Source organism: Streptomyces sp. NBC_00726 (genome assembly GCF_045161735.1).
GTDB lineage: Bacteria > Actinomycetota > Actinomycetes > Streptomycetales > Streptomycetaceae > Streptomyces.
Window position 1 is genome coordinate 3,080,507 of record NZ_CP108983.1, and the last position, 115,343, is coordinate 3,195,849.

The 115,343-nt window shown below is 71.2% G+C and carries 101 protein-coding genes, 1 tRNA gene and 3 pseudogenes (1 of these 105 cut by a window edge); 60 read left to right on the forward strand and 45 right to left on the reverse strand.

Annotated features, from left to right (window positions below):
• The first annotated feature begins 87 nt into the window (after positions 1 to 87).
• A tRNA-Gly gene (locus tag OG338_RS13685) sits at positions 88 to 158 on the forward strand.
• Between the two features lie 38 nt (positions 159 to 196).
• On the opposite strand, the gene OG338_RS13690 is transcribed toward OG338_RS13685, so the two are convergent.
• On the reverse strand, positions 197 to 1,039 hold the full coding sequence (locus OG338_RS13690) for a DUF1932 domain-containing protein (RefSeq protein ID WP_405937603.1): 843 nt from the start codon (positions 1,037 to 1,039) through the stop codon (positions 197 to 199).
• 227 nt (positions 1,040 to 1,266) lie between these two features.
• Between OG338_RS13690 and OG338_RS13695 the strand changes: the two genes are divergently transcribed.
• The 6 genes from OG338_RS13695 (at position 1,267) to OG338_RS13720 (ending at position 6,312) form a co-directional block, all read left to right on the forward strand.
• Positions 1,267 to 2,496, forward strand: coding sequence for a helix-turn-helix domain-containing protein (locus OG338_RS13695; protein WP_164642699.1), 1,230 nt, complete (start codon positions 1,267 to 1,269; stop codon positions 2,494 to 2,496).
• Between the two features lie 55 nt (positions 2,497 to 2,551).
• On the forward strand, positions 2,552 to 2,995 hold the full coding sequence (locus OG338_RS13700; protein ID WP_367444182.1) for a hypothetical protein: 444 nt from the start codon (positions 2,552 to 2,554) through the stop codon (positions 2,993 to 2,995).
• Entirely contained in the window at positions 2,992 to 3,204 is a 213-nt protein-coding gene (locus tag OG338_RS13705) for a hypothetical protein (RefSeq protein ID WP_405937604.1), read from the forward strand. The genes OG338_RS13700 and OG338_RS13705 overlap by 4 nt, the downstream gene beginning before the upstream one ends.
• Before the next feature lie 92 nt (positions 3,205 to 3,296).
• Positions 3,297 to 4,529, forward strand: a complete 1,233-nt coding sequence (locus tag OG338_RS13710) for a hypothetical protein (RefSeq protein WP_405940415.1) — start codon at positions 3,297 to 3,299, stop codon at positions 4,527 to 4,529.
• Positions 4,530 to 4,633: 104 nt separating this feature from the next.
• The gene (locus tag OG338_RS13715; protein WP_405937605.1) at positions 4,634 to 5,956 is read left to right on the forward strand and encodes a UDP-glucose dehydrogenase family protein; all 1,323 of its coding nucleotides are present in this window, start codon (positions 4,634 to 4,636) and stop codon (positions 5,954 to 5,956) included.
• A 26-nt stretch (positions 5,957 to 5,982) separates the two neighbouring features.
• Entirely contained in the window at positions 5,983 to 6,312 is a 330-nt protein-coding gene (locus tag OG338_RS13720) for a MazG-like family protein (protein ID WP_329026893.1), read from the forward strand.
• A 306-nt stretch (positions 6,313 to 6,618) separates the two neighbouring features.
• On the opposite strand, the gene OG338_RS13725 is transcribed toward OG338_RS13720, so the two are convergent.
• Positions 6,619 to 8,097: a hypothetical protein gene (locus OG338_RS13725; RefSeq protein ID WP_405937606.1), complete on the reverse strand. Its 1,479-nt coding sequence runs from the start codon at positions 8,095 to 8,097 to the stop codon at positions 6,619 to 6,621.
• Positions 8,098 to 8,714: 617 nt separating this feature from the next.
• Between OG338_RS13725 and OG338_RS13730 the strand changes: the two genes are divergently transcribed.
• Both OG338_RS13730 and OG338_RS13735 read left to right on the forward strand, forming a co-directional pair.
• Positions 8,715 to 8,963, forward strand: coding sequence for a hypothetical protein (locus OG338_RS13730; protein ID WP_405937607.1), 249 nt, complete (start codon positions 8,715 to 8,717; stop codon positions 8,961 to 8,963).
• Entirely contained in the window at positions 8,960 to 9,361 is a 402-nt protein-coding gene (locus OG338_RS13735) for a DNA-binding protein (protein WP_405937608.1), read from the forward strand. Before OG338_RS13730 ends, OG338_RS13735 begins: the two co-directional genes overlap by 4 nt.
• 705 nt (positions 9,362 to 10,066) lie before the next feature.
• Here OG338_RS13735 and OG338_RS13740 read toward each other — a convergent pair.
• The 4 genes from OG338_RS13740 to OG338_RS13755 form a co-directional block, all read right to left on the reverse strand.
• The gene (locus tag OG338_RS13740; protein WP_405937609.1) at positions 10,067 to 10,747 is read right to left on the reverse strand and encodes a DUF4232 domain-containing protein; all 681 of its coding nucleotides are present in this window, start codon (positions 10,745 to 10,747) and stop codon (positions 10,067 to 10,069) included.
• A gap of 1,390 nt (positions 10,748 to 12,137) precedes the next feature.
• The gene (locus OG338_RS13745) at positions 12,138 to 12,605 is read right to left on the reverse strand and encodes a helix-turn-helix domain-containing protein (RefSeq protein ID WP_405937610.1); all 468 of its coding nucleotides are present in this window, start codon (positions 12,603 to 12,605) and stop codon (positions 12,138 to 12,140) included.
• A gap of 13 nt (positions 12,606 to 12,618) precedes the next feature.
• Positions 12,619 to 13,548: a hypothetical protein gene (locus OG338_RS13750; protein WP_405937611.1), complete on the reverse strand. Its 930-nt coding sequence runs from the start codon at positions 13,546 to 13,548 to the stop codon at positions 12,619 to 12,621.
• Between the two features lie 953 nt (positions 13,549 to 14,501).
• A complete protein-coding gene (locus OG338_RS13755) occupies positions 14,502 to 14,936 on the reverse strand; it encodes a YdeI/OmpD-associated family protein (protein WP_405937612.1) in 435 nt (144 codons plus the stop codon).
• A 250-nt stretch (positions 14,937 to 15,186) separates the two neighbouring features.
• On the opposite strand from OG338_RS13755, the pseudogene OG338_RS13760 reads away from it, so the two are divergent.
• Together OG338_RS13760 and OG338_RS13765 are read left to right on the forward strand one after the other, a co-directional pair.
• Positions 15,187 to 15,276: pseudogene (locus OG338_RS13760) on the forward strand (cold shock domain-containing protein); the annotation flags it as partial.
• Positions 15,277 to 15,371: 95 nt separating this feature from the next.
• Positions 15,372 to 16,389, forward strand: a pseudogene (locus tag OG338_RS13765) (hypothetical protein); the annotation flags it as partial.
• Between the two features lie 69 nt (positions 16,390 to 16,458).
• Here the strand turns inward: OG338_RS13765 and OG338_RS13770 are convergent.
• A complete protein-coding gene (locus OG338_RS13770) occupies positions 16,459 to 16,818 on the reverse strand; it encodes a hypothetical protein (protein ID WP_405937613.1) in 360 nt (119 codons plus the stop codon).
• A gap of 293 nt (positions 16,819 to 17,111) precedes the next feature.
• Here OG338_RS13770 and OG338_RS13775 point away from each other — a divergent pair, with 293 nt between their 5' ends.
• The 3 genes from OG338_RS13775 (at position 17,112) to OG338_RS13785 (ending at position 19,352) form a co-directional block, all read left to right on the forward strand.
• The gene (locus tag OG338_RS13775; protein WP_405937614.1) at positions 17,112 to 17,429 is read left to right on the forward strand and encodes a hypothetical protein; all 318 of its coding nucleotides are present in this window, start codon (positions 17,112 to 17,114) and stop codon (positions 17,427 to 17,429) included.
• Positions 17,430 to 17,712: 283 nt separating this feature from the next.
• Entirely contained in the window at positions 17,713 to 18,876 is a 1,164-nt protein-coding gene (locus tag OG338_RS13780) for a hypothetical protein (RefSeq protein ID WP_405940416.1), read from the forward strand.
• Positions 18,873 to 19,352 carry a hypothetical protein gene (locus OG338_RS13785; RefSeq protein WP_405937615.1) on the forward strand — a complete coding sequence of 160 codons (480 nt, stop codon included), beginning with the start codon at positions 18,873 to 18,875 and terminating at the stop codon, positions 19,350 to 19,352. Before OG338_RS13780 ends, OG338_RS13785 begins: the two co-directional genes overlap by 4 nt.
• 15 nt (positions 19,353 to 19,367) lie before the next feature.
• Here the strand turns inward: OG338_RS13785 and OG338_RS13790 are convergent, their stop codons facing one another.
• Positions 19,368 to 21,311, reverse strand: a complete 1,944-nt coding sequence (locus OG338_RS13790) for an NB-ARC domain-containing protein (protein ID WP_405937616.1) — start codon at positions 21,309 to 21,311, stop codon at positions 19,368 to 19,370.
• Positions 21,312 to 21,600: 289 nt separating this feature from the next.
• Between OG338_RS13790 and OG338_RS13795 the strand changes: the two genes are divergently transcribed.
• The 6 genes from OG338_RS13795 to OG338_RS13820 all read left to right on the forward strand — a co-directional run bounded on the left by OG338_RS13795 (position 21,601) and on the right by OG338_RS13820 (position 28,961).
• Positions 21,601 to 24,942: an AfsR/SARP family transcriptional regulator gene (locus OG338_RS13795; protein ID WP_405937617.1), complete on the forward strand. Its 3,342-nt coding sequence runs from the start codon at positions 21,601 to 21,603 to the stop codon at positions 24,940 to 24,942.
• A gap of 323 nt (positions 24,943 to 25,265) precedes the next feature.
• Entirely contained in the window at positions 25,266 to 26,009 is a 744-nt protein-coding gene (locus tag OG338_RS13800) for a GPP34 family phosphoprotein (RefSeq protein WP_405937618.1), read from the forward strand.
• A 34-nt stretch (positions 26,010 to 26,043) separates the two neighbouring features.
• Entirely contained in the window at positions 26,044 to 26,391 is a 348-nt protein-coding gene (locus OG338_RS13805) for a hypothetical protein (protein ID WP_405937619.1), read from the forward strand.
• Between the two features lie 91 nt (positions 26,392 to 26,482).
• The gene (locus OG338_RS13810; protein WP_405937620.1) at positions 26,483 to 27,067 is read left to right on the forward strand and encodes a TetR/AcrR family transcriptional regulator; all 585 of its coding nucleotides are present in this window, start codon (positions 26,483 to 26,485) and stop codon (positions 27,065 to 27,067) included.
• Between the two features lie 116 nt (positions 27,068 to 27,183).
• Positions 27,184 to 27,942, forward strand: a complete 759-nt coding sequence (locus tag OG338_RS13815) for an SDR family NAD(P)-dependent oxidoreductase (RefSeq protein ID WP_405937621.1) — start codon at positions 27,184 to 27,186, stop codon at positions 27,940 to 27,942.
• 104 nt (positions 27,943 to 28,046) lie between these two features.
• Positions 28,047 to 28,961 carry a glycosyltransferase family 2 protein gene (locus OG338_RS13820; RefSeq protein WP_405937622.1) on the forward strand — a complete coding sequence of 305 codons (915 nt, stop codon included), beginning with the start codon at positions 28,047 to 28,049 and terminating at the stop codon, positions 28,959 to 28,961.
• A 90-nt stretch (positions 28,962 to 29,051) separates the two neighbouring features.
• On the opposite strand, the gene OG338_RS13825 is transcribed toward OG338_RS13820, so the two are convergent.
• Positions 29,052 to 30,065 carry a glycoside hydrolase family 11 protein gene (locus tag OG338_RS13825; RefSeq protein ID WP_405937623.1) on the reverse strand — a complete coding sequence of 338 codons (1,014 nt, stop codon included), beginning with the start codon at positions 30,063 to 30,065 and terminating at the stop codon, positions 29,052 to 29,054.
• 338 nt (positions 30,066 to 30,403) lie between these two features.
• On the opposite strand from OG338_RS13825, the gene OG338_RS13830 reads away from it, so the two are divergent.
• The 3 genes from OG338_RS13830 to OG338_RS13840 all read left to right on the forward strand — a co-directional run bounded on the left by OG338_RS13830 (position 30,404) and on the right by OG338_RS13840 (position 33,826).
• Entirely contained in the window at positions 30,404 to 31,978 is a 1,575-nt protein-coding gene (locus tag OG338_RS13830; RefSeq protein ID WP_405940417.1) for a hypothetical protein, read from the forward strand.
• Positions 31,979 to 32,183: 205 nt separating this feature from the next.
• Positions 32,184 to 33,491, forward strand: coding sequence for an ammonium transporter (locus tag OG338_RS13835; RefSeq protein WP_405937624.1), 1,308 nt, complete (start codon positions 32,184 to 32,186; stop codon positions 33,489 to 33,491).
• Positions 33,488 to 33,826: a P-II family nitrogen regulator gene (locus OG338_RS13840; protein WP_405937625.1), complete on the forward strand. Its 339-nt coding sequence runs from the start codon at positions 33,488 to 33,490 to the stop codon at positions 33,824 to 33,826. Before OG338_RS13835 ends, OG338_RS13840 begins: the two co-directional genes overlap by 4 nt.
• 14 nt (positions 33,827 to 33,840) lie before the next feature.
• Here OG338_RS13840 and OG338_RS13845 read toward each other — a convergent pair whose 3' ends face one another.
• Both OG338_RS13845 and OG338_RS13850 read right to left on the reverse strand, forming a co-directional pair.
• Complete coding sequence (locus OG338_RS13845) at positions 33,841 to 34,332, reverse strand: hypothetical protein (protein ID WP_405937626.1); 492 nt, start codon at positions 34,330 to 34,332, stop codon at positions 33,841 to 33,843.
• Positions 34,329 to 34,772, reverse strand: a complete 444-nt coding sequence (locus OG338_RS13850) for an ATP-binding protein (protein WP_405937627.1) — start codon at positions 34,770 to 34,772, stop codon at positions 34,329 to 34,331. Before OG338_RS13850 ends, OG338_RS13845 begins: the two co-directional genes overlap by 4 nt.
• A gap of 235 nt (positions 34,773 to 35,007) precedes the next feature.
• Here OG338_RS13850 and OG338_RS13855 point away from each other — a divergent pair, with 235 nt between their 5' ends.
• On the forward strand, positions 35,008 to 35,862 hold the full coding sequence (locus OG338_RS13855) for a DUF5753 domain-containing protein (protein ID WP_405937628.1): 855 nt from the start codon (positions 35,008 to 35,010) through the stop codon (positions 35,860 to 35,862).
• Between the two features lie 146 nt (positions 35,863 to 36,008).
• Here the strand turns inward: OG338_RS13855 and OG338_RS13860 are convergent, their stop codons facing one another.
• Together OG338_RS13860 and OG338_RS13865 are read right to left on the reverse strand one after the other, a co-directional pair.
• Entirely contained in the window at positions 36,009 to 36,593 is a 585-nt protein-coding gene (locus tag OG338_RS13860; RefSeq protein WP_405937629.1) for a GNAT family N-acetyltransferase, read from the reverse strand.
• A 47-nt stretch (positions 36,594 to 36,640) separates the two neighbouring features.
• Complete coding sequence (locus OG338_RS13865) at positions 36,641 to 37,417, reverse strand: peptidoglycan recognition protein (protein WP_405937630.1); 777 nt, start codon at positions 37,415 to 37,417, stop codon at positions 36,641 to 36,643.
• Between the two features lie 287 nt (positions 37,418 to 37,704).
• Here OG338_RS13865 and crcB (OG338_RS13870) point away from each other — a divergent pair, with 287 nt between their 5' ends.
• The 3 genes from crcB (OG338_RS13870) to crcB (OG338_RS13880) are packed head-to-tail and all read left to right on the forward strand — an operon-like array spanning position 37,705 to position 38,845.
• Entirely contained in the window at positions 37,705 to 38,124 is a 420-nt protein-coding gene (gene crcB / locus OG338_RS13870; protein WP_405937631.1) for a fluoride efflux transporter CrcB, read from the forward strand.
• Positions 38,121 to 38,474, forward strand: a complete 354-nt coding sequence (locus OG338_RS13875; protein ID WP_405937632.1) for a DUF190 domain-containing protein — start codon at positions 38,121 to 38,123, stop codon at positions 38,472 to 38,474. The genes crcB (OG338_RS13870) and OG338_RS13875 overlap by 4 nt, the downstream gene beginning before the upstream one ends.
• Entirely contained in the window at positions 38,471 to 38,845 is a 375-nt protein-coding gene (gene crcB, locus OG338_RS13880) for a fluoride efflux transporter CrcB (protein WP_405937633.1), read from the forward strand. The genes OG338_RS13875 and crcB (OG338_RS13880) overlap by 4 nt, the downstream gene beginning before the upstream one ends.
• Here the strand turns inward: crcB (OG338_RS13880) and OG338_RS13885 are convergent.
• A complete protein-coding gene (locus OG338_RS13885) occupies positions 38,817 to 40,259 on the reverse strand; it encodes a DEAD/DEAH box helicase (protein WP_405937634.1) in 1,443 nt (480 codons plus the stop codon). The two genes, crcB (OG338_RS13880) and OG338_RS13885, sit on opposite strands and share 29 nt — an antisense overlap.
• 495 nt (positions 40,260 to 40,754) lie before the next feature.
• On the opposite strand from OG338_RS13885, the gene OG338_RS13890 reads away from it, so the two are divergent.
• Genes OG338_RS13890 through OG338_RS13905 form a run of 4 tightly spaced genes read left to right on the forward strand, consistent with a single transcriptional unit; the run spans position 40,755 to position 43,652 of the window.
• On the forward strand, positions 40,755 to 41,201 hold the full coding sequence (locus tag OG338_RS13890) for a hypothetical protein (RefSeq protein ID WP_018102033.1): 447 nt from the start codon (positions 40,755 to 40,757) through the stop codon (positions 41,199 to 41,201).
• 3 nt (positions 41,202 to 41,204) lie between these two features.
• Positions 41,205 to 41,765 (forward strand): toxin, encoded by a 561-nt coding sequence (locus tag OG338_RS13895; RefSeq protein ID WP_405937635.1) that lies wholly within the window; start codon positions 41,205 to 41,207, stop codon positions 41,763 to 41,765.
• Positions 41,766 to 41,811: 46 nt separating this feature from the next.
• The gene (locus OG338_RS13900; protein WP_405937636.1) at positions 41,812 to 43,059 is read left to right on the forward strand and encodes an MAB_1171c family putative transporter; all 1,248 of its coding nucleotides are present in this window, start codon (positions 41,812 to 41,814) and stop codon (positions 43,057 to 43,059) included.
• Complete coding sequence (locus OG338_RS13905; protein WP_405937637.1) at positions 43,056 to 43,652, forward strand: hypothetical protein; 597 nt, start codon at positions 43,056 to 43,058, stop codon at positions 43,650 to 43,652. The genes OG338_RS13900 and OG338_RS13905 overlap by 4 nt, the downstream gene beginning before the upstream one ends.
• Before the next feature lie 61 nt (positions 43,653 to 43,713).
• Here the strand turns inward: OG338_RS13905 and OG338_RS13910 are convergent, their stop codons facing one another.
• Positions 43,714 to 45,423: a SpoIIE family protein phosphatase gene (locus tag OG338_RS13910; RefSeq protein WP_405937638.1), complete on the reverse strand. Its 1,710-nt coding sequence runs from the start codon at positions 45,421 to 45,423 to the stop codon at positions 43,714 to 43,716.
• A 104-nt stretch (positions 45,424 to 45,527) separates the two neighbouring features.
• Complete coding sequence (locus tag OG338_RS13915) at positions 45,528 to 46,130, reverse strand: AraC family transcriptional regulator (protein ID WP_405937639.1); 603 nt, start codon at positions 46,128 to 46,130, stop codon at positions 45,528 to 45,530.
• A 72-nt stretch (positions 46,131 to 46,202) separates the two neighbouring features.
• Here OG338_RS13915 and OG338_RS13920 point away from each other — a divergent pair, with 72 nt between their 5' ends.
• The 6 genes from OG338_RS13920 (at position 46,203) to OG338_RS13945 (ending at position 52,149) form a co-directional block, all read left to right on the forward strand.
• Entirely contained in the window at positions 46,203 to 47,546 is a 1,344-nt protein-coding gene (locus tag OG338_RS13920) for an RNA-guided endonuclease InsQ/TnpB family protein (RefSeq protein ID WP_405937640.1), read from the forward strand.
• Positions 47,547 to 47,629: 83 nt separating this feature from the next.
• Positions 47,630 to 48,115, forward strand: a complete 486-nt coding sequence (locus OG338_RS13925) for a peroxiredoxin family protein (RefSeq protein ID WP_405937641.1) — start codon at positions 47,630 to 47,632, stop codon at positions 48,113 to 48,115.
• A 108-nt stretch (positions 48,116 to 48,223) separates the two neighbouring features.
• Positions 48,224 to 48,733: a hypothetical protein gene (locus OG338_RS13930; RefSeq protein WP_405937642.1), complete on the forward strand. Its 510-nt coding sequence runs from the start codon at positions 48,224 to 48,226 to the stop codon at positions 48,731 to 48,733.
• 69 nt (positions 48,734 to 48,802) lie between these two features.
• Positions 48,803 to 50,248 carry a flotillin family protein gene (locus tag OG338_RS13935; protein ID WP_405937643.1) on the forward strand — a complete coding sequence of 482 codons (1,446 nt, stop codon included), beginning with the start codon at positions 48,803 to 48,805 and terminating at the stop codon, positions 50,246 to 50,248.
• Between the two features lie 192 nt (positions 50,249 to 50,440).
• A complete protein-coding gene (locus OG338_RS13940) occupies positions 50,441 to 50,911 on the forward strand; it encodes a cation:proton antiporter regulatory subunit (RefSeq protein ID WP_018102023.1) in 471 nt (156 codons plus the stop codon).
• 2 nt (positions 50,912 to 50,913) lie between these two features.
• Positions 50,914 to 52,149, forward strand: coding sequence for a cation:proton antiporter (locus OG338_RS13945; protein WP_405937644.1), 1,236 nt, complete (start codon positions 50,914 to 50,916; stop codon positions 52,147 to 52,149).
• A gap of 58 nt (positions 52,150 to 52,207) precedes the next feature.
• Here the strand turns inward: OG338_RS13945 and OG338_RS13950 are convergent, their stop codons facing one another.
• Positions 52,208 to 52,753 carry a MarR family winged helix-turn-helix transcriptional regulator gene (locus OG338_RS13950; RefSeq protein ID WP_405937645.1) on the reverse strand — a complete coding sequence of 182 codons (546 nt, stop codon included), beginning with the start codon at positions 52,751 to 52,753 and terminating at the stop codon, positions 52,208 to 52,210.
• 133 nt (positions 52,754 to 52,886) lie between these two features.
• Here OG338_RS13950 and OG338_RS13955 point away from each other — a divergent pair, with 133 nt between their 5' ends.
• Positions 52,887 to 53,399, forward strand: a complete 513-nt coding sequence (locus tag OG338_RS13955; protein ID WP_405937646.1) for a nitroreductase family deazaflavin-dependent oxidoreductase — start codon at positions 52,887 to 52,889, stop codon at positions 53,397 to 53,399.
• Between the two features lie 9 nt (positions 53,400 to 53,408).
• On the opposite strand, the gene OG338_RS13960 is transcribed toward OG338_RS13955, so the two are convergent.
• Together OG338_RS13960 and OG338_RS13965 are read right to left on the reverse strand one after the other, a co-directional pair.
• The gene (locus OG338_RS13960; protein WP_405937647.1) at positions 53,409 to 54,905 is read right to left on the reverse strand and encodes an MFS transporter; all 1,497 of its coding nucleotides are present in this window, start codon (positions 54,903 to 54,905) and stop codon (positions 53,409 to 53,411) included.
• A gap of 99 nt (positions 54,906 to 55,004) precedes the next feature.
• Complete coding sequence (locus OG338_RS13965) at positions 55,005 to 56,081, reverse strand: PucR family transcriptional regulator (RefSeq protein ID WP_405937648.1); 1,077 nt, start codon at positions 56,079 to 56,081, stop codon at positions 55,005 to 55,007.
• 318 nt (positions 56,082 to 56,399) lie between these two features.
• Here OG338_RS13965 and OG338_RS13970 point away from each other — a divergent pair, with 318 nt between their 5' ends.
• From OG338_RS13970 to OG338_RS13985, 4 genes are all read left to right on the forward strand, one after another.
• A complete protein-coding gene (locus tag OG338_RS13970) occupies positions 56,400 to 57,044 on the forward strand; it encodes a hypothetical protein (RefSeq protein WP_405937649.1) in 645 nt (214 codons plus the stop codon).
• A gap of 117 nt (positions 57,045 to 57,161) precedes the next feature.
• Entirely contained in the window at positions 57,162 to 59,261 is a 2,100-nt protein-coding gene (locus tag OG338_RS13975) for a flotillin family protein (RefSeq protein ID WP_405937650.1), read from the forward strand.
• 166 nt (positions 59,262 to 59,427) lie between these two features.
• Complete coding sequence (locus OG338_RS13980; protein WP_405937651.1) at positions 59,428 to 64,314, forward strand: DNA repair ATPase; 4,887 nt, start codon at positions 59,428 to 59,430, stop codon at positions 64,312 to 64,314.
• Positions 64,315 to 64,386: 72 nt separating this feature from the next.
• Positions 64,387 to 66,324 carry an NAD-binding protein gene (locus OG338_RS13985; protein WP_405937652.1) on the forward strand — a complete coding sequence of 646 codons (1,938 nt, stop codon included), beginning with the start codon at positions 64,387 to 64,389 and terminating at the stop codon, positions 66,322 to 66,324.
• Positions 66,325 to 66,409: 85 nt separating this feature from the next.
• Here the strand turns inward: OG338_RS13985 and OG338_RS13990 are convergent, their stop codons facing one another.
• A complete protein-coding gene (locus tag OG338_RS13990) occupies positions 66,410 to 68,038 on the reverse strand; it encodes an IS200/IS605 family accessory protein TnpB-related protein (RefSeq protein WP_405937653.1) in 1,629 nt (542 codons plus the stop codon).
• A 192-nt stretch (positions 68,039 to 68,230) separates the two neighbouring features.
• On the opposite strand from OG338_RS13990, the gene OG338_RS13995 reads away from it, so the two are divergent.
• Positions 68,231 to 68,653, forward strand: a complete 423-nt coding sequence (locus OG338_RS13995) for a universal stress protein (RefSeq protein WP_330312734.1) — start codon at positions 68,231 to 68,233, stop codon at positions 68,651 to 68,653.
• A gap of 75 nt (positions 68,654 to 68,728) precedes the next feature.
• Here the strand turns inward: OG338_RS13995 and OG338_RS14000 are convergent, their stop codons facing one another.
• Both OG338_RS14000 and OG338_RS14005 read right to left on the reverse strand, forming a co-directional pair.
• A complete protein-coding gene (locus OG338_RS14000) occupies positions 68,729 to 69,859 on the reverse strand; it encodes a MerR family transcriptional regulator (RefSeq protein ID WP_405937654.1) in 1,131 nt (376 codons plus the stop codon).
• Positions 69,860 to 69,950: 91 nt separating this feature from the next.
• A complete protein-coding gene (locus OG338_RS14005; RefSeq protein WP_405937655.1) occupies positions 69,951 to 70,349 on the reverse strand; it encodes a hypothetical protein in 399 nt (132 codons plus the stop codon).
• Positions 70,350 to 70,470: 121 nt separating this feature from the next.
• On the opposite strand from OG338_RS14005, the gene OG338_RS14010 reads away from it, so the two are divergent.
• Complete coding sequence (locus tag OG338_RS14010) at positions 70,471 to 71,361, forward strand: hypothetical protein (RefSeq protein ID WP_405937656.1); 891 nt, start codon at positions 70,471 to 70,473, stop codon at positions 71,359 to 71,361.
• A gap of 43 nt (positions 71,362 to 71,404) precedes the next feature.
• Entirely contained in the window at positions 71,405 to 72,370 is a 966-nt protein-coding gene (locus OG338_RS14015) for an NADP-dependent oxidoreductase (RefSeq protein ID WP_405937657.1), read from the forward strand.
• Between the two features lie 16 nt (positions 72,371 to 72,386).
• Here the strand turns inward: OG338_RS14015 and OG338_RS14020 are convergent, their stop codons facing one another.
• Positions 72,387 to 72,794, reverse strand: coding sequence for an RNA-binding S4 domain-containing protein (locus tag OG338_RS14020; RefSeq protein ID WP_405937658.1), 408 nt, complete (start codon positions 72,792 to 72,794; stop codon positions 72,387 to 72,389).
• A 267-nt stretch (positions 72,795 to 73,061) separates the two neighbouring features.
• Here OG338_RS14020 and OG338_RS14025 point away from each other — a divergent pair, with 267 nt between their 5' ends.
• On the forward strand, positions 73,062 to 74,399 hold the full coding sequence (locus OG338_RS14025) for a VWA domain-containing protein (RefSeq protein WP_405937659.1): 1,338 nt from the start codon (positions 73,062 to 73,064) through the stop codon (positions 74,397 to 74,399).
• Here OG338_RS14025 and OG338_RS14030 read toward each other — a convergent pair.
• The 4 genes from OG338_RS14030 to aspS form a co-directional block, all read right to left on the reverse strand.
• Positions 74,348 to 75,544 carry a sensor histidine kinase gene (locus OG338_RS14030; protein WP_405937660.1) on the reverse strand — a complete coding sequence of 399 codons (1,197 nt, stop codon included), beginning with the start codon at positions 75,542 to 75,544 and terminating at the stop codon, positions 74,348 to 74,350. The two genes, OG338_RS14025 and OG338_RS14030, sit on opposite strands and share 52 nt — an antisense overlap.
• The gene (locus tag OG338_RS14035; RefSeq protein WP_073966851.1) at positions 75,541 to 76,194 is read right to left on the reverse strand and encodes a response regulator transcription factor; all 654 of its coding nucleotides are present in this window, start codon (positions 76,192 to 76,194) and stop codon (positions 75,541 to 75,543) included. Before OG338_RS14035 ends, OG338_RS14030 begins: the two co-directional genes overlap by 4 nt.
• A gap of 98 nt (positions 76,195 to 76,292) precedes the next feature.
• Positions 76,293 to 77,123, reverse strand: a complete 831-nt coding sequence (locus OG338_RS14040; RefSeq protein WP_405937661.1) for a L,D-transpeptidase family protein — start codon at positions 77,121 to 77,123, stop codon at positions 76,293 to 76,295.
• A gap of 232 nt (positions 77,124 to 77,355) precedes the next feature.
• Complete coding sequence (gene aspS / locus OG338_RS14045) at positions 77,356 to 79,137, reverse strand: aspartate--tRNA ligase (RefSeq protein ID WP_405937662.1); 1,782 nt, start codon at positions 79,135 to 79,137, stop codon at positions 77,356 to 77,358.
• A gap of 151 nt (positions 79,138 to 79,288) precedes the next feature.
• Here aspS and OG338_RS14050 point away from each other — a divergent pair, with 151 nt between their 5' ends.
• On the forward strand, positions 79,289 to 81,403 hold the full coding sequence (locus OG338_RS14050) for a SpoIIE family protein phosphatase (protein ID WP_405937663.1): 2,115 nt from the start codon (positions 79,289 to 79,291) through the stop codon (positions 81,401 to 81,403).
• On the opposite strand, the gene OG338_RS14055 is transcribed toward OG338_RS14050, so the two are convergent.
• From OG338_RS14055 to OG338_RS14065, 3 genes are all read right to left on the reverse strand, one after another.
• Positions 81,404 to 82,459: an AI-2E family transporter gene (locus OG338_RS14055; RefSeq protein ID WP_405937664.1), complete on the reverse strand. Its 1,056-nt coding sequence runs from the start codon at positions 82,457 to 82,459 to the stop codon at positions 81,404 to 81,406.
• A 96-nt stretch (positions 82,460 to 82,555) separates the two neighbouring features.
• A complete protein-coding gene (locus OG338_RS14060; protein ID WP_405937665.1) occupies positions 82,556 to 83,512 on the reverse strand; it encodes a pirin family protein in 957 nt (318 codons plus the stop codon).
• 177 nt (positions 83,513 to 83,689) lie between these two features.
• Entirely contained in the window at positions 83,690 to 84,130 is a 441-nt protein-coding gene (locus tag OG338_RS14065) for an SseB family protein (RefSeq protein ID WP_018101996.1), read from the reverse strand.
• A 148-nt stretch (positions 84,131 to 84,278) separates the two neighbouring features.
• Here OG338_RS14065 and OG338_RS14070 point away from each other — a divergent pair, with 148 nt between their 5' ends.
• The 3 genes from OG338_RS14070 to OG338_RS14080 all read left to right on the forward strand — a co-directional run bounded on the left by OG338_RS14070 (position 84,279) and on the right by OG338_RS14080 (position 90,515).
• Positions 84,279 to 86,105, forward strand: a complete 1,827-nt coding sequence (locus OG338_RS14070) for an acyl-CoA dehydrogenase (RefSeq protein ID WP_405937666.1) — start codon at positions 84,279 to 84,281, stop codon at positions 86,103 to 86,105.
• Positions 86,106 to 86,234: 129 nt separating this feature from the next.
• Entirely contained in the window at positions 86,235 to 87,563 is a 1,329-nt protein-coding gene (locus OG338_RS14075; RefSeq protein ID WP_405937667.1) for a M18 family aminopeptidase, read from the forward strand.
• Positions 87,564 to 87,695: 132 nt separating this feature from the next.
• Complete coding sequence (locus OG338_RS14080; RefSeq protein WP_405937668.1) at positions 87,696 to 90,515, forward strand: BTAD domain-containing putative transcriptional regulator; 2,820 nt, start codon at positions 87,696 to 87,698, stop codon at positions 90,513 to 90,515.
• A gap of 7 nt (positions 90,516 to 90,522) precedes the next feature.
• On the opposite strand, the gene OG338_RS14085 is transcribed toward OG338_RS14080, so the two are convergent.
• The 3 genes from OG338_RS14085 to OG338_RS14095 form a co-directional block, all read right to left on the reverse strand.
• On the reverse strand, positions 90,523 to 92,358 hold the full coding sequence (locus OG338_RS14085) for an NHL domain-containing thioredoxin family protein (RefSeq protein ID WP_405937669.1): 1,836 nt from the start codon (positions 92,356 to 92,358) through the stop codon (positions 90,523 to 90,525).
• A gap of 34 nt (positions 92,359 to 92,392) precedes the next feature.
• A complete protein-coding gene (locus OG338_RS14090) occupies positions 92,393 to 93,127 on the reverse strand; it encodes a class I SAM-dependent methyltransferase (RefSeq protein WP_405937670.1) in 735 nt (244 codons plus the stop codon).
• Positions 93,128 to 93,219: 92 nt separating this feature from the next.
• Entirely contained in the window at positions 93,220 to 93,678 is a 459-nt protein-coding gene (locus OG338_RS14095) for a hypothetical protein (RefSeq protein WP_405937671.1), read from the reverse strand.
• A 326-nt stretch (positions 93,679 to 94,004) separates the two neighbouring features.
• On the opposite strand from OG338_RS14095, the gene OG338_RS14100 reads away from it, so the two are divergent.
• Entirely contained in the window at positions 94,005 to 94,784 is a 780-nt protein-coding gene (locus OG338_RS14100) for a helix-turn-helix domain-containing protein (RefSeq protein WP_405937672.1), read from the forward strand.
• Between the two features lie 120 nt (positions 94,785 to 94,904).
• Positions 94,905 to 95,396 (forward strand): LURP-one-related/scramblase family protein, encoded by a 492-nt coding sequence (locus OG338_RS14105; RefSeq protein ID WP_405937673.1) that lies wholly within the window; start codon positions 94,905 to 94,907, stop codon positions 95,394 to 95,396.
• 63 nt (positions 95,397 to 95,459) lie between these two features.
• Here OG338_RS14105 and OG338_RS14110 read toward each other — a convergent pair whose 3' ends face one another.
• Complete coding sequence (locus OG338_RS14110) at positions 95,460 to 96,254, reverse strand: carbon-nitrogen family hydrolase (RefSeq protein WP_405937674.1); 795 nt, start codon at positions 96,252 to 96,254, stop codon at positions 95,460 to 95,462.
• Positions 96,255 to 96,433: 179 nt separating this feature from the next.
• Here OG338_RS14110 and OG338_RS14115 point away from each other — a divergent pair, with 179 nt between their 5' ends.
• On the forward strand, positions 96,434 to 97,258 hold the full coding sequence (locus OG338_RS14115; RefSeq protein ID WP_405937675.1) for a maleylpyruvate isomerase family mycothiol-dependent enzyme: 825 nt from the start codon (positions 96,434 to 96,436) through the stop codon (positions 97,256 to 97,258).
• A gap of 68 nt (positions 97,259 to 97,326) precedes the next feature.
• Here OG338_RS14115 and OG338_RS14120 read toward each other — a convergent pair whose 3' ends face one another.
• The 3 genes from OG338_RS14120 to OG338_RS14130 form a co-directional block, all read right to left on the reverse strand.
• A complete protein-coding gene (locus OG338_RS14120) occupies positions 97,327 to 98,637 on the reverse strand; it encodes a nitrate/nitrite transporter (protein WP_405937676.1) in 1,311 nt (436 codons plus the stop codon).
• Positions 98,634 to 99,308 (reverse strand): GntR family transcriptional regulator, encoded by a 675-nt coding sequence (locus OG338_RS14125; protein WP_405937677.1) that lies wholly within the window; start codon positions 99,306 to 99,308, stop codon positions 98,634 to 98,636. Before OG338_RS14125 ends, OG338_RS14120 begins: the two co-directional genes overlap by 4 nt.
• A gap of 132 nt (positions 99,309 to 99,440) precedes the next feature.
• Positions 99,441 to 99,761 carry a hypothetical protein gene (locus tag OG338_RS14130; RefSeq protein ID WP_405937678.1) on the reverse strand — a complete coding sequence of 107 codons (321 nt, stop codon included), beginning with the start codon at positions 99,759 to 99,761 and terminating at the stop codon, positions 99,441 to 99,443.
• Between the two features lie 267 nt (positions 99,762 to 100,028).
• On the opposite strand from OG338_RS14130, the gene OG338_RS14135 reads away from it, so the two are divergent.
• The gene (locus OG338_RS14135; RefSeq protein ID WP_405940418.1) at positions 100,029 to 100,880 is read left to right on the forward strand and encodes a D-alanyl-D-alanine carboxypeptidase family protein; all 852 of its coding nucleotides are present in this window, start codon (positions 100,029 to 100,031) and stop codon (positions 100,878 to 100,880) included.
• A 57-nt stretch (positions 100,881 to 100,937) separates the two neighbouring features.
• Here OG338_RS14135 and OG338_RS14140 read toward each other — a convergent pair whose 3' ends face one another.
• Positions 100,938 to 102,197: a PQQ-binding-like beta-propeller repeat protein gene (locus OG338_RS14140; RefSeq protein ID WP_405937679.1), complete on the reverse strand. Its 1,260-nt coding sequence runs from the start codon at positions 102,195 to 102,197 to the stop codon at positions 100,938 to 100,940.
• Positions 102,198 to 102,296: 99 nt separating this feature from the next.
• On the opposite strand from OG338_RS14140, the pseudogene OG338_RS14145 reads away from it, so the two are divergent.
• A pseudogene (locus OG338_RS14145) lies at positions 102,297 to 102,712 on the forward strand (DUF1062 domain-containing protein); the annotation flags it as partial.
• Positions 102,713 to 102,725: 13 nt separating this feature from the next.
• Here OG338_RS14145 and OG338_RS14150 read toward each other — a convergent pair.
• Complete coding sequence (locus OG338_RS14150) at positions 102,726 to 103,148, reverse strand: MarR family winged helix-turn-helix transcriptional regulator (RefSeq protein WP_405937680.1); 423 nt, start codon at positions 103,146 to 103,148, stop codon at positions 102,726 to 102,728.
• Between the two features lie 170 nt (positions 103,149 to 103,318).
• On the opposite strand from OG338_RS14150, the gene eno reads away from it, so the two are divergent.
• A complete protein-coding gene (gene eno / locus OG338_RS14155; protein ID WP_405937681.1) occupies positions 103,319 to 104,599 on the forward strand; it encodes a phosphopyruvate hydratase in 1,281 nt (426 codons plus the stop codon).
• A 233-nt stretch (positions 104,600 to 104,832) separates the two neighbouring features.
• Here eno and OG338_RS14160 read toward each other — a convergent pair whose 3' ends face one another.
• The 5 genes from OG338_RS14160 to pdhA form a co-directional block, all read right to left on the reverse strand.
• Entirely contained in the window at positions 104,833 to 105,246 is a 414-nt protein-coding gene (locus OG338_RS14160) for a hypothetical protein (protein WP_405937682.1), read from the reverse strand.
• A gap of 204 nt (positions 105,247 to 105,450) precedes the next feature.
• Positions 105,451 to 105,987, reverse strand: coding sequence for a hypothetical protein (locus OG338_RS14165; protein ID WP_405937683.1), 537 nt, complete (start codon positions 105,985 to 105,987; stop codon positions 105,451 to 105,453).
• 147 nt (positions 105,988 to 106,134) lie between these two features.
• Complete coding sequence (locus tag OG338_RS14170; protein ID WP_405937684.1) at positions 106,135 to 107,535, reverse strand: dihydrolipoamide acetyltransferase family protein; 1,401 nt, start codon at positions 107,533 to 107,535, stop codon at positions 106,135 to 106,137.
• 12 nt (positions 107,536 to 107,547) lie between these two features.
• A complete protein-coding gene (locus OG338_RS14175; RefSeq protein ID WP_405937685.1) occupies positions 107,548 to 108,528 on the reverse strand; it encodes an alpha-ketoacid dehydrogenase subunit beta in 981 nt (326 codons plus the stop codon).
• Positions 108,529 to 108,530: 2 nt separating this feature from the next.
• Positions 108,531 to 109,691 (reverse strand): pyruvate dehydrogenase (acetyl-transferring) E1 component subunit alpha, encoded by a 1,161-nt coding sequence (gene pdhA, locus OG338_RS14180; protein ID WP_405937686.1) that lies wholly within the window; start codon positions 109,689 to 109,691, stop codon positions 108,531 to 108,533.
• 338 nt (positions 109,692 to 110,029) lie between these two features.
• On the opposite strand from pdhA, the gene OG338_RS14185 reads away from it, so the two are divergent.
• From OG338_RS14185 to OG338_RS14195, 3 genes are all read left to right on the forward strand, one after another.
• Positions 110,030 to 110,689: a response regulator gene (locus OG338_RS14185; protein WP_405937687.1), complete on the forward strand. Its 660-nt coding sequence runs from the start codon at positions 110,030 to 110,032 to the stop codon at positions 110,687 to 110,689.
• 90 nt (positions 110,690 to 110,779) lie between these two features.
• Positions 110,780 to 111,205 carry a pyridoxamine 5'-phosphate oxidase family protein gene (locus OG338_RS14190; protein WP_405937688.1) on the forward strand — a complete coding sequence of 142 codons (426 nt, stop codon included), beginning with the start codon at positions 110,780 to 110,782 and terminating at the stop codon, positions 111,203 to 111,205.
• 63 nt (positions 111,206 to 111,268) lie between these two features.
• Positions 111,269 to 112,270, forward strand: a complete 1,002-nt coding sequence (locus OG338_RS14195; protein ID WP_405940419.1) for a phosphotransferase — start codon at positions 111,269 to 111,271, stop codon at positions 112,268 to 112,270.
• 27 nt (positions 112,271 to 112,297) lie between these two features.
• Here the strand turns inward: OG338_RS14195 and OG338_RS14200 are convergent, their stop codons facing one another.
• The gene (locus OG338_RS14200) at positions 112,298 to 113,989 is read right to left on the reverse strand and encodes a protein kinase domain-containing protein (protein ID WP_405937689.1); all 1,692 of its coding nucleotides are present in this window, start codon (positions 113,987 to 113,989) and stop codon (positions 112,298 to 112,300) included.
• A gap of 359 nt (positions 113,990 to 114,348) precedes the next feature.
• Between OG338_RS14200 and OG338_RS14205 the strand changes: the two genes are divergently transcribed.
• Positions 114,349 to 115,343, forward strand: the 5' portion of a protein-coding gene (locus tag OG338_RS14205) for a protein kinase domain-containing protein (protein WP_405937690.1). 655 nt of this gene lie beyond the right edge of the window; the window shows 995 of its 1,650 coding nt (coding positions 1-995); the start codon lies at positions 114,349 to 114,351; its stop codon lies off the right edge, out of view.

Below are 115,343 nucleotides of genomic sequence, written 5' to 3' on the forward strand. Positions count from 1 at the left end.
CGGCCGGTCCGGGACGTCGCCACGAGGGGATCACGATGGGGTACAGTGTCCGAGGATGCGCCGCTGTTACAGCGTCCGCACATTTTCGCGGGTGTAGTTTAATGGTAGAACATGAGCTTCCCAAGCTCAGAGCGCGAGTTCGATTCTCGTCACCCGCTCTTTGAATTAAGGTCCTGGTCAATGACCGGGACCTTTCTCATTGAGTCGTTCGATTCCGAAGTCGGACAAGAGTTTCCGCAACGGGCATGTCGTGCTGGCCCTTGTCCTTCTCCCAGCAGGTGAGAACGCTAGCGGTGGCCTCCGCCAGGTCCGTGGGCAGGTCAGCCGCACGAAGCGCATCGGCGACCTCCTCCATCTCAGGCGCCCACCGCCAGGCCCGAGCCGCCACGCTCGGCAGGTACTCCGGATCCGACAGAATCGCGGAGACCATGACCTCCGCTTCGGACGTCAGCTGCTCGCCGACCCCATGGACGTCGGCGAGCGCGTGTGCGACGCCGGCGAGCGTACGAGCGGCCTTCTGGTAACTGGCAAAGGCCATCTTCAGAGCGGAAGCGGAACCGACCACGTCTCCGACCCGGCACACGTGCAGGGCGGTGTCCGTGAACAACGACGCGACCAGGTCAACGGCGGATCCGGACCCTGCGAGGTAGAGCCTTGCCGTACGCCCGCCGCCCGGTGGCTGACCGAAAACGGAACCGTCCACGACTACGGAGCCAGGGCGAATTCCCTCGGCGATCCGCTGTACGCGCTGAGGGCTGATGGCGTTCACATCGACGTACACCCCGTCGAAACCGTGCGCAGCTACGGCCGCGGCCACGTCCTCCGCCGCCTGCGGTGGGCAGACCGAGAGAACGACCGCGCTACGAGACAGAGCTTCCGCAAGCGAGTCACAGGCTGTGGCACGAGCCTCCCTCGCACGGCGCCGCGTCTCCGCGCTGCGCTCCTTCGGCACCCACAGCACCTCGTGGCCGCCGCCGACAAGCTCGGCGCTGACCGCCGCGCCCATGGCTCCAGGGTGCAAGACGGTTACGACGGTCACTGGCTGCCTCCGGCGGAATGCGACGAGGGGTGTCTCTTCGACATGATCCTCTGCCGTGGTGCAGCACAGCGGGGGACTCGGCGCCTGGCTCGGACGAGCGGCCGACCGCCAGTACGGGACGAGGTCTCTCACGCGGAGGCCGCGTCATGGGTACCGTGCAGGAGACGAACTCTGTACGGACAGACCGGCGGTCGCGCCGGAGCGTCCGGCGGCCGGGAGGTGTCCAGATGCTGGAGGAAGCCGAGGAGATCGGCAAGCGCGCTCGCAGGGCGAGGCTGCGGCTGGGCATGCCGCAGGCCGACCTGGCGACAGCCCTCGGGAAGTCCCAGGGCTGGGTGTCGAAGATGGAGCGTGGCCTGATCGAGCTGGACCGGGTCGGGCTCCTCAACCAGGTGGCCGCCGAGCTGCACGTCCACCCGAACGACCTGATCGGGCGCCCGTACAGCAACTCCCCCGACGACAACCAGTGGCAGGTCGCCGCCTCATCGATTCTGCGCGAACTGCGCCGTTACGACCTCGTCCCCGTCTTCGATGGGACTCCGCGACCCTCGTCGCAGCTGTGGCGTGAAGTGACACGGCTGCACCGCCTGCGGGACACCGCTTCCAACGTGGCGATTCTCCGGGTTCTCCCCGACCTTTTCCGCGAGGCGCGTGCCCTGGCCGAGGAGTCGGAGGGGCACGAGCGGGAGGAGGCGTACGCCGTCTATGCCGTGTGCTGCAAGTTCGCGCACACCGCCGCCCATGCTCTCGGGCATCCCGAACTGGTCGCCATGGCGTGCGAGCGGGCCGCGTGGTCGGCCAGGCTGTCGGGGGACCCCGTGTTGCCCGCCGTCGCCGACTGGATGCGGGTCTGGGACATGTGGGCGACGGCTGATTGGACCGACGCCCTGACGCTCTCGGACAAGGCGATCACCTCGGTGGAGCAGGAGTACGACCGTGGCGAACCGCTGGCCGTACGAGCCTGGGGCACGCTGCAGCTGCGAGCTGCGGTTTCCGCCGCCCGAGCCGGCCGCGCCTCGGAGGCCGAGGACCGGATCGGTCACGCGAAAACTGCTGCCGAACGCATGGACGCGTACGTCGGAGCGCCGGTGTACGACCGGCATTCGCTGACCTTCTCTGCCGGGAACGTGCAGATCCACGCCATCAGCGTGGCTCTGGAGATGGGCAAGCAGGGCAAGGCCCTTGAGATAAACCGTCGTACCAGCCCAGACCTGGTCGGGTCGCTGCCCAACTCCCGCCAGGGGCATCACCACATGGATGTCGCCCGCGCCTGGCTGTGGGACGGGAACCGCATAAAGGCCCTGGCCGAGCTGGAGACAGCCGAGCGGATCGCTCCCCAGCTAGTGCGGAACCACCCCATCGCCCGCTCGACGCTACGCAGCATCGTCTACGCGGAACGAGCAGTGACGCGGGAGAAGTTGCGGCGCATGTCCGACCGCTTCCACCTGGACGGTTAGGGGTCGTATTCCTCCGGCTCATATTCGGGGGTCGTCGTGTCCCTAACTTCAGAGCATGACGCGACAGCCCTTTCCCCATCTCCCCTCGCAGGGAGTCGAGTTAGGTACGGCAGCACCCTTCGTTCCACGGCTCGGCGACCTCGCCACTGACAGCGCCCGTGAGGGCCGTGTCGGTGTCGTGGTCGCCCTCCCCGGCGAGGGCTCCGCCACGACTTACCACCTGCGCCCGCCCGGAGGCGGAACCCAGTGGTCCGCGCCCGCCGACGGGACGACGCTCAGGCCCGTGCCGGCGAAGGCCACGCACGCGACGCTGGCCGGCCGGGACGCGGTCTACGACCGGAGGGCTCGGCAGGGATCGGTCCCCGTCGAGTTCCACTTCGACGACGGATCGACCCTCGACGGCGCACTCATCCTCACCACGGCGGAGCTGGAGCGGCTATACGCGCAGACCAGCCGCCTCTTGGAGGCACACGAGCGCGCTCTCGGCGGCACCCCGTGACCGGGGCTCGACACCGCCGCGCCCGTAGCGCCGTATCCATCACCCCACGGCCCGACGGCGGGGACCGGCTCGCGCTCATGTTCCTGACCGTCGTCGGCCTGGTCGGTCCGGCATGGGCGCTGCACGAGCAGGCCACTCCGCTTCTCGACGGCGCCGGCCACCGCCCCTCTGCCATCGCAGCGGACGCGAGTCCGTCCTCGGGCCGCTGAGACCGCTCCGGATCCAGGCCGATCCGCCTGCCGCTCGGCCGCACCCCGTCAGCCATCTGGAACATCCACGCGTGATTCTCCAGGGAGGAATCGTGGACATCCCGTACATCGTCATCGACCAGCTCGTCCCCGAGCAGCAGCGAGTCTGGAACACCTACTTCGGTGACGCCGACCGCCCCCGCTACATCGAGGAGGGCATCTGGCGCCGCACCCAGGAGAAGGACACCGCCGGCCAGTCCGGCTGGGCAACCTCCGACGACGCCCGGCGGCGGATCATTCACTACCGTTACCGGTACGGCCTGGTGCCCACCACGGCGGCACCGGCCATCGGCTTGACCGACCTGTACCTCTACCACTCCACGTCCGCCCCGGCCGACGAGATCGACGCGCACCATGACGCGCTCCTGGACTCGCTCGCCGCCGGCGGTTGGAGAGAGGCACCAGGCGGCTTCTTATGGACCCGCCGGGACCTGAAGTGCCGCATCACCGAACACGACATCCACCCCCAGGACGCGGCTGTCGGCCGTACTCTGCCCCCTGGCTACCAGAGTCTGGACGTGCAGATCGCCTCAGTGGCCTATGCCCCTCCGCCTGCGGTCCGGCAACGTCCGTGGAACGTGCTGTCCACCGGCATCCGGCGCAAAGACCGCCCAGGCACGCCGACGCGCATCCCGGACCTGTCCGTGCTGGCGGAGCTGCGGCCGTTCCAGGTGGAGATCGGCTGCGGTACGTCGGTGGAGGCGGGCATCCCGCCCTTGCACCGGCTCCACGAGATCTACCGGGTCACCGACCGCCAGGGGCACGAACCACGTGAGCACCGCTTCACGCTCACGCCGACGGCCGACACGCTCCTCCACGAGGTACTGACCGAGCCGGAGGAGAAGGCGGCGGAGTTCGTCGAGATGTTCCGCGCCTGCTTCCTCGCCGAGCCCACCCCGGCGATGCGGGCACTCAAGGAGCTGAAGGACGCCGGCCACCTCGTCGGGCCGGTCATCACCAACAACTTCGATGTCCTGGCCGCCCGCGCCGGGCTCGACGAGTGCTTCATGCGCCGGTACGACCAGGCGGTGCCCGATGTCGAATGGGTCGACGGCGCCAAGGCCCTCCTCGTCGTCGGTCTGCATGCCGACCGACGCAAGGTGCAGGCTCGCGCCCGCGAGCGAGGCATGCAGGTCGTCTACCTCGACCCGGAGGGCTTCTGGCACGACGGCGAGTTCATGCCGTACCCGCTGGAAGGGCCCCAGGACGGTGACCTGGTGTGTCGGGCCACCGCCGCCGAAGCGCTGCCCGCCCTCGTCAACGTCCTGAAGCAGCAACGAGGTTGACCCACCTGCACGAAGAGAGCCGCGCTGGGTGCGGGCGCTAGCGTGGCGTACCCGGCCGGCCCGGACTCACCGGGCGGGCGAGAACAGGGAAAGGAGCGTCGACCATGCGCGTATCCGTCATCGGCTGCGGTCACCTGGGCATTCCCCACGCCGCCGCCATGGCTGAGATCGGCCACGAGGTCATCGGCGTGGACCTGGACCAGGCGAAGATCGACCGCCTCAACGCCGGCGAGTGCCCTATCTACGAGGAGGGTCTGCCGGAACTCCTGGCTACGCACACCGCGTCCGGGCGACTGCGGTTCACGACCAGCCTCGCCGAGGCGGGCGAGTTCGCGGACGTCCATTTCCTGGCCGTGGGCACGCCGATCGACGCGGACGGGCGGAGCTACGACACCGGGCAGGTCTTCGGCGCCGCCCGCGCGCTGGCCCCGCACCTGACCCGCCCGACGGTGATCATCGGCAAGTCCACGGTCACCGTCGGCACCTCCCGCGACCTCGGCGCACTTCTCGCCCGGCTCTCCCCGGCCGGTGACGACGTGGAGGTCGTCTGGAACCCGGAGTTCCTGCGCGAGGGCCACGCCATCGACGACACCCTGCGCCCCGACCGGATCGTGGTCGGCGTCCCCTCGGCCCGCGCCGAGGACGTCGTACGCCATGTGTACGCGCCGCTCCTGGCCGACGGCATCCCGCTGTTCGTCACGGACCCGGCTACCGCCGAGCTGATCAAGGGCGCGGCGAACGCGTACCTCGGCATGAAGATCTCCTTTATCAACGGCGTCGCCGACATGTGCGCTGCGGCGGGGGCCGACGTCCAGCAGCTCATCGAGGCCATCGGCGTCGACCCGCGCATCGGCCGCGGCGGCCTGAACGCCGGGCCTGGTTACGGCGGCGGCTGCCTCCCGAAGGATGTCCGCGCCTTCACCGCTTCCGCCCGCACCTTGGGCGCCACCGAGGCCGCGACCCTGCTGCGCGCGGCGGAGGACGTCAACGAATCGCGTCCCACCGCCGCGCTGAAGCTCATCGAGCAGACCCTCGGCCGCCCGGTGGACGGCGTACGCGTCACCGTCTGGGGCGCGTCCTTCAAGGCCGGCACCAACGACGTACGCGAATCCCCCGCTCTGGCGATCGCCGCGCTGATGCACCAGCGCGGCGCGACCGTCACGGTCCACGACCCGCACGCCGTGCCCAGTGCGCTGCGCCGCAACCCCGAACTCGACTACGCCGACACCCTCGACGCCTCCGTCCAGGACGCCGAACTGATCGTCCTGGCCACGGAATGGCCCCACTTCCGCGAGGCCGACCCCAAGGCCCTCGCCCCACTGGTCGCGGCCCCGGTCCTCGTCGACCTCCGCAACCTCATCGACGCCGACGCCTGGCGCATGGCCGGATGGACCGTACGCCAGCTCGGACGCCCCGCACAGGAATAACCGAACCCATCGATCGGAGGTCCGACGTGGACACCCTGTGGGACAACATCGAGAAGCTCTCCGCCGTCTGCCGAGCGGCAGGCGCCCACCTCCCCGACGAGGAACTCAAAGCCCTCCAGGTCGGCAAGGTCGCCGAAGAGGCTGGCGAGGCCATGCACGCCCTCCACGGCCTGAAGGGCCTCACCACCTGCGACGACGACCACACCTGGTCCGAGGTCCAGAACGACCTGGTCGGCGCCGTCATCGCCGCACTCCTGGCAATGCACTACATCGACCCCACAGGCGCCCGCGCCACCTTCGACGAGATCCTCCACCGCCGGACGCGAAGGGGCCGCGAGGCTGCTGCCGCGGCCTGACTGCCTCCGGACTCGGCCGTCGACCGCTCCAGGTGAGTGTGGTCGACGGCCGCGTCCGACACACAAGCTGCGGCGGGCACCTGCTCCCCGCGCGGTAGAACTCTCCCTACTTCATCAAGGCGGCTCGCTCCGCCGGGGCCTGACGCTCCTGCCTTCGGCTGGCTCTGGCCCCGGCTATTGCCGGTCACGCGGCTGGAGCGAGCACCATGGTGAGGAAGGAACCCGCTGGGGCTGGGGCGGTCCGCTCTACGGCTTTAGGTAGGGAGCAGTGCTCTCCCGCCCTACGGCAGCTTCCACTTCACTGACCTACTCGACGTATCCCAGCTCTCGCGCATAATTCTGAAGTTTACCCAGGATATAAGCGGAAATGGCCGCACGATTCTTGTTCGTGAGATAATCCCCCGACCTCCAGGTGTATTCAAGACACACTGCTTCATTATCGAGGATAAAGGACGTGTCAGGAATAAGTGGAGTGAAGCTCATCTTCTCTTCGGCCCTGAACTCTGATGCCTCCACTCCGTTGGCTTCGAGAAATGCCTTAAGAGCTTGAAGAACGGCCTTGTTGAGTTCCTTATCAGCACCGTGAGTGAAGCCCCGTTCGGCCAGCCGATCGAATGCCGGGGAAGAGACACTGGAGGGCGTTCCGCGGGTCTCGTAAGTAGACATTGCGATACCTAGAAGGTACTTCCCGAAGTCGCTCCGCTTGACGTTTCGGACGATCGAAGCGACACCCTGATCGGAAACATCGAGACTCGCAAGCGTTGTGGATACACTTTCCGGTCCGAAGCGACGGAGAATCGGAATGGCAACAGAAGGGGGAAGTCCGAATACCCTCGCATCCAACTGAACAATCATCTGCGTCAGAAGGCCACGACGCTGAGCCCACCACTTTCCGATCACGCTAGCAGGGGTCGCCGCAAGCAGGGCATTTCCGTCGACGAATCCGAATCGGCTGCTGTTGGTTAGGTGCATGAGAACACCCGGATCCGTGCTAGCTGATACGACCACCACAGCCAGTCGGATAGGCAGCCGCGTTCGTTGAAGAATGTCTAGGCGGTTTCTAGTGAAGTCATCCGAGATCGCACGGAGATAGGCACCTAGCGTCTCAAATTCCGCCGGGTCATAATCGCGAGGGTCGACTCCTAGTAGCTCTAGCGACTCGACGTTGTTGGACAGCTGCAGCGTATCCGTGGCGATTGCAACCCACGCATCTCGGCGTGGGCCCTCAATATGCAGCGGAAGAGAAATCGGCGGGCGACCGGCGATTCTCTCGTAATCAGCCGACATAGTCTTGGCCATTTCCTCCGACGTTTCCGGCCAACAGAGGATTACCTTCCTGCCAAGCGGATCCCGGAGGAAGCGCTTGATAGCCGCCAGCTCCGCTGTGTCAGCTGGTGCACTTTCGCGGTGGTCCACAAGGAGGGGAATGATGCGTTCATCGTTAGCCGGTCTTGACTGAACAGCATTTTCAGTTGCGGCCTTGAGTTCGTCAAAACTGACTGCGCCGTTATGTTGCACGGTTGTCGAGAACTGGGACGGAAGAAAGGTCCGCAGGTTGCTCGCCAGGGTAGTCTTCCCTGTACCAGAAAGCGCGTACATCGGCACGAACAATCCCTCACCGCGCGCCCGAACACTTTGTGCAGCTAGTTCAATCGAATAGAGCGTCTCTGAGGGGGGAGCTACGACCAGTCGGGCGACCTCGGAACCCACATGCTCGATTAGAAACTCGTAACGCGCAGGGAATACGAGTTCCTTCAGGATGTGAGCATTAGCAGAATTAGTCATGGCCGCCCTTCGAGTTGCAGATCGGGAGCACTGCTACTGAATCAGGATACTGTCGCCGACAGTCAGCGCGTGCCCGTTCGGACACTCTGGGGCACCGATAGAGCATTGGTGTACCGCAAACCAGTCGCCGCGCTGGCGTGTGACAGTGACGACATATCAAGCTCTACGGCAGCCAGGTCCGCCTCACCCCCCTCCGGTCCGTCGGCCCACCCCGGACCCCAGACCTTGATAGCGGGTCCGATCCGCTGCCAGCCCTCGTGCCCCATCCGTGCCCGGCCGAGCGGACAACAGCGGTTAGATGCGGCTTCCACAGACCGTGGCCACCTAAGCCTCCTACTGGAAACCAGCAGGTCAGAGCCTCCTGGGTAGTCAAAGCATCGCTGATTCCCAAGCTCAGAGCGCGAGTTCGATTCTCGTCACCCGCTCAACGACGAAGGCCCTGGTCAATGACTCGGGCCTTTTGCTTGCCGTCCAACGGCACCGGCTCGGAGCGTCACTCGCCAGGGACAGCCTGTGAGTGATCGTGACCATGTCACCCGGAACTTGCGACCGCAGGCGTCAAGGCTGGGGACCAGAAACCCGAGGCAGCGTGTGCATACTCGAGTATGCTTGGACTTATGTCCTCAACGACTCGCATCACCGTCACGCTCCCCAGCGACCAGGTGGCGGAGCTCCGCAAGCTCACGGACAACGTCTCCGGCTACGTGGCGGAAGCCGTAGCGCGCCAGATCCGGCACCAGCTCCTGGGCGACAACCTTCGTCGCCATGAGGAGGAGCACGGGGCCTTCAGCGACGAGGAGCTCGCCGAGGCCCGCGCTAAGATCTTCGGCTCCGCCGACACCTCCAAAGGCGCGGACGCCGCGTGAGCGAGCGTATCGAGACCGTCGTCCTGGACTCGGAAGGACTTTCCGCCTGGATCGCGCAGGACCGCAAGCTCCTCGCGATGCTTCAGGTCTTCCACGACATGGGAGCCGACCTGGTCATCGGGGCCAACACCATCGTGGAAGTGACCCACTCCCGCACCAACATGCCTCGCCTGAACTGGGCCCTGTCCCGCGTCAAGGTGGAGCCCGTCACCGAACAGGCGGCGAAAGCGGCGGCTGGGCTTCTCAAAGGCGCCGGACTGCACGGACACAAGTACGCCATTGACGCCACGGTCGCCGAGGTCGCACTCCGCCAGACGAAACCCGTCGCCCTCCTGACCTCCGACAGCGACGACATGACCCAGCTCTGCGGCAACCAAGTCCGCATCATCCCCCTCTGAGCAGTCCGCCCGCCCGGAGCACGCGTCGCACTAGGAATTCTCGTGCCCCATCCGTGCCCAGCAGAGCGGACAAACAGCGGTCAGATACGGCTCCCAGAATCCGAGGGGCCATCCACCTGGCCAGCCCGAAACCGCAGGTCAGAACCCTTCCAAAGTTCCCAAGCACCGCTGATTCCCAAGCTCAGAGCGCGAGTTCGATTCTCGTCACCCGCTCTTTGATTAAGGCCCTGGTCGATGACCGGGGCCTTCCTTCTTCCACCGTGGGCCCCGAAGGGTAATCCGGATGTTCGGACCACCGGCCTCTGGCGTGGCGAGCTCGGTCGGCCCAGCCTTGCCGGGCAGACGAGTACAGGGAGGGAAGGAGAGCCGGCCCCATGCGCGTATCCGTCAGCGGCTACGGGCACCTGGGCATCCCCCGCGCCGGCGCCGTGGCCGAGATTGACCACGAGGCCATCGGCGTACCCCTCACCCGGCTCTCCCCGGCCAGGAGGTCGTGGAGGTCGTCTGGAACCCGGAGTTCCTGCGTGAGGGCCACGCCATCGACGACACCCTGCGACCCGGCGTCCCTCTCGGCCCATGTGGAGGATGTCGTACGCCAGGTGCGCGAGACCCCCACGGCCTCGGCGACGGCATCCCGCTGTGTTCGTCACCGACCGGCCCCACTTCGCGCTGCTGTTCCCCGGAGTGGCGGGGGGCGGGGCGGAGTCAGCCGGCCGGTGAGTCGCTGACCTTGCTCACCGGGCTGACCTCCATCCTCCCGTCGTCTTCGCCGTCGGTGACCGCGAGCGTGCCCGCCGGCCACGTCAGGGTGAAGGGCTCGGTCTCGTTCGGAGGCGTCACCACCATGTCCGTCAACCGCACGCCGGAGCCGCCGCTGTTGTTGACAGGGAACGTGATGTTGAAGGCGGCGCTCTCGCCCTCCTTGAGGATCTGCGGCGCGGCCTGCTCGCCGTTGCGGTCCACGGAGAAGGTGTCGCCCAGGGACGTCTTCAGATCGACCCCCGGGAAGCCACTGATACGGCAGTCGCTGCCGGCGACGTTCTTGAAGGTCACGGTGACGACACCGTCCGTCTCGTCCGTGGTGTTGTCAGCGGCAGTGGCATCGAGCACGCCGGAGCGGCACATGTCGACCTTGCCCTCGCTGGTGTCGCCGGTGTTGGTGCCGGCGCCCTGGTCGCTCCCGCCGGTGCCGGTACCGGCGCTCTGGTCCACCTGGCCCGCCCCGCCGGTGGCGCCCGCCTTGTCCGCCGACGCAGCGGGGCTGACCTGCGTGCTGCCCAACGCGCTGTCGTCGCCGTTGCAGGCGGTGAGGGCGAGAGTGAGTACGGCGGCGAGTGCTGCGCCGATGGTGGCGGTGCGCTTGCGGGAGTGAAGCGTCGTACGCATGTGAATTCCCCGAATATATGGCGGTCGAGTACGCGGGTGCAGCCGCGGCCCGGAATGCGCGGCGTGCCGCTACCCCATGTGACCTGCTGACACTTGAAGCATTCCGCCCGCCGCTCACGCCTGGCTACCGCCTCACTTACGTCCTGCTGCCGTCCCTCGACACGGCGGCACCCGCCCTTCCTCCGATACGCACGATGTCCAAACGACGGACCCAAGTCCCGTCCAAGCTGTGGTCGGCCCCATCCATGCCCAGCAGAGCGGACAACAGCGGTCAGGTGCGGGCTCCCAGGGACCGGGAGTCATCCACCTGCAATATGCAAAGGTGCAGGTGAGGGCCCATCTAGTAGCTCAAGCACCGCTGATTCCCAAACTCAGAGCACGAGTTTGACTCTCTTCACCCGCTCTTTAATCAAGGCCCTGGTCGTCGACCAGGGCCTTCTTTGTCGTATGGCCCCTCCGGGCTCCTCTACAGATTCTTCGCCCGCCTTCCTGCTGGGCCACTCGCACCATCCGGCCGGTGAGCGCTCCCGCGTGGACTGGCCTGGACGCCAGCAGGTCCAGCGATTCACTCCAGTGGAAACGGTCCGCCCCGCCGCATTTGGGGGGCTCGTAACAACCGCGCAGCGTGCCAGTGCCCCGCATCTGTCGGCGTGGGCGTCGGCTGCCTGGACCCGCGTTCCCTATGGCAGAGCGGATGAGGATGCCGATCCCGCGCCACTCGCGCGGGGTGCCCTGCGCCAAGGTGCCCGAGAGCTGCCGGGACTAGGGCGTGTCCGCGAACAACTCACGCATGGCCGGACGCCAGATGCCGTGCTCGGCACAGCTCTCGGCGATGCGCAGCACCAGTTACCCGTCGACGGGCCAACTCTGCTGGCTGTCGGCGCGCACCCTTTCGACCCGCGAAGCCCTCCCTCGTCGCTCGGGAGCGGGGACGTCCCGCCGTATGAGAAGACTCGCGACCTCCAGAGCGATCGGCGTGGCGTCCGCAGGCTCCGCTGTGGCACCTCGAACCGCCGGCCACGCATTGAATGCCCACCTCGGTTGAGGATCAGGCCGCCAATGTCTGGGAGGCAGTTGCCGGCAACCCCGCGGCTTCGTCCGAGCCTGTTGCCGTATCGCAGGGGTGGTGGTCTGAGATGGAAAATGCCCTTCCAGAAGGTACGCAGCCGAACTGCGCGAGTCCTGCGGAGGGCACACCCTTCATCGTGCCCAGAACCAGGCCCTACGTCGCCCTGATACAACACTCGCCACCTCTTCGGCGACATGGCGGGCCACACGTCATCGAGAACGCCCAAGAGCCCCAGACGAGTAGTCCGGGGCTCCTGTTCGGCGATATGGCTAGCAGGGCGGGAAGTCCATCAGCTCTCCATCGCGTTGAGGTTCGCGTGCCCTACGAGCGCCTGCGGCTCCTAAGCAGAGACGAGTATCGCCATGCGGCCCGCACCTCCTCCTCGCCCACCATCAACACCTGGGCAAGCCTCTTCCACTGGTGTGACCCCAGAATCGTCCGATCGAGCGCTACACCCTGCTCAAGCCTGCGATAGGCAACGTAGGAGATCTTGACCTGGAGAGCCACTTCCTCGCTGGACAGCCCCGCCCACATCCGCAGGTGAACGAGTTCTTCTTCTCCGCGTTGAACATCGAAGAGGTCCCTCGGCGAGCAGCCGAGGAGGTCGGCGATTACGCGCAGCCGCTTCAGGGACGGCGTTGAAAGCCCCGACTCCCACTTCCTCACCTCCCCGTATGGCCTGGGGAAGCCTGCCTGGATGGAGAGTTGCCGCGAGGAGATGCCGTTGGCGCGCTCTTCACGTAGTTCACGGAGCTTCCGAGGCGAAAATCCCTTGAGGGGCATGGTCATCATCTGCCCCTCTCTAGGAAGCACGCAGCGGTGCGTACTGGCTGATGTCCGGAGCCGGCCTCGTCGGCGAGGGAATGACCGACTTACCGCGCCCCGACGCCCACATGTTCCATGCGGTGAGGACCATGGCTAGTTGCTCGTTTCCGCGCCCAGACCCCTTGGTCCTCACCAACGCGTTACGCAGCAGAAGCCTGGGGTCCTTTTCCTTCGAGATCGCCCCCGTGATGAGCGCATTGAAGAAGGCGTCGACCGCGTCGTGCTGCTCAACCTGACGGTAGAGCAGGTAGGAGGACGCGATCCCGGCCGACCAGGTGAGGTGGCCGCCCTGCCGCAGGCGGTTGGCGAGGGAGGAGTAGCTCGAGCAGTCCCTGTACTGGCCGGCCCACTCCACGAACGTCGCTCGTGGGACGTAACTCTTTCCCCGCCACATCGACCAAGGAATGTCCCGTCGGTGATCGTAGAAGCCGAGGAGACGGATAGCAGATGCGATACCTGTCGCGTTCTTCTCCACTCCGGCCATTGTGACCAAGTCCGCGTAACTGCGCTGCCGGTGTCCGTCCATGTGAACGAACTCTTCGTGTGGGACGTTCTCGGCCAGCCAACACACGAGGGGCATCTGGGCCAGGACCGCAGCGTTCGCCCGGTGCTTGCCGTTAATGAAGCAGCCGTGGGCACAGAGACTGACAGTCTCGGCACTCTGCGTACCCCACCGTCCGGCGCCCATGTCCTCTGCTAGCCGGTTCACATGCCGCTGGTTCAGTGGCCTCGGGTTGCAACCCATCATTTCGGTGCGGGCCAGCCGCTCGGAGATCTCTTCCAGAGACAGCACGACCCTCCGGACCGTGACCTCCGTTTCGAGCGCTCGGAAGAAGTCGGACTGCTGTAGCTCCTGTGGGTTCTGGATTGGCCTGCCCACATCGGGCAGTGGCAAGGTCGTGTTCACGGTCGCTCTCCTTTGTGTTGCGGATCTGGATGCAACCCTCTGCATACGCGACGGAGAGCGACCCCCTCCGGATCAGGTCACCCGCAAGCGTGACACCAGCGCAATGGACTCACCCGAGTGGTCTAATCGGCAACCATTTACGCAGGCCACGTACACCATCTTCCCCGCACCTACAGACGCCACGGGGCACCCTTGGCAGCTGGCGCGGACCGTGGGGAGCTGGGGCCGACGACCCCGATTGGTGGAAACCCGGGCCGTCACTCACCGGCCAGGTTGCTCACACACACTGAGCGGCCGGCGGAGAAGAAGAAGGCGCTGCCGAAGCGGCTCATCGAAGTCCTTGAACTTCGCACCATCGTCACTCGCCAAGGTGTCGGCCGGACACAAGGTCGGCGGGTGTCTCTACCCCGCCGACCTCCGACGTGGGCGTCGGTGCTCTCAACACGCCGTCTCTGCCGCCGAGCGGACGAACCCGCGCCCAGCACTCGCCGACCAGCAACTGGCCGTGCGGCTACCTTGCCATTAGCCCGATCCCGCCACCGTGCGGCAGGGCGGCGAAGAAACAGGCAATCGTCAAGATCTTCTTCTCAGGACGACTTCGCGTCTCTCATCGCCTGGCAGCCCGTGGTGAGCTCGGCTGCCAGGCGCCCGACAGCAGCACTGCCCCTGCCCCCGCTACGTAAGACCGGGCAATCGGTCGCCGTCTGGCCCCGACAGCGACGCCATGACCAAGCCCTGCGGCAACCAGGTCTGCGATATCCCTCTCTGATCCCCACCAGGCCGCCCGGGCACGCACCCCGCAGGCTCCCGTTTCCCGGGCCGGCCTCGTCCCTCATCCTTGCCCAGCAGAGCAGACAACAACGGTCAGGTGCAGCTTCCACAGACCCTGATCCCCCAGTCACCCATAGAACATCTTCGGTGGCGACTGTTGCCGTCAGGGCCTGCTTTCGGCCTCAGCCGCGCAGGGCGGCGATGGCCTTTTCGATGCGGCGTTGGCGGGTTTCGGGCTTCTTCGCGGTCTCGATGGCGCGTACGTGTTCGCGCTTGCGGCTGTAGGCAAGGTTGTCGTACGCGGTGCGGGCGGCGGGTTCGTCGTCCAGGGCCTGGGCGAAGTCCGCGGGCTCCACGACGACGCGCGGTTCGGTGTCGAGTTCCAGCTCGACCTCGACCTCCTCGCCGGTCTCTGCACCGGCGGCCTGGCGGTTGGCTTTGCTGAGGCCGAGAAGATGGCGGCCGCGCAGGAGGGCGACCCGGCTCTTCCAGGAATGCCCGTTGACCGTGATGATCACCGGCGGTCGCGCGCCCCCGCCCAGCGCCGTCACCACCTCGGGCGGGACCTCCAGGCCCCGCATGGGCTCAGGTGGTTCGACGTGTGCGCGAAACTTCATGGGTCTCTCCTGCCTGGTCTGCCGGCTCGTGCCTGTGACCCTCACGCTAGGGCCGTGCCAAGGGTGGCGCTTCTCCATTCCTGACCGGCTTCGAGGCCCGCCCCGCTGAATATCTCTGTCAGCCGTCTCAGAATCTATCGGTCCGCACCGGAGGGGTTTCTGTTACGGCGTGCGCGGGAAAATGCCGGGCGCACATAAACCCTTCTCGGCGCGCTGCGGTCGGAACCAGTTGCAGTTGTGGTACCCAAACTCGAACATCGCCGCCCAGGGCTTCCGCGAGCTCCAGGAGGGCCAGAAGGTCTCCTTCGACATCGTGCAGGGCCAGAAGGGCCCGACGGCCGCGTTCGCATTTCATTCGGTCCGTGCCTGCGATTCCCCGCGCCGCTCTTTCGCTGCGGGATTCCTTGATGCGTGCCGTATCAAGGAAGGTTCAGCATGAACCCCACGCGCACGAACAACCGGTCCAGCCCGGTTCAAGGCCGACGCGCTTCCGTCCCGAGCCGATCGAATCGAGTGGTCGGCAGCCCGCCCCGATGCGGGGAGAATTCGCCCTGCCCAAGCCGGTCACCCCGGCACTGCCCGCGGTCGAGGCGTTCAGCGAGCTCGACCTGCCGGGGGCCTGCTGACCGCGCTCACCGCGCAGGGCGTGACCACGCCGTTGCCCATCCAGGAGGCGACGCCGTCGAACTCCCTGGCGGGCCGTGACGTCCTGGGCCGCGGGGACCGGCTCCGGCATAGACGCTCGCCTTCGGCCTGGCCCGCTGGCCCGCACCGCCGGTCAGCGCGCCGAGCCCCGTCAGCTGCTCGCCCTGGTCCTCGTTCCCACCCGGAAGCTCGCGCGGCAGGTCACCGCGCTCCTGGACCAGGTCCGCCCCTGGGGCCAGCGCATGCTGGTCCCCGCGACTCTGGACCGTAACGTCGACCTCCTGGTCCGGCGGTACCTCACGGACCCCGTCGTCCACTTCGTGGACCCCTCCCAGGGCTCGGTCACCGCCATGCACCACGTCCTGCACGTGCACGGTGCCGACAAGCACTGGCTGACGACGGAGATCGCGGCGTGCGAGGGGCGGGAGATCATGTTTCTGGACACCAAGCACGCAGTGGACCGCCTGCCCCAGCACTTCCTGGCCAGCGGGGTCCGTGCCGCCGCTCTGCACGGCGGGAAGTCGCAGCGCACCCGCCGACCGACCACAAGGACTACCTGTACCGGGGTGGCCGTACCGCGCGGGCCGGCGAGTCCGGCAGCATCGTCACCCTGGGCGCCAACGGCCAGCGCCGTAAAATGACCCGCCTCATGGCTGCGGCCGGCATCGTCCCCCGTACCATCGAGGTCCGCTCCTGCGAAGCGGCGCTCAGCCGGATCACCGGAGCCCCCCCCTCCGGCGTCCCCGTGACAATCACTGCGCCGGCCCCCGAGCGGCGGTCCGAAGGGAAGAGCTGGAAAGCTGAGCAGTCGGGAGGGCCCGACCGGTACACACCGGTCGGCTCCTTGTCGCGTACCGGTGATTCGTCCGCGCGGGCGTCAGTGCTCGGAGTACGTGAAGTCGCCCATGGTCCAGGCGCTGACGTCCTCGATCGCGACGCGGTACATCCCGCCCGTCTCCGGGATTCCCACCGTGCCCTGGAGGATCCGCGCCATGTGGAAGTGCAGATACGCGGGCGGCCCCTCCCTCCCGGCAGCGGTGGTGAACATGGCGGAGAACTCGCCCAGGCGGGCCGAGTCCGTCAGGACCTCCGACACCCGCTGCCGCCACACGGCTTCGGGCGCCAGGCGGCCGGTGATGACGGCACCACCGGTGACCACAGTGAGGGACATCTGATTGCTGTGCCCGGACTCCACCAGTGTGGCGACGTCAACGAGCAGCTCGTCAGGCTTCGACATGAGAGCCGATCTTATGCACGGGCCGCCCTGTCGTCCTCCGGTCGCCCGCTCTTCCCACAGCCGATAGATCGTAGTCATCCGCTCTGCGCTTCTCGTTGGGGGAGAGCCTCCGCGCTCCCCGACCCGAAGCGAACCCCTGCGTAACCCTGTGCCGGCGTCCTACGCTGTGACCGGAGCCAGTGACCCAGGGGGTGCCCGGCATGGATCCGATCACGGCAGCGGCGCTTACGGCCATGGCCGGCAGTGTCGGCGGGGACGCAGGCCGTCAGGCGTGGCAAGGTCTCACCGCGTTGGTGCGGCGCCCATTCCGGCGGCGGTCGGTGGAGGAGGCGCCCGGTGTCAGCTCCGGCGAGCTGGAGCTCGCGGAGCTGGAGAGCGATCCGGCCGACCCCGTGCGGGCGCAGGCCCTCGCGACCGCACTTGGTGTACGGGCCGCCCTGGACGGGGAGTTCCGCGCGCTCCTCGACGCCTGGTGGCAGGACGCGCAGCGCGTTGCCGCCAGCGAGGTGCACAACACCATCAGCGGAGGCACCCAGAATGGCCCGGTGATCCAGGGCCGGGACTTCTCCAGCCTCACGTTCAACATGCCGGAGCGCGAAGAGGACCGTTAGCGTCCGGGCACGCATTCCCTTTCCCGTGGCAGCCGCCGGCTGCGCTTGGCAGCATGCTGCAAGGTTCTGGCAAGGCTCCGTCGAGCCTTTCGTCCCCCTCACCGGGCATTCCGTCACCGGAAGCAGTTCGTGGCACTCGGTGATCGACCAACAGGGGGAAGCAGTGTCGGCGTTGAGTACGACCGGAACGAACGCGAACGGAACCAGCGCGGCTACGGCGAGCAGGTTCGAACGGGACACGGTTGGGGGACAGGCCGCCGAGTCCCGGCAGTGGTTGACTCTGGTGGGGCGCAAGCGGGTGCTGGCGGTGATCCACACCGTGACATACGGGAAGCGCCTGCTCGATGTCCTGTCGCTGCTGGAAGCCGACTTTCGGCTCCAGGTCTTCTTCACGGCACCGCCGCACGCCTTCGGTGATGACGTGCCCGCCTTTCTCGCCCGGTTCGGCGCCGTGGTGCTGCCATGGGACCAGGCCACTCGCATGCGCTTCGATCTCGCCCTCGCCGCAGGGCCGCGCGGTGTGGAGTACGTGGACGCGCCGCTGATCACGTTGCCCCATGGGGCCAACTACCTGAAGAGGGTGCGCGAGGGCGCGAACTCGGGAGTGGCGGGGCTGCGCAGGCAGGACCTCCTGCCCGGCGGGCGGTTACCGGCCGCCGTCGGTGTGCCGCACCACGCCGAGCTGCGCGAGCTGGCGCACAGCTGCCCGGAGGCCGTTCCGCTGGCTCATGTGCTCGGTGACCCCGTGCACGACCGCATCATCGCCAGCATGCCGCTCCGGGCCGTCTACCGCCGCGCGCTCGGGCTGGCCGAGGGGCAGAAGCTCGTCGTCACGGTCTCGACCTGGGGAGCCGACTCCTGCTTCGGCCGGTTCGACGCGCTGCTGCCACGGCTGATCGGGGAGCTTCCGGCAGCGAACTACCGCACCGCGCTGCTCGTCCACCCCAATGTGTGGTCCGGGCACGGCGCCTACCAGGTCAGGTCCTGGCTGGCACGGTGCGCACATCTCGGCATCGGGGTCGTGCCGCCCGAAGCGGACTGGCGCAGCATCCTGATCGCGGCGGACTGGATCATCGGGGACCACGGCTCGGTGACGCTGTACGGGACACTCACCGGTTCGCCGATCCTGCTGGCCGCTTCGCCCGAGCAGGAGATCAATCCCTCGTCGCCGGCCGCGACCCTCGCCGCCCATGCCCCGCGGCTGTCTCCCACCCACCCGCTCGTGGACCAGCTCGACTACGTGTCCAGGGAGTACCGGGACGAGGAATACGCGTCGATCAGGTCGCGCATCACCTCGGAGCCGGGCCGCTTCAACCGGAACATGCGCAGGCTGATGTACGGGCTCATGGGAATGGGCCAGCCCGCGCACGAGCCGGTGACCGTCCCGCTGCCGGAGCCCGTGCCACCGGCGGCGTGGGCGCCGGCCCTCGGGGAGGCGCTGGCGTGAAGCGCTTCGTCGTGGTCGAGGCATGCCCCTTTCCCGACGTGCTGCGCGCCCGATGCGCTCAGTTCTCGTACAGCGTGCGGCTGACCCCCGTCCGCCGGCCCCACCGCACATCGGTCATCGACGAGCACCTGGCGGTGAACGTGGATGCCTGTGCGGACGCTTCGCTGCTGGAATGCGGTGACGTGCTCCAGGGCAGCCGGGCGTACTCGGTCGCCGCCGCACTGCGCCGGGTGGTGGACCTCATCGCGGCCCACCCCGCATGCGGCGTCGCCGCGGTGCCTCTGGGCGGAGGGTTGAGCGGCTGGGCCCTTGCCGGTGGCTCGGACCGGTGCGCGATTCTCGTACCGTCGCGGGCCGGGCGGCCGGGTTGCGCGTCCGAGGAGCAGTCGCTGCTGCCTTCATGCCTGCATGCCTGGCTGGTGGCGGGACGTTCCTTACGCGAATGGCCTGACGCACACGTCGTACCGACCGGCTGAATCGCGGCCCCGCGGTCACCCCTCCCCGCCGAGCCGAAGCGCGTCGGCGGGGCTGGTGGTCTCGAACAGCGCGACGGCCCGTGCGAGGTACCGCCCCGCGGCCGTCCCGTCGCCCTGCTCCGCGGCGCTCTCCCCCAGCATCTCCAGGGAGCGTGCCTGCCAGAACGCGGCCCCTGACTCGGTGAACACCGCCAGGGCCGCGCGCATCCTGGCCGCGCCTTCCGCGTAGGAACCCGCTCGGGCCTGGGCGCGGCCCAGAAGGACGAGGGCTCGTGCGGCGTCATGGGGGTCGTTCACCGCGACCAACGCCTCGTGGGCCCGCGCGAAGTACCCGGCGGCCCGGTCGGGGGCGCCGGCCGTGAGAGCGATCTCGCCGAGGATGACGCGGGCCAGAGCCGCGCCCCGCGGATAACCACAGCCTTCCCATACGGAGATCGCGCGGTTGAGGTGAGTCGTCGCGTCGGCGGGCCGCCCGGCCTCGCGATGGCATGTGCCGATGCCCAGCAGCGCTTGGCCCTCGTCCCGGACGTCACCGGCTTCGCGTGCGGCCTCCAGGGACTCCCTGTACCAGACGAGGGCCTGCTCGGTGTGGCCGGCGGCGCCCAGACCGATGGCGCCTGAATTGAGCATCTGGCGCTCGGCCGCTCTGTTCCCGGCCTGCCGGGCGGCTTCCAGGCCGGTCTCGTACGCCTCGATCCAGTCCGCGTAATGCCGCAGGCGAAGGAAGAGGGGCCACAGGGCGTCCACCAGCATCCAGCTGGTGTCGTACCAGCCCTTGGCCGCGGCGAGCCTGACCGCGTCCAGCAGCTGGGTCCGGTGGGCATCGAGCCAATCGAGAGCCGCGACGTCGCCGTCGAAGGGCAGGGGCAGATCCGGCTGGTACGCGTAGACCCTGGGAAGTGTGAACTGCACCGGTGTCAGCCGCGCCTGCGCCGCCGACGCGGTGTACAGGCACCAGTCACAGAACCGGCGCAGCGCCTCGTCGCGGGCCGCGCTCGTCTCATCCTCCATGGCGCGGTCGTGTGCGTGGATCCGTAAGAGGTCGTGCAAGCGGCAGCTGTCGGGGCCGACATCCTCCACGAGATTCGCCTCGACCAGTTCGTCCAGACCGCGCTCCGCCCAGTCCAACGATTCGCCGCACGTGGCGGCCGCGATCATCGCGTCGAATGTGCGTACGGGAAGCACGCCCAGTGTCCTGTACAGGCGGGCGCTCCCGCCGCTCAGTACCGCATACGACGCGTCCAGAGCTTTGCGCACCGAAGTCTCCCCCTCCACTTCGAGGGCGGCCAGCCGGCCGCCTCCCGTGTCCCGCGCAAGGGCCTCCACGAAGGCCCCCACCGACTGACGCGGCCGGGTCGCGAGCCGCGCGGACGCCAGGCAGACAGCGAGCGGGAGGCCCGCGCACAGGTCCACCAGGCGTTGCGCCGACAAGGGCTCGTCCGCCACCCGGCCCGCGCCGATCCCCCGGGTGAGGAGTTCGACGCCGTCGTCCGGGCCGAGCGCGTCGAGCTGGTGAAAGCCCGCACCCTGCATGCGCAGCCCGGTCAGCCGGCTCCTGCTGGTGACGACTACGAGTCCCCCAGGTCCGGCGAGCAGCAGCGGACGGATCTGGGCGGCGGTGAAGGCGTTGTCCAGCATGACCGCGACCCGCCGGTCACTGGTGAGAGTCCGCCACAGGGCGGCCAGTTCGGCGGCGTCGGTGGACGGCGCGCCGACGCCCAGGGCCCGGAGGAACTGGGTGAGGATCTCCCCGGGCCCCACCGGTTTGCCCTCCGAATGCCCGCGCAGATCCGCGTACAACTGTCCGTCGGGGAATTCGGAGGTCATCGAGCGCAGCCATTTGGACACCAGAGTCGTCTTGCCGACGCCGGCCTGACCGCTGACGACGATCAGCCGCGATCCGCTGCCGCGTAGATCGTCCAGGGCCGCGAAGTCGCTGTTCCGGTTGGTGAAGTTCACCGGCACAGGCAGGAGCTGGCGTGGCGGCCCGGGCCGGACAGGTGCTGCCGCCGCAGGGTGAAGATGGATGCCACCGTGCACTTCACGGGCCTGGATGGTGGGTCCGCTCAGACTCGCCGCGCCACTGATCTCATTCGTGTGAGGGCCCCGCGGGACCGCGCTGGAATCGCTCATCCATCCACCCCCGTAGATCAATGTCAATTGCCTGCCCCCTTTCGCGTTCTACCCCGGTACGGGATCGAATGACCATCACAACCGAAGCGATTCACGCCAATTCCGGTAAGGCTGTATGGCGGTATTCGGCGCGGAGTGTCATGCTCGTGAACCATCCATCGGACCGGCGGGGGCGCTGGTGGAATTTCAGCTTCTCGGACCAGTGGGACTACGGCTGAACGGCCACTGGCTGACGCTCGGATCGGACAAGGAACGCCTGTTACTGGCCGCGCTCGCTCTTGATGCGGGCCGTCCTGTCGCGATCGGTGAGCTGATGGACCGCCTCTGGGACGGCGACCCTCCCGAGCGCGCCCGCGCGAACGCGTACACCTATGTGTCGCGTCTCCGACGGCAGTTGCGGGTGGCCGGCACTGGGCCGGACGCACCTGCCATCGTGGGCAGGGCGCATACCTACACCCTGCGCGCCGTGCGCGACGCCGTCGATCTGCGGCGGTTCCGGCACCTCGTCAACGCTGCGTACAAGAGCGCCGACGACGCACGCACGGTGGAGCTGCTGTCACGCGCGGAGGAGCTGTGGCAGGGCGAGGCGCTGGCGGGTCTGCCCGGGCTCTGGGCGGCGACCGTACGACGCACACTCATGGAGTCACGGCTGAGTGCCTGCACTTCGCGCATCGCGGCCGGACTGCGGCTGGAGCGCTTCAGCGATTACGTGGGCGAGCTGACCGCCCTGGTCGACCGGCATCCCGGCGACGAGACGCTTCTCGGCCAGCTGATGGTGGCGTGCTACGGCAGTGGAAGGTACGCGGAGGCACTGCGCGTGTACCAGCGGGCGCGGCAGTCACTGCGGGCGGAGTACGGAGCCCTGCCCGGCACCGAGCTCGATCTGATCCACCAAGGTGTACTGGCCCGCGTGCCCGCGCACGAACTGGCTCACGGGGGCGGCGTGAAGCGGACCGCCACGCCGCTCGTTACCGCCGTTGCCCCGGAGGGCCCTGCCGGTACCCCGTCCGAAACATCCGACTCCGCCAGTCCCCCGCCCGCTGTGCCACCACGCCGGAATCTGCCGCAGCAGCCTTCGCTCGTGGGGCGACGGCCGGAATTGAGGGCGTTGACCTCGATGATCGCCGGAAGGGCCGCGCAAGGCGGGACGGTCATCACCGTGGAGGCGGTCAGCGGTATGGCGGGGGTCGGCAAGACGGCCTTGGCCGTCGCCACGGCCCATCTGCTGACCGACACGTACCCGGACGGTCAGCTCTACATCGATCTGCGCGGCCATTCTCCCGCCCAGGAACCGCTCACCGCACGGGCAGCGCTGGCGACTCTGCTGAGGCTGCTCGGCGCGCCCGCCTTCTCCATCCCCTCCGAGCTGGAGGCGCGCACCGCTCTGTGGCGGACCATGCTGGCCGGGCGGCGCGTGGTCATCGTCCTGGACGACGCCACCGGCCCCGGACAGGTGCGCCCTCTACTGCCGGGCGGGTCGTCGTGCCTGACGATCGTGGCCAGCCGCCGCCATCTGACCGGGATACCCCAGGCACTGTCCGTACCACTCGATGTCCTGCCCGAAGAGGACGCCGTCGAGCTCTTCCGCGGGTTCGCGGGAAGGGCACGGACTCGCGACACCGGTCAAGTGGCGCGGATAGCCGGCCTCTGCGGGTGTCTTCCCCTCGCCATCGAGCTGGTGGCTCACCGGTTCCGCGCCCGTACCTCCTGGACATTGGAGGTCCTGGCCGAGCGCCTCGCACGAAGTCCCGAACGGCTGGCGGAAATTCACAGTGCGGATCAGGAACAGGAGATGGCGCGCGCATTCGCCCTCTCCTACCGGGATCTCACGGCGCAGCAACGGACGGCATTCCGGCGCCTCGGGCTCCATCCCGGCCCCGAGTTCACCACCTCAGCGGCGGCCGCGCTGCTGGATCTGCCGCACGACACGGCGGAACGGCTGCTCGAAGGGCTGGTGGCGTGCCACCTGCTCCGCGAGCCCTCACCCGATCGCTATCGCTACCACGACCTGCTCAAGGAATACGCCTGCGGCCTGTCCGTCTCGGAGGACAGCGAGCAGGAGCGCAGTCGGGCCATGAACCGCCTGACGGATTTCTATGTCACAACAGCGGAGGCCGCGGACCGGATTGCCTACCCCCATCGGGTACGGCCGGAAGCGGCAGTGCCGCCGCCTCCGGTGGATTCGCGGCTCCTGACGGACTTCACCGCGGCACGGTCCTGGCTGGCCGCGGAGCGCGGCAATCTTCTGGCTGTCGAAGAGCACGTCCGACGTAACGGTGATACCGGGCCGGCCGCCCGGCTCTCCTGCGCCCTGGCGGGATTCCTCCAGGGGGAATGCCACTGGCACGACGCCACGAAGCTTCTGGGGCACGCCGTCACCCACTGGGAGCGGGCCCATGACGCGTCGGCTCTCTGCCTGGCGCTGGTCGACCTGTGTGCGGCGAGTGCGAGTGTCGGTGACTACGCGGAGGCCGCCACGGCCGGGGAACGGGCTCTGGAGCTCGCCCGGGCTCGGGCCGACCGGGCCGCCGAGGCTGCGGCGCTTCGCGTACTGGGCACCCTGAACTGGCATCTGGGCGAGAACCGGAAGGCGCTGGTCCTGCTCCAGAAGTCGTTCGCACTCACCTCACTGTCGGACGATATCTGGGAGCAGGCGCGCAGCCGGAACAATATCGCGGTGACCATGCTCTTCCTGGGGGACCGCGAGCGGGCTCTCACTCATTTCCTCAAAGCTCTCGACGGATTCCGCAGCGCCTCCGACAGAACTGCCGCATCCCAGACGCTCAACAACATCGGGGAGTTACAGATGCAGACGGGCGACGTAACCTCGGCCCGTCGATCGTTCGAGGAATCTCTCACATATCTGAAAACCGAAGGAAGCCGGTACGACTGCGCGACCGTGCGCAGAAATCTGGCCGAGTCACTGACCGAATCGGGCGACCCTTCGGCCGCCCTTCCCGCATTCGAGTCGACGCTTACGGAATTCCGGGCGCTCGGCGACCGCAAGAGCCAGGCCGAGACCATGCTCGGGATCGGCGAGGCGCATTGGCGGCTGGGAAACGTCGAGGAGTCCGGCCGGCATGTCCTCGAAGCGCTGAGGATCGCGCAGGACATCGGAGCAGCTCATCATGAGATCCAGGCGTTACGCCGGCTCGGTCGCGCGGACTTCGCCGGTGGCCGCCTGACCGTCGCGGCGGACCGCCTCCGGACGGCGGCGGCCATCGCCGCCAGGACGGACGACGTCAAGGAAGAGGCCGCCGCCCGGACGCTGCTCGCGGAGGTACTGCTGGCCGCCGGGAATATCGGCGAAGCGCGGGCTTCGCTGCGGCGGGCATTCACCTTGAATCAACATCGGGATGCCGCCGAGGCGCAGCGCGTCGACCGCCACCTAAAGGCACTCGAACATATATGTGATACCCGTCGGGGAACCCGCCCGGGGGAGCGCGAGGCGCAATAGATATTGCCTTTGGCATATACCGGAGGCAATATGCCCCACAGAATAAAGCCGGTTCGCTTGTCTTACTATTCTGCTACTCTCCGCATGATCAACGCGGAAGGACGAATAGCTAGTGAGCAAGATTCTGGCGGTCACCACCCTCATCTGCATGACCGCCCTGGCGACAGCGGCACATTCCGGTGTCGCAACGGCATCCCCCAGAAGCAGCCTGCAGAACGGCTGCATCATGATATTGAGCAGCCCGTCCAACCCACGGTGACGGGTCTCGCAAACACGTGCGAACATGACCCCGTTGTCCATAGCGGCCTGGGGGTCATGTCGTCGTGTTCGTACCGCACTTCACGCTCCCCGAGGAGTTGTTGCTGCTTGCGCACGATCCCGTCGAGGGGCGGGTCGCGTGCCGGACGTATTCGCTGCGGCTCGGGATCGCGGGGGCCGTGGCCGGTGAGTTGGTGCTGGCCGGGCGGGTTGAGGTGCGGGACGGGAAGATCGTCGCGTCCGGTGCGCCGGTGACCGGGGACTCGTTTCTCGACGCGGCGCTGGCCGGGGTCGCCGGCCGTCGCAAGGGGCACAGGCTTCAGCGGTGGGTGCGTGATACCGCGGGGGTGAAGACCAGTGCGGGCAGGACGGACGAGGTGTGGCGTCACCGGCTCGTCGCGCGCGGGGCCCTGCGCGAGGAGCGCACCCGGACCCTGGGGGTCATCGCGCAGCGCCGCCATGTCGTGGGGCCGGACGACCGGACGTCCCCCGCGCGTGAGCGGGTGTCCGCCGTGGCGCACGGGGCGACCGGCGACGAGCGCGCACGGATGCTGGCCGCGCTCGTCGGGGCGACGGGGCTGGCCGAAAACGTGCTGCCGGGGGACGGGTTGTCCCAGCAGCGCATCGAGGTGACGGCCTCCGCCGGGCAGGACCCCATAGCCCGGGCCGTAGGGGACCTGGTCCGCGAGCGGGAGGCGACGCCGGGGCGCGCACGCGGCGGTGAGTCGCTGCCCGAGAGCACGGGCCCGGGCTGGAATCCGCTGAGCTGGATCTTCGACGGTGACGGCAGCGATGGCGGCGGGGACTGAGGGCGGGCTCGGTCCGCGTCGTAACCTCGCGTCCATGCACAGCAGCCTGACAGCGCACGCGCGATGCCTGTACGGGGACGAGTACGGGCCCACCCCCGCGTGCGGGTCGGCACACGACGAGCACTACTTCATCGAGGAGCTGACGTTCGCCGACGCGGGCGCCATCCTCGCCATGCTGCATGAGCTGGCCCCGAACATCGTGGACGGCTATCTGCCCGTGTGGGTCCGCAACTTGGCCTATCGGCTGGTGCTGTTGCAGCGGCCGGACGAGCCGGAGCTCCTGCGGGAGGCGGCTCAGAATCTGTGGCTGCACGGGCCCGACTGGGATGACGTGGCCGCCGGACTGGTGAAGCGGGCCGATGCGCTGGAGGCGTCGAGCTGAAAGTTCGCCGAGGCGGTGCGGGCACCCGGGCAGGTGTTCACTCGAACGAGGTAATTGACCGTTCGTTCCAATATCGCCTACGCTCTTCGATGTGGGCAGGACCAAGGAATTCGATCCGGAGGCCGCGCTGCAAGCGGCCCTTGAGCTGTTCTGGCAGCGCGGCTACGAAGCGACGTCGATAGCCGACCTTGTCGAACATCTCGGCATCGGCCGGGCCAGCATCTATGCCACCTTCGGCAACAAGCACGAGCTGTTCCTGAAGGCGTTGGACCGTTACGCGGAGGGGCGCGATCCGCTCCTTCTCGCGGAACTGTCCCAGCCGGGGCCGGCCCTGCCCGCGGTGCGGACCGTGGTGCGCCGCTTCGCCGAAGAGGCCACATCACTGGAGGCGCGGCTGCACGGATGCCTCATCACCAACACCGCTTCCGAGCTGGCACCGCATGACACGGCGGCGGCCCGCCGGGTCGAGGTCAGCTGGGAGCATCTCGAAACGCCGCTGCACTCCGCGCTCATACGGGCCCAGGCCCAGGGCGAGTTGCCGGGGGACCGCGACCCGCGCGCGCTGGCCCGCATGCTGCTCGTCCTGCTCCAGGGCATACGGGTCGTCGGCAAGGCGTCCAGCGATCCCTCCCGGGTACGGGAGGCCGCCGAGCAGGCCCTGTCGATGCTGGACTGAACCCTGCCTGCCGCTGGCCGGGCCGGCCGGGCCGGACCCGATCTCGCACGGCCAAATAATGGAACGATCGGTTCAATAAAAGTGTTCAGCACTGGCCCTACAGAGGAGTTGTGGAAGTGAACCGCTTCATCGGCAGGTCTGTCCTCGTCACCGGTGCCGGCTCCGGCCTCGGCCGTGCCACCGCGCTCGCCTTCGCCGCCGAAGGCGCGTCGGTGGCGGTCGCGGGGCGGACCCGGGCATCCCTGGACGAGACCGTGCGGCTCATCGAGGTGAGCGGCGGGACGGCCGCCGCGGTCGAAACCGACGTCACCGACTCGGAGCAGGTCCGCCGCCTGGTCGAGGGGACCGCGGACCGCTTCGGAGGACTCCACATCGCGGTCAACAACGCCGGAATACTCCGGGGTTCCGGCCCGGCGGCGGACGTGAGCGAGGAGGACTGGGACGCGGTGCTACGGACCAATGTCACCGGTGTCTGGCTGGCGATGAAGCACGAGATCGCCCACATGCGTGCCCATGAGGGCGGCGCCATCGTCAACATCGCTTCCAATCTCGGGGCCCACTTGCGGATACCGAACGCCGCCGCCTACATCACGTCGAAGGCCGCCGTCTCCGCGCTGAGCCGCGCCGCGGCGCTCGACCACATCCACGAGGGCATCCGCATCAACGCCGTCAGCCCGGGAGCCTCCGAGGCACCCATGTCCCTCCGCCCGGGCGAGACCGGGACCGACCGGGCGGAACGGGTGAAGTCACAGAACCCGCTCGGCAGGCTCGCGAAGGCCGAGGAGGTGGCGGCCGCGGTGCTGTACCTGGCGTCGCCCGCCGCCGGGGCGGTCGTCGGCACGGACCTGGTCATCGACAGCGGGGCGGCGGCGTGAGGGGCGGTGGGCACTCGGGGCGGCGGCCGGTGCCCGGAGTGGCGGCCGGTGCCCGGCGGCACGGCCTAGCATCGGGGGCCCACCGATCACTGGAGTGAGCCGTCATGACCTTGTCGCCGCGTATCGGGGTCGTCATCGTGACCATGGGGACCCGGCCCCGGGAGCTCGAGGCGTTGCTTGCGTCCGTGGCCAAGCAGGATGTTCCGGCGGCCCGTGTGGTGTTGGTGGGCAACGCGACCTCGTTGGAGGACGTTTCGACCGATGTGCTCGGCGTGGCGGGCACGCCCGGTGCGACCGGGGTGACCAAGGTGCCGCTCGCGGAGAATCTGGGGTGTCCCGGGGGCCGGAACGTGGGGCTTGAGCTGCTGCGGGACGGGGACGAAGTCGATGTCGTGGTCGAGCTGGACGACGACGGGCTGCTCATCGCCACGGACGTGTTCCGTGAGGTGCGGCGGCAGTTCGCGGAGGATCCGAGGCTGGGGATCATCGGATTCCGGGTCGCCGACGAGCACGGGCGGACCGAACGGCGCTGGGTGCCGAGGCTGCGGGCGGGCGATCCGATGCACGGGGGGCCGGTGACCGCGTTCCTGGGTGGCGGGCACGCGTTCTCGATGCCGATGCTCCGGCAGACCGGGCTGTGGCCGGGGGAGTTCTTCTTCGGGCACGAGGAGTCGGACCTCGCGTGGCGGGCGCTGGACGGCGGCTGGGAGATCCGTTACGTGCCGACGCTCGTCCTCCAGCATCCTCGGACGTCGCCGGCCCGGCACGCCGTCTACTACCGGTTCACCGCGCGGAACCGGGTGTGGCTCGCGCGCAGGCGGCTCCCCGCGCCGCTGATCCCGGTCTATCTCGGCGTGTGGATCGCGCTGGCCATGCTGCGGATGCGCTCGCTGACGGGGCTGAGGGCGTGGTGGGGCGGGTTCGCCGAGGGGGTCAGGACGCCGGCCGGGGAGCGGGCGCCGATGAGCTGGCGGACGGTGTGGCGGATGACCCGCCTGGGAAGGCCGCCGGTGTTGTGAGACGGGGGTGCGGCTGAAGCGTTTTCCGGGGCGGGCGGCCTCCGCCGGGTGGCCCCGGGGCGGCCGCCGCCGCCCCGGGGGCCCGTTGGGTCACGTCGAGCAAGTGACCGTCGGCCAGGTCCAGCTGCCGTTGGACTGGACGGTGACACCGAAGTTGTTGCCGTTGCCGTTGGGTTTGGCGGTCAGCACCTGGGCGCTGGGGTAACTGGCGGTGATGTTCCAGGTGGAGAGGATCTTCTCCGGGGACGGGACGTTCATGGTCACGGTCCAGTTGCTGGAGCCCGAGACCGCGACGTTGAGGTTGTAGCGGTCGCCCCACTTCTCACCCGCGGAAAGGGTGGCGGTGCATCCGTTGTTGCCGCCGCCGGTGTTGCCACCGCCGTTGTCACCGCCGCCGGACGTGCTGCCCAGCGTGATGCTGGAGCTGCCGCTGCTCTGGTAGCCCTCGGTGGCCATGATCATGTAGTTGAAGCTGCCGAGGTTCATCCCGTGCTGGGCCCAGGCATCGAAGTGGTTGCCGGTGGTGATGGTGCCTCCGGTCCGCTTGGACTGGCGGACGCTCCAGTACTGCTTGAACGTCTTGGTTCCCTCGATCGAGGGGGCGTTGGTCCGGGTCGTCTCGTAGATGTCGTACGTGCCGCCGTCGCTGGTGACCGTGCCCTTGAAGGTCCCGGTGGGCCGGTACGTACCCCAGTTGTCGACGATGTAGTACTCCACCAGCGGGTTCTGCGACCAGCCGTAGAGGGCGAGGTAGGCGTTGCCCGAGGGATTGAAGGAGCCGGAGTACGTCACGCTGCGGCGGCCGCCGGTGCTCCAGCCCTTCCCGGCCACGAAGTTGCCGGTGTTGCTCCAGGACGTTCCGTAACTGCCGCCGGAGCCGAGGTTCATGGAGACGGTGCCGGGGCTGTCCGTCCAGAACGAGTAGTAGTAGCCGTTGTTGGTCCCCGTCTGGTTCGAGGTGACGGTCGTGTCGGCGGTGGCGGTGCCGGGCAGGGCGATCGCCGCGGCGACCGCGATCACCAGGGCGAAGGCGCTGCGGATGAACAGCCGTAGGCCGTTCACAGGTCTGGGGCGGCTCGTCGGATGTGCGGGGGTTGCGTACATGGGGATGTCCTCCTCGTCCCGTGAGCAGGTGGGTGTCGGCCGGCCGGGGGGCCTGCCGACGGCGCTCAGTGTTGGACCGCCCCCTGGGGGTGTCAATACTTTCGGCATTAGTTGCGAAACCTTCGATTACCAATGCCGTCAAGGAAGTTGGAGAACATGGCAGCTCAACAGCCATCATTGAGTCGGCAGTCCGGGCGGAATGCGGATGTGAGCGAGAGGTTCATTCGAAGCGGATGGCATTCATTTCGAAAGTTTCGGTACGTTGAGGCCGCTGATCAGCCTCTAGGGTTTGGCACGTGGTGGTCAGTGAAGAAGTACGGGCGGGCGCAGGCGAGTCGGTGGACGAGCCGGGGTGGCGGGCCCACCGTGTGCCGCTGGTCTCCGTCACGGTCGCGCTGCCGCTGTACGCCGTGTGGGCGGCCGTCCTGGCCACCGGCGGCGGTGACCTCGCCGCGCAGCTCGCCTGGTCCGGGTTCACCGCGCGCCACCCGGGATCGGCGTACAACCTGTCCTGGTACGGAGGGACGCACACCGCGAACTACAGCGTCCTCTCCTCGTACGCGATGGCTCTCGTCGGCGTCCGCACGGTGTCCGTCGCCTCCGGGCTCGCCGCCACCTGGCTGCTGGCCCGCCTCTTCGTCCGTACGGGGATGCGCCGCCCGCTCCCGCCCGCGCTGCTCGGCGCGTTCGCGCTGTGGTGCAACGTCGCGTCGGGGCGTACGACCTTCGCGCTCGGCGTGGCCGTCGGGCTCGTCGCCTGCCGGTACGTCCACCGGGCCGTGGTGGCCGGCGTCGCCGGGACGCTGGCGGCCATGGCGAGCCCGGTGGCCGGGCTCTTCCTGGTCGTCGTGGGCGCCGCGTATCTGCTCGACCGGCGGTGGCGCGCGGGCGCGGTCCTGATGGTCCCGTTCTTCGTGGTCGTCGGCGTGACGACGCTGCTGTTCCCGTTCCGGGGCGAGCAGCCCATGCACGGGGGCCGGGTGTGGATGCCGGTCCTGGTCTGCGCGGTGCTCGCGGCGGCGGCGCCCCGGACGCGGGAGTGGCGGCCGGCGCGGTACGGGGCGGTGGTGTACGCGGTCGGTGTGGTGCTGACGTTCCTCATCGCGTCCCCGATCGGTACGAACGTCGAGCGGCTGCTCGGCCTGGTCGCCGTGCCCGTGCTGTGCGCGGCGGTCCTCGACACGGTCCGGGCCGGGGCCCGGGTGCGTACGGGGTTCCTGGCCGCCGCCCTCGTGCTCTCCGGGTGCTGGCTCGTCGACAAGACCGTGGACGACCTGCGCGTCTCCACCCCCGTGCCGGCCTGGGCGTCCCGCACCGAGGGGGTCGTCGCCGCGCTCGACCGGCTGGGCGCGGACCGGGTCCGCGTCGAGGTCGTCCCCGCGCGCAACCACCGCGAGGCCGCCGTCCTCGCCCCGCACGTGAACATGGCCCGGGGCTGGAACCGCCAGCTGGACGTCGAGCGCGGGCGCCTGTTCTACGAGGGCGAGCTCACCCCGGACCGCTACCGCGCCTGGCTCGACCGCTGGGCCGTGGGCCTCGTCGTCCTGCACCACGGGCGGCCGGACGGGCCCGCGGAAGCCGAAGCGGCCCTGGTCAGGGGCGGGTTGCCGTGGCTGGACGAGGTGTGGGAGGACGACGGCTGGACGGTCTACCGGGTCCGCGAGGCGACCCCGCTGGCGCCCCCGCCCGCCACGGTCACCGGCGGCGGCGACGCGGATCTGGTCCTGCGCATGGAGCGGGCCGGCTCGGTGACCGTGCGGATCGCCCACTCCCCCTGGCTCCGCGTGCACGGGCCCGCGGGAGCCTGCCTGCGGCAGGACGGCGAGTGGACGCGGCTGACGGTACGGAAGCCGGGGACGTACCGGCTGGACTCGGCGTACGGGCTCGGCCGCTTCGCGGGGCGCGGCTGCTGAGACCGGGCCCCGGAGCGTAGGCCCTCAGCGGCGGGCCCGGACCGTGAGCCCGCCGGGCCGGGCCCGCGCTCCGCACCGCCCCCGTGAGATCCCCGCAACACCCGGGCAATGAAATACGGCGGAAACACGCGGGGTCCCTCGCCGAAACGCGAGGCGGTCACGCTCGCAGTCGCTCCCACCGCTCCCCGCCCCGAGGAGGGACCCCGTGACCCCCGTGACCGTGGCCGCGTCCGGCCTGGATACCGGCGATACCGCCTGGCTGCTCGCCGCCACCGCACTCGTTCTGCTGATGACGCCCGGGCTGGCGCTGTTCTACGGCGGCATGGTCCGTACGAAAAGCGTCCTCAACATGCTGATGATGAGCTTCGTCTCGATCGCGCTGGTCACCGTGGTCTGGCTGGTCGCGGGCTATTCGCTGGTCTTCGGCGACGACGCGTTCGGCGGGCTGGTGGGGAACCTGGCGCACCTGGGCCTCGCGGACATCGGGCCGGACGCGCTGACCGGCGGGGTGCCGACGCTGCTGTTCACGACCTTCCAGCTCACCTTCGCGATCATCACGGCGGCGCTGATCAGCGGTGCGGTGGCGGACCGTACGAAGTTCACCGCGTGGCTCGTCTTCGTACCGGTGTGGACGCTGCTCGTATACGCACCCGTCGCGCACTGGGTCTGGGGGCCCGGCGGCTGGATCAAGGATGCGCTGGGGGCGCTCGACTTCGCGGGCGGGCTCGTGGTGGAGATCGCGTCCGGGGCGTCGGGGCTGGCACTGGCGCTCGTGGTGGGGCCGCGCATCGGATTCCGGAAGGACGCGATGCGCCCGCACAACCTGCCGATGGTGATGCTCGGCGCGGGTCTGCTCTGGTTCGGCTGGCTCGGTTTCAACGGCGGCTCCGCGCTCGCCGCGAACGGGATCGCCGCCGCCTCGATGCTGAACACGGTCGTCGCGGGCTGCACCGGACTGCTCGGCTGGCTCTTCGTGGAGCAGCGGCGCGACGGACACCCCACCACCTTCGGCGCGGCGTCGGGCGCGGTCGCCGGGCTGGTCGCGATCACCCCGGCCTGCGGCACGGTCTCCCCCGTGGGCGGGGCGGTGGTCGGGCTCGCGGCCGGTGTCGTCTGCTCGTACGCGGTCGCGTGGAAGTTCCGCTTCGGGTACGACGACGCGCTCGACGTCGTCGGGGTGCACTTCGTCGGGGGCGTCGTCGGCACCCTGCTCATCGGCCTGTTCGCGACCGCCGCGATGACCGGCGGCGCGGAGGGCCTGTTCTACGGGGGCGGCGCGGCCCAGCTCCTGAAGCAGGCGGTGGCCGTGGTCGCGGTGGCGGCGTACACCTTCCTCGTGACGTACGGGATCGCTAAGGCGATCGACCGGCTGATGGGCCTGCGGGCCGGCGCGGAGGAGGAGGTCACGGGCCTCGACCAGACGCTGCATGCGGAGAGCGCCTACGATCACGGCGCGCTGGGTCACGCGGCCCCGCAGTCGGCGCTCCCGAGGGACAGGAAGACCGCTCCATGAAGCTCATCACCGCCGTCATACGCCCGCACCGCCTGGACGAGGTCAAGACCGCGCTCCGGGAGGTCGGCGTCCAGGGCCTGACCGTCACCGAGGCCGGTGGCTACGGCCGCCAGCACGGGCACACCGAGGTGTACCGGGGCGCCGAATACCGCGTCGACCTGGTGCCCAAGGTCCGCGTCGAGGCGGTCGTGGACGACGCGGACGAGGAGACGGCCGTCGACGCGATCGTCCGGGCCGCCCGGACCGACCGCATCGGCGACGGCAAGGTGTGGGTCCAGCACGTCGAGACGCTGGTGCGGGTCCGCACGGGCGAGCGGGGGGCGGACGCGCTGTAGGAACAGCCGGGCGCTCAACAGCGGCGGCGGGCATGGGCCGTTCCCCACATGACCAAGCCGGACGCGAGGCTTTCGCGTAGGTGCGCGTCGCTCGCGGCCCGGTCGGCGCCGGGGGCGAGCGGTGCGGCCACCAGGCAGACCCGGCACGGTGCGCCCGTGCCGAGCAGCACCAGCCAGTCCCGTGGCGGCGGGGGAAGTGCCATCACGTACCTGTCATGGCCGTAGTCGAGGACGGCTCGCCCACGATGGACCGCGATCCGGGCGCCGATCACCGGCGGTGGTTCGCCGCCGGGCCCGAGCCGCAGGGCCGCCGCGAGGCGTCTCATGCCGTGCTCGACGGCCTCGGCCGTCTCGTTCGCCCGGCGGGGGCCCGGGTGAGTGAGGAGGAGTTGAGCGAGATCGCCCGTATCCCCTCGGCACATACCGGTCACCGCCGCGACGGACGCGACGAATCCGGGGCCCAGGGGCACGTCGATGTCGGCTTCCGGAAGACGTGACGCGATCACGGCGCCTTCACCTCCGCCCATACGGCCTTGCCGAACGGAATGTCGCAGACGCCCCAGGCATCGGGGCACAGGGCGTCAAGGATGATCAGGCCGCGCCCCCGCTCCCGCTCGTACGACAAGGGCTTGAGCCGGGGGTGCTTGCGGACCGGGTCGTGCACCTCGATTCGCGTCCGCTTCTCGTCGGCGTCGAGCACGACGCGTACGGAGTCGCCGGGCTCGGTGCCGTAGCGGATCGAGTTCGAGACCAGCTCGCACGTGACCAGGACGACCGTCTCGACGTGGTCTTCGGATACGCCCGGAACGTGGTACGGAACGAACTCACGCACGAAGTTCCTTGCGGCTTTGGCGGATTGGGGCTCGCCTGCGAGTAACAGAACCGGCGGCGGGCCGACTGGTGGTGCACAACAGGCAGATGAAACGGACTGCCACTGTTCGATCATGCGTGTCCCCTCACGGGTGGGCCTCAGAGCGCGCGCAGCGCACAGCTCACCCTCGCTATCTGCACATCTCGCCACTCAAAGTTGCCCCATATGCGGGCTGACATGCAACCAGAACTGAGTATCGCGCAAAATTTGCACGCCTACTTGAGGTGAGAGCATCACTGTCCGTGTGTGGGTGACATTGGTCGGCGCATCACGGCAGACTGTGCAGCAGCCACTGAATGAGAGGGCAGGAGTGAGCACACCTACAGTGCGGCGACGACGCCTCGGCGCGAAGCTGCGCGCGCTGCGCGGTGAACTCACCCTCAAGGAGGTCACCGAGCAGTCGAAGGGCCGCTTCGCATACTCGAAGCTGTCGCGAATCGAGACTGCTCGCAGCGCGCCCAAGATGCAGGACATCGGCGCCCTGCTCGACCTGTACGCCAACCTCGGGCGAGAGGTGAGCAGTGAACTTCGCGCGGCCTTGATGATGCTGGCCAAGGAGGACGATCAGCGCGGTTGGTGGCACTCCTACCGGGGCGTCATCTCACCCGTGTACGAGGACCTGATCAGTCTTGAGGCCGAGGCGCACTCGGTTTCGGTATGGCACCTGGGAGCAATCCCCGGCCTGCTTCAAACCGGCGACTACGCCCGCGAACTGATCCGCGTACTGGCCCTGACCGAGGTACCCGTCGACGCCTTGGTCCAGGTCCGCCTTGCGCGACAGATGGTGCTCACCCGAGAGGAGCCGCTCACGTTGCGCGCGATCGTCGCCGAACAGGCGCTGCGCTCGACGTCCAGCGTGGACGGCCTGATGCACGAGCAACTCGGCCGACTGCTCGCCATGGGCAAGCGGCCGAATGTCAGCATTCAGGTGGTGCCCGCCAACGCCGCTCTTCACGTCGGCCAGCTGGAGAGCTTCAGCGTGCTGCACTTCGGTCCGCACACGGACCTTGATGTCGTTCACGCCGAGGGGCTTACCTCGGCTCTGTACATCGAGGAACGTGAGCAAGTGGCCGCATACAGAGATGCCTCGCAGCAGCTGGCCTCCGTCGCGCTCCCGGCCGAAGAGTCGGCGCAGCTGATCGCCTCGATCAGGAAGGACGCCTGAGCCGCCGGCCCCGCCCGGCCGTGACCTGCGGAACCCCCTTCGCCGCCTCCGTCGGAGCCGGGCAGTTCGGCGGCGGGCTGTAGGCCGGCCGAAGAAGTGCGCACACCGTCGCCCGGCCGGGAAAACCCCGGCCGGGCGTCTTCGTGTCAGAGCCGCGCCGTCAGGCGCGTCTTCGTCTCCGGCCACTCGTCCGCGAGCAGCGAGAAGTACACCGTGTCGCGCCAGCTTCCGTCCGGGCGGCGGCGGTGGCGGCGCAGGATGCCCTCGTGGCGGGCGCCGAGGCGGGTTATCGCCTGCTGGGAGCGCTCGTTGAGGTGGTCGGTCTTCAGCTGGACGCGGCCCATGCCCAGGTCCTCGAAGGCGTGGGTGAGCAGGAGGAGCTTGGTCTCCGTGTTCACCGCCGAGCGCCAGTACGCGCGGCCGTACCAGGTGGAGCCGATCTCCAGGCGTTCGTGGGCCGCGTCGATGTCCAGGAAGGACGTCCAGCCGACGGCCCGCCCGGTGGCCAGGTGGACGACGGCGAAGGGGACGTATGTCGCGTTCGCGAGCATCGCATCGAGCGCGGCCGCCATGTCCTGACGGGTGCGGGGCACCGGGCCGCCGAGCCAGCGCCAGACCTCGTCGTCGTCCCCGCCGGCGGCGAAGAGGTCGTCCAGATGGGCCGGGGCGAGCGGTTCGACGCGGACATGGCGGCCGGTCAGGGTCACGGGGATGGGGTGCGTGGCGGTCATGCCCGTAAGCCTACCCTCGTACGTACTAGCGTCAAACAGTTTATGCACTAGTACGTATTCCCGGCGTCCTCCGTGTCCGCCTCGCCCTCGCGGCCGGCCGCCGCGCGCATGGCCGCCGCCATCGCGCGGATCTCGGGCAGCTCGTCGTACAGCGCCTGGCCGGGGCAGCTCGTCCGGTACGTGTCGCGGTGGCCGGAGATGACGTTCAGCACGGCCACCTCGCCCTTGGGATAGCGGCTGGCGTCGTTGGTCGAGCGCAGCCGCACCTTGCCGCGCGGGTCCTCGCCGGGGCTCAGCTTCCACGCCGCGAGGGTCGCCAGGGCCCGCACGACGGGGGCCGGGACCTTCTCGCCGTCGCGGTAGTCACCGAGCACCGCGATGCCCACGCTGTCCGCGTTGAAACCGGTGGTGTGGGCGCCGCGCACCGAGCGGGTGATGCCGCCGGCCCGGCCCTCGTAGATCGTGCCGCACCGGTCGACCAGGAAGTTGTAGCCGATGTCGTCCCAGCCCCGGCCCTTGATGTGGGCCTCCTCGACGTTCCGGATCAGCTCGGGCGCCTCGGCGCAGTCGTAGTCGTTCGTCTCGCCCGTGTGATGGACGAAGACCGCGCGGACCGCGCCCGTGTAGACGGCGCGTTCCCGGACGATGGACTCGTCCGCGTGCCAGGCCGTCCGGCTGACGATCACGGGCTGCGGCGCGGCCACCGCCCGGGCGCGGGGGGCGGCGGGCGGCTCGGCCAGGATGTGGGGCACCGGGGCGTCCCGCGGCACCAGCAGAGCCAGCGGGAGGACCGCGGCACCCAGCCATATTCGGTGAGGCCACATGGCTCCACCCTGCGGCTATCCCGCCGGGCGCGCAGATGAGGTGGCCGATCGGGTGAAATCGCCCCGGGCGGGGAATAGGGCCTTTCCCGGAAGGCGCCATTCCCCGGGCCGCGTCCGGGCACGCCCCGTACGGCGATACCCTGGGGGCAGCAGCGGGCCGGTGACGGCCACTGCGCGGCGGTGGGGCCCGCCGTACCCGAACCGCGAGCGTTCACACGCCGCCAACGGTCCCTACTTGCGCAGACGCGCGCCCGTAACCGGCGGGCGCCCCGGCAGGTAGGAGACGTATGCCCGGCATCCTCACGAAGAACCCGCAGACCGCCGTCGTCGCCGTGGTCGCGCTCGGCGGCGCCACCGGCGCGTCCGCCCGCTACGGCGCCGGGCTGCTGTGGCCCACCGCGGCCGGCGGCTTCCCCTGGACGACCCTCGTGGTCAACGTCATCGGCTGCGCGGTCATCGGCGTGTTCATGGTGGTGATCAGCGAGGTGTGGGCGGCGCACCGGCTGGTGCGGCCGTTCTTCGGGACCGGGGTCCTCGGCGGGTTCACCACCTTCTCGACGTACGCGGTCGACATCGAACAGCTCGTGTCCGAGGACCGGGCCGGCGCCGGACTGGTCTATCTCGGAGTAACACTGCTCGCGGCCCTCGCGGCGGTGTGGAGTGCGGTGTGGCTGACACGCCGCGCACTGGCGTGGAGGCAGGCATGACGACACCCATGACCGAACCGGGGCTGCGGCTGACCGTGCTGGTCGGCGAGTCCGACAGCTGGCACCACCGGCCCGTCTACACGGAGATCGTGCACCGGGCGCACGCCGCCGGGCTGTCCGGCGCCAGCGTCTTCCGGGGCATCGAGGGCTTCGGCGCCCACTCGATGATCCACACCCAGCGGCTGCTGTCCCTGAGCGAGGACCTGCCGGTGGCGGTGGTGATCGTGGACGCGGAGGAGGCGGTACGGGCCTTCCTGCCGGAGATCGCCGAGCTGACCGACGGCTGCCCGGTCACGCTGGACGCCTGCGAGATCGTACGGAACCCCGGGATACAGGGGGATCAGGGGTGAACTGGCTGCTCGTGATGGCCGGGGCGGCGGTCGGCGCCCCGATGCGCTATCTCACCGACCGGGCCGTGCAGTCCCGCCACGACACGGTGTTCCCGTGGGGGACGTTCACCGTCAACATCGCCGGCTGCCTGATCCTGGGCACACTGACCGGCGCGGTGGCGGCCGGGGCGGCCTCCTCGCACCTTCAGCTGCTGCTCGGGACCGGGCTGTGCGGGGCGCTGACCACGTACTCCACGTTCAGCTACGAGACGCTGCGGCTCGCGGAGGACGGGGCCGGGTTCTACGCGGCGGCCAACGTCGTGGTCAGCGTCGTCGCGGGCCTCGGCGCGGCCTTCGCGGGCGTCACGCTCGCCGAGGCCCTCTGGGCCTGACCCGGCGCTCGGAGGGCGGCGCGGTGATGGTGACGGGCACGCCGGAGGGGGCCTGCGCGCCGGTGATCCGGCGCAGCTCCTCGCTGCCGGAGCGGACCTCCGCGATCTTCGGGGTGATGCCCGCCTCGGCCATCAGCCGGGTCATCTCGCGGCGCTGGCTGGGCAGCACCAGGGTGACGACGCTGCCGGACTCCCCGGCCCGGGCGGTGCGGCCGCCCCGGTGCAGATAGTCCTTGTGGTCGGCCGGCGGGTCGACGTTGACGACGAGGTCCAGGCTGTCGATGTGGATGCCGCGCGCCGCGACGTTGGTCGCGACCAGGACCGAGACGTGCCCGGTCTTGAAGCGCTCCAGGGTGCGGTTGCGCTCCGGCTGCGACTTGCCGCCGTGCAGGGCGGCCGCCCGGACCCCGCTGTGGAGGAGATGGGCGGTCAGCTCGTCCACCGCCTGCTTGGTGTCCAGGAACATCAGCACCCGGCCGTCGCGCGCCGCGATCTCCGTCGTGGTGGCGAACTTGTCGGAGGGGCGTACGTAGAGCACATGGTGCTCCATCGTCGTCACGGCGCCCGCCGCCGGGTCCACCGAGTGGACGACCGGGTCGTTCAGATAGCGCCGGACGAGCAGGTCGACGTCCCGGTCCAGGGTCGCCGAGAACAGCATGCGCTGGCCGCCCAGCGGGATCTGGTTGAGCAGCTGGGTGACCTGGGGCATGAACCCCAGATCGGCCATCTGGTCCGCCTCGTCCAGCACCGTCACCTCGACCCGGTCGAGCACGCAGTCACCGCGCTCGATGAGGTCCTTGAGGCGGCCCGGGGTGGCGACGACGACATCGGTGCCGCCGCGCAGCGAAGCCGTCTGGCGGCCGATCGACATCCCGCCGACGACGGTCGCCAGGCGCACCCGCAGCGGCTTCGCGTAAGGGGTCAGCGCGGCGGTCACCTGCTGGGCCAGCTCGCGGGTGGGGACCAGGATCAGGGCGCGCGGACGGCGGGCCTCCGCCCGGTGCCCGGCCGTGCGGGCGAGCACCGCCAGGCCGAAGGCGAGGGTCTTCCCGGAACCGGTGCGGCCCCGGCCCAGCACATCGCGCCCGGCCAGCGAGTTGGGCAGGGTGGCCGCCTGGATCGGGAACGGCTCGGTGACCCCTTGCGCGGTCAGCGCCGCCAGCACCGCGTCCGGCAGGTCCAGGTCCGCGAAGGCGGCGACGGGGGGCAGCGCCGGGGTCTCGGTCCGCGGCAGCTCGTACTCGCCCTGCCGCGCCACGGGCTTGCGGCCCTTCCCGCCGAAGCGGCGGTCGGCGGCCGCGGGGCGGCCGGCGCCCCGGGTGCGGAAACCGCCGCCCGCGCGGGAGCCCGGGGCGCCTTGGCCCCGGGAGCGGGAGGAGCGGTCGTGGGGGCGGGGAGTGCGGTCGCGGCTCAAGCGGAACCTTTTCGTCGGGGGATGCGCGTTCATCGGGGGATGCGCGGCGTTCCCGCGGCTCTTTCCGATGGTAACCGGGGCGGGTGCGGGGCGCCGGGCCCGGAAACAACGCCCTGGACAAGGACACTGACCGGCCGGTCAGTTGATGACTGCCCGGGCAGGGGCCATAATGTGCGGGTAGCCCTTCACGCATCCCCCGTCGTGAAGGGCTACACCCCTTTGTGGGCACGCGGCGGCGGCGCGCACCGGCGTCTTCACGGGCAAGGGACTCCCCTCGTGGCCCCCTGCCCATGTTTTTTCGAGTTAACAGTGACGTAGAGTGTTTGCGCAAGCCCGCTCCGGACACCGGATGAGAATGCTCCGGATCACGCCACCTCCGGTCTCCCGCCCCCGGGAACGTGGTCGGGCGTTCGTTACAGTACGAGCCCGTTGACCGAATCGAGCGCCGCCCGGGGCCGGACAGGGGTCCGCGGCGGACGTGAACGTGGGGGCCGGATGGACAACGGCGTAGAGCGCGCGCCGGAGCTGCGGACGCTGCGCCAGAAGGTCGAGTACATGGTCGAGAAGACCTTCCCCGGCCGGAAGATCTCGGGCCGGTTCTTCGCCGACCTGGTCAGGGAGCGCGGCGGATCGCTCTCGCACAGCTACTTCTCCAACATCCTGGCCGGCAAGGTGACCCAGCCGTCCGAGGAGATCCTGAAGGCGCTCGGCCTGGGCTTCGGCGTGGACTGGCGGTTCTTCAAGGAGGAGTCCGAGGTCGTGGACGACGTCGTGGCCGGGCTCCAGTTCCTCGCCAAGCGGCGGACGGGCGAGATCAGCGGGCTCGCCGGGCGCGGGCTCGACGAGGAGGGGCTGCCGCCGGAGCTGCTCCGGTTCGCGATGTCCCTGCTGCGGGACGCCGAGGAGCGCACGCCCCCGGCCGGCGGCGGACAGCAGGGCTGAGCCGTGTCCCTGCGGAAGCTGCGACGGGAGTGCGAGGAGGGGCTGGCGGGGCTGCCGCTGCCCTCGCCGTTCTCCCTGCCCGGCCTGGTGGCCAACATGGAGGCGGCCCGGGGCCGGACCATCGTGCTGCACGAGATGCCCGACCGGCTGGCGCGCGTCAACGCCGCCTGCGGGCTGCGCCTGAAGAGCGGGGACACCAGCTTCGTGCTGTACCGCCGGCGCCCGACCGCGTACCAGACCCAGCACGTCATCCTGCACGAGCTGTGCCACGAGTGGTTCGACCACGGCACCTCGCTCGACGCGGAACAGCTCCGGCGGCTGCTGCCCGTCTTCGACACCTCGCTCATCGCCCGGATGGTCGGCCCGGACGCGGTGCTCGCCCCGGACGCCGTGCAGGCGCGCGCGCAGTACGACACCCACGACGAACGCATGGCCGAATTCGGTGCCTCGCTGATCCCCCGGATGGCCCGGGACGTCACGAGCGATGACATGGTGGGGCGGCTCGCCAACTCGCTCTCGCGCCCGGTCGCCCACCGCCGCGGCGGCCTGTTCCGGCGTACGTGACACCCGTACCGCCCGACCGCACTCCCCACACCCGAGGACGTCCGCCGTGACCCCGCTCGACCTCGCCGGCTATCTCATAGCGGGCCTGATGACAGCCGTCGCCCTGTGGCGCATGCCGGCCGCCCTGTGGGGTGACGAGGAGGACCGGCGCCGCCGGGCGCTGTGGGGGTGTTACGCGGGATTCGCGCTGGCGCTCTGGACGAAGACCCGGTTCGTACGCGTCGGGCTCAACAACAGCCCGGTGACCGACCTGTCCGTCCTCATCAAGCACTACACCGCGACCATCGCGATTCTGGCCATTCTCAGCTACATCGTGGCGATCTACGGCCGGTACGAGGACGAGGGCGGCATCCCCCGGCACGTGCGGTTCGCCCGGCTCATCCAGCAGGTCGCGGCCAAGGCGTCGGCCGCCACCCTGGTGCTGCTCACCGTGCTGTTCTTCACCGTGGTCGACCGCTCCACGCCCTCGGACCGCTTCGTCGCGGACCACGCCGGGCAGTGGGGCGCCACGCTGTACATGAGCGTGTTCTACCTCTACCTCGGCGCCGCGTCCGCCGTCTGCGCGTACCAGTGGGCGCTGGCCACCGGGAGCGCCCGGATGCGCCATCTGCGCGTCGGGCTCGGGATGATGACGTTCGCCATGTTCATCGGCGTCGGCTACACCGTCAGCCGGACGCTGTTCCTCTGGGTCAGCGTCGTGGACCGGCCGAGCGAGTCCTTCGCGCTGGACTTCGACGAGGTCACCGAGGCCGCCCAGGTCGTCCTGTTCCTCTTCTTCGCGGTCGGCGCCTCCATCCCGGCCCTGAGCAACGTCCGCCGCCGCGCCAAGCTCTGGCGGGCGCAGGCCCGGCTGCACGGCCTCTGGTACGCGCTGATGACCGCCTTCCCGGACCAGCCCTTCGAGCCGCCGCGCCCGCTGCTCCGGGAGCTGACGCGCTTCGACACGCCCGCCGACCTGCGCGTCGACCGCTGGGCCGCGGACATCGCGGACGCGGTCGAGAAGCTGCGCCACTATGTGCCGGACACCCTGCTGCCCGCCGCCGAGGCCGCCGCCGGGGCCGGTTCCGGCTCGCCGCTCACCGACGCGTACTGGATCAGGGCGGCGCTGACCGCCCGGGACGCCGGGGCGCCGGCCGGGGAGGCGGCGGCCTTCTCCACCCGGCACGCCACCGACCAGGACGACGAGGTCGCCTGGCTGGTCCGGGTCGCGGCGGCCTACCGGACGGTGACCCCGGAGCGGGCCCGCCAGATCCTCGACAGCTGTGACCCCGCGGGCAGGGAGCAGCCGGCATGACCACCACCGACACCACAGCCGCCTCCGGCCACGCCCTCGCGCGGCGGGTGACCGATGTCCTCCAGCCCCGCAATGTGCTCCTCGTCGGCATGCTCGCCATCGGGCTCGCGGCGGCCGGGAAGTGGACCGGGCTGCTCTGGGGGCTGCTCGGCGCGCTGTGCGCGGGGATCGTGCCGGCCGGGTACATCGAGTGGGAGCGGGGGCGCGGCACCTGGGGCGACCGGCATGTCGTGGACCGCACCAAGCGGGCGCCGATCTTCTTCGTGATCCTGGGCTCCATCGGCACCGGTTCGGCGGTCATGGTGCTGGGCGGGGCGCCCACCGGCATCCTGGCCGCGATGCTGGCGCTGTGGGCGATGACGGTCGTGCTGCTGGCGGTCAACACGGTGTGGAAGATCTCCGTGGACGCCTCGGTGGCCTCGGCGGTGGTCGCCCTGTCCGCCGCCGTCCACTCGCCGTGGTGGCTCTGCGGGTACGCGATGGCGGCCGCGGTCTCCTGGTCGCGGGTGGCGCTCGGCTATCACACGGTCGGCCAGGTCGCGGCGGGGACGGCGCTGGGGGCGGCGACGGCCGCGGTGTTCCTGTTCGTCTGACCGGGGGCGCGGTACGCCGGTGGCGGCGGGGCAGGGGTACGTGGGTGGCGGCGGGCCCCGCTCAGAGCTCCGGGGGTACGTCCTCCGGTCCCTCCCGGGTCCGTGAGGCCATGACGGCGATGTCGTCCTCGGCGCCGGGGCCGAAGCGTTCCAGCACCCGGTCCAGGAAGGTCTCCAGATCGCCGTCGTCCGGCAGGGTCAGCTCCCCCAGCCGGGCGACGCTCTCGTCGATGTCCTCGCCGCGCCGCTCCACGAGCCCGTCGGTGTACATGAAGAGCACCGTGCCCGGGCCGCACTCCATCACCGTCGACCGGTAGCCGCCGAAGCCGGTGCCGAGCGGCGGGGCCGCCGGTACGTCGCAGATCCGGGTGCCCGCCGGGCCCGGGTCGAGGAAGACCGGCGGCAGATGGCCCGCGCTCGCCACCTCGCACAGCTCGCCGTCCGCGTTGACCACGGCGAGCAGACAGGTCGCCGCCCGGTCGATCCCGGAGCGCTCCACCATCCGGTCCAGCTGTTCCAGGATGCGGTGGGGGGGCAGCTGCTCGTCGGCGAGGAGGCGCAGCAGCGAGCGGTAGTGGCTCATCGCGACGGCCGCCTCCACGCCGTGCCCCATGACATCGCCCATCGCCTTGAGGTGCCGCCCGTCGGGCAGCGGGATGACGTCGAACCAGTCGCCGCCCACCAGGACGCTGCGGTCGGCCGGCAGATAGCGGGTGGCGACCTCGATGTGCGGGTGGGGCGGCCGGGGCTCGGAGAGCAGGGAGCGCTGGAGCTCCAGGGCGATGGTGTGCTCGTGGGTGAAGCGGCGGGCGTGGTCGAGATGGACGGCGGCCCGCCCGGCGAGCTCCCGGGCCACCAGCACGTCGTCGTCCGAGAAGACGGGCGAGCCGCCGCCCCGGAACAGCCCGAGCGCGCCGATCGGGGCGCCGCGCACGGAGACGGGCACCGCGACCGCCGAGTGCAGCCCGAGGTCCCGGTAGGCGTCGGCCCATTCGGGGGTCGGGGCGGAGCGGTTGACCTGGTCGTCGTCCGTGAGGTTCTCGACGATGGGCTGGTCGCCGGCCAGGCAGCGCGGTACGGCGGCCTCCTCCTGGTGGTCGACGTAGTCACCGGTCGCGCCGAACCGCGTGATGCCCGGGCTCAGCCCCCGTACCGCCGCCATCGCCGCACGCCGCAGCCGCACGACGCCGGGCGGGGCGGGGCGGACCGGCGGGGCGACGTCCCGGGGGAAGATCTCCACGATGGCGACGTCGGCGAGCCCCGGCACCACGAGGTCGGCCAGCTCGGCGCAGGTGGTGTCCATGTCGAGGGTGGTGCCGATGCGGGTGTTCGCGCTGTCGAGGAGGGACAGATGGCGCTGGGCCTGGGCGAGCCGGCGCTGTTCGTCGTCGGCCATGACCTCCAGCACGATCCCGACGACGCCGACGCCCCGGCCGTCCACCTCCAGGCGGTGGTAGGCCCCGTGCCAGTAGACCCGGGCGGTCCCGGACTCGGCGGGCAGCCGGCCGCTGGAGGTGACCTCGCGGGCCCGGCCGTCCGCGAGCACGGCGCGCATCAGGTCCTCGCGGGCGTCGATGTCGGGCATCACCTCGCTGGGGCGGCGGCCGATGTGGGCGGCGGGCGGGATGCCGTTGTGGCGTACGAGGGACGGGTTGACGTACAGATAGCGCAGCTCGGTGTCGAACACGGCCACGCCCGCCGTCGTGCCGTCGAGCACGGCGGCGAGCGCCGTGACGTCGATGGACGGCGGATGGTGGGCGTGCACCGGCAAGACGAACCTCCTGGGGCGGGGCGCGGGCCGCCTGCTGCCCGGCCCTTCATCCTCGGTCGCCCCGCGCACTCCCGCATCCGCAGACCGCCGGGTGGCGGCGGCCCCTATGACGTGCTTGCCGCGTACGAGCCGGGGGTGGTGCCGAAGGCTTGGCGGAAGGACTGGATGAAGGCGCTCGGGCCGCTGTAACCGCAGGCCACGGCGACCGAGGTGACCGAGCCGCCCGAGGCGAGCAGGGTCAGCGCGTGGTGCAGGCGGAGCTGGGTGCGCCACTGCGGGAACGACATCCCGGTCTCCGCGCGGAAGAGCCGGCTCAGGGTGCGGGGCGCCGCGCCGACGGCCGTGCCCAGCTCGGTGAGGGTCCGTCCGTCCGCCGGGTCGGCCTGGAGGATGCGGGCGATGTCGCGCAGCCGGTCGTCGGCCGGGGTGGGCAGGCAGACCCCGAGCGGTTCGACCCGGCGCAGCTGGTCGAGCGCGACGCGCTCCAGGTTGCGCCGGCGGCGCGCGTCGCCGGTGAGTTCCGTGTCGTCGGTCAGGCAGGCCACGACCTCGCGCAGCAGCGGGGTGACGGCGAGGACGGTCGGCCGGTCGAGCCGGAGCGGATTGTCGGCCGGGGCGAAGCTGAGCGCCCGCAGCTCGGTCGGCCCGTACGCGAGGTGCGCGTGGACGACGCCCGCCGGAATCCAGACCGCCCGATGCGGGGGCACGGCCCGCCTCAGCCGCCATGCTCGTCTCTGCCCCGGCGGCAATTGTCAGTGAGGGCTGTTACGTTGCGGATCATGGCGGCAAGAGCAGTGGCTGAGCAGGGGGCCGGGCATGCCCGGTACACCTACCGACTGCGCGTGTCGTCGACGGTGCTCGCCCGGCTGGAAGCTGAGTGGGCGCGGTGTCGGTGGGTGTGGAACGAGTGCGTGGCAATGTCCCGCAAGGTCCACGCCGCGAACCGCGACGCCGCCGAGAAAGCGACGTGTGGTCCGGGGCAACTCGACAAGTTGCTGACGGAGGCGCGGCGGTCGATGTCCTGGTTGCGTGAGGGGGCGAGCGTTCCGCAGCAGCAGACTATCCGTGACTTCGCCACGTCTCGGTCCAAGGCGGTCAAGGACATCAAGGCGAAGCTGCCGCTCCGGCGGCGGGCCGGGATGCCCCGGATGAAGCGGAAGCGGGACGCACGGCCCACGATGAACTACACCCAGCGCGGGTTCCGCTTGAAGGACGGCCGTCTGCACCTTGCGAGTGGCATCGTCCTGACGGTCGTGTGGTCCCGCGAGCTGCCGGCCGTTCCCTCCAGTGTGCGGGTGTACCGGGATGGGCTGGGGCACTGGTACGCGTCGTTCGTCGTCGCCATCGAACCCCAGCCGCTCCCCGCAACAGGGAACGTGCTGGGCGTGGACTGGGGTGTGAAGGAGACCGCCACCACCACATCCGACGCCCACGACCTGCCCCACCCCGGCCATGGGAAGAGCGCGGCGCGGAAGCTGGGGCGCTATCAACGGATGATGGCCCGCCGCCGCCCCGCCAAGGGCAAAGCCGCGTCCAAGGGCTACCGCAAGGCCCAACGGCAGGCCGCGAAGGTGCACAAGAAGGTGGTCCGGCAGCGGCAGGACACCGCTCGCAAGTGGGCCAAGACGGTGGTCCGTGACCACGACGCCATCGCCGTCGAGGACTTCCGCCCGAAGTTCCTGGCGAAGACCACCATGGCCCGCAAGGCCGCCGACGCCGCGATCGGCGCCACCAAGACCGCCCTCATCGAAATGGGCCGCAAACACGCACGGGACATCCGTCTCGTGCACCCCGCGCACACCACCACGGACTGCGCACAGTGCGGAGCGAGAACCAAGCACGCACTTCCCCTTTCAGAACGTACCTACACCTGCACCGCATGCGGGGCCGTGTCCCCGAGGGACAAGAACTCCGCGCGCGTGATGCTGGTCCGGGCTGGTCTCAACCCGGCTGGTGCCGATCGTGTAAGAGCCGGTAGACCGCAGGTCCCCAGCCAACGTGAGCCAGGAATCCCCGCCCTTCTTCAGGACGGGGAGGACGTCAAGATCCTGTGCGCCATCCCCGTACTGGCCGTGCTCCTCGGACTGTTCCTCACCGAACCGGAACCGTCCCCGGGTGGCTGACCGTCCCCTGTGACGGAGGGCATGCTGTACGCGACACGGGCGGCACCACCGCCGCCCGGGCGCCGCACACCGGAGGGCACGCCATGGGATCGTCACCGCAACCGGGATCGGCCGTACCGGACTTCACGCTGCCCGGTGGCGTGCTCGCCGGGGACGTCTTCGAGCGGCGCGACTACGCGCTCGCGGAGGCGCGCGGCCGGGCCCTGGTCCTCGCCTTCTACCCGGGCGACAACACCACCGTGTGCACGAAGCAGTTGTGCGCGTACTCCTCGGGCATGGAGACCTTCGAGAAGCTGGACGCGGAGGTGTGGGGGATCAGCCCACAGGGTGTGGACAGCCATGAGTCGTTCGCCCGCGCCCACGGGCTGCGCATGCCGCTGCTGGCGGACCCGGGCCGGGAGACCGCCCGTGCCTTCGGCGTCGCGGCGCCCGGGATCGGGGTGCGGCGGGCCGTCTTCCTGATCGACGCGGAGGGGGTGCTGCGGTGGAAGCACGTGGCGCTGCTGGGGGCGACGTTCCAGTCCCTGGACACCCTGTCCGGCCAGCTGTCCGGCATCAACGGCAAGTAAAAGACTGCCGGGTTCCGGCAATGTAGCCCGGGGGGTGCGCATGGGATCATCCAGCCAGTTCGATGGAAAAGCAGCACACGGGTCGGCGGGGCCGGGAGGGGTGATGGGATGACCTTGTTTCTCGGTCTCGGCATCGCGGGGGTCGCCCTGCTCGCCCTGTCGCTGGTCTTCGACGGGATTCTGGAGGGCCTTTTCGGGGGCCTCCTGGAGGGCCTTTTCGGCGGGCTCGTCTCCCTTCCGGTGATCGCGGGCTTCCTGTCGATGCTCGGCTTCGGCGGCGCCATCGTGCTCGGCACGACCGGTGCGGGCACCCTCGTCGCCACGGTGGCGGGGGCCGCGGCCGGGGTGGCCGCCGCCCTGCTCACCTGGAAGTTCAGCCGCGCCCTGATGCGGGACCAGACCGACGCGACCCCGCGCGGCGAGGACCTGGTCGGCACGTCGGGTTCGGTGGTCACCGCGATCCCGGCCGACGGCTACGGCGAGGTCCTGCTCCGCCTCGGCGGCCAGCTCGTGAAGCTGTCCGCGAGGAGCACGGTGCCCGTCGCGCGCGGCGCCGAGGTCTGGGTCGAGGCGTCGCTCTCCAGCACTTCGGTGTCGGTCCGTCCCGTCGAACGCTGACCGGTACGCCCGGCACCGCCACCGCTCGTCTCACGACTGCCCCCGCAAGGAGGCAGAGGGGGAAACCGCATGAGTCCCGTAATGATCGCGATCGTCGGAGTCGTCGTACTCCTCTTCCTGCTCGCCCTCGCCGTGATCACCCGTTACAAGGTGGCCGGCCCCAGCCAGGCGTTCATCATCACCGGCCGCCGCGGCAAGAAGTCCGTCGACCCGGTGACCGGCCGGACCAGCATCGACAACAGCGGCCAGAAGGTCGTCGTCGGCGGCGGCGTCTTCGTCGTGCCGTTCGTCCAGCAGAAGTTCACCCTGGACCTGTCCAGTCGGCACATCCCGGTCGCCGTGCGCGGCGCCGTCACCCTGCGCGGCGTCAAGGCCCACCTCGAAGGCGTCGCGATCGTCAAGGTCGGCGGCAGCGAGGACTCCATCCGGGCCGCCGCCCAGCGCTTCCTGCGCCAGCAGGACGGCATCGTCGGCTTCACCCAGGAGGTGCTGTCCGGCGCGCTGCGCGCCATCGTCGGCCGGATGTCCGTGGAGGACATCATCCGCGACCGCGCCGCCTTCGCGAGCCAGGTGGCGGAGGAGGCCGAGGCCAGCCTGTCCGGCCAGGGCCTGATCCTGGACGCCTTCCAGATCCAGGACATCACCACCGAGGGCTCCTACCTGGAGGACCTGGGCCGGCCCGAGGCCGCCCGCGCCAAGCAGGAGGCCGACATCGCGGAGGCCATCGCCCGCCGCGCCTCGGAGCAGGCCCGCCTGAAGGCCGCCGAGGAGATCGCCATCGCCGAGCGGACCTTCTATCTGAAGCAGGCCGAGATCAAGGCGGAGACCGAGGCGGCCGCCGCCCAGGCCGACGCCGCGGGCCCGCTCGCCGAGGCCGCCCGCCGCCAGGAGATCCTGACCGAGCAGGAGAAGGTCGCCGAGCGCCAGGCCGCGCTGACCGACCGCGAGCTCGACACCAAGGTCCGCAAGCCCGCCGACGCCGCCCGCTACCAGGCCGAGCAGGAGGCGGAGGCCCGCCGCATCGGCCAGGTCAAGGAGGCCGAGGCGGCCGCCGAGCGCGCCCGGCTCACCGGTGAGGGCGAGAAGCTGCACCGCTCCGCGCTGGCCGAGGCGGTGCGCATCGAGGGTGAGGCGGAGGCCGCGGCCATCGCGGCGCGCGGTTCGGCCGAGGCCGAGGCCATGCAGAAGAAGGCCGACGCCTTCGCGCAGTACGGCGACGCGGCCGTCCTCCAGATGCTCGTCGAGGTGCTGCCCCAGGTCGTCGCCAAGGCGGCCGAGCCGCTGAGCGCGGTCGACAAGATGACCGTCATCTCCACGGACGGCGCGAGCCGGCTGTCCCGTACGGTCACGGACAACGTCGCCCAGGGCATGGAGCTGCTCAGCTCCACCACCGGGGTCGACCTCGGCGCGCTGCTCCAGAACCTCAAGGGCGCGGTGCCGAAGCCGGCCGAGCCGGCCGCTCCGGAGGTCCCGGCGGCCGCCGAGCAGAACGGGAAGATCGAGATCGGCGACTGATCCCCCGTACACACACCCGCGTGCCCGGCCGGTTGCGCAACCGGCCGGGCATTCGTGTGCCGGGCTCCGGACCGTACGGGGAAGTGGCCGGAAGCCGTCCCTCGGGGGCGGCGCACACCTCCGGATAAGGTAATGCGGGCCTAAAGAGATCACCAAGTGCCTCGCGCGCACCGCGCTCCTCGGGAGGAAGCCATGGGAACCCACCGCACCACGCTGCCCGGAGTCGGCGTCCAGTACGACTACACGACCGAGTCGGGGCAGCACATCTCCGTGGTGGTCCATCACGACGGGCGGCGGTTCATCGGCTTCTACGACCAGGACGACCCTGATTCGTGCCGGCTCTCCGTCCCCCTGACACCGCAGGAGGCGACCGGGCTCGCGCACCTCATCGACGCGGCGCCCATCGACGCCGTACGGACCGAGGGCATCGACCTGGTCACCGAGCACATCCCGCTCGGCACCCGCTCGCCGTACGGCGGCCGGCTGCTCGGCGACACCAAGGCGCGGACCCGGACCGGCGCCTCGATCGTGGCGGTGCTGCGCACCCACAGCGCGCACCCGTCACCCGGGCCGGACTTCCGGCTGGCCATCGGCGACACGCTCATCGCCGTCGGAACACGCGAGGGCGTCGACACGCTCTCCGAGATCATCGCGGAGGGCTGACCGTGCACGACACGACCGCACTGCTCATGGAGCTCGGCTCCGTCATCCTGGGACTCGGCATCATCGGGCGGTTCGCCGGCCGGATAGGGCTCTCCCCGATCCCCCTCTATCTGCTGGCCGGGCTGGCCTTCGGCGACGGCGGGCTGCTGCCGCTCGGGGCCAGCGAGGAGTTCACCGCCGTCGGCGCCGAGATCGGCGTCATCCTGCTGCTGCTCCTGCTCGGCCTCGAATACAGCGCGTCCGAGCTGGTGACCAGCCTGAAGACGCAGTACCCGTCCGGGGCCGTGGACTTCGTGCTCAACGCGACGCCGGGGGCGGTCGCCGCGCTGCTGCTCGGCTGGGGGCCGGTCGGGGCCGTCGCGCTCGCCGGGGTCACCTGGATCTCCTCGTCCGGGGTGATCGCGAAGGTCCTCGCGGACCTGGGACGGCTCGGCAACCGGGAGACGCCGGTCATCCTCGGGGTGCTGGTCATCGAGGACCTGTCGATGGCCGTCTATCTGCCGCTGCTCACCGCGATGCTCGCGGGCGTCGGGCTCGCGGGCGGCAGCGTCGCCCTGCTGATCGCGCTCGGCACGGTCGGCCTGGTGCTCTATCTGGCGCTGCGGCACGGCCGGCTGATCAGCCGTGCGGTGTCCTCGGACAATCCGGAGATGCTGCTGCTCGTCGTGCTCGGGCTGACCGTCCTGGTCGCCGGGGTGGCCCAGCAGCTCCAGGTGTCGGCCGCCGTCGGCGCGTTCCTCGTCGGCATCGCGCTCTCCGGTGAGGTCGCGGAGGGTGCGCGCAAGCTGCTGACCCCGCTGCGGGACCTGTTCGCGGCCGTCTTCTTCGTGTTCTTCGGGCTCTCCACCAACCCGGCCGAGATTCCGCCGGTGCTGCTGCCGGCCGCGCTGCTCGCGATCGTCACCGTCTTCACGAAGATCGGGACCGGCTGGTACGCCGCCCGGCGCGCCGGCATCGGACCGCGCGGGCGCTGGCGGGCGGGCGGCACGCTCGTCGCGCGCGGCGAGTTCTCCATCGTCATCGCGGGCCTGGCCGTCGCGACCGAGCCCCGCATCGGCCCCATCGCCACCGCGTACGTCCTGATCCTGGTCATCGTCGGCCCGCTCACCGCGCGCTGGACCCAGCCGGTGGTCGAACGCGTCCAGAAGTGGCGCGGCAAGGACGGCGCGTCCGCCGCCACGACGGGCACCGCGGCGGTCCCGGCAGCCCGGGAAGAGGTCACGGCCTCGTCGGAGTGACGGGGTGGCGGGGGCCCCGGATGCCCCGGGCGGCGGGCCCGCCCTCTCGCCCCCGGCTTCAGGCCCCCGTCGGCAGGTCCGGTGACCAGCCCAGCGGGTAGGCGTCGGCGCCCTCCGCGGGGGCTGCGGTCTCGCCGCCCGCGTCGGTGAAGGCCCGTAGCGCGTCGATCAGCGCGGCGCGCTGCGCGGGCGCGATGCGCTCCACGATCGAGGCGACCTCGCGGCGCCGGCCGGCCGTGACCTCCTCGACCAGCCGGTGGCCCTCGGGCGTCACCCGGAGCACCGTCTCGCGGCGGTTGGCCGGGTTGACCTGACGCTCCGCGAGGCCCGCCGCGATCATCCGGTCGAGCATCCGCATCGCGGTCGAGGGGTTCACGCCCAGGCGCTCGGCGAGGGTGACGAGCTTGGCCTCCCCGTGCGTGGAGAGCACCACGAGCAGCCGGAACTGGGGCAGCGTCACCCGGTCCTCGACCGCCGCGAGCGACCGGGCGGACACCGCGACCAGCAGTCTCGACGCGGTCAGCACCGCGCGCGTCACCGCGTCGACGTCGTCCCGGTCCGGGGCGGTCGGAGGGTCATCGGGTGCCTGTCCGTGCGCGGCCATGGCCCCCTTTCTACCGCGCGCGCCCCACTTACTCGAACCGATGGTCATCCGATACGGAATCGCCATCCAACCGGTACCGGACCGACAGCGGCGCCCGCTGGTACCAACCTTTGGATTGTGCAACGTTTGCACGGTGACGCACGAACCCGCGGCTTCGCCCGCTCCCCGGCGCCCGGCCCCGCCGACCGGCTGGCGGCGCGCCGCCTTCCGGCTGCCCATCCATATGTTCCGGATGGGGCTCGGGCCGCTCTTCGGGGGCCGGCTGCTGCTGCTCGTCCATACCGGCCGCGTCTCGGGCCTCCCCCGCCGGACCGCCATCGAGGTCGTGGAGGCGGGCACCCACGAGGGCCGGGCCTGCTGGACGGTCGCCTCGGGCTTCGGCCCCGGCGCCGACTGGTTCCGCAACCTGGAGCACACCCCGCACGCCACGGTCCAGGTCGGCCGCCGGTTCCACGCGGTGACCGCGCAGGTGCTGACGGCCGAGGAGGGCGGCGAGCTGATGGCGCGGTACGCACCCCGCCACCCCAGGGTCGCCCGCCGGCTCTGCGCGTACATGGGCTTCGAGGTGGACGGCGGTACGGAGGACTACCGGCGGGTGGGCCGGTCGATCCCGTTCGTCCGGCTGACGGAGGGCGCCAAGCGCTAAGGGCAGGCCCTAAGCGCGTACGGGCTCCTCCACGGGGTGCGGGTGGGGGGCGCCGGGCCGGTACAGGAACAGCGTGACGACCAGGCCGAGGGCGAAGAAGCCGGCGGACCACCAGTACGCGGTGGAGTAGCTCTCCAGCTGGGCCCTGGCGACGACGGGCGGGGTCGGCCTGCGGCCCACCAGGTAGTTCGTGGCGGCGGTGGTCGCGAGGGTGTTCAGCAGGGCCGTGCCGATGGAGCCGCCGACCTGCTGGCTGGTGTTGACCATCGCCGAGGCCACCCCGGCGTCCCGCGGCCCGACGCCCGCGGTCGCCAGGTTCATCGCCGTGGCGAAGACGGCGCCGAGGCCGATGCCCAGGCAGAGCAGCGGCGGCAGCACATGGGCGGCGTAGGTGCTGCTCCGGTCCAGGGCGGTCAGCCACACCATCGCGGCGGCCGCGATGCCCATCCCGGTCGGGACGATCGGTTTCGCGCCGAACCGCAGCAGCAGCACATTCGTCGTCGTCACCGACGAGGCGATCATGCAGGCGACCATCGGGATGAAGGCGAGCCCGGTGGAGACCGGCGAATAGCCCAGGCTCTTCTGCAAGTAGTACGTGAGGAAGAGGAAGACACCGAACATCCCGCCGCCGGAGATGAACATCGCGAGGAACGACGCCGCCCGGTCCCGGTCCAGCACCACCCGCATCGGCAGCAGCGGATGCGCCGCCCTGGTCTGCCACCACGCGAAGGCCGCCACCAGCACCGCGCCCGCGACCAGGAACCCCCAGGTCAGCGGCGAACTCCAGGCATGCGACTCGGCCTGTGAGAAGCCGTAGACGATGCAGAACAGGCCGGCCGAGACCAGCAGCGTCCCCGGGATGTCGAGCCGGGGCCGGTCCGCCGGCGCCCCCGCGGTCAGCAGCCGCCAGCCGCCGGTGAACGCGAGGAACGCGAAGAGCAGATTGACGTACAGGCACCAGCGCCAGTCCAGGTACTCGGTGAGCACCCCGCCGAGCAGCAGCCCCACCGCGCCGCCCGCCCCGGCGATGGCGCCGTAGATCCCGAACGCCTTGGCCCGCTCCTTGGGCACGGTGAACGTCGTGGTGAGCAGGGACAGCGCCGCCGGGGCGAGCAGCGCGCCGAACACGCCCTGGAGGGCGCGGGCCAGCACCAGGACCTCGAAGCTCGGGGCGGCGCCGCCGATCGCGGAGGCGACCGCGAAGCCGACGAGACCGGTCAGGAAGACCAGCCGGCGGCCCACCAGGTCGGCGATGCGTCCGCCGAGCAGCAGCAGCGAGCCGAAGGCGAGGGCGTACGCCGTGACGATCCACTGCCGGTTGCCGTCGCTGAAGCCGAGGTCCTGCTGGGCGGAGGGCAGCGCGATGTTCACGATCGTCGCGTCGAGCACCACCATCAGCTGGGCGAGGCCGATCACCCCGAGCACCCACCAGCGGTGCGACGGGTGGTCCTCGCGGGGGTTCGCCCTGCGGGTTCCTGCGTTTCGGGGACCTGCTTCACGGGCCATGGGGCGGATCTCCCTCGCTGCGCACACCGCCGGAATCCCCCGGCTGATCACGCTAGGCGGAGCCCGCCCCGCCCGCATGTGGAGCCGGACCCCGCCGGCTCAGAGGTCCTTGGCCGGCCAGTCGAGCAGCCGGGCGCCGATCACCGCGGTCTGGAGCGTGTAGCGGTGCTGGGGGTCCGCGGGGTCGGAGCCGGTCAGCTGGTGGATGCGTTCCAGCCGGTACGTGAGGGCCCGGACGCTCAGCGAGAGGCGGCGGGCGGTCTCGGCGGCGACACAGCCCGCGTCGAAGTACACCGACAGCGTCCTGAGGAGCGGTTCGGGGCCGCCCCTGGCCTTCTGGAGCGGGCCGAGCTCACTGCGTACGAGATCGGCCATGGCCTGCCGGTCCCGGGTCAGCACCGGGTAGACCAGCAGGTCGGCGGCGAACAGCACGGGGTCGTCCAGGTCCATCCGGTCCGCCAGGTCCAGCGCGTCCAGCGCCTCGTCGTAGGACTGGACGACGCCGCCGGGGCCCCGGTGGGCGCGGCCGATCGCGACCCGGCCGCCGTCGGTCGCCGCGTGCGCCTGCTTCGCGAAATAGCGCAGCACGTCGGGCTGGCTGCCGGGCGCGATGCACACCATGCGGCCGTCCTTCGTGGTGAGCAGGATCTTGCGGCCGCTGAACCGGGCCAGCATCGCCGACTCCACCTGCCGGGGCACCGCCTCCGTCTCGGTGTACGCCTCCGGGCCGGTCGCGACCGCCACGGCGTGGGCGCGCGAGAGGCGCAGCCCGAAGCGGGTGGCCCGCTCGGCGAGCCGGCCGAGATCGCTGCGCCCGTACAGCAGGTCGTCGATGAACTCCCGTCTGGCGGCCTCCTCGCGGCGCACGGTGAGCCGCTGGGCGCGCTCGAAGCCGTCCGCGAAGGCGTCGACCGCCTGCTCCACGGCGGCCAGCACACTGTCGGCCGCGGCGGCGGGGGTGACTCCGGGGGCGGGGGCGGGCCAGGCGGTGCGGGTCTCGGCGAGATGCATGCGGACCAGGGCGCGGAGCTGGTGGCCGGCCTCGGCGGCCTCCCGGCCCAGGCTGCGGCGGGCGTCCAGCTCTTCCCGGGTCAGTCGCCGCCCCGAGACGGCCACCGCCCCCAGTATCTGTGCGTAACCCTCCAGAAAACTGTCGGGAATCACTGGTTCCGCCACGCGTACGCCTCCGTTTCCATTCCGTATCCATTCCGTACCGACACCGGCCCAACGCACGGGAGGCGGTGCCGGTGCCCGGCATCGGGGAGCGGTGAACGTTGCCGTGATCCGGCAATGCGATCGAGGCCCCCAGGATGACACGATCGGGTCAGCACCAACCGGGGGACCTACGGGGGAAACACGGGGGTGCACGGGGGATCGGGGGAAGACCCGGCTGCCGTGGTGTCGTCGAGGGTGACACCACGGCACCGGGGTCACCGACCGGTCCGCGCAGACGCCGGCGACACCGCCGGCGGAACGGCAGGGGGGTCGAAACCGATGCGGGAATTCCTGGACGCGACGCTGTCCTTCCCGGCCGTGCTCTTCGCCGCCGCGCTGGTCGTCGTCATCGCCTTCTGGCTGCTCGTCCTGGTCGGCGCGGCCGACCACCACTCCTTCGACACCGACCTGGACACCGATTTCGCGGGCGTCGGGGGCGTCCCGGTCACCGTCTCGGTGTCCCTGATGATCGCCGTCGGCTGGTTCTCCGCCCTGACCGGTTCGGTCCTGGTGCACCGCTCGGGCGCCACCGGACCGCTGCGCGCCGTGCTGGCCTGCGCGGTGCTCGCGGGGGCGCTGCTGCTCGCCTGGGGTGCGGTGCGGCTGCTCGTCCACCACTTCCGGCGCGTCTTCCCCGACCAGCCTCCGCCATCGCGCCAGGACTTCCTGGGCCGCGTCTGCACGATCCGTACCGGCTCGGTCTCCACGGACTTCGGCCAGGCCGAGGTCACCGCCGACGACGGGACCACCGCCACCGTGCAGGTGCGCCAGCTGGAGCCCGTCGACGCGGAGCTGACCTCCGGCTGCGCCGGGCTGCTGTACGCGTACGACGAGGCCGGGGAGTTCTTCTGGGTCTCGGCCTACGACAAGGCGCTCGACCCGGGTCCGCCGCACGGCCGTACGGCCTCCGGCCCCGCCGTCTGAGCCACCGCTCCCGCTCGGCGCGGTGTGCCCGTCCGGGCTGCCCGGACGCTGCTTGCCGCCGCGCCGTGTTTCACGTGAAACCGCTCATTTCCGCACCACCTGCCGCCAAGGACTGTCATGGATGCCATCTCCTTGGGCCTCGGCCTGCTCGTCGCCGTGGTCCTGCTCATCGCCGTAGCCGTGCTGTTGATCATCACCCGGCTCTTCCGCAAGGTGGAGCAGGGCAAGGCCCTGATCATCTCCAAGACCAAGAAGGTCGATGTGACCTTCACCGGTGCCGTCGTCCTGCCGGTGCTGCACAAGGCCGAGTCCATGGATATCTCGGTCAAGACCATCGATATCCGGCGCACCGGGCGTGAGGGCCTGATCTGCCAGGACAACATCCGCGCCGACATTCACATCACGTTCTTCGTGCGGGTCAACAAGACCGTCGAGGACGTCAAGAAGGTCGCCCAGTCCATCGGCACCGTGCGCGCCAGCGACAAGGCCGCCATCCAGGAGTTCTTCGCGGCGAAGTTCTCCGAGGCGCTGAAGACCGTGGGCAAGCAGCTGGACTTCGTGGACCTGTACACGAAGCGCGAGGAGTTCCGCGACCGGATCATCCAGGTCATCGGCACCGATCTGAACGGCTACCACCTGGACGACGCGGCGATCGACTTCCTGGAGCAGACCCCGATGGCGCAGCTCGACAGCGCCAACATCCTGGACGCCCAGGGCATCCGGAAGATCACCGAGCTGACCGCGATCGAGCACGTCCGCACCAACGAGTTCCAGCGCACCGAGCAGAAGGAGATCACCCGGCAGGACGTCGACGCCCGGGAGACCATCCTGGAGCTGGAGCGCCGGCAGGCCGAGGCGGAGATCAAGCAGCGCCGCGAGGTCGAGACGCTGCGGGCCCGCGAGGAGGCGGCGACCGCCCGGGTCCAGGAGGAGGAGCGCCTGGGCGCCCAGGCCGCGTTCATCAAGACCGAGGAGCAGCTGGGCATCCAGCGGGAGAACCAGGCCCGTGAGGTCGCGGTCGCGCAGAAGAACCGCGAGCGGGTCATCGCCGTGGAGAACGAGCGCATCGAGAAGGACCGGATGCTGGAGGTCATCGGGCGCGAGCGCGAGACCGAGCTGAACCGCATCGCCGCGACGAAGGAGGTCGAGGCGGAGCGCCGCGAGGTCGCCGACGTCATCCGCGAGCGGATCGCGGTGGACCGTACGGTCGCGGAGCAGGAGGAGTCCATCAAGACGCTCCGGTCCGTCGAGGAGTCCGAGCGCACCCGCAAGTCCGTCATCATCGCCGCCGAGGCGGAGGCGCAGGAGCGGCTGGTCAAGGACATCAAGGCGGCCGAGGCGGCGGAGGCCGCGGCCACCCACCGCGCCGCCGAGCAGCTGACGCTCGCCGAGGCCCGGCTGAAGACCGCCGACCTCGACGCGCAGGCCAAGCTGCGGCTCGCCGAGGGCATCCAGGCGGAGTCGGCGGCGCCCGGCCTCGCGGACGTCCAGGTGCGGGACGCGGCGGCCGAGGTGATCGAGAAGACCGGGCTCGCGGAGGCCGAGGCCACGTCCGCGCGGCTCAAGGCGGAGGCCGAGGGCGCCCGTCTCAAGGCCCTCGCGGACGCGGAGGGCACGCAGGCCCAGGCGTCGGCCGACGCGGCGATGATCGGCGAGAAGCTGAAGGCGGAGGCCGCGGGCCTCACGGAGAAGGCTGCCGCGATGGCGGCGCTGGACGACGCGTCGCGGGGTCACGAGGAGTACCGGCTGCGGCTGGCCGCCGAGAAGGAGATCCGGCTCGCGGGCCTGGACGTCCAGCGGCAGGTCGCCGAGGCGCAGGCGACGGTGCTCGCCACGGGTCTGGAGAACGCGGACATCGACATCGTCGGCGGCGAGTCGGTCTTCTTCGACCGGCTGGTCTCGTCCATCTCGATGGGCAAGAGCCTGGACGGCTTCGTTTCGAACTCCGACACGGCGAAGGCGCTGGCCGGCCCGTGGCTGAACGGCGAGTCCTCGTTCACGGAGGACCTGACGCGGGTGCTGTCCTCGGTCTCCACGGGAGATGTGCAGAACCTGACGGTGTCGGCGCTGCTGATGCGGATGATGGCTTCGCCGTCCGCGGGCGTCGGTGCGGACCAGGTCCGCGCCCTGCTCGACCACGCGAAGTCGCTGGGCCTGGCGGACGTCCCGGTCCGCGACCTGGCCCCGGCGGGCCTGAACGGCACGCCCGTCGGCTGACCGGGCTCCATCGCCCGAGCGCCCCGCCCGGCCCCATCCGTCCTCAAGCGCCGGACGGGCCGGGCGGGGCCGGGCGGGCCTTTCGAGCCCGGCCCGGCAGACCTCCCGAGTCCGTACGGCGTCCGAGGACGCCACCCCACGCCATACCGCGAGGAGACCGCACCCAGTGGACACCGTGACCGCCCCCGCCGCCGGGGACTACGACGTTCTGCGGCGCCGTCTCCACACGCACGCCACCGAGCTGGCCCGCAGGGCCACCGCGCTCAACACCCGCCGCACCGAGGCGTTCGGCGCCACCGGACTCCAGCTGCTCGGGAGCGAGCAGATCCGGACGCACCGCCCCTCCACCCCCCGCGACCTCGTCGCGCTCGGCGGTGAGCTGCTGTTCGGCTTCGAGCGCGGCGCGGGCGCGCAGGACGCGCCCGCCGTGGACGATGTGCTCGCGCTGTACGCCGCCGACCTCACCCCCGGCACCGGCACCCCGCTCACCGACGCCTCGTTCGTCCGCGAATTCGACGGCCTGCACCGCTACTTCCGCGACGCCCGCCTGCTGCGGCTGCGCCGGACCGAGGGCCGCCTGCTGGCGGTCTTCCGTACCGGCGACACCGCGAAGGACATCCGGGTCCTGCGCTGGGCGCTCAACCCGGACGGCTCCCCCGGCGCGTTCCTCGACGCGCGCGGCGAGCGCGACCACGTCTTCCCGCCGTCGCACGACTTCACCTGGACCACCGCGGGCCGCGAGGCCCACGTCGCGGGCCGGCACCCGCACATCGCCATCGGCTGCGAGGCCGGGCTGTACGTGGACACGCTGGGCGGCACGCTCACCGTGAAGACCGTCAACGACACGGAGACCCCGGAGGGGATCTACGAGGAGCCGGTCACCGAACCCCTCCAGTCGCTCGCGGACGCCGAGGTCGAGTACGCGGAGCTGGGCCCGCTCGTGCTGCTGCGGGTCCGCCCGTACAAGGAGGAGGCGCGGCGGTACCTCGTCTTCAACGCGCTCCTGGGCACCGTCACCCGCCTGGACGGCATCGGCCCGGCCTGCCGGCGGCTCCCGGAGGATCAGGGGATCATCTTCCCCGGCGGGTTCTACCTGACGACCGGCGAGGCCCGGACCTTCGACATCGCGCAGCCGCTCACCGACCCGGTCTTCGAGGAGGCCGTGCGCTCCCCGAACGGCGAGGACGTGCTGTACGTCTTCCGGTCCCGCCAGGACGGCCGCGGCCTGCTGCTTCCGTACAACGTGATCCGCCAGGAGGTCGCGACCCCGCTCCAGGGCCGGGGCCACGCGCTGCTGGACGACGGCACACTCGTCGTGCTGCGCGACCCGGTGGAGGGCGGCGAGGGCGGCGCCGCACGCGTCCACCCGTTGCAGCGCTGGCGGACGCCGTACGTCTCCGACACCTACGCCGCGTCCCGCCCGGCGGGCGAGGGCCCGCTGGCCCGGGTCGGCAACGCCGACCTCGTGCGCGGGATCTCCGACTGCCTGGCCCTCGCGCACGCCGCGTCCCAGACGACGCCGACGGCCGCCGTGTACGACCGGCTGGTCGCCGACTGCGTACGGGCGGGCGACCGCTACCACTGGCTGGACGACGCCGAACTCGGCGGACTCGCGGAGCCCCTGGGCGAGCTGCGGGAGACCGCGCGCCAGGTCGTCGCGGAGTTCGAGGCGGTCCAGGCCCTCACCCGGCAGGCCGCCGACGCGCTCACCGAGACCGCCGACCGCATCACCGCCCTGGTCCGCCGGGTCCGCGGCGAGGCCCCGCACACCGCCGCCGAGTGGGTCGAACGCCTCACCGAACTGCGCGGGGCGCACGGCCACCTGGCGACCCTCACCGAGATGCGGTACGCGGACACCGAGCGCATCGCGGAGCTCACCGCCACCACCGCCGAGGACATCGAGGCGGCCGCCCGCCGCGCCGTCGCCTTCCTGGCCAGGGACGACGCGTTCGCCGGCTACCACGAGGACATCGCCCGCCTCACCGAGGAGGCCGCCGAGCTCGCCACGGTCACCGACGCGGCCGCGCTCGGGGACCGGCTGGCCGCGATGACGGACGGCCTGAGCACCGTCACGGACGTCGTCGCCGGTCTCGACATCGGCGACGGGGTGGTCCGTACGTCGATCCTGGAACGCATCGCGGAGGTCCTGGGCGCCGTCAACCGGGCCCGCGCCACGCTCGACGCCCGCCGCCGCGCCCTGGCGGACCACGAGGGCCGGGCCGAGTTCGGCGCCGAGTCCGCGCTGCTCGGGCAGGCCGTCACGGCCGCGCTGGCCGCCGCCGGCACTCCGGAGTCCTGCGACGAGCAGCTGGCGAGGCTGCTGCTCCAGCTGGAGAACCTGGAGGCGCGGTTCGCGGAGTACGACGACTTCCTGGCGGAGCTGGGCGAGCGGCGGACGGAGGTGTACGAGGCGTTCTCGGCCCGCCGGCAGGTCCTCCAGGACGAGCTGGCCCGCCGCACCGAACGCCTCGCGGACTCCGCGGCGCGGGTCCTGGAGACGGTCGCCCGGCGCAGCACCGCGCTGCCCGACGCGGACGCCGTCCACACCTACTTCGCCTCCGACCCGATGGTTGCCAAGATCCGCCGGACCGCCGAGGAGCTGCGGACGCTCGGCGACACCGTGCGCGCGGAGGAGCTGGACGGGCAGCTGCTCGCCGCCCGCCAGGAGGCGGGACGGGCGCTGCGCGACCGGGACGAGCTGTACGCGGACGGCGGGGCCGTGATCCGCCTCGGCCGGCACCGGTTCGCGGTGAACACCCAGCCGTTCGAGCTGACCCTCGTGCCGCAGGACGGCACGCTCGCGTTCGCCGTCACCGGGACCGACTACCGGATGCCGGTGACCGACCCGGAGTTCGCCGCGACCCGCCCGTACTGGGACCGGACGCTCCCGTCCGAGTCCCCGGCGGTCTACCGGGGCGAGCATCTGGCGGCCCGCCTCCTCGACGAGCACGGCGCGGACCGGCTGGCCGCCCTGGCCGACGGCGAACTCGCCACGCTCGTACGGGAGGCGGCCGCCGCCGCGTACGACGAGGGCTATCAGCGCGGGATCCACGACGAGGACGCGACCGCGATCCTGGGCGCGCTGCTGCGGCTGCACACGGGCGCCGGGCTGCTGCGCTTCCCGGCCGCCGTCCGGGCCGCCGCCCAGCTGTTCTGGGCCCATGGGACGGACGAGGTCCGCCGCACCTCCTGGACCCGCCGCGCCCGCTCGCTGGCCCGCGCCCGGGAGACCTTCGGGCTCGCCCCGGCGGTCGCCGCGCTCCAGGAGGAGTGGGCGTCGGCGATCGGCGGCGAGCGCCCCCGGACGGTCGCCGCGTATCTCTTCGAGGAGCTGACCGGCGGGCCCGAGGGCTTCGCGACGGGCGGCGCCGTCCGGGCGTTCCTGGACAAGTTCCGCCACGCCACCGGCACTTCCGCGTACGACGACGACCTGGCCGCCCTCGCGGACGACCTGCCCGCCCGGCGCCAGCTCGTGGAGGGCTGGCTCACCTCGTACGCCGAGGCGAGCGGCACGGAGATCGACCCGGGCGACCTCACGGAGGCCGTCGCCGTGGAGCTGTGCCCCGAGGAGCTGCTGAGCCGTTACGAGGCGGACGCGCCGCTCACCGAGAGCGTCGACGGACTGCTGGGCGTCCACCCGCGCATCGAGCGCGGCCGGCTCACCGTCCGTATCGATGAACTCCTCGCCCGGACCGAGGAATTCCGCACCGACGCCGTTCCCGGATTCCGCGCCTACCAGCGCCGGCGCACCGCCCTGGTCGCCGCCGAGCGGACCCGGCTGCGCCTGGACGACCACCGGCCGCGCGTGATGTCGGCGTTCGTCCGCAACCAGCTGCTCGACGAGGTCTATCTGCCGCTGATCGGGGACAGCCTCGCCAAGCAGCTCTCCACCGCCGACGCCGACCGCCGCACCGACTCGCAGGGCCTGCTGCTGCTCGTATCGCCGCCCGGCTACGGCAAGACGACGCTCATGGAGTACGTCGCCGACCGGCTCGGGCTCGTCCTCGTCAGGATCAGTGGCCCGAACCTGGGCCACGACGTGACCTCGCTCGACCCCGCGCAGGCGGGCAGCGCCACCGCGCGCCAGGAGATCGAGAAGATCAACTTCGCGCTTGAGGCGGGCAACAACACGCTGCTCTACCTGGACGACATCCAGCACACCTCGCCGGAACTGCTCCAGAAGTTCATCCCGCTCTGCGACGCCACGCGCCGCGTCGAGGGCGTACGGGACGGCGAGCCGCGCACGTACGACCTGCGGGGCAAGCGGTTCGCGGTGTGCATGGCGGGCAACCCGTACACCGAGTCCGGGGCGCGTTTCCAGGTGCCCGACATGCTCGCCAACCGGGCGGACGTGTGGAATCTGGGCGAGGTACTGACCGGCCGCGAGGACACCTTCGCGCTGAGCTTCGTGGAGAACGCGCTGACCGCCAACCCGGTCCTCGCCCCGCTCGCCGGCCGCTCCCGCGACGACCTGGCGCTGCTGCTGCGGCTCGCCGCCAAGGACCCCACGGCGCGTCCGGAACAGCTCGGACACCCCTACGCGCCCGCCGAGGTGGACCGGATCACGGCCGTGCTGCGGCATCTGCTGCGGGCCCGGGACACGGTGCTCGCGGTCAACGCCGCGTACATCGCGTCCGCCGCGCAGACCGACGCCACCCGCACCGAACCGCCGTTCCGGCTCCAGGGCTCCTACCGCAACATGAACCGGATCGCGGAGCGGATCGCGCCCGTGATGAACGACGCCGAGCTGTCCGCCGTGGTGGACGACCACTACGCGGGCGAGGCGCAGACCCTCACCAGCGGCGCCGAGGCCGCGCTGCTGAAGCTCGCCGCGCTGCGCGGCACGCTCACGCCCGCGCAGGCCGAGCGGTGGGCGGCGCTCTGCTCCTCGTACGTCCGCACCCAGGCGCTCGGCGGGCCCGAGGGCGATCCGATGACCCGTGCGGTGGCGGCGCTGGGGCTGCTCGCGGACCGGATCGCGGCCGTCGAGACGGCGATCGGGCGCGCCGCCGACCCGCGCCATCTGCCGGCGCGCCACCCCGAAGACCGCTGACCGTTCTCAATCAATCGCTGATCTTCCCCGATCAGCCGCGGATCGTCCTCGATCAACGGAAGGGAGCAAGGCATGCTGGGACACGTGTCCTCATTCCCCCAGCAACCCCAACCCTCCCCGTTCTCCGGCCACATGGTCGTCTGCGGGGACGACGCGCTCGCCCAGCGGCTCGCCGTGGAGCTGCGTTACGTGTACGGGGAACGGGTCACGCTCATCGTGCCGCCGGAGCCGGGCGCGGTCAGGCCGGACGAGCCGCTGAGCGGGCGCGGGCGGGCCGCCGCGCTGTTCGGGCGGATGGCGTCCGCGATGAACCGCAACGGTGGCGGACTGCCGCACGGCGCGGACGGGGACTCCCTCGCGGGCGTCGAGGCGGTGCGCATCCTCCAGGCGGCCGAGCCGTCCGACGAGTCGCTGGCGGAGGCGGGCATCGCCCGGGCGTCGGCGGTGGCCCTCGTCTACGACGACGACGAGCGCAACATCCGGGCCGCGCTGACCGCGCGCCGGCTCAACCCCCGGGTGCGGCTGGTGATCCGGCTCTACAACCGGAAGCTGGGCCAGCATCTGGAGACCCTGCTCGACCAGGCGGCGGCCGTCGCGTCCCCCGGGCTCGACCCGGCCGCGATCGACGCCTCCACCACGGTGCTGTCCGACGCGGACACCGCCGCGCCGGCCCTGGCGGCCACCGCGCTCGCCGGGTCGACGCGGGTGATCCGGGCCGAGGGGCTGTTCCTGCGGGCCGCCGAGCGCACCCCGCCGCCGGGCGGCCAGGTCGCGAACCCGGGCCTGTGCACCCTGGCGCTGCTCTCCTCCACCACCCATGACCCGGCGGGCGCGGAGGGCTCCGACAGCAGCGGGGCGGAGGGGCCGCAGCTGCTGCCCGGGCCTGCGGAGATCGCCGCCGCGACCGGGCGCGGCACGGTCGTCCTGGAGGCCGTCACGCAGTCCGGTCCGGCCGCGCCGAAGGTCCGGATGAGCGGCCGGAGCGCGCCGCTGAGCCAGTTCTTCTCGCGGCGGCTGCGGTGGTCGGCGCTGGGCGTCGGGCTGGCGGTGCTCGGGCTCGCGGCGGCCTCCACGTTCACCACGGACGACAACCCCCTGCACGCCACCTACCTCACCCTGCTCGACCTGTTCGCGATGGGCGACCCGGCCATCGGCGACCCCGCCGCCCGCCAGATCATCCAGATCCTCTCCGGCATCGCCGGCCTGATGCTCCTGCCGCTGCTGGTGGCGGGGGTGCTGGAGGCGTTCGGCTCGCTGCGCAGCGCGTCCTCGCTGCGGCGGCCGCCGCGCGGGCTCTCCGGGCACGTGGTGCTGCTCGGGCTCGGCAAGATCGGCACCCGGGTCCTGGTGCACCTGCGGGAGCTGGGCGTTCCGGTGGTCTGCGTGGAGGAGGACCCGGACGCGCGGGGCATCCCCCTCGCCCGGCGGCTGCACGTGCCGGTGGTGCTCGGTGACGTCACGGACGAGGGCGTGCTCGAAGCGGCCAAGATCGGCCGCTCCCGCGGGCTCCTCGCGCTGACCAGCATCGACACGACGAACCTGGAGGCGGCGCTGTACGCGCGCTCGCTGAAGCCGAATCTGCGGGTGACGGTGCGGCTGTTCGACGACGAGTTCGCCACGGCGGTCTACCGCACGCTGCGCACGGCGCACCCGCAGGCGATCACCCGCTCCCGCTCGGTCTCCCACCTGGCCGGCCCGTCCTTCGCCGTCGCCATGATGGGCCGGCAGATCCTGGGCGCGATCCCGGTCGAACGCAAGGTGCTCCTGTTCGCGGCGGTGGAGGTCGCCGGCCACCCCCAGCTGGAGGGCCGCACGGTGGACCAGGCGTTCCGCGAGGGCGCCTGGCGCGTCCTCGCCCTCGACGTCGCCCCGAACGGCGCGCCCGAGGGCGCCCTCCTCTGGAACCTCCACCCCGGCTACGTGCTCCGCCCCACGGACCGCGTCATCATCGCGGCGACGCGCCGGGGCCTCGCGGAACTCCTGGGCCGCCGCGCGCTGACACGCCGCTGAGGCACGCCCGGTCCTGGGCGGACCCGCCCACCCTGGCCCCCCACTCGTTCCAGTACGGGTTCGGGGACGTCACCACCGACCGTTCCTATTCAGTGAGCAGGAATGAGTCTTGGACCCACGCCCTGGCACTGCGGACACTCCGAACGGTATTGGGTGTCCTGGTTGCCCGCGTTCTCGCCGCGTCCGGTGGCACGGATCGTGTCCGTGGTCCGGGGATGCGGGGGCGGGGTCCCTCACGCCCTGGGGCACCTGGTGCGGCCTGGACGGTCCGATGCCTCACACGATCGCTCCGGTCGTGTGAGGGCGGTGTCGTCCGACGCCGGATCGGGTGTCCGAGGGCGCGTCGCCCGATCGCGATACCGGCGGCATCGTGACGGGACATCTTCCGGTGCGGGGTGGTCAGCGGTTTCTGCCAGTGCTGTCCACCCCACCGTGAGGTGTAGGCGGGGTCGACCGCGATGATCGCCAGGTCCTGTTCGGCGGCCATGGAGACAAGGCGGGCCTTGAGCTTTCCGGTGGGCATACCGGAGATCAGCTGCCGGAAACGCTTCCTGCGCCCGTGCTTCTCCCGCGTCTTCTCCGCCCCGAAGTCCAGGTCCTCGATCGCGATCGCGGTGACACCGGTCCGGCGGGCCCAGTGCAGCAGGCGGGTGAGGGCGTGGCGGACCTGCGCATCACGGTGCGCAGCCGTTCCGGACAGGTCGTAGCCGAAGCGGCGGGGGTTGCCGACCGGGTTGCCGTGGGGGTCGAGGCGGTAGGCGGCGAAGTGGCCGGCGTTGGTATCCACCCCGATCACACCACCGGCCCTCGCAGCTTCCAACGAGAGGGTCTGTACGACCGGCCGCTGCCAGGACGCGGTCAGATACCAGCGCCCCCGGCCGGTGTCGTAATGGATGCGACAGGCCACAGCACGGTTCGCCTCAATACGGTCGGCCCACTCCGCGCCCCGGTGCGCGAACCCGACCGTGCAGGTGAGGGTGTAGCGGCCATGTGCGCTGTTGGCCAGGTGAGCCAGAGGGGCGGGGAGCTTGATGCTGACCTGGCCCTCGGGGGTGACGCGGATCGTCTCGTTCCCGTACCGCTTCCCCGACTCACCGTCCGCCGCCAGGAACCACCGCTCCGCCTCCCACCGCTGACGCCACTCACCCTCGCTCAGCCCGGCCTCGGCCAGATGATGGCGGATGTTCAACAGGCGCCTCCCGCCGCGCACGACCCGCACCCGCCCCGACCGCCAGTCCGCAACAGCAGCCGCAAGCCGGTCCTCCAATGCCTTCAGGCGACGGGACTTCTGAAACCACTCGCCCCTGGACCGGTACCCGCCCGGCGCACGCTTCGTGCCCCTGGTCCCGACCTGGAGCGACAGACGGTGCCTGAGCACCCTGATACCGGTCTCAATACTGCGGATATGCGCGGCCAGGCCCCGCCTCGCCAGCGCCCACTGATCGTGCGACGCCTTCGTGATCGCCCCGGCGATCCTCGACGACGACAGCCCAGTCAGACCCCGCTTACGCACAGCCCAGGACTCGGCACCATGATCCAAACCGTCTGCACACCGCGCCTTCAGATCCCGCAACGCCAGACTGCCCTGATACGCGCCAACGGCCCGCAATACGCGCTCGTCCTCGGCGGTGGGGTGCTTGAGCCGGTCCCGCACCGCGACCCCGGAAGGCCCAGACACCACGAACGGCGATGCCAACTCCCGCACGCCACCCACCAACCACACCTCCGCCCCGTCACCCGGTACAACGACCGGCTTCCGACAAGGTCACCCATTCGGCCTCAGAACACTTGCCCCGTCCGCCCAATCCGACTAAACCTCCGAGAATCGCCGTTTCGCCCGTTTTGACTAGAGTCGTACGGGAACACGTGATCCAAGCACACCCGCAGAACCGAGCTGGAGGCAGAGATGGGCAGGATCGTGGTGGGCGTCGACGGCTCCGAGTCGTCGGTCAAGGCACTGCACTGGGCCGTACGCCAGGCGGAGCTGACCGGTGACACGGTGGAGGCCGTCAACAGTTGGGAGTACCCCGCTACCAGCTGGGCGTCGATGATGCCGGGCCTCCCGGAGGACTTCGACCCGCAGGCGATGGCCACGGTGTCGCTCACCGAGACCCTGGAGGAGGCGCTGGGCGCCCAGGGCGCCGCCGCCGTCAGCAAGGTCGTGGTGATCGGCAACCCGGCGCAGGCCCTGCTCGACCGGGCCGAGGGCGCGAACCTGCTGGTCGTGGGCGCGCGCGGCTACAGCGGCTTCAAGGCGACCCTGCTCGGCTCGGTCAGCCTGCACGTCACCCAGCACGCCGCCTGCCCGGTGACCGTCGTCCGCAACTGATCCGGCACTGGTCCGGTACTGATCCGGTACGGCGAGGGCCCCGCACCACGCGTGGTGCGGGGCCCTCCCGCGTACTCACAGCTCCACGACATCCGCCACCGCACACGCCACGTTGTCCGGCGCGCCGGCCGCCTCCGCGAGCTCGATCAGCGCGCCCACGGCGGTCCCGGGCCCGTCCGCCCCGGCCAGCGCCCGCGCCAGCTCCCCGGCGTCCACGACCGCCGAGAGCCCGTCCGAGCAGAGCAGATAGCGGTCGCCGGGCAGCGCGTCCCGGACGTCCACATCGGGCCCGGAGCCGTACGGGCCGTCCCCGGACAGCACCTTGAGGAGCATCGCCCGCTGCGGGTGCGAGAACGCCTCCTCCTCCGTCAGCGAACCGTCGTCGATCATCGACTGGACCAGGCTGTGGTCGTGCGTGATCCGGAACAGCTCGCCGCCACGCAGCAGGTAGGCCCGCGAGTCCCCGATGTGCACCAGGCCCAGCCGCGAGCCCGTCCACATCATCGCCGTCAGCGTCGTCCCCGACTCCTCCGGCGCCCCGCCCCCGCCGCTCCCCACGACCGCGTCCCGCACCGCGAGCGCCACCCGCTCCGCCGCGTCGTGCAGGATGTTCAGCAGTTCCGCCGCCGGCACCGCGCCCGGCGCGAGCGGCTTCAGGGCCTCGATCGCGGCCGTGCTGGCCCCCGCCCCGCCCGCGCCGAACCCGTCGGCGACCGCGAGCAGCCGGGCCCCGGCGTAGACCGCGTCCTGGTTGGTCTCGCGCACCGCGCCCGTGTCGGTGCGGGCCGCGTAGCGGATTCCGAGTGTGCCCACCGATGTCATGACGTCCTCCGTCGACAGCTGGTCGATGAGGAAGGCCGCGAGATCACGGCGGGCCGCCGTCTCCGCCTCGACGCGCGCCCAGTACACCCGGATCGCCGCGGCGGCCGCGCCGGAGTCCAGCGCGATCACCTCCCTGATCCGGGCGAGCGGCATCCCGATCCGGCGCAGCCAGGCCACCAGCCGGGCCGCCCGCACCTGCGCCGGGTCGTAATACCGGTAGCCGTTCACCGGGTCGACCAGGGCCGGCGGGAGCAGACCGAGCTCGTCGTAGCGGCGCAGCGCCTTCGCGGAGAGCCGGGACAGCCGGGCGAACGCCCCGATCGTCACCAGCTCCGCGCCGGGGCCCCGCCCCTGCCCGTACTCCGTCACCGCACGCCTCCTCATACCGGGCGGGCTCCCCGCCCCGGCACACTCGATCCTTGGCCTTCCCCCATGGAGAAGGTCAAGGATCGCCGACGTGGGGTGCGCGGGGGCGTCACTCCCGCGTGTAGAAGTAGTAGTACGAGGCGAGCAGTCCGCCGGCCCCGAGGATCAGACCGAGCACCGAAGCGGACAGGACGCTGGCGCCGGACAGGCTGTAGAGGAAGCCGATCGAACCGCCGGTCAGCACCCCGTACGCGGCGGCCCGCAGCTCGCGCGGCAGCCGGTTCTGGATGCGGCCGAGCCCGAAGCAGAGCACCGCGAGCGCGGCGCCGGAGACGAGCCCGAGGGCCAGCCGGGTGCCCGTGAGGACCCCGCCGCCGCGGACGATGGCGGTCGCGTAACAGCCCATGATCACGCCCAGCGTGACCGGGATGGCCCAGCTGAGGACCGGGCGGTGCCGGGCGGGCATCGCGTGCCGCCCGCGGGCCGGCACCGAAGCTTGTGCGGCCATGGCTGAGAGCTCCTTCCGTCGCCCCCGCTTTCCCTCCAGAGCACACCTGGTCGGGCCGCCCGGCAACTCGGATGGCCCATGGCCCGGGGCGCCCCGGCGCCATCCGGGATTCCCTGGAGGGGTGCGGACGTATTTCTCGGTGGCCCTGTCGGCGGTACTGCTGGTGCTGCTGGCCGTCCTGGTGCCGCTGAGCGCGCTGTCCGCCTGGGTCGACCTGGAGATCGACGACACGGACCGTTACGTGGCCGCCGTCGCCCCGCTCGCCGAGGACCCCGCGGTCCAGGGCACCGTCGCGGACCTGATCACCGACGGCGCGATGAAGCAGATCGACGTCGGCCCGTTGCAGAGCACCGTGCGCGCGTTCCTGCGGCAGGCCGTGGAGTCCTTCACCACCACGGAAGCCTTCCAGGACGCCTGGACCGCCGCCAACCGCACCGCGCACGAGACGGTCACCGCCGCGCTGGACGGGCAGAGCGGCGAGAGCGTCACGATCGATCTGGCGCCCGTCACGGAGCAGGTGAAGGAGAACCTGGTGGACAACGGGGTGCCGTTCGCCGATCAGATCCCCGTCCAGCACACCGACATCCAGCTGGTCTCCGCCGACCGCGCGGACCAGCTGCGGCAGAGCTTCCGGTGGCTGCGGAACGCGAGCGTGTGGCCGGCCGTCGGCACGCTCGTCCTCGCGCTGCTCGCCCTCGTGCTCGCCTGGACGCGCGGCGGCCCCGGCCGCCGGGCCCGGGCCATGGCCGCGCTGGCCGGAACCGCCGTGGCGGGCGCGGGCTTCGCGCTCGGCGCGCTGGTGCTGCGGGGGCTGCTGGCGCTGGCCCGCGACCGGGTCCTGGACGAGGTCCCGGACAGCGACACCGGCGCCGCCGCGGCCGTCTACGACGCGCTGACCTCGTCGCTGCGGACCACGGTGTGGATCGTCTTCGGGCTGGGCCTGGCCGTCGCGGTGTGCGCGGCGGCGGCCCGGATCTGGGCCCAGCGGGTGCTGCCGGCACCGGCGGACTGACGCGGCCGCTCCCGCCGGAGCGGCCCGACTGGAAGGTGTACGGATGCGAGCCATCGCCGTCAGCGCGCTGCGGGCCGACCCGGTGCTGGTCGAGCTGCCCAAGCCGGAGCCCCGGCCCGGCGAGGTCCGGGTGCGGATCGAATACGCCTCGCTCAACCCGCTGGACTGGCAGGTCGCGGACGGCTCCGCCGGTGAACTCGCCCCGGCGCCCCGGGCCTTCCCGTTCGTCGTCGGCGTCGACTACGCGGGCCGCGTCGACATGATCGGCGGCGGCGACAACCGCTTCCGGGTGGGCGACCCGGTCTTCGGGCGGGCGGCCGTGGCGGAGGCGTGCGGCTCGTACGGCGAGTACGCGTGCGTGGCGCAGGACTCCGCCATCGCCCTCGTCCCGCCCGGCCTCGACGCCCGGAACGCCGCCGCGCTCCCGTCCGCCGGGATGGCCGCCGCCCAGATCCTGGAGGCGGTCGCGCTGCGCGGCCACGAGACCCTGCTGGTCGTCGGGGCGGCGGGCGGCGTCGGCTGCTGTCTGACCCAGCTCGCCCGGGCGCGGGACGTCCGGGTCATCGCTGCCGTGCGCGGTGACGAGCGGTCCCGGATGGGCTCGTTGGGCGCCGCCGCCTCGGTCGACCTGACGGCAGGCCCGTCCGCCGACGCGCTGCGGAGGGTCTGCCCGGACGGCATCGACGCGCTGGCCGACCTGGCGTCGGCGGCCCCGCCCGCGTTCGCGACGCACGCGGCGGCGGTCCGGCCGGGCGGCATCGCGCTCTCCACCCGGGGCGCCGCCGCCGGGGCCCGGCTCCCCGAGGCCGTCAGGGGCGTCGACTTCCGCCTCGACCCGAGCCCGGTCCTGCTCGGCGTACTGGCGGCGGGCGCGGCGGACGGCATCCTGCGCGTGCCCGTCGACGCCGAACTGCCGTTGGAGGACGCGCCGCAGGCCCTGTCCCGCAACCGGGCGGGCGGGGCGCGCGGCAAGACGGTGATCGCGGTGCACGCGCCTGGACGTCGCTGAGGCGGGGGCTCCCGCGCTACTCCGTCGGGCCGGGGCCCATTCCGCGCAGGCGGTCCATTTCGCGGCGGTCCCGCTTCGTCGGTCTTCCCGCGCCCCGGTCGCGTACCGGGATCTCGATCGCGGCCTCGCGCGGCGGCGGGGGCGGGCTGTTGTCGATGAAGCACTCGGCGGCCACGGGCGGGCCCACCCGCTTCTTCACCAGCTTCGACACGACGACCACCCGGTCCCGGCCCGCGTGCCGGAGCCGCACCTCGTCCCCGACGCGCACCGGCTGCGCGGGCTTGGCTCGTTCGCCCGCGACCTTCACATGCCCCGCCCGGCAGGCGGCCGCGGCCTGCGCGCGGGTCTTCGTGAGCCGGACCGACCAGATCCAGACATCGACCCGGACGCTGCCCTCCGTCTGCGGACCCTCACCCGAAACCATGCGTCCGACTGTATGCGGTGGGCCGGGCCGGTACGTTCCCGCGTCAACTCGGCGCCTGTGCGGTGCAGGTGACATGGGGACACGGTGAACGCCCGTGCAGGGCCCCAGGACTCGGTCCGGGCTCGGTTCGCTCTCGGTTGTCCCACATGCGGGCCGTGCCGCCGAACGGCCTTATCCGGCCGCTAACCTTACGTATCCGCCCTGGCCAGGGATCAATTCCCGCAGTACGGACATTCATCGCAACCAACTCACGCGAAAGGCTCGCCCATGGGCATTCGGAGCTTGCTGCGCAAGGTGTTCGGCCGTGACCGCACGGGCCAGGACGACCCGACGACGGCCACGGTCCCGCCCCAGGGCGAGCACACGAGCACCCCGGACGCGGCCCCCGTCACGATCTCGGTGCCCGCCCCCGCATCGTCCGACGAGGACGAGGACGCCAAGGCATCGGACCTGGTGGCCGCAGCCTTCGACAACCCGCCCACCCCCACGGTCCCGCCCCAGGGCAAGGGCCCGGACACGGTGACGCCGGAGGCGCCCGAAGCCGAGGCACCGGTGGCGGCCGCCGAGCCGGAGGCCCCCGAGCCGGCCACGGAGACCGAGGCGCCCGAGCCCGTCGCCGAGCCGGAGCCGGTCGCGGAGACCGCCGCCCCCGTGGCGGAGCTGGAGGCACCGGAGGCCAAGGCCCCGAAGCCCGCCGCCAAGGCCATCGCGGAGCCCGAGCCCGTCGTGGCCTCGGAGACCCCCGAGCCCGAGCCGGTCATCGCGAGCGAGACCCCGCAGCCGGAGCCCGTGGCCGAGCCCGAGCCGGAGGCCGCAGCCGAACCGGCCCCCGAGCCGGAGGCCGCCGCCCCCGCGCCGATCGTCATCGACATGGACCCGGAGCCCGAGCCCGAGCCCGAGGCGGCCCCGGCGGCCCCGGTCGCCAGTGGCAAGGCCGCGCTCACGCTCGCCAAGGTCAAGGCGCGGGCGCCCGAGCTGGCGGGGGCGTACAAGGCCGCACAGGCCGGGCTGAAGGCGCACGGACTGACCGGGCTGCGCGCCACCGTCTACCTGGTCCTGGACCGCTCCGGCTCCATGCGCCCGTTCTACAAGGACGGCAGCGCCCAGCACCTGGGCGACCGCACGCTCGCGCTCGCCGCGCACCTGGACGAGAGCGCGACCGTGCAGGTCGTGTTCTTCTCGACCGACATCGACGGCACCGGCACGGTCGGACTGGACGGCCACGAGGGCCGGATCGACGCGCTCAACGCGGACCTCGGCCGGCTCGGCCGGACGAACTACCACCGCGCGGTCGAGGAGGTCGTCGCGCACTACGAGAAGTCCGGGGCGACCGGCCCCGCGCTGGTGGTCTTCCAGACGGACGGCCCCCCGGACGTCCGGCAGGCCGCCCGCCAGGCGCTCGACGCGGCGGCCCGGCTGCCGCTGTTCTTCCAGTTCGTCGCGTTCGGCGAGAAGGACGCCAAGGGCTTCGACTTCCTGCGGAAGCTGGACACCCCGAACACCGGCTTCTTCCACGCCGGCCCCGCCCCCCGCGAGGTCCCGGACACCACGTTCTACCGCGAGCTGCTGGCCGCGCTCCCCGCCTGGGTGGCCACGCGTTCCTGAGACGCCGGCAGGCGTACGGTCACGGCGAGCCCGCCCCCGGGGCCCGGCACCGCCGTGACCGTACCGCCATGGGCCAGCGCGATGGACCGCACGATCGACAGGCCGAGCCCCGAGCCCGGCCCCATCCGGTCCCTGCCCTCACCCCGCCGGAACGGCTCGAACAGCCCGGGGATGTCCGCCGCGTCCACCACCGGCCCGGCGTTGCGGACCTCCAGCAGGACCCCGCCGCCGGCCGGCACCACCGACACGTCGACGCCGCCGCCGGGCACGTTGTACGTCACCGCGTTGGCCAGCAGATTCGCCACCAGCTGGGCCAGCAGCTGCCGGTTCCCACGCACCGGGCAGGGCCGGGTGTCGAGCCGGACGCCCGGATGCCGGGCCGCCTCCTCGGCCACCACCCGGGCCAGGTCCACCGGTTCCCGCTCGCTCTTGTCGAGCCCCCGCTCGCTGCGGGCCAGAACGAGCAGCCCGTCGATGAGCCGTTCGCTGCGCCGGTTGCTGTCCAGGAGCGTCTGCCGGGTCCGGACCAGATCCTCCGGCGTCGGATCGTCCAGACCGACCTGGATCGCCGCGCGCTGGGTGGCCAGCGGGGTGCGCAGCTCGTGCGAGGCGTTGGCGATGAACCGCCGCTGGCCGTCGAAGGCCCGCTCCAGCCGGGCCAGCAGCGCGTCGAGCGTGTCGCCCAGCTCCTTCAGCTCGTCGTCCGGCCCGCTGGAGGCGATCCGCTCGTGGAGCGTGTGCGCGGAGAGCTTGCGCGCCTTGGCGGTCATCGCGTGGACGGGCCGCAGCACCCGGCCCGCCGTCCACCAGCCGACGCCCACCGCGCAGGCCGTCATCACCAGCAGCGCGGCGGCGGACCAGATGAGCAGCTGATGGCCGGCCGCGTCGCTGACATGGTTGGTGAGGTCGTAGACCGTCGGCGGGCCGAGCCGGCGGCGGCTGATCAGCGGACCGTTGACCGCGTAGCCGGGCTGGACCACGACGGCGGTGTCCGCGATGGCACGCGCCTGCGAGTCCGTACCGGCGCGGGAGGCCAGGTTGACCGTGGCCAGCAGGGCGGTGCCGAGGACCAGGAAGACCCCGCCGTAGACGAGGGCGATGCGGGTCCTGATCGTGGAGTGCGGCAGCCGGGCGAGTCCCTTCACAGCGCGTACCCCACGCCCTGGACGGTACGGATCACGGCCGGTTCACCGAGCTTGCTCCGCAGCTTGCTCATGCAGACCCGGACGGCACCGGTGAAGGGGTCGGCGTTGGCGTCCCAGGCCCGTTCGAGCAGCTCCTCCGCGCTGACCGTCCCGCCGTCCGCCTCAAGGAGCAGCTGGAGCACGGTGAACTCCTTCGGGGACAGGTCCAGATCCCGCCCGTCCCGGGTCGCCGACCGCCGTACGGTGTCGAGCCGGATGCCGTACCGCTCCAGCTGCGGCGGTACGGGCCGGGCGCTGCGCCGCCGCAGGGCGCGTACGCGCGAGACCAGTTCAGGGAACTCGAAAGGCTTGCCGAGATAGTCATCGGCGCCCAGGTCGAGCCCGGCGACCCGGTCCTCCATCGACCCGGCGGCCGTCAGCATCAGAATTCTGGTGCGGGAGCCGGAGGCGACGAGCCCGCGCGCCACGTCGTCGCCGTGCACCCGGGGCAGATCGCGGTCCAGGACGACCACGTCGTAGTCGTGCAGCCCCAGGTACGCCTGGGCGGCATCACCGCTGTACACCGTGTCGACGGCGAAGCCCGCCCGCCGCAGCCCGGTGGCGACCAGCTCCGCGAGGATTTCCTCGTCCTCGGCGACCAGTACCCGCATCGTGATGTCCCTCGCCTCGTGCATGCGTGTCCACTCCCTCCCAGGATGCGTCCTTCATACGGGAAGCGAGGTTTCGCAAAGCTCTCCGGCCGGACGGGTCAGCGGCCCAGCGACTCCGCGTCCCCCATCACGATGACCGGCTTCATGGCCGGGTCGAGGGCGCCCAGGAGCGTCTTCATCCGGTCCTCGGTGACCGATACACAGCCCTGGGTCGGCCCTCCGTGGTCCACGTGCACCCAGATCCCGCCGCCGCGCGCCTCGCCGAGCGGGCGGGTGTGGTCGAGCGGGGAGGTGCCGGGGAGGCGGTTGTAGTCGATGGCGACGACATAGTCGAAGGAGCCCTCCAGCGGCTCCCCGTGGAACCCCTCGCCCGCCACGGCGAAGTCCGGGCTCAGGTCGTACGGGAGCGCCGTGTCCGGGGGCGCGAGCCGGCCGCCCGCCGCGGTCAGCGTGAAGACGCCGACGGGTGAGCGCAGATCGCCCTCCCAGTGCTCGCCGGTCCAGCCGTTGAGGGCATTGTGGGCGGGCCAGGGGCCCAGCGTGGCCCGCCAGCCCGGCCCGGCGGGCCCGTCCCGGGTGTAGAGGACGGCGGTCGACCGGTTGGAGTCCACCGAGTCCCCGGTCACCACGAACGCCTGCCGGGCCGTGGCCGGGACCGCCGCCCGGGTCCTCGGCCCGAGGCCGGGCAGCTCTGCGGGCTGCGGCGAGGCGGCCGGCGCCGGCGGCAGGGACGGCCACCCTCGCGGCGTCCCGGCCGCCGCCCCGGGCGGCCCCGGTACGCCCGTGATCCGCGCCTCCTCCGTGGCGGCCCCGCTCATCCCCGTACCGGCGAAGCCACCCGCCCCGCAGCCGGTCAGCAGCACGAGGAGGGCCAGGGAGCAGACGACGTGCGGCAGGCGCAGGGGTGCGCGCGAAGGGGGCACGGGCACGGAGGCGCTCCTCAGCAGTGGATGCGCCGGTGTCGGCCCAGCCAGTCATTGCCGCCCGCGTCACCGGCCAATCCGGGCCGGGGCCCATCCGGCCGTAACCGTTCAGGTGATTCATGTGCCTATTCGGAACCGCTCGCGGCCCGTCACGCGAACAGCCCCCGGCCAGTGGCGGCCGGGGGCTGTTTCACGTGAAACAGGCTGAACGGGCTGAGCGGGCGGAACAGGCGGAAACTTACTTCTGCGCGTCCTTCGCCGGCCCGGCCGGCTTGCGGAGCTGGATGTTGAGCTCGCGGAGGCGGGTCTCCTCCAGGACGGTGGGCGCGCCCATCATCAGGTCCTGGGCGTTGCCGTTCAGCGGGAAGGCGATCGTCTCGCGGATGTTCGGCTCGTCGGCGAGCAGCATCACGATGCGGTCGACGCCCGGGGCGATGCCGCCGTGCGGCGGAGCGCCGAGGCGGAACGCCTTGAGCATGCCCGCGAACTCGCGCTCCACGGTGTCGCGGTCGTAGCCGGCGATCTCGAACGCCTTGATCATCAGCTCGGGCTCGTGGTTCCGGATGGCGCCGGAGGACAGCTCGATGCCGTTGCAGACGATGTCGTACTGCCAGGCGAGGATGTCCAGCGGGTCCTTCTCCTCCAGGTCCTTCAGGCCGCCCTGGGGCATCGAGAAGGGATTGTGCGAGAAGTCGATCCGGCCGGTCTCCTCGTCCTTCTCGTACATCGGGAAGTCGACGACCCAGCAGAACCGGAAGACGCCCTCCTCGAAGTGGCCGGCCCGCTTGGCTGCCTCGACGCGGACGGCGGACATGATCTTGGAGACCTCTTCGAACTCGCCCGCGCCGAAGAAGACGGCGTGACCCGGGACGAGCGAGAGCCGCTCGGTGAGCGTCTTGACGTCGCTCTCGGTGAGGAACTTGGCGATCGGGCCGGCCAGCGTGCCGTCCTCGCCGACGCGGACCCAGGCGAGGCCCTTGGCGCCGTGCTCCACGGCGTACTCGCCGAGGCCGTCGAAGAACTTACGGGACTGGCCCGCCGTGTCCGGCACCGGAAGGGCGCGGACGTGCTTGCCGGCGAACGCCTTGAACTCCGAGTCCGCGAAGACGTCGGAGATGTCGACCAGCTCCAGCTTGGCGCGCAGGTCCGGCTTGTCGTTGCCGTACTTCAGCATCGACTCGCGGAACGGGATGCGCGGGAACGGCGAGGTGACGTGGCGGCCGTTGCCGAACTCCTCGAAGAGCTCGGTCATCAGCTTCTCGATCGGCTGGAAGACGTCCTCCTGCTCCACGAAGGACATCTCGACGTCGAGCTGGTAGAACTCGCCGGGCGAGCGGTCGGCGCGGGCGTCCTCGTCGCGGAAGCAGGGCGCGATCTGGAAGTAGCGGTCGAAGCCCGAGATCATCAGCAGCTGCTTGAACTGCTGCGGGGCCTGCGGCAGCGCGTAGAACTTGCCGGGGTTCAGCCGGGACGGAACGACGAAGTCACGGGCGCCCTCGGGGGAGGTCGCGGTGAGGATCGGCGTCGCCATCTCGTTGAAGCCGAGGGCGACCATCTTGGAGCGGATCGCGGCGATCACTGCGGAACGCAGCATGATGTTGCGGTGCATGCGCTCGCGGCGCAGGTCCAGGAAGCGGTACTCCAGGCGCCGCTCCTCGTTCACGCCGTCCTCGGCGTTGATGGTGAAGGGCAGCGGGCCGGCCTCGCCCAGCACCTCGACCTCGGAGACCTCGATCTCGATCTCGCCGGTCGGCAGGTCCGGGTTGACGTTGTCGGCGCCGCGCGCGGAGACCTTGCCGTCGATCCGGACGACGGTCTCCTTGGTGAGCTTCGCCAGGGCCTCGTTGCCCGGGGTGCCGGGGCGGGCGACGAGCTGCACGAGACCGTAGTGGTCGCGCAGATCGATGAAGAGGATGCCGCCCAGGTCTCGGCGATTGTGCAGCCAGCCGCTCAGCCGGACGTCGGTGCCGACGTCAGAGGCGCGGAGCTCGCCGCAGGTGTGGGACCTGTACCGATGCATCGTCGTTCATCCAGTCTTCGCGGTTGGGGGAAATTCAGCCCTCCCAGGCTACCGCCCGCGACCGGAGCGTTTCATTGTCATTGTCCGCACCGGGATCGTCCGTGGACCCGCGCCCGTGACCTCGCCGCGCATGCCGGTTTAAAGTGGGGCAATGCGCACCGAGGACGTGCTGGCCGCGACCGCGACCGGGCTGTGGCGCTGGGACAACGGAGCCGGGACGGTCACGCTCGACGCGGAGGCCGCCCGTCTCCTTGAGCTGCCCGCCGAGCCCGGCGTCTTCCGCGAATCGGAGGTCCGCTCCCGCTTCCACCCCGTCGACTGGAACGAGATCTCCGGGGTAATCGGTCTCGCCGTGGCCGAGGGCACCCTGGCCGAGGCCCGGCTGCGCATCGTGGACGGCGGCGGCCGGGTCCTGCGTACCGTGCGCAGCCGCTCCAAGCCGGTCCCGGCCGGGGAGTGCGGCCAGGACTATGTGCTCGTCGGCACGCTCCAGGAGGTCGCCGAGCCCCCGCCGGGCACCGTCGGGACGCACACCGCGATCACCGGCGACTGGCGGCGCTCCCGCGAGGCGTTCCTGCTGGACGCGGGGCGGGCCCTGGCGGAGGCCGGGTCCACCACGGAGGTGCTGCGGGTCGCCTACTCGCTCTCCATGCCCGGGTTCTCACCGGACGGCCTGGCGGTCTTCGGCGTCGAGGGCGAGCGGCTGACGGTCGTCGGGCAGCACGGGCACTCCCTCAGCGACGAGGGACCCTTCACCGACCTGCCGCTGGACACGGACTACCCGGCCACCGAGGTCGTGCGGACGGGCCGGGCGATCTATCTGCCGACGCCGGAGGACTACCGGGCCCGCTACCCCGCCGCCTGGCCGATGGCCCGCCGGTTCGGGCGCCGCTCCTGGGCCTTTCTGCCGCTCATCGTGTCCGGGCGCACGATAGGGACCTGGATGGCCGGATTCCGGCACCCGGTGGCCTTCTCGCCGGACGAGCGGTCGGTGCTGACGACCGTGGCCCGGATGCTCGCCCAGGCGCTGGACCGGGCGGGCGCCGCCGACACCGAGCGGGAGCTGTCGCTGGGCCTCCAGCGCACGATGATGCCCTCGCTCGGCCCGGACATCCCGGGGATGACCGTGGCGGCGCGCTATGTGCCGACCGGCGGCGGTCTCCAGGTCGGCGGCGACTGGTACGACCTGATCCCGCTGCCCAGCGGCCGCATCGCCCTCGTGATCGGCGACGTCCAGGGCCATGACGTGCGGGCGGCGGGCCTGATGGGCCAGCTCCGGATCGCGCTGCGCGCGTACGCCTCCGAGGGGCACCGCCCCGACGCGGTGCTGGCGCGCGCCTCGCGCTTCCTCTCCGGCCTCACCGACCCCGGCGAGGACGACGACTCCACGGCCGTGCGCTTCGCGACCTGCCTGTACGCGGAGGCCGACCCGGAGACCGGTGTGCTGGACATCGCCCGGGCCGGCCACCCGGACCCGGTGGTGATGACCGCCGACGGCACCGCCGTCATCCGGCAGACCGAGGGCGGGCTGCCGCTGGGCGTCGAGGCGGACGCGGACTATCCGACGACCCGGGTCGTGCTGGAGGCCGGGGAGACGATCATGCTCTGCACGGACGGGCTGATCGAGACGGGCGGCCACGACCTGGCCACCGGCTGGGTCCGGCTCCGACCGATCCTGGAGCGGCACACCGGCGACCTGGAGAAGCTGGCGGACGCGCTGGTGCAGGCGGTGCACGGGCCGGGCTCGCACTACACGACCGGGACGCTCTCGGACCGGCGCGAGGACGACGTCGCGGTGCTGCTGCTGCGGCGCGAGGGCTCCGTCACGTCCCCACCCGCGCCCCGGCGGACCGCGCTGTCCATCGCCCAGGCCGAGCCGGAGCGGATCTCGACGGCCCGGCAGCTGCTGCGGGAGCTGCTGCACGACTGGGCGGACGCCGACCAGGTCGACGCGGCGGTGCTGCTGCTCTCCGAGGTCGCCACGAACGTGCTGGTGCACACGGACGGGGACGCGCTGATGGTCGCCCAGGCGACCGGGACGCCCGGCGAACGGTGTCTGCGCGTCGACGTGTCCGACGGCAGCGACGAGCTGCCGCACAAGCGGCGGCCCGGCGAGATGGCGTCCAGCGGCCGGGGCCTGGTGCTGATGGAGATGCTCGCGCACAAGTGGGGGGTCGATCCGCGTGGTGCGGGCAAGTCGATCTGGTTCGAGCTGAACGAGGCCGAGCACCCGGAACCGGCCTTCCCGGACCTGGACCTGGACTAGTCAGCCGTCCGGCGCGATCCGCCCGCCCCTGCGGAGTTCGCCGATGATGCCGAAGGCCGCCGCGCAGAGCGGGACCGCGAGGAGCATCCCGAGGATGCCCGCGACGCTCGCGCCCGCCGTCAGGGCGATGAGGATCATCGCGGGGTGCATCTGGACCGTACGGCTCTGGATCATCGGCTGAAGGATGTGGCCCTCCAGCACCTGGACGGCGAGGACCACCCCGAGCGCCCAGAGCGCGATCGCGAACCCCCGGTCCGCGAGGGCCACCAGCACGGCCACGGCCCCGGAGATGAACGCCCCGAGATACGGGATGTAGGCGCCGACCAGCACCAGCGCGCCGAGCCCCACCGCGCCCGGCACCCGCAGGATCAGCAGCCCGACCGTGATGCAGACGGCGTCGATCAGGGCGATGAGCGTCGTCCCGCGCATGAAGCCCTGAACGGCCTCGAAGGCCCGCCGGCCCATCGCCTCGACCATGTCGCCGGTACCGCGCGGGGCGAGGGAGTGGGCAAGGCCCACGGCCCGGTCCGCGTCGCGCAGGAAGAAGAAGGTCAGCAGCAGGGCCAGGGCAGCGGTCGCGATGAGCGAGCCGACGACGCTGAGCCCGGTGAGGAGTCCGCCCGCGGCGGTCGCGCCGAACTTCTCGACCAGCTTGCGGCCGCTGGCCTCCAGGTCGTTCACATCGATGTCGTCCGCGACCTGGAAGTGGTCGACCACCCACTGCCCGGCGTCCTTCAGCGACTGCACGATCTGGTCGCCGGTCTCGACCAGCGCGGCGACGACGATGTAGCCGGCGCCGCCGACCACGGCGATCAGCACCGCGCAGGTGACCGCGGCGGCCAGCGAGCGGTTCACCCCGTGGGTGGTCATCCGGCGGTGGACCGGGCCGAGCAGCGCCGTACCGAGCAGGGCGAGCAGCACGGGCGTGACGGCGGTCTTGAAGACGACGCACAGCCAGACGGCGACGGCGGCGACACCGGTGACCAGCAGGACGACACCGCACCAGGCGGCGGTCCGCCGGGCGCCCTCGGGCAGGAGTGGCTTCGGGGTCTGCACCCTGCCAGCCGATCACGGCCCGGCGGCGGTGTCCCGCCCGCGCCGCCGTACGAGTGACGGAGCGTCACACACGGGCGGCGCGGACGGGAGCGCGGGTCACATGCCGTGGACGGCGGGCACGGTGCCGAGGCGGCCGGCCTGGAAGTCCTCGAAAGCCTGCTTCAGTTCGGCCTGGCTGTTCATCACGAACGGCCCGTAGTGCGCCATCGGCTCGCGGATCGGGCGGCCGCCGAGCAGGACGACCTCCAGGTCCGGGGTGTGCCCGTCCTGCTTCTCGTCCGCGCGCACGGTCAGCGAGGAACCGGCGCCGAACACGGCGGTCTGGCCCAGGTGGACCGGGCGGCGCTCCGCACCGGCGGTGCCGCGCCCGGCGAGCACGTACGCCAGGCCGTTGAAGTCCTCGCGCCAGGGCAGCGTCACCTCGGCGCCGGGGCGCACGGTGGCGTGAATCATCGTGATCGGGGTGTGCGTGATGCCGGGGCCCTCGTGGCCGCCCAGCTCACCGGCGATCACCCGGAGCAGCGCGCCGCCGTCCGGGGACGCGAGCAGCTGGACCTGGCCGCCGCGGATGTCCTGGTAGCGCGGGGCCATCATCTTGTCGGCCTTCGGCAGGTTCACCCAGAGCTGGAGGCCGTGGAAGAGGCCGCCGGTCATGACCAGGGACTCCGGCGGCGCCTCGATGTGGAGGAGCCCGGACCCGGCGGTCATCCACTGGGTGTCGCCGTTGCCGATGGTGCCGCCGCCGCCGTTGGAGTCCTGGTGGATGAAGCTGCCGTCGATCAGATAGGTCACGGTCTCGAAGCCGCGGTGCGGGTGCCAGGGGGTGCCCTTCGGCTCGCCCGCCGCGTACTCCACCTCACCCATCTGGTCCATCATGATGAACGGGTCGAGGTACTTGTAGTTGATCCCCGCGAAGGCGCGGCGGACCGGGAAGCCCTCACCCTCGAAGCCGCTCGGCGCCGTGGTCACGGCGAGCACGGGACGGGCCGCGGCGTCGCCGGAAGCGGCCACCTTGGGCAGGGTCAGCGGATTCTCGACGGTCACTGCGGGCATGGGAGCCACCTCCGGGGGACGGTACTGCCACCAATTTAGTTGAATAGTGAACATCCTGCAAGGTGCCCCGCATTCCCGCGCACCCCCGGACCGCCGGAAGGGGCCCGTACCGAGAGCGGTACGGGCCCCTTCCGGAAGCCTCGGGCGGCGGGCCGGCCGCCTGCGCGGCCATGGCGCCTAGCCGTACATGCGGCGCATCGCGAAGTCGACCATCTGTTCGACGGCCTTGGCGTCGAAGACCATCCGGTGCTCGCCCTCCATGTCCAGGACGAAGCCGTAGCCGGTGGGCAGCAGGTCGATCACCTCGGCGCCGGTGATCACGAAGTACTTGGAGTCCTTGCCCGCGTACCGCCGCAGCTCCTTGAGCGTGGTGAACATCGGGATCACCGGCTGCTGGGTGTTGTGCAGCGCGAGGAAGCCCGGGTTGTCACCGCGCGGGCAGTAGACCTTCGAGGTCGCGAAGACCTGCTGGAAGTCCTCGGCGGCCAGCGAGCCGGTCGTGAAGGCCCGTACCGCGTCGCCCAGTGACGGCGGCGAGGGTTCGGGGTACAGCGGCTGCTCGCCGTAGCCGCCCCCCATCGGCTGCTGCGCGCCCTGGTTCTGGTCGTAGCCGTACATGGAACAAAGAGTAATCGGCCACATCCGGGGCTCGGGGGGTTGCGCCTTATTACTGACGGGTAGCATCATCGTAGAGGTCACCTGATATGTCCGGGCCACCCCTCCACGGGGCGCTGCGCGCCACTGCTATTGATTACGGAGCCTTCCCATGGGGCACTACAAGTCGAATCTCCGCGACATCGAGTTCAACCTCTTCGAGGTCCTCGGGCGCGACAAGCTGTACGGCACCGGACCGTTCACGGAGATGGACGTCGACACGGCGAAGAGCATCCTCGAAGAGATCGCCCGTCTCGCCGAGAACGAGCTCGCCGACTCCTACGCGGACGCCGACCGCAACCCGCCGGTCTTCGACCCGGAGACCAACACGGCACCGGTCCCCGACACGTTCAAGAAGTCGTACCAGGCGTTCATGGACTCCGAGTACTGGCGCCTGGGCCTGCCGGAGGAGATCGGCGGCACCACCTCGCCCCGCTCCCTGATCTGGGGTTACGCGGAGCTGCTGCTCGGCGCGAACCCGGCCGTCTGGATGTACTCCTCGGGCCCGGCGTTCGCCGGCATCCTCTTCGAGGAGGGCAACGAGGCGCAGAAGAAGGCCGCCGAGATCGCCGTAGAGAAGCAGTGGGGCTCGACGATGGTGCTGACCGAGCCGGACGCCGGCTCCGACGTCGGCGCGGGCCGCACGAAGGCCGTCGAGCAGGAGGACGGCTCCTGGCACATCGAGGGCGTGAAGCGCTTCATCACCTCGGGCGAGCACGACATGTCGGAGAACATCCTCCACTACGTGCTGGCGCGCCCCGAGGGCGCGGGCCCGGGCACCAAGGGCCTCTCCCTCTTCCTGGTCCCGAAGTACCACTTCGACTGGACCACCGGCGAGCTGGGCGAGCGCAACGGCGTGTACGCGACGAACGTCGAGCACAAGATGGGCCTCAAGGCGTCCAACACCTGCGAGATGACGTTCGGCGACCGCCACCCCGCCAAGGGCTGGCTCATCGGCGACAAGCACGACGGCATCCGCCAGATGTTCCGCATCATCGAGTTCGCCCGCATGATGGTCGGCACGAAGGCCATCGCCACGCTCTCCACGGGCTACCTGAACGCGCTGGAGTACGCCAAGGAGCGCGTCCAGGGCACCGACCTCTCGCAGTTCATGGACAAGGCCGCGCCGAAGGTCACCATCACGCACCACCCCGACGTGCGCCGCTCGCTGATGACGCAGAAGGCGTACGCGGAGGGCATGCGCGCCCTCGTCCTCTACACCGCCTCCGTCCAGGACGCGATCCAGGAGAAGGAGGCCGCGGGCGAGGACGCCAAGGCGCTGCACGGCCTCAACGACCTGCTGCTCCCGATCGTCAAGGGCTACGGCTCCGAGAAGTCGTACGAGCAGCTGGCGCAGTCGCTCCAGACGTTCGGCGGCTCCGGGTACCTCCAGGAGTACCCGGTCGAGCAGTACATCCGCGACGCCAAGATCGACACCCTGTACGAGGGCACCACGGCGATCCAGGGTCAGGACTTCTTCTTCCGGAAGATCGTCCGCGACCAGGGCGCCTCGCTCAACGCGCTCTCCGAGGAGATCAAGAAGTTCCTCGCGGGCGCCCAGGACCACGAGGAGCTGTCCGGTGCGCTGGACGGCCTCGCGAAGGCCGCGGTGGACCTGGAGGCGATCGTCGGCACGATGATCACCGACCTCACCGCGACCGGCGAGGACGTGAAGAACATCTACAAGGTGGGCCTCAACACCACCCGCCTGCTGCTGGCCTCCGGCGATGTCGTCGTCGGCTACCTGCTGCTCAAGGGCGCGGCCGTGGCCGCCGAGAAGCTGCCGACGGCCTCCGCGAAGGACGTCCCCTTCTACCAGGGCAAGATCGCCGCCGCGAAGTTCTTCGCCGCGAACGTCCTCCCGGGCGTCGGCGCCGAGCGCGCGCTCGCCGAGGCCGTCGACAACTCCCTGATGGAGCTGGACGAGGCCGCCTTCTAGGAGCCTCCCCGCACCGCTGCCCGCCCGCCGCCCCCGGATTCGTCTCCGGGGGCGGCGGCCGCATGATGGGCGCGGAGGGCGAAGGGCGACAGGGAATCCTTTCGGCCACGTCTGGCTACAGTGAAGAACATGAGTTCCTCCCTCCGCTTCGACCGCGGGCACACCGACGATCTGATGGCCTTCCTGATGGCCTCACCCTCCCCGTACCACGCCGTGGCCGCCGCTGCCGCCCGGCTGGAGAAGGCCGGATTCCGGCAGGTGGAGGAGACCGCGGAGTGGGACGGAACCACCGGCGGCAAGTACGTTCTGCGCGGTGGCGCGATCGTCGCCTGGTACGTGCCGGAGGGCGCCGGGGCGCACACCCCGTTCCGGATCGCCGGTGCGCACACCGACTCGCCGAACCTGCGGGTCAAGCCGCTTCCGGACACCGGCGCGTACGGCTGGCGCCAGATCGCCGTGGAGGTCTACGGGGGCACCCTGCTCAACACCTGGCTGGACCGCGACCTCGGTCTCGCCGGCCGGATCTCGCTGCGAGGGGGTACCTCCCAGGCCGCAGGGCCTGGGGGAGGGACGGACCGGCTGGTTTCCATCGACCGCCCGCTGCTGCGCGTACCGCAGCTCGCCGTGCATCTGGACCGGTCGGCCAACACCGACGGGCTCAAGCTGGACCGGCAGAAGCACATGCAGCCGATCTGGGGGCTCGGGGAGGTCGAGGAGGGCGACCTCATCCGGTTCGTCGCCGAGGAGGCGGGGGTCGACGCCGAGGACATCACCGGCTGGGACCTGATGCCGCACCCCGTCGAGCCGCCCGCCTATCTGGGCCGCGACCGCGAGCTGCTGGCCGGGCCGCGCATGGACAACCTGCTCTCGGTGCACGCGGCGACCGCCGCGCTGGCCGCCGTCGCCGGGCAGCCCGACGCCGAGCTGCCGTACATCCCGGTGCTGGCCGCCTTCGACCACGAGGAGAACGGCTCCCAGTCGGACACCGGCGCGGACGGGCCGCTGCTCGGCACGGTCCTGGAACGGTCGGTCTTCGCCCGGGGCGGCGGTTACGAGGACCGCGCCCGCGCCTTCGCCGGCACGGTCTGCCTCTCCTCGGACACCGGCCACGCCATCCACCCGAACTACGCGGAGCGGCACGACCCCACGCACCACCCGGTCGTCAACGGCGGACCGATCCTCAAGGTCAACGTCAACATGCGGTACGCCACCGACGGCGGCGGCCGTGCCGTGTTCGCCGCGGCCTGCGAGAAGGCCGGCGTGCCGTGGCAGACGTTCGTCTCCAACAACGCGATGCCCTGCGGCACGACGATCGGCCCGATCACCGCGGCCCGGCACGGCATCAAGACCGTCGACATCGGCGTCGCCATCCTGTCCATGCACAGCGCCCGCGAGCTGTGCGGCGCGGACGACCCGTACCTCCTCGCGAACGCGCTGGCGGCCTTCCTGACCGGCTGACGCCCGGGCTCCCGTACGCGGGCGGGGGCGATCCGGCCACGCCCCCGGAACGCCACGGCGGAATCCCCGATATTCTGGGCACTTGTCCGTGACCCGGAACCGGGTGCGTCAGACCCCGAAGGGGAGCCGTTCGTGGAGTTCCGGCTGCTCGGCACCGTCTGCGTCGACACGCTGACCGGGCCGCTGCCCCTCGGCCCCGCCAAGCGCCGCAGCCTGCTCGCGGCCCTGCTGCTGCACGCCAACACCCCGGTGTCCATGGCGCGGCTGACGGACTGCCTCTGGGACGACGAACCACCGCTCCACGCCCGTACGGTGATTCAGGGCCATGTCTCCCGGCTGCGCGCCCTGCTGGTCGGCGCGGACGCGCAGGCGTACGGGGTCGAGCTGGCGACGCTCGGCGACGCGTATGTCCTCCGGGCGCCCGAAACCCTGCTGGACTCCCAGCGGTTCGAGGAACTGCTGATGCTCGCCCGCGAGCAGCGGGGCCCCGCCGACACGGTGCTGATGCTGAAGGAGGCCCTGTCCCTCTGGCAGGGCCCCGCCCTCACCGGCACCTTCGCGAGCGCCCCGCTCCAGGCGGCCGCCCACGCCCTGGAGGAGTCCCGCCTCTCGACGGTCGAGCAGCTGGCCCGCGCGTACGGGGAACTGGGCGAACACCACCGCGCTGCGGCGGCCCTGCGCGCGGAGTCCGTCGCCCACCCCATGCGCGAATCCCTCGCCGCCGCCCTCATGACCGCCCTCTCCCACTCGGGCCGCCAGTCCGAAGCCCTGGACTGCTTCCACCGCACCCGCCGCCTGCTCGCGGACGAACTCGGCATCGACCCGGGCCGCGAACTGGCGGACGCGTATGCGCGCATTCTGCGAGGGGAGGAGGGCGGTGCGCCCGTTGCTCCCGGGCACACCGCGGAGACGGCGGATCCGGCCGGCCCCGCCGCATCGCACGCGTCCGGCGGGACGCGGGTCATCGCGCCCCGGACGCCCGTCGCGCCGGTGCACGCCGCACCCTCCCCGTACACCGCCGGGGGCGCACCCGCGCCCGTCGCCGATCTGCTGCCGCGGGCGCCGCGCGGGTTTCACGGGCGGGGGGCCGAGCTGACCGCGTTGTCGCGGGCGGCGGCGGGGGAGGCACCGGTGTGTCTGGTGACCGGTCCTGCCGGGGTCGGGAAGACGGCGCTGGCGCTGCACTGGGCGCGGCGGACGCCCGCCGCCTTCCCGGACGGGCGGCTGTTCGCGGATCTGCGGGGCTTCGGGGACACCGGCGAGCCGACCCCGCTCGAAGTGCTGCGGGAATTCCTGCTCGCGCTCGGCGTCGCGCCCCGCCGGGTGCCGGAGTCCGTGGCCGGCGCGGCGGCGCTGTTCCGTTCGCTCACCGACCGGCTCAGCCTGCTCGTCGTGCTGGACAACGCCCGGGACTCCGCGCAGGTCAGGCCGCTGCTGCCGGGCGGCGCGGACTGCGTCACGCTGGTCACCAGCCGGCACCGGCTCGACGGTCTCATCGCCTCGGACGCGGCCGTCCCGGTCCCGGTGGACATACTCGAACCGACGGACGGCACCGCGCTGCTGGCCGGGGTGCTCGGTGAGGAACGGGTCCTCGCGGAACCGGTGGCGGCCCGGCGGCTCGCCGAACTCTGCGGCGGACTGCCCCTCGCGCTGCGGGTGACGGCGGCCCGGCTGGCGGGCCGCCCGCAGTGGACGCTGGCCGCCATGGCCGGTGAACTCGCGGACGAGCGCAGCCGGCTGTCCTATCTGGACGTGGAGGACACCGGCGTCTCCGCCGCCCTGCGGCTCACCGTGCAGCAGCTGCCGCCGGACGCCGTCCACCACCTCGGCCGGCTCGGCCACCATCCGGGCGGGCACTTCGACCCGTACACCGCGGCCGCGCTCGCCGGCAGCGACCCGGTCACCGCCGGGGCCGCGCTGGAACGGCTGGCCGCCGCCCACCTGGTCACCGAGGCGGGGCCCGGCCGCTGGATACTGCACGACCTGGTGCGGCTGTACGCGCGAGGGCTCGACCCGGCGGCCGCGCCGGACGCGCTCATCGGCGTGCTGGACCACTACATCGCGACCGCGCTCGCCGCCGCCGACACGGCGGAACCGGGCGGCGAGCCGTGCTTTGTGCTGCCCGACGACTTCCACCCGCCCACCGCGACCCGGGACTTCACGGACCGGGCGGAGGCGATGGGCTGGCTGGCCGCCGAACGCGAGGACCTGACCCTGGCGGCCGCCGCGGCCCGGGCCGCCGGGCTCGACGACCGGGCCTGGCGGATCATCCTGCTCCAGTGGCCGCACGTGGTGTGGCGGGTCCGGGACGGCTGGGCCCCGATGCTGGAACTCGCCCTGGCGGCGGCCGTCGCCCGCCAGGACCCGTACGCCGAGTCCCGGGTCCGCAATCTGCTCGGCTGGGTGCTGACGGAGGAGGGCAGGACCGGCGATGCGGTCGCCACGCTGGAGCCCTCACCCGGGCTCGCCCGGCAGGCCGGGGACCGGCTCGGTGAGGCGACGGCGCTGATCAACCTGGCCATCGTGCAGGCTGAGCAGGGCGGCCTGGACGTGGCGATGGAGGGCTGCGAGCGGGCCCTCGAACTGGCCCGGAAGGAGCCCGACGCGCACACCGAGATGCTCGCGCTCCAGCACCTGGCCCGGATGCAGCTCACGGCGGGCCGCCCGCAGGACGCCCTGGACTCCGCCCGGACCGCCTTCGACCTGGGCCCCGAGCACGAGGAGGCGGCCCGCCGGGTGCTGCTGCTGTCCGTCAGCGGCGAGGCCCGTCTCGTCCTCGGCGCGGAGCAGGAGGGCATCCGTCTCCTGGACGAGGCCGCCACCGAGGCGGAGCGCGCCGGCTACGACGAGGGCGCGGTCCGGGCCCTGGAGGCGCTGCTCCGGGTGACGGCGAGCCCGGACTACGTACGCCGCCACACCGAAGCGACCCGCCGCCTGACGGCGGACGGCTGAAACGCTCCTACGCGTCCATCCCCGCGAGGACCAGCGGCAGCCGGGCCGCGCCGCCCTCCGTGACGCGGACGGGGACGCCCCAGTCCTGCTGGTGGACGTGGCAGGCCGGGTACTCGTTGGCGGGGTCGTCGTCGCAGGAGGCGGCCATCGCGGAGACGTGCAGGACGCCCTCGGTGACGCCGTCCGCGAGGACGAGGTCCCGGAAGAGGTCGGTGCCCGCGCCCTCGCCCTCGGCCAGCAGCCCGGGCGGGGTCGAGGAGACCAGCAGGCGGGTCGAAGGCCCGTACCGGGTGTCCAGCTTCTGCCCGGCCGGCGCCTGGAAGACGACGTCGAGCCGGAGCGCGCCGGGGGCGACCTCGGTGGCGGCCCGCTGCGTGCGGTGCGCCTGTTCGGCGACGCGTACCGCCTCCTCGGGCAGCCGCAGCCGGGTCAGCCGGTGCCGGGCGGACTCCACGACGACGAGGTCGCCGTCGACCAGCACGGCGTCGCTGGGCTCCCGCAGGTCCGTGGCCAGGGTGGTGACCTCATCGCTCGCCGGGTCGTAGCGGCGCAGGGCGTGGTTGTACGTGTCGCAGACGGCGACGGACCCGTCGGGCAGAGCGGTGACGCCCAGGGGGTGCTGGAGCAACGCCTGCCCGGCGGCGCCGTCCCGGTGGCCGAAGTCGAAGAGGCCGGTGCCGACGGCGGTGTGCACGGCGCCCTCGCGGTCGACCCAGCGCAGCGCGGACGTCTCCGAGTCGGCGATCCACAGCCGCTCCCCGGTCGCCGCGAGCCCGGACGGCTGGGCGAACCACGCCTCCGCGCCGGGCCCGTCGACCAGGCCCTCGTTGGTGGTCCCGGCGGCGACCCGTACGGTGCCGGCCTCGGGGTCGTACGTCCACAGCTGGTGCACCCCGGCCATGGCGATCCAGAGCCGGCCGTCGAACCAGGCGACGTCCCACGGCGAGGAGAGGTCCACCTCGCGGGCCGGGCCGCTGGTGGGCGCCCCCTGCCACCACTGGCGGCCGGTGCCGGCGAGGGTGGTCGTCCCGCCGGTCGTGAGGTCGAGGGCGCGGACGGCGTGGTTGACGGTGTCGGCGACCGCGATCCGCCCGTCGGGCAGCAGGGCGAGCCCCTGCGGCTCGCTGAAGCGGACCTGGCCGGGCCCGCCGTCCGCGAACCCGCGCTCGCCCGTTCCGAAGTGCCGGCGCACGGTCTCACCGTCCGGGTCCAGCTCGACCAGCCGGTGCCGGGTGGTGTCGGAGACCAGGAAGCCGCCGTCCGCGAGCAGCAGCGCCTTGCCGGGGAACCGCAGATGCGTGGCGACCGGCTCCGGCGCCACATACGGCCCGTCCCCGCGCCGCAGGGTGCCCTTCGCCGCGTGCTCCGTCTCCAGCTCCTCGACCAGCTTCTCGATGGCGTGGGCGTGGCCCTCACCGGCGTGCTGGGCGACGACATAGCCCTCGGGGTCGATGACGACGAGCGTGGGCCAGGCGCGTACGGCGTACTGCTTCCAGGTGGCCAGCTCGGGGTCGTCCAGGACCGGGTGGTGCACCCCGTACCGCTCGACCGCGTCCACGACGGCCCGGTGCTCCGCCTCGTGCACGAACTTCGGCGAGTGCACGCCGATGATCACGACGGTGTCGCGGTGCTTCTCCTCCAGCTCGCGCAGCTCATCGAGAACATGCAGGCAGTTCACACAGCAGAAGGTCCAGAAGTCGAGGATGACAATGCGCCCTCGCAGGTCAGCAAGGGTGTACTGCCGGTCGCCTGTATTGAGCCAGCCGCCCTTGCCGATGAGTTCGGGGGCACGGACACGGGGACGGCGGGGCGCGGGGGTGGGCGCCGAGGCTGCATCGTTCATCCTTCAAGCTTGCCATTGGCCCATGAACAGCGGATCACGACCGTACGACGCGGTTGCCCTGCGCAGCTACGGGATCCCGCTCCATCACGGACCGGCCTCCTTGGACGCCCCGGACGAACAGGGTTCCTGTGCGCCGGCTCCCGGCGGGTGGGGCAAGCACGGACACCGACACGTCCACGAAGCCGTGTTCCTTGAGAAGCAGCGCCCACACATCGGGTTCGTAGTCCCACCGCTTGACGATAGCGGGGTCTTCTTCGGGCCCGCGCGGGATGTATGACGCCTGGCAGCCGTAGCACCCTTCGACCGGGGGACGCTGGGAGAAGGCGAAGACGCCACCTGGCTTGAGGTTCGCGTGAACGGTCGGCAGCAGCAGTCCGGGGTCGGTGAACCAGGCAGCGCCGAACACGCTGTAGACCGCGTCGAAGATCGTGAACGTATCTCCGAGATAGGTGAGCGCGTCGGCCTGGTGGAGTTCCATCCCGGCCACGCCCGGCCATCGCTCGTGCGCCTTGTCGAGCTGCTTGGCGGAGAGGTCGATCCCGACGGACTTCATGCCGAGCGTTGCGAGGTGAGCGGGGTTCCCTCCAGACCCGCACCCTAGATCGAGCACGCGGTCTCCCGGGTTGAGGTTGAGCACGTCGGCCCTGGGGCCGTGGTCCGGGTACTGGGTCCAGTTGAACCATGTGGTCTCGCCCTTGGCGTTGGTCTTCCGCCGCTGGGGCTTGCTCTGCGAGTAGGTGTCCCATGCGGTGCTGCGAGCGTCAGTCACTACCTGTCCGTTCTCGTTCACGGCGACAGCCGCCCGGCACGATACCGGGCGGCTGAAGCTCTCGTGGGCCAGTCGCTCCGCTTGAGTCGGAGCTACTTGGCAACGGGGCTGTCGGAGCAGCCCGCGTAGCTCTGGGTGCAGTCGGCCGCGCCGTTGATCGGCCAGAAATCCGGGTCCACGTCGAAGCCGGCCGATCGGATCACCTCGGCCGTCCGACGCATCGCGGCCCGACCCTCGGCGGGGTCGTGGCCGTTGTTGCGGTCGGGGACGTGGTGGATGAATCCGCCGCCGAGCGCGTCGCAGACCCTGGCGTAGTCCTTGGTGTGGAGCACGAGTGCGTGCCAGAAGAGGTCCACGCGAAGGCTGGGTGTGGCCCTCTCCGTGGTGTTCGCGGCGACGGCGAGGAAGGCCGCCACCTGGTTGACACCGCGCCGGCCCTGGTCGTCGGTCATCTCCGGCCAGGAGTCCTCGCGGACCATGGTGATGAGGCCGGCTCTCAGCTCCGGGGTGATGAGGTCGTACACGGTCTTCGTCGTGTCGGTGATCGTCACGTCTGTGCCTTCCTGGTCTGTGAGGAACATCGGGGGCACTTGCAGGGGCCAGGCGGCGGAGGCCATGGGAGTCAACGGCTTCTCGGCTCTACTGCTGGGGCAGATCACCTCAGAGCCGAACGTCTGGCCTGAGTCGCGGGACCCGCACGATCATGGTTTGCCTTCCGCTGCCCGGTCCGGTTGGTGAAGCGATATTCCCGCCGCCGGCCGGTCGGAACGACGACGCTTCGGGTGTCGCCCGGGCGTCACTCGGTGGGGTGTCGGTGACGCCTTCCAGGGCGTCAAACCGGTGTCATTACAGGACTGTTCGGTCTAGCTTTGACGTCATGACGACGACCGCAGTGGTGCCGAATGATGTGCTGCGGGCCGTGCGTGTCGGCCTGCGCTTAAGCCAAGACGACTTCGCCAAGGCGCTCCGCCGGGCGGGTGGGGAACTCGGGGAGCCGAACGAGGCGTCCAAGCGACTGGTGCAGCGCTGGGAGTCCGGAACGAGCAAGACACCTCGGGGCGTGTACGCCAGAGCTTTGGAGCGGGTCACCGGCCGTCCGGTCGAGGCGCTGGGGTTCGCCCTGCCTGTTCCGATGGCACGAGCCCAAGCAGACGGGAAGGGAGGGCATGACATGGAGACCGGCACAACCGGTGTCGCGTCTGCCTCTGTAGGCGCGCAGCCCACCGCGCAGACGGGTGAGGAGACGTTTTCGGGGGTGTGGCTCAGCCGCTACGAGTTCTTCTCCTCGGGCCGGGGCGACTCGTACGAGGGCAAGCACTACGTAGTGATCGTCCAGCACGGGAACCGTCTGACCGTTCAAAGTCTGCCGGGGGCGAGCAGCAACCCGGACAGCCCGCTCACACTGGACCTGACCGTTGATCGCAACGTGGTCACGGGTACGTGGGTCGAGCAGACTGCCGCAGACGGCTACTACAACGGGGCCCGCTATCACGGGGCTGTCCAACTCCTGGTCGAGCCGACCGGGCGGCGCATGGCCGGGAAGTGGGTCGGCTTCGGCAAGGACTTCGATGTGAACACCGGTCCTTGGGAACTGCGGCTGGTGGACCGCTCCACGAGCAAGGCGACGCTGGAGAGGCACAGCCGACCGCCGGAGTGACATCCGACGGGGCGCCTGACGGGACGAAGACCCCACGGGGTGGGGCCTTCTCCCATGAGAACAGTCAACATCACCGTGGCATCCCCGCATTCCACAGGGACCTCGGGGAACCTGTGAGCCATGAGACTTCTCGTGCACGAGCGCATTTTCGGCATCGGTGACGACTACTGGATCGAGGACGCGGACGGCCGCAAGGTCTTCCTGGTCGACGGCAAGGCCATGCGGGTGCGGGACACCTTCGAGCTGAAGGACGCGCAGGGCCGGATTCTCGTGGAGATCCGTCAGAAGCTGCTGAGCCTGCGCGACACGATGCTGATCGAGCGGGACGGCGAGCAGCTCGCCAAGATCAAGAAGAAGCGTCTGTCGCTGCTCCGCAACCACTACCGCGTGACCCTCGCGGACGGCACCGAGCTGGACGTCAGCGGCAAGATCCTGGACCGCGAGTTCGCCGTGGACTACGACGGCGAACTTCTGGCCCAGATCTCCCGGCGCTGGCTGTCCATCCGGGACACGTACGGCATCGACATCGTGCGGGAGGACGCCGACGCGGCGCTGCTGATCGCGGTGGCGGTATGTGTGATCGTGCTCGCGGAGAAGGAGCACGACGACTGACCGAACGCACGCACGTGAAGGGCCCTGTTTCACGTGAAACCGTGAAACAGGGCCCTTCACGTGTCAGATCGTCGGCGAGGCCAGCCCGAGCCGCCGGTCCTTCAGCGCCGGGAACTGCTCCCGGGTCGCCGCGACCTTGGCCGTATCCAGCTCCACGGTCAGCACCTCCTCGTCCGCGCCCGCCTCCGCGAGCACCTCGCCCCAGGGGTCCACGACGAGGGAGTGCCCGGCCTGCGGGATGCCCGCGTGGGTGCCGGCGGAGCCGACGGCGAGGACGTACGACTGGTTCTCGACGGCGCGGGCCTGCGCGAGCAGGGTCCAGTGGGCGCGGCGGCGCTCCGGCCAGCCGGCCGCGACCACCAGGGTTTCGGCACCGGCGTCGACCAGGCCCCGGAAGAGCTCCGGGAAGCGGAGGTCGTAGCAGGTGGCGAGGCCGAGCGTGGTCTCCGGGAGGGCGACGGTGACCAGGTCCTCGCCGGCACCCATCATGACCGCCTCGCCCTGGTCGAAGCCGAAGCGGTGGATCTTGCGGTAGGCGGCGGCCCGCTCGCCCTCGGGGGAGAAGACGAGCGTGGTGTTGTAGAGGGTGCCGTCCCCGGCTCGTTCCACGAAGGAGCCGGCGTGCAGCCAGACCCCGGCCTCGGCGGCGGCCTTGGCCATCACCTGGTGCGTCGGGCCCGTCAGCGGCTCGGCCTCTTCCTCGAAGGCCGTATAGGCGAAGGCTCCGACCGGCCACAGTTCGGGCAGGACCACGAGATCCGCGCCCCGCTGCGACGCGACCAGCGAGGCGGCGCGTTCCCTGCGGGAATCGACGGGTTCGTCCGGGTCTACTGCGATCTGGATGAGGGAGGCGCGCACACTACCACCGTCCTGGCATTCGAGCCGTCAACACCGGCCTACGATCGTCACACGAAAGCACTGCCGGGGTGCCTGCTCGCAGCGTAACTTAGCCACCGAACCTCATTGCTGCCCGCAGCCCGCAGCCCGACCGTCCGCGCCCAGTTGCCCATGCACCGCAGAACCGCACGAGGGGTCCCGTGACCGTCCATCCCAGCCTCCAGACCTACGCCGACGCCTGGACCCACTCCATCGAGTCCATAGCCGAGCTGGTGAGCCCGCTCTCCGAGGGGGAGTGGAACGGCCGCACACCCTGCCCCAACTGGTCCGTGCGCGACATCGTGTCGCACATCATCGGCGTGGAGTGCGAACAGCTCGGCGACCCGCGCCCGATCCACACCCTGCCGCGCGACCTGTTCCACGTGCAGAGCGAGTTCGCCCGCTACATGGAGATGCAGGTCGACGTCAGGCGCCACCACACCGCGCCGGAGATGACCTCCGAGCTGGAGTACACGATCATCCGCCGCTCCCGCCAGCTGCGGAACGAGACGCGGGACCCGGAGACCATGGTACGGGCGCCGCTGGGCGCGGAGCAGACGCTGGAGACGGCGCTTCGGACGCGCGCGTTCGACGTCTGGGTGCATGAGCAGGACCTGCGGACGGCTCTCGGCAAGCCCGGCAATCTGGACTCCCCCGGCGCCCTGGTCGCCCGTAACCTCCTGCTGCTGGGGCTGCCGAAGGTGGTGGCCAAGAGCGCGGGCGCCCCGGCCGGCTCCGCAGTGGTGCTGGACGTCCACGGGCCGCTGGAATTCATGCGTACGGTACGGGTCGACGCCGAGGGGCGCGGTTCGCTGGACGTCGCCCCGTCGCTCGGGCCCGTCGCGACGCTGTCCATGGACTGGGAGACGTACGTACGGCTGGCCTGCGGCCGGGTGCGGCCGGCCGCCGTGGCGGACCGGGTCAAGACCGAGGGCGACCAGGCGCTGGCCGACGCGATCCTCCAGCACTTCGCCGTCACCCCGTAAACGCTCCCGGCACACAGCGGCGCCCGCCCCCACGAGGGGGACGGGCGCGCCGCCGTTTCAAGGCCGGATCACGCCGGCACGTGCACCGCTTCGACCCGGCTGATGACGTGGTGGTCGCGCTCGCGGCGCGCGGCCCTCACCCGCAGCCGCAGGATCTGCGCGACGCCCAGCGCCTCCAGGACGAAGACCGACGAGAACGCCACCCGGTAGTTGTCACCGGTCGCGTCCAGCAGCACGCCGACCGCGAGCAGCGTGGTCATCGAGGCGACGAAGCCGCCCATGTTGACGATGCCGGACGCGGTGCCCTGGCGCTCCGGCGGGTTGGCCGGGCGGGAGAAGTCGAAGCCGATCATGGAGGCGGGCCCGCACGCCCCGAGCACCAGGCACAGCACGACCAGCAGCCACATCGGCGCGTGGTCCCCGGGGTGGAAGATCGTCGCCGCCCACAGCGCGGCCGTGGTGCCGACCGTGCCGAGGGCGAGCGGGACGCGGGCCGCGTGGTGACGGGCGATCAGCTGCCCGTAGACGAGCCCCAGCGTCATGTTCGAGAGGACCACCAGGGTCAGCAGCTCACCGGCGGTCCCCCGGCCGAGCCCCTGGTCCTCGACCAGGAACGGCATCCCCCACAGCAGCAGGAACACCATGGCCGGGAACTGGGTGGTGAAGTGCACCCACATCCCGAGCCGGGTCCCGGGCTCCCGCCAGGCGGCGGCGATCTGCCTGCGCACATACGCCCCGCCGGCGTGCTGCGCGGGCGGCGGCTCGTAGCCCTCGGGGTGGTCCTTGAGGAAGAGCAGGAGCAGCACCAGCACCACGACCCCGGCCAGCGAGCTGCCGACGAAGGTGGCCGTCCAGCCGAAGCCGTGCAGGGCGCGGGCGATGACCAGCGTGGAGATCAGGTTGCCCGCCATCCCGAAGAGGGCGGCGACCTGGCCGATCAGCGGCCCGCGCCGGGCCGGGAACCAGCGCGTCCCCAGCCGGAGCACGCTGATGAACGTCATCGCGTCGCCGCAGCCCAGCAGTGCGCGGGAGGCGAGCGCGGTGCCGTACGAGGGGGAGAGCGCGAAGCCGAGCTGGCCGAGGGTGAACAGGACGGCACCGAGGGTCAGGACCCGCTTGGTGCCGAGCCGGTCGACCATCAGGCCGACGGGTATCTGCATGCCCGCGTACACGAGCAGCTGGAGGATGGAGAAGGTGGAGAGCGCCGAGGCGTTGACGTCGAAGCGGTCGGCGGCGTCGAGTCCGGCGACGCCGAGGCTGGTCCGGAAGATGATGGCGACGAAGTAGACGGCGACGCCGATGCCCCAGACCCAGACGGCGCGCCGGCCGCCGGGCGGGTCACCGGGCAGCGGCAGGGTGGGCGCGGCGGCGGCGCTCACCGGTCCTCACCCCGGACCAGCACCTTGACCCGGCCGACGTGGCGGCGCACGACCTGGGCGGCGCCCTCCGCGTCGCCGGACCTGATCGCCTCCAGCAGCTCGCCGTGCTCCGCGATGTTGGCGGCGATCCTGTCCGGGTGGGCCTCCATGACGGCGACGCCCATCCGCAGCTGGCGGTCGCGCAGCTGGTCGTAGAGGCGGGACAGGATCTCGTTGCCCGCGTGGCGGACGATCTCGGCGTGGAAGCAGCGGTCCTTCACGGAGACGGTGGCCAGGTCGCCGGCGTCGGAGAAGTGCCGCTGCTCCGCCAGGAGCGCTTCGAGCCGGCCGATCAGCTGCGGGGACGCGGGTACCGCCTTGCGGGCGGCGAACTCCTCGACCAGCAGCCGGGTCTCCACCACGTCCGCGATCTCCTGGGCGGAGACGGCGAGCACCAGGGCGCCCTTCTTGGGGTAGAGCTTGATCAGCCCCTCGACCTCCAGCCGCAGCAGCGCCTCGCGCACCGGTGTGCGCGAGACCCCCACGGCCTCGGCGAGGCCGCCCTCGGTGAGCAGGGTGCCGCCCTCGTAGCGGCGGTCCAGGACGGCGTCCTTGACGTGCGTGTAGACGCGCTCGGCGGCCGGGGGACGCTTCGCGGGCGGGGTCAGGGGGGCGGGTGCGGGGGCAGGCATGGACACAGCATAGATACAACATGCACGCAAGCGCGGTCCGCGTCCACGATGCGAACGGGAGGCGGCGCGCTACCGCTCGCGGACCAGTAGGCCGCGTTCGGCTCGGCCACGGCCCGTCGCCCATCCCAGCGGCTACGCGGAGGACCCGTCGTTTTCCACCAGGCGCAGCGTCGGGCGCTGGGGCGCGAACTCGCCGAGGCCGAGCGCCGCCTCGCGCCAGTGCGCGGCCAGTTCGAGCAGCCGCTCCTCGTCCTGGCGGTAGTCCGGCTCCGGAACGTCCGGCACGGTCCGCCACAGGATCGTCGCGGCGAAGCGGACCGCGTGCAGCGCGGCCGTCGTATGCGCCTCGACCCCGTCCTCGCCCAGCTGCCGCAACGCCTCCAGGCGCTCGGCGAGGGCCACGAGCTCGCCGTAAGCCCTGACGGACTCCTGCGCACGCACGACATCGTCCACGGTGACCTCCCGCCTCGGGGGCGCTCGGATGTGACGCCGATGGTAGCCCCTGGCCGCCGCGCGCCCTCGCGCCGCGAACGCCCCGGGCCGCCCCCGCGCCCCTGGATGTCGTAAAAAATCACCCGTGCGTGGGCCCAACCACGTGGTGCGGTCGTTCGTCTTATCAGCACGGCGGCACCCTCATGCGGCCGCCTTCCAGGGGCATTTGGAGCGTTCAATTTGAAACTCGGCATTACGGGCACGAGGCGCGGTCCGGTGACCGTCACGGTGGCCCTCACCACGGGCGCCCTGATCGCGGGCGGCGCGTTCGCCTCCACGGCACAGGCCGCCGCGCCCAAGGCGCCCTCGATCGTCGCCAAGGGCGGCTTCGTGATGAACAACGGCACCGGAAAGACGCTGTTCAGCAAGGCCGCGGACACCCGCCGCTCCACCGGCTCGACGACGAAGATCATGACCGCGCGCGTGGTGCTGGCCCAGAAGGGCCTGAACCTGGACTCCAAGGTCACGGTCCAGAAGGCGTACAGCGACTACATCGTCTCCAAGGGCGCGTCCTCGGCGCGGCTGATCGTGGGCGACAAGGTCACCGTGCGCCAGCTGCTCTACGGCCTGATGCTGCCGTCGGGCTGCGACGCCGCGTACGCGCTGGCCGACAAGTTCGGCTCCGGCAAGACGCGCGCGGCGCGGGTGAAGTCGTTCATCGGCAAGATGAACAGCACCGCCAAGACGCTCGGTCTGAAGAACACGCACTTCGACTCGTTCGACGGCATAGGGAACGGGTCCAACTACTCGACCCCGCGCGACCTGACGAAGCTCGCGAGCAGCGCGATGAAGTACGCCACGTTCCGCACGGTCGTGAAGACGAAGTCGACCAGGCAGAAGGTCACGACGAAGAGCGGCGGCTACCGCTACATGTCGTGGACCAACACGAACAAGCTGCTCGGCACGTACAGCGGCGCGATCGGCGTGAAGACGGGCTCCGGCCCGGCGTCCAAGTACTGCCTGGTCTTCGCCGCGACCCGCAAGGGCAAGACGGTGATCGGCACGGTCCTGACCTCGTCGTCGGAGGCGAACCGCACGGCGGACGCGAAGAAGCTGATGGACTACGGCTTCAAGAAGTAGGCCGCTTGTACGGGAACGGGCCCCGCGCACCGTGGTGCGCGGGGCCCGTTCCCGGTCTCAGCCCTTGGCCGGAATGAACCGGGTCCCCTCCACCCCGCCGTAGCGGTCGATCTCGACCGGTGCCGCGTTCGGGTCGGTCTCGCGGTCCTCGCCCGTGTCGCCGTCCAGGACGACCTGCCGTTCGCCCACCTCGGTGTAGAGGGCGCCGTGCCAGAAGCCGGTGACCCTCGGCACCAGCCGGCCGGCGTCACCGGGCAGCACCCACTTGCGCTGGAACGTGGTCGCGTCGATGACCACGATTCCGCGGTCCGCCCTGTCGAAGCCGTACTTGGAGCACGCGACCAGCGACCTCGCGTCGTCCAGGCAGCGGTAGTCCGCGTGGTCGATGATCAGGCGGAGCTTGCCGTCGACCGCGTCCACGACGTCCGTGTGGCCGTCCCGGTTCGCACTCAGCAACTTCGGCGCGGCGCGGGCGGGCTGCCGCGCGCCCGCCACGGTCCACCGCTGCTCGCCGGTCTCCGCGTCGACGCCGAGCAGCCGGCCCTGGTGGTATCCGGTCTCCTCGCCGCCGGCCACGACGCCCTCGGCGAGATTCAGCGCCCGGTAGTCGCCCTTCTTCCAGCGGACGGCCCCGGTGGCGGTGTCCAGGGCGTACGTGGTGTCCGCGTCGGTGACGACCGCGGTGCCGGCGTCCACCCCGACGACCTGCGGGGCGAGGTTCCCGTCGGCGCCGATGGCGGTGGCGGCCATCCCGGTGGCGCTGGGGTCGGACGGGATCTCGGCCGACCACGCCCGCTTGCCGGTGGCCGTGTCGACGGCGAGCACCTCGATGACGAACCGGTCCGGCGTGGTGCCCTCGCCCGGCACCCGGCGGTCCCACGCGGCGTAGACGGTCCGCCCGTCGTCCGAGACCAGGGGCGCGACCCGCTCCGTCCCGAAGCCGCCCCGCTCCGCCTCGTGCTTGGTCGCCGCGTACCACCGGGAGTCGCCGGTCCGGGTGTCGATCGCGTCGATCCCGCGCTGGTTGTCGATGTACGCGACACCGTCGGCCAGCGTCACCGCGGGCCGCAGGGCCTCCCCGCTCGACGTGCTCGGCTGCTCGGCGCCCGGCAGATCGACGGCGTCCCCCTCGAAGCGGACGGGCGGGTCGTACGCGCGACGCGCCGGCGTCTGCGCGCCGCCCTTGGCCCCCTCGGCCCCCTCGGTCGCCTTCGCACCGGCCGCACCGCCGCCCCCGCAGCCGGTCAGCGACACCGCCGCCAGCACCGCCCCGGCCGTGACAACCGCCCACCGGCGCGCCGTTCGTCTCCCGCCCATCGCTCCCCCTGGCCCGCTCTTCGCGCTCTTCGCGTTCTTTGCGATCACAACGACCTTAAGGGCCAGGGGCTTTGGGAGACGAGGCCCGGCCGAAATCCGGTGGCGATCCACCGGGCCGCCCCACTACCGTCCAGCCGGACCCGGCCGTTCGCGGCGCGGTCCCGCATCTGCCGTCCCCTGGAAGGCCACCACAAGCTGCTCGACGCCTGGCTCCTCGCGCTCTGCACGGGGTGCGGGGACACCACCAAGGTCACGGTCCTGGAGCGCGTGCACGTCCGCTCCATACGGCCTGAGCTGCTGGACCGGATGCACGCCGACGACCCGGTCCTGGCGGGCGAACTCCTCCAGGACGGCGTCGTGCGGCGCCGCAACCACATCGCTCTCGACTGGACGGGCGCCTGGCGCCTGGACACCGGGGGCGCGGATCACCTGGACCGCGAGGTAGCCGAGGTGGCCGTCCGCTTCGAGGCCCCGTCCCCGTCCGTCCGCTCCGTCTGATCGCGGACGGCTTCGGGCCCCGTACAACCGTCAGTGCGCCGCGAGCCGCCCCACGAGTCCGATCGCGCGGGCCAGCAACGCGCGCTCCTCCTCGCTCAGTTCCGCGTCGATCGCGCGGGCCAGCCAGTCGGCCCGGCGCTCCCGCTCCTCCTCCAGGAGCGCGCGCCCGGCGCCCGACAGCTCGACCAGGCTCTTGCGGCCGTCGGTGGGGTGGGCGCGGCGGGTGATCAGCCCCTGGTCCATCAGTAGCCCGACCGCGCGCGCCATGGACTGCGGCCGCACCCGCTGATTGGCGGCGAGCTCGCTGGTGGTCAGGGCGCCGTTACGGTCCAGCTCGCCGAGGACGGCCACCTGGCCGAGCGGCATCTGGTCCTCAAGCTTCACGCGGCGGGTGAGCTTGCCCATCGCTGTGCGCAGCTCGGCGGCGATGGAGGCGGATTCCGGGAGGGGCATACCGCACTTTAACGCGGGGTCGGAATCAAGACAGCGGCATACACAGCAGAACTGTTCAGCACAACTACACAGCATTACTGAACAGCATTGCTGTAGAGTCTTCCTCGCCGGGTCCCGCGCCACCGTCGTCGCAGCCGGACCGCGGCACGCGACAACGGGAAGGACCTCCCATGACCGCCATCACTTCCGTCACCGGCCGCCGCGTCCTGGACAGCCGGGGCAATCCCACCGTCGAGGTGGACGTGGTCCTGTCGGACGGCTCGCTCGGCCGGGCCGCGGTCCCCTCCGGGGCGTCGACCGGCGCCCGCGAGGCCGTGGAACTGCGCGACGGCGACCCGGCCCGCTGGCACGGCAAGGGCGTGGACCGGGCCGTGCGCCACGTCAACACCGAGCTGACCGAGGCCGTCATCGGCCGGGACGCGGAGGACCAGGCCGGCCTGGACGCCGCACTCGTCGCGGCCGACGGCACCGCCACGAAGGCCCGGCTGGGCGCCAACGCGATCCTGGGCGTCTCGCTCGCCGCCGCCAAGGCCGCGGCGGCCGCGCACCGCCTGCCGCTCTACCGCTACCTGGGCGGTTCGGACGCCCGGCTGCTGCCCGTACCGATGATGAACATCGTCAACGGGGGCGCCCACGCCGACAATCCGCTGGACTTCCAGGAGTTCATGATCGCCCCGATCGGCGCGGAGACCTTCGCCGAGGCGGTCCGCATGGGCTCGGAGGTCTTCCACACCCTGCGCCGCGACCTGCTCGCCGCCGGCCACTCCACGGGCGTCGGCGACGAGGGCGGCTTCGCGCCCGCCCTCCGTACGGCGGAAGAGGCGCTGGACTTCATCGTGGCGGCCGTCGAGCGCACGGGGTACCGGCCGGGCACGGACATCGGGCTGGTGATGGACCCGGCGACGTCGGAGTTCTTCCGCGACGGCGTGTACGACTACGCGGGCGAAGGCGTACGCCGCACCCCCTCGGAGCACGCGGACTACCTGGTCGAGCTGATCGACGCCTACCCCGTCGTCTCGGTCGAGGACGCGATGGCCGAGGACGACCTGGCCGGCTGGCGCGAACTGACCGCCCGTGTCGGCGACCGCTGCCAGCTGACGGGCGACGACGTCTTCTGCACCAACGACGCGCTGCTCCGCGAGGGCATCGCCTCCGGCGTCGCCAACTCGATCCTGGTGAAGGTCAACCAGATCGGCACCCTGACGGAGGCGATGACCACGGTCTCCACCGCGCACCGCGCCGGCTACACGGTCGTCATGTCGCACCGCTCGGGCGAGACCGAGGACACCACGATCGCGGACCTGGCGGTCGCCACGGGCTGCGGCCAGATCAAGACCGGCTCCCTCTCCCGCTCCGACCGCACCGCGAAGTACAACCAGCTGATCCGCATCGAGGAGGAGCTGGGCGCGGGCGCCCGGTACGCGGGAACGGAGGCGCTGCGCGCCCGGTAGGGAGTGACGGGACCCTGGCGACCCTCGCCGCAGGCGCGTAGCATCCGGTCGTTCCCGACCCCATGAGCCCTATGGGACACGGGAGTTACGGCCACACGACCCCAAGGGGGATCAGGATGTCAGCGCTTCCCACGATCATCGTCGTCGTCTTTCTGGCCCTGCTGGTGATCTGGATCATCTCGGCGTTCACGGGCGGGCGCGGGGACGGCCGCTGACCGCTCCTGCGGGAACGGTCAGCGGCGGCCCGTGCCGGCCGCCGCCAGGGCCTCCGCCACCGCCTGCTCCAGTGCGCCTTCGGTGACCCAGCGGTTCTTCCCGCCGACCAGGCACGCGACGGCACGCCCGACCCATTCCGGGTCGCCGAGGAGACCCAGCCTTCCCTCATCGGTGAGCCGCCGCAGCAGGGCCTCCAGCCGGAGAGCGTCCACCGCACGGTAGGGGCGCGTGTGCTGGTCGAAGCGCAGGTGGTGGTCCTCGTACGGGTCGCGCAGGGTCATGTGGAGCCATCCCCCGTCACGGTCGGCGACCATGCCCTTCAGCGTGTACTTGCCTCGGCCGGTCGTGTTCCGGGCGTGCTTGCCCCAGGTGATCCTGATCCCGGTCATGACCCTGGCCCAGGGCACCAACTGCCCCTCGGTGTCCGGCATGTGCTGATGAAATCCGTCAGGGCGCAACGCCACCCAATGGGTGCCGGACCGGGTGGCGTCCCCGATCCCCCAACGCCCGTCGGTGAGTTCCAGGGGCCCCAGAGATGCGCGATCCTCCACCATGCCGCCATTGAAGCATGCGTTCGATGAACCGCTGGGGCCGACGCAATCGGGGACACCGGGGCCGGCCCGTGACGCGGCGCCTCAGTCCTCGTACGCCTGGCTCAGCGCGTCGGCGATCAGGCGGGTCGCGAAGTCGTTGTCGTCGGCGATGCGGTTGATGTGGTCGGCGAGGAGGAACGCGGTGGCCTCCAGCGGAGTCAGCTCGGGTGGGGTCCAGTCGCCGTACTGGGCGCGCCACAGGCTGGGGCTGAGGCCCGTGGCGCAGGCCACGACCAGGCCGGCCATCATGGGAATGGACTCGGGCGGAACGCTCTTCGGCATCCTGGACAAGGTCGTCACCAGGGTGGGCACGACGTACTCGATGGCGTCCTTGCCCTCCGCCTCGTGCGCCTTGCGGAGCCAGACCATGAGCATGTAGATGAGCGTGCAGGTGCCGTCCACCAGGTCGTCCAGGCCGCCGGGCCCCAGGGACGCGACGTACTGGTCGAACAGCGCCTGGCCCTCGGGATCGGCATCCGCCTTGCCGCCGTGGACGCTCTTGAGCCGGGAGTCGACCATCATGAGCGCCGCGTCCACGTCACCGGCGGGAGCGTACGCGGGGTCGCAACTCGAAGTCACAGTGTCCCTCCCTCAGTTGAGGACGGTGAGTAGTCCGGTGGGTTCGGATCGTAGTCAGCCTAAGGGTAGCGGCCGGTGGCGCAGGGCTTTTTCCCGGACATGCAGAGGGGCCCGCGCGAACCTCGCGCGGGCCCCTCGTACACCCGGCTACGCCCAGGTGATCAGCCGCTTCGGCTGCTCCAGGATCGCGGCGATGTCCGCCAGGAACTTGGAACCCAGCTCGCCGTCGATCAGCCGGTGGTCGAACGACAGGGCCAGCGTGGTCACCTGACGGGGCTTCACCTTGCCCTTGTGGACCCAGGGCTGGAGCTTGATCGCGCCGACCGCGAGGATCGCGGACTCGCCCGGGTTCAGGATCGGCGTACCGGTGTCGACGCCGAAGACGCCCACGTTGGTGATGGTCACCGTGCCGCCCGCCATCGCGGCCGGGGACGTCTTGCCGTCCCGGGCCGTGGCGACCAGCTCGCCCAGGGACGCGGCCAGCTGCGGCAGCGTCCGGTCATGGGCGTCCTTGATGTTCGGGACGATCAGACCGCGCGGGGTGGCGGCCGCGATGCCCAGGTTCACGTAGTGCTTCTGGACGATCTCCTGGTTCGCCTCGTCCCAGACCGCGTTGACCCCGGGGTTCCGCCTGATCGCGACCAGGAGGGCCTTGGCGATGACGAGGAGCGGATTGACCCGCACCCCCGCCATGTCCTTGTCCTCCTTCAGCTCCGCCACGAGCTTCATCGTGCGCGTCACGTCGACGGTCACGAACTCGGTGACGTGCGGGGCGGTGAACGCGCTGCCGACCATGGCCTGGGCGATGGCCTTGCGGACGCCCTTGACCGGGATACGCGTCTCGCGGGCGCCCTGCTGAACAGGAACCTCCGCCTCCGCGACCACAGGCGCCACGGACGGCGCCGAAGGAGCCACCGGCTCCGAAGGCACCGCCGCCGCACGCACGTCCTCGCGCGTGATCACACCGCCCACGCCGGTCGGGGTGACCGCCGCCAGGTCGATGCCCAGGTCCTTCGCGAGCTTGCGGACCGGCGGCTTGGCCAGCGGACGGGCCTCCGGAACCGCAGCCGTGCCCTGGCCGTTCAGCTCGGCCTGGACGGCGGCGGGGGCGGCCGCCGGGGGCGCGGTCCCGGCACCCTTGCGGGCCCGGCGCTTCGTGGAGGACTCGGCCACCCCGTAACCCACCAGCACGGGCTGACGGCCCTTCGGCTCCTCGGGAGCGGCCTCGGGGGCCGGGGCGGCGGCGGGCTCCTCGGCAACGGGGTCACCCGACCCCGGCGCCACGTCCACCGCGATGATCACCTGGCCCACGTCGACCGTGGTGCCCTCGGGGAAGCGCAGTTCGTGGACGACGCCGTCGAACGGGATCGGCAGCTCGACGGCGGCCTTCGCGGTCTCGACCTCGCAGACGACCTGGCCGTCCGTGACGGTGTCGCCGGGCTGTACGTACCACTTGAGGATTTCGGCCTCGGTCAGTCCCTCGCCCACGTCGGGCATCTTGAACTCACGGAAGCGAGCAGCGTTGGAAGTGTCGGTCATCGTGGTCACGCTCCTCTCTCCTCAGTACGCCAGCGAGCGGTCGACGGCGTCGAGCACCCGGTCCAGGCCCGGCAGATACTCCTCCTCAAGGCGCGCCGGCGGGTACGGGGCGTGGTAGCCGCCGACCCGCAGCACGGGCGCCTCCAGGTGGTAGAAGCACCGCTCCGTGATGCGAGCGGCGATCTCGGCCCCGGAGCCGTAGAAGACGGGTGCCTCGTGGACGACGACCAGGCGGCGGGTCTTCTCGACGGACGCCTGGATGGTGTCGAAGTCGATCGGGGACATCGAGCGCAGGTCCACGACCTCGACCGACTTGCCCTCCTCCTGGGCGGCCGCGGCGGCCTCCAGGCAGACCTTCACCATCGGGCCGTACGCGGCGAGCGTGAGGTCCGTGCCGGTGCGGGCGACGGCGGCCGCGTGCAGCGCGCCCGGGATGGACTCGGTGTCGACCTCGCCCTTGTCCCAGTAGCGCCGCTTCGGCTCGAAGAAGATGACCGGGTCGTCGCTCTGGACGGCCTGCTGCATCATCCAGTACGCGTCCGACGCGTTGGACGGGGAGACCACCTTCAACCCCGCGACGTGCGCGAACAGCGCCTCGGGGGACTCGCTGTGGTGCTCGACGGCGCCGATGCCGCCGCCGTACGGGATGCGCACGACGACGGGGAGCTTGATCTTGCCGAGCGCACGGGCGTGCATCTTCGCGAGCTGCGTGACGATCTGGTCGTACGCGGGGAAGACGAAGCCGTCGAACTGGATCTCCACGACGGGCCGGTAGCCGCGCAGCGCGAGGCCGATCGCCGTACCGACGATGCCGGACTCGGCGAGCGGGGTGTCGATGACACGGTCCTCGCCGAAGTCCTTCTGGAGGCCGTCGGTGATCCGGAAGACGCCGCCGAGCTTGCCGACGTCCTCACCCATGACGAGGACCTTCGGGTCGGTGTCGAGGGCCTTGCGCAGCGACTCGTTGAGCGCCTTGGCGAGGGACATCTTTTCCACGGCCATGGTTACTTGCCCTCCTCGGCGAACGATGCCTGGTAGGCGGCGAACTCGGCGCGCTCCTCGTCGACGAGCGGGCTCCCGTCGGCGTAGACGTGGTCGAACATCGCCATCCGGTCCGGGTCGGGCATCGCCCGTACGGCCTCGCGGACGCGCTTGCCGAGCACCTCGCTCTCCTCGTCCAGGGCGGTGAAGAACGTCTCGTCGGCCGCGCCCTGCTTCTCCAGGTACGTGCGCAGGCGCAGGATCGGGTCCTTCGCCTCCCAGGACGCGCGCTCCTCGTCCGCCCGGTACTTCGTCGGGTCGTCCGACGTGGTGTGCGCGCCCATCCGGTACGTGAACGCCTCGACCAGGGTCGGGCCCTCGCCGCGCCGGGCCCGCTCCAGGGCGGAGCGGGTGACGGCCAGGCAGGCCAGGACGTCGTTGCCGTCGACCCGGACGCCGGGGAAGCCGAAGCCCTGGGCGCGCTGGTAGAGCGGCACCCGGGTCTGCTTCTCGGTGGGCTCGGAGATCGCCCACTGATTGTTCTGGCAGAAGAAGACGACCGGGGCGTTGTAGACGGCGGAGAAGGTGAACGCCTCCGCGACGTCGCCCTGGCTGGAGGCGCCGTCGCCGAAGTACGCGATCACGGCAGAGTCCGCGCCGTCCTTGGCCACGCCCATGGCGTAACCCGTGGCGTGCAGGGTCTGCGAGCCGATGACGATCGTGTACAGGTGGAAGTTGTTGGTGCTCGGGTCCCAGCCGCCGTGGTTCACACCGCGGAACATGCCGAGCAGATTGGTCGGGTCGACGCCCCGGCACCAGGCCACCCCGTGCTCGCGGTAGGTCGGGAAGACGTAGTCGTCGTCGCGCAGCGCCCGGCCGGAACCGATCTGGGCGGCCTCCTGGCCCAGCAGCGAGGCCCACAGGCCCAGCTCGCCCTGGCGCTGGAGCGCGGTGGCCTCGGCGTCGAAGCGGCGGGTGAGGACCATGTCCCGGTACAGGGCGCGCAGCTCGTCCGCGCTCAGGTCGATCGAGTAGTCCGGGTGCTCGATCCGCTCGCCCTCGGGCGTCAGCAGCTGTACGAGCTCGGGCGTCGAACCCTCCGGCGTCTTCGCGGGCGTTTTCGCGGCGCTGGTCCGCTTGCTGCTGCGTCGCGGTTTGCGCGCGGCAGTGCTCTCCACGGTCACGTGCGTGCTCCTCCGTCGGTCCGGCCCCCGGGGTCTGCCGGGAGACCAGTGCGGCTCGCCTGTGTCCGTACCCGTGCACGGGGTGGGTGCCGCTCGGTCCGGGAACAGGCGTGACAGGTGCCCCGGCGAGCGCCCTGTCCAAGGCACGTTACCCAGTGCGTCCCGTAACCGCGAAACCCTCCTGACCTGCGATTTTGCTTGGATATCCAAGTAAATCGAGGAATTCGGGAAGCCTCGCTGGTCACAGCACTGATCACAGCCTCGCAGGCCGCCGGAACAACGGCACGTTATCCCGCCGGGCAGCGGCAGGGAAGAGGCGAGTGTGTGAGACTGCGATTGTGCGCGAAAAAGGAAAAATCACGGTATTTCTACTCGATGATCATGAAGTAGTCCGGCGCGGGGTGCATGAGCTGCTCGCGATGGAGGACGACATCGAGGTGGTCGGCGAGGCCGGTACGGCGGCCGACGCGCTGGTGCGGATTCCGGCGGTCCGCCCCGATGTGGCCGTGCTCGACGTACGGCTGCCGGACGGCAGCGGGGTCGAGGTGTGCCGGGAGATCCGCTCCCAGGACGACTCCGTCAACTGCCTGATGCTGACCTCGTACGCCGATGACGAGGCGCTGTTCGACGCGATCATGGCGGGCGCCGCGGGCTATGTCCTCAAGGCGATCCGGGGCAACGAGCTGCTGGCGGCGGTACGGGACGTGGCCGAGGGGAAGTCGCTGCTGGACCCGGTCGCGACCGCGCGCGTGCTGGAGCGGCTGCGCGACGGGAAGCGCGGGCGGGACGACGAGAAGCTGGCGAACCTCACGGACCAGGAGCGCAAGATCCTGGACCTGATCGGGGAGGGGCTGACCAACCGGGTGATCGGCGAACGGCTGCATCTCGCCGAGAAGACGATCAAGAATTACGTGTCCAGCCTGCTGTCCAAGCTGGGCATGGAGCGCCGCTCGCAGGCCGCCGCCTATGTGGCACGGCTCCAGGCGGAAAAGCGCTGAGCGGAAAAGCGCCGAGGGGACTTTGGTCCCGGTGAAACGGGGGCCCCGGCCTCTTATCCCGCCCACATGTCCTGGCCGACAGTGGAAGGCATGTCCACCGAGGAACTCCACGCGATCGACCTGCTCGGCCGGGTCCCCTACGGCCGGCTGGCGACCAGCATGCGGGCCCTGCCGATGCTGACGGTGGCCCGGCACATCGTCATCGACGGGCGCGTCGTGCTGCGCATGCACAGCGGACTCGGCCACCACGGTGCCTGCGACGGCGCGGTCGTGGCCTACGGCGCGGACAACTTCAACACCGCCCCGGTGGGCACCGAGGACCTGTGGTCCGTGCAGTTCACCGGGCCCGCGCGGGTCGTGGAGCCGACCCCCGCCCAGCGCGAGCGCTTCGGTCCGGCACCCGTCGAGGTCAACGGCGAGCCGTTCGTCCCCTCGTACCTCTGGCTCGAACCTCACTTCGTCACGGTGCACACTCTGGACTTCCACGCAAGCCGGCAGATCCGCAACGCAGCGTGATCTAACATCTGACGCGTGTCGCGCTCATCTGTCGCCTGCCCGCCGGTTCCGCCGGTCGGCGAGGTGCTTCGCCGTTACCCGGGCGCCGGTGCGCCGCTCAGCTGCACCCCGCTCTCCCAGGGCCTGCTCAACCACGGTTACCGGGTGTCCACCACGCGGGGCTCGTACTTCCTCAAGCACCACTCGGACGACACCACCCGCGACCGCGCCACCATCGTCCGCCAGCATCGCGCGACCCGGCGCCTCCAGTTACTCGGAGTGCCCGTCGCCCCGCCCGTCCGGGACCGCGACGGCGGGACCGTCACCGAGATCGCCGGCCGCTGCTACGCCCTCCACCCCTGGGTCGACGGCCTGCACCGGGGCGGCGCCCAGCTCACCCTCGCCCAGTCGACACGTCTCGGGACGCTCCTCGGAGCCGTACACACGGGTCTTGAGCAGGTCATGGGCTCCGAGCGCGATACGGGGACCGGCGGCGGGCATCCGCCCGGTTACGCGAGCCCCGAGGCGGCCGACACCTTCGCGCTGATCGGCGATCTGCTCGCCGCCGCGCGCGGACGCTCCGGCCGGGACGCCTTCGACGAGCTCGCCGAGCACCGGCTGCGCGAGCGGCGCACCCTGCTGGAACGGTACGCCGACCGCCGGCCGCCCGACCCGGGGGCGCCCGCGACCGGCTGGGTGCACGGCGACTTCCACCCGCTCAACGTGCTCTACCGGGGCGCCGACCCGGTCGCGATCCTGGACTGGGACCGGCTGGCCGTCCAGCCCCGGGCGGAGGAGGCGGTCCGGGCCGCCGCGATCTTCTTCGTACAGCCGGCCGGCGCACTGGACCTGGCGAAGGTGCGCGCCTACGCCCGGGCCTACCGGCGGGCGGCCGGGGCGGACCCGGCGGAGCTGGCGGCGGCGGTGCACCGGGTCTGGTGGGAGCGGCTCAACGACTTCTGGATACTGCGCTGGCGCTACTGCCTGAACGACCGGAGGGCCGACCCGCAGTTCCCCGCGGTGTCGGCCCTGGCGGTCTGGTGGACCCGTGAGTACGAGGCGGTGCGCGCGGCCTTCACGGGGTGAGCGGGGGCTGGAGCCTTTCCTTTGGGCCTAGTTGCCCGTGGCGGAGCCCGCCGCTCCCGTCGTCGCTCCGGCGGCCGTGCCCGCCGCGGTGCCGCCCGGGGCGCCCTCCGAACCCTCGGCCGCGCCTTCACTGGCCCCGGCGTCGGTGCCCTCGCTGGTGCCCGTGTTGCCGCCGTCGCTGGTGCCGGTGTTGCCGCCCTCGGTGGTCGTGCCGGTGTCGCCGGTGTTCCCCGAACCGCCGTTGCCGTTGCCACCGGTCCCACCGGTGCCGTCACCGCCGTCACCGCCGTCCTCGCCGCCGGTGTCCGCGCCGCCCGTGCCGGGCTGGGGCGAAGTGGCGGTCGGGGACTCGGAGGTCTCGCTCGGCGTGGGCGAGGGCGTCCAGGTGTTGTCGTCCCAGCCACCGCCGGTGCTGCCGCCCGGCTGCTCGGTGTCCTCGGTGTCCTCCGGCGTCGGGGTGGGCGAATTCTCCGTGGGCGCCGGCGTGCTGGAGGTCTCGGTGGGCTGCTTCTCGTGCTTCTGGCCGCCGCCGTTCGCCGCGTTGAGCGCGATGGCCACGCCCGCGCCGATCGCGATCAGGGCGAGCACGACGAACAGCCACAGCTTGCCGCGGCCGCCGCCCTGCCGGGTGCTGCCGCCGTCGTAACCCCCGTCGTCCGGGTTCATCGGCGGCAGGATCGGCGCCTGCGAGGTGTCCCCGTGCGGCGGATAGCCGCCCATGGCGCGGGTGGCGCCGGTCATGCCGCCTGGCGGGGTGCCGGCGCCCTCGTTCAGGATGACCGGCCCGGTGTTCCACGTACCGGTGTGGCCGCCCTGCACCTGGAGCATCTGGAGGCCGTACTGGACCAGACCGCGCATCTCCTCCGCGCTCTGGAAGCGGTCGTCCGGGTCCTTCGCCAGCGAGCGCATGACGAGCCCGTCCAGCTCCGGCGGCACCGAGTCCAGGATGTTCGACGGCGGGACCGGGGTGTCCTGGACGTGCTGGTAGACCACGGACAGCGGCGTCTCACCCGTGAACGGAGGCCGCAGCGCCAGCAGTTCGTACAGCAGACAGCCGGTGGCGTACAGGTCGGAGCGGTGGTCGACGGCCTTGCCGAGCGCCTGCTCGGGGGAGAGGTACTGCGGCGTGCCCATGACCATGCCGGTCTGCGTCATCGTGGACTGCGCGCCGTGCAGCGCGCGGGCGATGCCGAAGTCCATCACCTTGACCGCACCGGAGTTGGTGATGATCACATTGGCCGGCTTGATGTCGCGGTGCACGATGCCGTGCTGATGCGAATAGGCCAGCGCCTCCAGGACCCCGGAGACGATGATCAGCGCCTGCTCCGGCGGCGGGGCCTCGGCGCTGATCAGCAGGTCGCGGATGGTGCGGCCCTCGACCAGCTCCATCACGATGTACGGGACGGTCTGGCCGGCGACGGTGTCCTCGCCGGAGTCGTACACGGCGACGACCGCGTGGTGGTTGAGCCCGGCGACCGACTGCGCCTCGCGCGTGAAGCGGGCCTTGGAGACCGGGTCCTCGGCGAGGTCGGAGCGCAGCAGCTTCACCGCGACCGTGCGCCCGAGCCGGACGTCCTCCGCCGCGAACACCTCGGCCATGCCGCCCCGGCCGAGCCGGTGGGTCAGCCGGTACCGTCCGTCGCCGACGACCCCGCCGATGCCCCAGGAATCGGTGCCATCCGGAACGCCGCCGCCGTTTGCTTCGGGTTCGGGTGCCATCAGTCCTCGCCGTCGTATCTGTCCGCGTCCGTCCGCGCGTCCGCGCGCCCGCGGGGTCTCACGGTGCCTTGCTGCGTCGCCGGCTGCACTGCCGGCCGCATTGCCCCGTCACGCTACAGCCTCGGTACGACAGGCCGATTCGGCGCCGGACCGGCCATCCAATCGGCTGGCGCGCCGCCGACGCAAATTCCATGCTGATCCTGTAACGCTTCCGAGACGCTTCCAGCGCGTACGGTCACGGAACGGGCACCCGGCTTGACGTGTCGTACCCCTACGGCAGACTTGGCCGGTAATTACGGATGATCGCGTGAGCCGCGCGCCGAGTTCCCGGGAGTCGCGCGCCGAGGGGGAAGCAAGTCATGAGCCACGACGGCGGACACGGTTCGCAGGGTCGTTACGCGGGCGGGTCCGTCGCCGGCGGCCGCTACCAGCTGCGCGACCTGCTCGGCGAGGGCGGGATGGCGTCCGTATACCTGGCGTACGACTCCGCGCTCGACCGACAGGTCGCGATCAAGACACTCCACACCGAGCTGGGCCGCGAGCAGTCGTTCCGTGAGCGCTTCCGCCGCGAGGCCCAGGCCGTGGCCAAGCTCCAGCACACCAACATCGTCTCGGTGTTCGACACGGGCGAGGACGAGCTCGGCGGCGCGCTGATGCCGTACATCGTCATGGAGTACGTGGAGGGGCAGCCGCTCGGCTCCGTGCTCGCGGCCGACATCCGCGCCCAGGGCGCCATGCCGGCCGACAAGGCGCTCAAGGTGACCTCGGACGTGCTGGCCGCGCTCGACACCAGCCATGAGATGGGCCTGGTGCACCGCGACATCAAGCCGGGCAACGTCATGGTGACCAAGCGCGGTGTCGTGAAGGTCATGGACTTCGGCATCGCCCGCGCCATGCAGTCGGGCGTGACGTCGATGACGCAGACCGGCATGGTCGTCGGCACCCCGCAGTACCTCTCCCCCGAGCAGGCCCTCGGCCGCGGCGTCGACGCGCGCTCCGACCTGTACTCGGTCGGCATCATGCTCTTCCAGCTGCTGACCGGGCGGCTCCCCTTCGACGCGGACTCCCCGCTCGCCATCGCGTACGCGCATGTGCAGGAGGAGCCGGTCGCCCCGTCCACGGTCAACCGCTCGCTGACGCCGGCGATGGACGCCCTCGTCGCCCGCGCGCTCAAGAAGAACCCGAACGAGCGCTTCCCGAGCGCGGCGGCCATGCAGGACGAGATCGCGCGCGTGCTGAGCGCGGGCGGCCAGACCGGCGCCCCGGTGATCGTCGGTGACGGCAACGCCCCGGCCAACAGCGGCTCCGGCGTCGGCTCGGCGGTCTTCCCGCCGGTCGACCAGTCGGCGCCCGC

Bases quoted from the DNA above. Each gene is read 5' to 3' on its own strand.
- OG338_RS13695 (WP_164642699.1), top strand. From the start codon at position 1,267: ATGCTGGAGGAAGCCGAGGAGATCGGCAAGCGCGCTCGCAGGGCGAGG.
- OG338_RS13700 (WP_367444182.1), top strand. From the start codon at position 2,552: ATGACGCGACAGCCCTTTCCCCATCTCCCCTCGCAGGGAGTCGAGTTA.
- OG338_RS13715 (WP_405937605.1), top strand. From the start codon at position 4,634: ATGCGCGTATCCGTCATCGGCTGCGGTCACCTGGGCATTCCCCACGCC.
- OG338_RS13725 (WP_405937606.1), bottom strand. From the start codon at position 8,097: ATGACTAATTCTGCTAATGCTCACATCCTGAAGGAACTCGTATTCCCT.
- OG338_RS13730 (WP_405937607.1), top strand. From the start codon at position 8,715: ATGTCCTCAACGACTCGCATCACCGTCACGCTCCCCAGCGACCAGGTG.
- OG338_RS13740 (WP_405937609.1), bottom strand. From the start codon at position 10,747: ATGCGTACGACGCTTCACTCCCGCAAGCGCACCGCCACCATCGGCGCA.
- OG338_RS13745 (WP_405937610.1), bottom strand. From the start codon at position 12,605: ATGACCATGCCCCTCAAGGGATTTTCGCCTCGGAAGCTCCGTGAACTA.
- OG338_RS13755 (WP_405937612.1), bottom strand. From the start codon at position 14,936: ATGAAGTTTCGCGCACACGTCGAACCACCTGAGCCCATGCGGGGCCTG.
- OG338_RS13770 (WP_405937613.1), bottom strand. From the start codon at position 16,818: ATGTCGAAGCCTGACGAGCTGCTCGTTGACGTCGCCACACTGGTGGAG.
- OG338_RS13795 (WP_405937617.1), top strand. From the start codon at position 21,601: ATGGCGGTATTCGGCGCGGAGTGTCATGCTCGTGAACCATCCATCGGA.
- OG338_RS13805 (WP_405937619.1), top strand. From the start codon at position 26,044: ATGCACAGCAGCCTGACAGCGCACGCGCGATGCCTGTACGGGGACGAG.
- OG338_RS13820 (WP_405937622.1), top strand. From the start codon at position 28,047: ATGACCTTGTCGCCGCGTATCGGGGTCGTCATCGTGACCATGGGGACC.
- OG338_RS13825 (WP_405937623.1), bottom strand. From the start codon at position 30,065: ATGTACGCAACCCCCGCACATCCGACGAGCCGCCCCAGACCTGTGAAC.
- OG338_RS13840 (WP_405937625.1), top strand. From the start codon at position 33,488: ATGAAGCTCATCACCGCCGTCATACGCCCGCACCGCCTGGACGAGGTC.
- OG338_RS13850 (WP_405937627.1), bottom strand. From the start codon at position 34,772: ATGATCGAACAGTGGCAGTCCGTTTCATCTGCCTGTTGTGCACCACCA.
- OG338_RS13860 (WP_405937629.1), bottom strand. From the start codon at position 36,593: ATGACCGCCACGCACCCCATCCCCGTGACCCTGACCGGCCGCCATGTC.
- OG338_RS13865 (WP_405937630.1), bottom strand. From the start codon at position 37,417: ATGTGGCCTCACCGAATATGGCTGGGTGCCGCGGTCCTCCCGCTGGCT.
- crcB (WP_405937631.1), top strand. From the start codon at position 37,705: ATGCCCGGCATCCTCACGAAGAACCCGCAGACCGCCGTCGTCGCCGTG.
- OG338_RS13875 (WP_405937632.1), top strand. From the start codon at position 38,121: ATGACGACACCCATGACCGAACCGGGGCTGCGGCTGACCGTGCTGGTC.
- OG338_RS13890 (WP_018102033.1), top strand. From the start codon at position 40,755: ATGGACAACGGCGTAGAGCGCGCGCCGGAGCTGCGGACGCTGCGCCAG.
- OG338_RS13905 (WP_405937637.1), top strand. From the start codon at position 43,056: ATGACCACCACCGACACCACAGCCGCCTCCGGCCACGCCCTCGCGCGG.
- OG338_RS13920 (WP_405937640.1), top strand. From the start codon at position 46,203: ATGGCGGCAAGAGCAGTGGCTGAGCAGGGGGCCGGGCATGCCCGGTAC.
- OG338_RS13925 (WP_405937641.1), top strand. From the start codon at position 47,630: ATGGGATCGTCACCGCAACCGGGATCGGCCGTACCGGACTTCACGCTG.
- OG338_RS13930 (WP_405937642.1), top strand. From the start codon at position 48,224: ATGACCTTGTTTCTCGGTCTCGGCATCGCGGGGGTCGCCCTGCTCGCC.
- OG338_RS13935 (WP_405937643.1), top strand. From the start codon at position 48,803: ATGAGTCCCGTAATGATCGCGATCGTCGGAGTCGTCGTACTCCTCTTC.
- OG338_RS13940 (WP_018102023.1), top strand. From the start codon at position 50,441: ATGGGAACCCACCGCACCACGCTGCCCGGAGTCGGCGTCCAGTACGAC.
- OG338_RS13950 (WP_405937645.1), bottom strand. From the start codon at position 52,753: ATGGCCGCGCACGGACAGGCACCCGATGACCCTCCGACCGCCCCGGAC.
- OG338_RS13960 (WP_405937647.1), bottom strand. From the start codon at position 54,905: ATGGCCCGTGAAGCAGGTCCCCGAAACGCAGGAACCCGCAGGGCGAAC.
- OG338_RS13970 (WP_405937649.1), top strand. From the start codon at position 56,400: ATGCGGGAATTCCTGGACGCGACGCTGTCCTTCCCGGCCGTGCTCTTC.
- OG338_RS13975 (WP_405937650.1), top strand. From the start codon at position 57,162: ATGGATGCCATCTCCTTGGGCCTCGGCCTGCTCGTCGCCGTGGTCCTG.
- OG338_RS13985 (WP_405937652.1), top strand. From the start codon at position 64,387: ATGCTGGGACACGTGTCCTCATTCCCCCAGCAACCCCAACCCTCCCCG.
- OG338_RS13995 (WP_330312734.1), top strand. From the start codon at position 68,231: ATGGGCAGGATCGTGGTGGGCGTCGACGGCTCCGAGTCGTCGGTCAAG.
- OG338_RS14000 (WP_405937654.1), bottom strand. From the start codon at position 69,859: ATGAGGAGGCGTGCGGTGACGGAGTACGGGCAGGGGCGGGGCCCCGGC.
- OG338_RS14005 (WP_405937655.1), bottom strand. From the start codon at position 70,349: ATGGCCGCACAAGCTTCGGTGCCGGCCCGCGGGCGGCACGCGATGCCC.
- OG338_RS14015 (WP_405937657.1), top strand. From the start codon at position 71,405: ATGCGAGCCATCGCCGTCAGCGCGCTGCGGGCCGACCCGGTGCTGGTC.
- OG338_RS14020 (WP_405937658.1), bottom strand. From the start codon at position 72,794: ATGGTTTCGGGTGAGGGTCCGCAGACGGAGGGCAGCGTCCGGGTCGAT.
- OG338_RS14025 (WP_405937659.1), top strand. From the start codon at position 73,062: ATGGGCATTCGGAGCTTGCTGCGCAAGGTGTTCGGCCGTGACCGCACG.
- OG338_RS14035 (WP_073966851.1), bottom strand. From the start codon at position 76,194: ATGCGGGTACTGGTCGCCGAGGACGAGGAAATCCTCGCGGAGCTGGTC.
- aspS (WP_405937662.1), bottom strand. From the start codon at position 79,137: ATGCATCGGTACAGGTCCCACACCTGCGGCGAGCTCCGCGCCTCTGAC.
- OG338_RS14050 (WP_405937663.1), top strand. From the start codon at position 79,289: ATGCGCACCGAGGACGTGCTGGCCGCGACCGCGACCGGGCTGTGGCGC.
- OG338_RS14060 (WP_405937665.1), bottom strand. From the start codon at position 83,512: ATGCCCGCAGTGACCGTCGAGAATCCGCTGACCCTGCCCAAGGTGGCC.
- OG338_RS14065 (WP_018101996.1), bottom strand. From the start codon at position 84,130: ATGTACGGCTACGACCAGAACCAGGGCGCGCAGCAGCCGATGGGGGGC.
- OG338_RS14070 (WP_405937666.1), top strand. From the start codon at position 84,279: ATGGGGCACTACAAGTCGAATCTCCGCGACATCGAGTTCAACCTCTTC.
- OG338_RS14075 (WP_405937667.1), top strand. From the start codon at position 86,235: ATGAGTTCCTCCCTCCGCTTCGACCGCGGGCACACCGACGATCTGATG.
- OG338_RS14085 (WP_405937669.1), bottom strand. From the start codon at position 92,358: ATGAACGATGCAGCCTCGGCGCCCACCCCCGCGCCCCGCCGTCCCCGT.
- OG338_RS14100 (WP_405937672.1), top strand. From the start codon at position 94,005: ATGACGACGACCGCAGTGGTGCCGAATGATGTGCTGCGGGCCGTGCGT.
- OG338_RS14105 (WP_405937673.1), top strand. From the start codon at position 94,905: ATGAGACTTCTCGTGCACGAGCGCATTTTCGGCATCGGTGACGACTAC.
- OG338_RS14125 (WP_405937677.1), bottom strand. From the start codon at position 99,308: ATGCCTGCCCCCGCACCCGCCCCCCTGACCCCGCCCGCGAAGCGTCCC.
- OG338_RS14140 (WP_405937679.1), bottom strand. From the start codon at position 102,197: ATGGGCGGGAGACGAACGGCGCGCCGGTGGGCGGTTGTCACGGCCGGG.
- OG338_RS14150 (WP_405937680.1), bottom strand. From the start codon at position 103,148: ATGCCCCTCCCGGAATCCGCCTCCATCGCCGCCGAGCTGCGCACAGCG.
- eno (WP_405937681.1), top strand. From the start codon at position 103,319: ATGACCGCCATCACTTCCGTCACCGGCCGCCGCGTCCTGGACAGCCGG.
- OG338_RS14160 (WP_405937682.1), bottom strand. From the start codon at position 105,246: ATGCCGGACACCGAGGGGCAGTTGGTGCCCTGGGCCAGGGTCATGACC.
- OG338_RS14175 (WP_405937685.1), bottom strand. From the start codon at position 108,528: ATGGCCGTGGAAAAGATGTCCCTCGCCAAGGCGCTCAACGAGTCGCTG.
- OG338_RS14190 (WP_405937688.1), top strand. From the start codon at position 110,780: ATGTCCACCGAGGAACTCCACGCGATCGACCTGCTCGGCCGGGTCCCC.
- OG338_RS14200 (WP_405937689.1), bottom strand. From the start codon at position 113,989: ATGGCACCCGAACCCGAAGCAAACGGCGGCGGCGTTCCGGATGGCACC.